Source organism: Dyella sp., from assembly GCF_035685805.1.
In the GTDB taxonomy this organism is placed as follows: Bacteria; Pseudomonadota; Gammaproteobacteria; order Xanthomonadales; family Rhodanobacteraceae; genus Dyella_A.
Genome location: NZ_DASSAB010000028.1, coordinates 1 through 84,400, shown reverse-complemented (window position 1 = coordinate 84,400; position 84,400 = coordinate 1). Strand labels below are relative to the sequence as shown.

Annotated in this window: 64 protein-coding genes, 1 tRNA gene and 1 riboswitch; of the genes, 47 read left to right on the top strand and 18 right to left on the bottom strand. The window is 67.3% G+C overall.

The genetic code is table 11. From position 1 onward, the window contains the following. The first annotated feature begins 152 nt into the window (after positions 1-152). The 3 genes from VFG40_RS06265 to VFG40_RS06255 all read left to right on the top strand — a co-directional run bounded on the left by VFG40_RS06265 (position 153) and on the right by VFG40_RS06255 (position 5,426). Positions 153-2,198 (top strand): formate dehydrogenase subunit gamma, encoded by a 2,046-nt coding sequence (locus VFG40_RS06265; RefSeq protein WP_324896028.1) that lies wholly within the window; start codon positions 153-155, stop codon positions 2,196-2,198. Positions 2,199-2,221: 23 nt separating this feature from the next. After that, positions 2,222-5,107, top strand: coding sequence for a formate dehydrogenase subunit alpha (gene fdhF / locus VFG40_RS06260; RefSeq protein WP_324896027.1), 2,886 nt, complete (start codon positions 2,222-2,224; stop codon positions 5,105-5,107). Positions 5,108-5,195: 88 nt separating this feature from the next. Further along, a complete protein-coding gene (locus VFG40_RS06255) occupies positions 5,196-5,426 on the top strand; it encodes a formate dehydrogenase subunit delta (protein ID WP_324896024.1) in 231 nt (76 codons plus the stop codon). 201 nt (positions 5,427-5,627) lie between these two features. Here the strand turns inward: VFG40_RS06255 and VFG40_RS06250 are convergent, their stop codons facing one another. The 3 genes from VFG40_RS06250 to VFG40_RS06240 form a co-directional block, all read right to left on the bottom strand. Continuing rightward, a complete protein-coding gene (locus VFG40_RS06250) occupies positions 5,628-7,595 on the bottom strand; it encodes an alpha/beta hydrolase family protein (protein ID WP_324896022.1) in 1,968 nt (655 codons plus the stop codon). Next, entirely contained in the window at positions 7,592-8,188 is a 597-nt protein-coding gene (locus tag VFG40_RS06245) for a hypothetical protein (protein ID WP_324896020.1), read from the bottom strand. The genes VFG40_RS06250 and VFG40_RS06245 overlap by 4 nt, the downstream gene beginning before the upstream one ends. A gap of 207 nt (positions 8,189-8,395) precedes the next feature. Further along, complete coding sequence (locus VFG40_RS06240) at positions 8,396-10,183, bottom strand: type IV secretory system conjugative DNA transfer family protein (protein WP_324896018.1); 1,788 nt, start codon at positions 10,181-10,183, stop codon at positions 8,396-8,398. 989 nt (positions 10,184-11,172) lie between these two features. On the opposite strand from VFG40_RS06240, the gene VFG40_RS06235 reads away from it, so the two are divergent. The 14 genes from VFG40_RS06235 to VFG40_RS06180 all read left to right on the top strand — a co-directional run bounded on the left by VFG40_RS06235 (position 11,173) and on the right by VFG40_RS06180 (position 23,596). Continuing rightward, positions 11,173-11,640: a hypothetical protein gene (locus VFG40_RS06235; RefSeq protein WP_324896016.1), complete on the top strand. Its 468-nt coding sequence runs from the start codon at positions 11,173-11,175 to the stop codon at positions 11,638-11,640. A gap of 49 nt (positions 11,641-11,689) precedes the next feature. Then, positions 11,690-12,556 carry a VirB8 family type IV secretion system protein gene (locus tag VFG40_RS06230; RefSeq protein ID WP_324896014.1) on the top strand — a complete coding sequence of 289 codons (867 nt, stop codon included), beginning with the start codon at positions 11,690-11,692 and terminating at the stop codon, positions 12,554-12,556. After that, entirely contained in the window at positions 12,553-13,323 is a 771-nt protein-coding gene (locus tag VFG40_RS06225) for a TrbG/VirB9 family P-type conjugative transfer protein (RefSeq protein ID WP_324896012.1), read from the top strand. The genes VFG40_RS06230 and VFG40_RS06225 overlap by 4 nt, the downstream gene beginning before the upstream one ends. Beyond that, positions 13,320-14,495 carry a type IV secretion system protein VirB10 gene (gene virB10 / locus VFG40_RS06220; protein ID WP_324896010.1) on the top strand — a complete coding sequence of 392 codons (1,176 nt, stop codon included), beginning with the start codon at positions 13,320-13,322 and terminating at the stop codon, positions 14,493-14,495. The genes VFG40_RS06225 and virB10 overlap by 4 nt, the downstream gene beginning before the upstream one ends. 11 nt (positions 14,496-14,506) lie before the next feature. After that, on the top strand, positions 14,507-15,538 hold the full coding sequence (gene virB11 / locus VFG40_RS06215; protein ID WP_324896008.1) for a P-type DNA transfer ATPase VirB11: 1,032 nt from the start codon (positions 14,507-14,509) through the stop codon (positions 15,536-15,538). A 31-nt stretch (positions 15,539-15,569) separates the two neighbouring features. Then, complete coding sequence (locus tag VFG40_RS06210) at positions 15,570-16,427, top strand: transglycosylase SLT domain-containing protein (RefSeq protein ID WP_324896006.1); 858 nt, start codon at positions 15,570-15,572, stop codon at positions 16,425-16,427. A gap of 182 nt (positions 16,428-16,609) precedes the next feature. After that, on the top strand, positions 16,610-17,011 hold the full coding sequence (locus tag VFG40_RS06205; RefSeq protein WP_324896004.1) for a TrbC/VirB2 family protein: 402 nt from the start codon (positions 16,610-16,612) through the stop codon (positions 17,009-17,011). Then, the gene (locus tag VFG40_RS06200) at positions 17,004-17,312 is read left to right on the top strand and encodes a VirB3 family type IV secretion system protein (protein ID WP_324896002.1); all 309 of its coding nucleotides are present in this window, start codon (positions 17,004-17,006) and stop codon (positions 17,310-17,312) included. Before VFG40_RS06205 ends, VFG40_RS06200 begins: the two co-directional genes overlap by 8 nt. Positions 17,313-17,363: 51 nt before the next feature. Continuing rightward, positions 17,364-19,838 (top strand): VirB4 family type IV secretion/conjugal transfer ATPase, encoded by a 2,475-nt coding sequence (locus VFG40_RS06195; protein WP_324896000.1) that lies wholly within the window; start codon positions 17,364-17,366, stop codon positions 19,836-19,838. A gap of 17 nt (positions 19,839-19,855) precedes the next feature. After that, a complete protein-coding gene (locus VFG40_RS06190) occupies positions 19,856-20,641 on the top strand; it encodes a TrbJ/VirB5 family protein (protein WP_324895998.1) in 786 nt (261 codons plus the stop codon). Positions 20,642-20,725: 84 nt separating this feature from the next. Next, positions 20,726-21,841, top strand: coding sequence for a TrbL/VirB6 family protein (locus VFG40_RS06185; protein ID WP_324895996.1), 1,116 nt, complete (start codon positions 20,726-20,728; stop codon positions 21,839-21,841). 2 nt (positions 21,842-21,843) lie between these two features. Continuing rightward, on the top strand, positions 21,844-22,362 hold the full coding sequence (locus VFG40_RS17825) for a DUF4189 domain-containing protein (protein WP_414649257.1): 519 nt from the start codon (positions 21,844-21,846) through the stop codon (positions 22,360-22,362). Between the two features lie 424 nt (positions 22,363-22,786). Beyond that, the gene (locus tag VFG40_RS17820; protein ID WP_414649256.1) at positions 22,787-22,942 is read left to right on the top strand and encodes a DUF4189 domain-containing protein; all 156 of its coding nucleotides are present in this window, start codon (positions 22,787-22,789) and stop codon (positions 22,940-22,942) included. Between the two features lie 333 nt (positions 22,943-23,275). Continuing rightward, the gene (locus VFG40_RS06180) at positions 23,276-23,596 is read left to right on the top strand and encodes a hypothetical protein (RefSeq protein ID WP_324895994.1); all 321 of its coding nucleotides are present in this window, start codon (positions 23,276-23,278) and stop codon (positions 23,594-23,596) included. 94 nt (positions 23,597-23,690) lie between these two features. Here VFG40_RS06180 and VFG40_RS06175 read toward each other — a convergent pair whose 3' ends face one another. Then, positions 23,691-23,876, bottom strand: coding sequence for an integrase core domain-containing protein (locus VFG40_RS06175; protein ID WP_324895992.1), 186 nt, complete (start codon positions 23,874-23,876; stop codon positions 23,691-23,693). Between the two features lie 515 nt (positions 23,877-24,391). On the opposite strand from VFG40_RS06175, the gene VFG40_RS06170 reads away from it, so the two are divergent. The 4 genes from VFG40_RS06170 (at position 24,392) to VFG40_RS06155 (ending at position 28,741) form a co-directional block, all read left to right on the top strand. Beyond that, positions 24,392-24,781 (top strand): hypothetical protein, encoded by a 390-nt coding sequence (locus VFG40_RS06170; protein WP_324895990.1) that lies wholly within the window; start codon positions 24,392-24,394, stop codon positions 24,779-24,781. A gap of 152 nt (positions 24,782-24,933) precedes the next feature. Then, on the top strand, positions 24,934-26,415 hold the full coding sequence (locus tag VFG40_RS06165) for a peptidoglycan-binding protein (RefSeq protein WP_324895988.1): 1,482 nt from the start codon (positions 24,934-24,936) through the stop codon (positions 26,413-26,415). Between the two features lie 70 nt (positions 26,416-26,485). After that, a complete protein-coding gene (locus tag VFG40_RS06160) occupies positions 26,486-27,286 on the top strand; it encodes a hypothetical protein (RefSeq protein ID WP_324895986.1) in 801 nt (266 codons plus the stop codon). Between the two features lie 45 nt (positions 27,287-27,331). Next, positions 27,332-28,741 carry a peptidoglycan-binding protein gene (locus VFG40_RS06155; RefSeq protein ID WP_324895984.1) on the top strand — a complete coding sequence of 470 codons (1,410 nt, stop codon included), beginning with the start codon at positions 27,332-27,334 and terminating at the stop codon, positions 28,739-28,741. A 120-nt stretch (positions 28,742-28,861) separates the two neighbouring features. Here the strand turns inward: VFG40_RS06155 and VFG40_RS06150 are convergent, their stop codons facing one another. The 3 genes from VFG40_RS06150 to VFG40_RS06140 form a co-directional block, all read right to left on the bottom strand. After that, entirely contained in the window at positions 28,862-32,017 is a 3,156-nt protein-coding gene (locus tag VFG40_RS06150; RefSeq protein WP_324895982.1) for an efflux RND transporter permease subunit, read from the bottom strand. A gap of 219 nt (positions 32,018-32,236) precedes the next feature. Then, positions 32,237-35,476: an efflux RND transporter permease subunit gene (locus VFG40_RS06145; protein ID WP_324895980.1), complete on the bottom strand. Its 3,240-nt coding sequence runs from the start codon at positions 35,474-35,476 to the stop codon at positions 32,237-32,239. A 120-nt stretch (positions 35,477-35,596) separates the two neighbouring features. Then, the gene (locus VFG40_RS06140; protein ID WP_324895978.1) at positions 35,597-36,847 is read right to left on the bottom strand and encodes an efflux RND transporter periplasmic adaptor subunit; all 1,251 of its coding nucleotides are present in this window, start codon (positions 36,845-36,847) and stop codon (positions 35,597-35,599) included. A 647-nt stretch (positions 36,848-37,494) separates the two neighbouring features. On the opposite strand from VFG40_RS06140, the gene VFG40_RS06135 reads away from it, so the two are divergent. Continuing rightward, positions 37,495-38,016 (top strand): c-type cytochrome, encoded by a 522-nt coding sequence (locus VFG40_RS06135; protein ID WP_414649259.1) that lies wholly within the window; start codon positions 37,495-37,497, stop codon positions 38,014-38,016. Positions 38,017-38,175: 159 nt separating this feature from the next. Here the strand turns inward: VFG40_RS06135 and VFG40_RS06130 are convergent, their stop codons facing one another. Then, positions 38,176-38,826, bottom strand: coding sequence for an acyl carrier protein phosphodiesterase (locus tag VFG40_RS06130; protein WP_324895976.1), 651 nt, complete (start codon positions 38,824-38,826; stop codon positions 38,176-38,178). Between the two features lie 59 nt (positions 38,827-38,885). Here VFG40_RS06130 and VFG40_RS06125 point away from each other — a divergent pair, with 59 nt between their 5' ends. Further along, the gene (locus VFG40_RS06125) at positions 38,886-39,572 is read left to right on the top strand and encodes an alpha/beta hydrolase (RefSeq protein ID WP_324895974.1); all 687 of its coding nucleotides are present in this window, start codon (positions 38,886-38,888) and stop codon (positions 39,570-39,572) included. Positions 39,573-39,593: 21 nt separating this feature from the next. Then, complete coding sequence (gene zapE / locus VFG40_RS06120) at positions 39,594-40,706, top strand: cell division protein ZapE (protein WP_324895972.1); 1,113 nt, start codon at positions 39,594-39,596, stop codon at positions 40,704-40,706. A 76-nt stretch (positions 40,707-40,782) separates the two neighbouring features. Here the strand turns inward: zapE and VFG40_RS06115 are convergent, their stop codons facing one another. After that, complete coding sequence (locus tag VFG40_RS06115) at positions 40,783-41,418, bottom strand: OmpW/AlkL family protein (protein WP_324895970.1); 636 nt, start codon at positions 41,416-41,418, stop codon at positions 40,783-40,785. A 176-nt stretch (positions 41,419-41,594) separates the two neighbouring features. Between VFG40_RS06115 and VFG40_RS06110 the strand changes: the two genes are divergently transcribed. Together VFG40_RS06110 and VFG40_RS06105 are read left to right on the top strand one after the other, a co-directional pair. Next, positions 41,595-43,382, top strand: a complete 1,788-nt coding sequence (locus tag VFG40_RS06110; RefSeq protein WP_324895968.1) for a putative bifunctional diguanylate cyclase/phosphodiesterase — start codon at positions 41,595-41,597, stop codon at positions 43,380-43,382. 136 nt (positions 43,383-43,518) lie between these two features. Continuing rightward, positions 43,519-44,388 (top strand): pirin family protein, encoded by an 870-nt coding sequence (locus VFG40_RS06105; RefSeq protein ID WP_324895966.1) that lies wholly within the window; start codon positions 43,519-43,521, stop codon positions 44,386-44,388. On the opposite strand, the gene VFG40_RS06100 is transcribed toward VFG40_RS06105, so the two are convergent. Then, positions 44,385-46,058, bottom strand: a complete 1,674-nt coding sequence (locus VFG40_RS06100) for an AMP-binding protein (RefSeq protein ID WP_324895964.1) — start codon at positions 46,056-46,058, stop codon at positions 44,385-44,387. The genes VFG40_RS06105 and VFG40_RS06100 overlap by 4 nt on opposite strands. A gap of 67 nt (positions 46,059-46,125) precedes the next feature. Here VFG40_RS06100 and VFG40_RS06095 point away from each other — a divergent pair, with 67 nt between their 5' ends. The 9 genes from VFG40_RS06095 to VFG40_RS06055 all read left to right on the top strand — a co-directional run bounded on the left by VFG40_RS06095 (position 46,126) and on the right by VFG40_RS06055 (position 59,549). Continuing rightward, positions 46,126-46,512, top strand: coding sequence for a peptidase C13 (locus VFG40_RS06095; protein ID WP_324895962.1), 387 nt, complete (start codon positions 46,126-46,128; stop codon positions 46,510-46,512). A gap of 179 nt (positions 46,513-46,691) precedes the next feature. Next, the gene (locus VFG40_RS06090) at positions 46,692-48,827 is read left to right on the top strand and encodes a TonB-dependent receptor family protein (protein WP_414649258.1); all 2,136 of its coding nucleotides are present in this window, start codon (positions 46,692-46,694) and stop codon (positions 48,825-48,827) included. Between the two features lie 126 nt (positions 48,828-48,953). Continuing rightward, positions 48,954-49,168, top strand: a riboswitch (cobalamin riboswitch). A 236-nt stretch (positions 49,169-49,404) separates the two neighbouring features. Next, positions 49,405-51,855, top strand: coding sequence for a ribonucleoside-diphosphate reductase subunit alpha (locus VFG40_RS06085; protein WP_324895959.1), 2,451 nt, complete (start codon positions 49,405-49,407; stop codon positions 51,853-51,855). Between the two features lie 13 nt (positions 51,856-51,868). Next, positions 51,869-52,096: a hypothetical protein gene (locus VFG40_RS06080; protein WP_324895957.1), complete on the top strand. Its 228-nt coding sequence runs from the start codon at positions 51,869-51,871 to the stop codon at positions 52,094-52,096. 44 nt (positions 52,097-52,140) lie between these two features. Next, entirely contained in the window at positions 52,141-53,166 is a 1,026-nt protein-coding gene (locus VFG40_RS06075) for a ribonucleotide-diphosphate reductase subunit beta (RefSeq protein WP_324895955.1), read from the top strand. A gap of 200 nt (positions 53,167-53,366) precedes the next feature. Further along, entirely contained in the window at positions 53,367-56,609 is a 3,243-nt protein-coding gene (locus VFG40_RS06070) for a TonB-dependent receptor (protein WP_324895953.1), read from the top strand. Positions 56,610-56,777: 168 nt separating this feature from the next. Next, positions 56,778-57,221, top strand: coding sequence for a nuclear transport factor 2 family protein (locus VFG40_RS06065; RefSeq protein ID WP_324895951.1), 444 nt, complete (start codon positions 56,778-56,780; stop codon positions 57,219-57,221). An 89-nt stretch (positions 57,222-57,310) separates the two neighbouring features. Continuing rightward, positions 57,311-57,697 carry a BlaI/MecI/CopY family transcriptional regulator gene (locus VFG40_RS06060; RefSeq protein ID WP_324895949.1) on the top strand — a complete coding sequence of 129 codons (387 nt, stop codon included), beginning with the start codon at positions 57,311-57,313 and terminating at the stop codon, positions 57,695-57,697. Between the two features lies 1 nt (position 57,698). Continuing rightward, positions 57,699-59,549: a M56 family metallopeptidase gene (locus tag VFG40_RS06055; protein ID WP_324895947.1), complete on the top strand. Its 1,851-nt coding sequence runs from the start codon at positions 57,699-57,701 to the stop codon at positions 59,547-59,549. Positions 59,550-59,645: 96 nt separating this feature from the next. On the opposite strand, the gene VFG40_RS06050 is transcribed toward VFG40_RS06055, so the two are convergent. Beyond that, the gene (locus tag VFG40_RS06050) at positions 59,646-61,970 is read right to left on the bottom strand and encodes a S9 family peptidase (protein WP_324895946.1); all 2,325 of its coding nucleotides are present in this window, start codon (positions 61,968-61,970) and stop codon (positions 59,646-59,648) included. A gap of 243 nt (positions 61,971-62,213) precedes the next feature. Here VFG40_RS06050 and VFG40_RS06045 point away from each other — a divergent pair, with 243 nt between their 5' ends. Then, complete coding sequence (locus VFG40_RS06045; RefSeq protein ID WP_324895944.1) at positions 62,214-62,957, top strand: glutathione S-transferase family protein; 744 nt, start codon at positions 62,214-62,216, stop codon at positions 62,955-62,957. Positions 62,958-63,128: 171 nt separating this feature from the next. Here the strand turns inward: VFG40_RS06045 and VFG40_RS06040 are convergent, their stop codons facing one another. After that, on the bottom strand, positions 63,129-64,034 hold the full coding sequence (locus tag VFG40_RS06040; RefSeq protein WP_324895942.1) for a LysR family transcriptional regulator: 906 nt from the start codon (positions 64,032-64,034) through the stop codon (positions 63,129-63,131). Positions 64,035-64,168: 134 nt separating this feature from the next. On the opposite strand from VFG40_RS06040, the gene VFG40_RS06035 reads away from it, so the two are divergent. The 5 genes from VFG40_RS06035 (at position 64,169) to VFG40_RS06015 (ending at position 67,562) form a co-directional block, all read left to right on the top strand. Next, complete coding sequence (locus tag VFG40_RS06035; protein ID WP_324895940.1) at positions 64,169-65,173, top strand: aldo/keto reductase; 1,005 nt, start codon at positions 64,169-64,171, stop codon at positions 65,171-65,173. Positions 65,174-65,269: 96 nt separating this feature from the next. After that, positions 65,270-66,091, top strand: coding sequence for an NADPH-dependent 7-cyano-7-deazaguanine reductase QueF (queF, locus tag VFG40_RS06030; protein ID WP_324895938.1), 822 nt, complete (start codon positions 65,270-65,272; stop codon positions 66,089-66,091). Positions 66,092-66,245: 154 nt separating this feature from the next. Then, a complete protein-coding gene (locus VFG40_RS06025; RefSeq protein ID WP_324895936.1) occupies positions 66,246-66,890 on the top strand; it encodes a hypothetical protein in 645 nt (214 codons plus the stop codon). Positions 66,891-67,135: 245 nt separating this feature from the next. Next, positions 67,136-67,339: a CsbD family protein gene (locus VFG40_RS06020; protein ID WP_324895934.1), complete on the top strand. Its 204-nt coding sequence runs from the start codon at positions 67,136-67,138 to the stop codon at positions 67,337-67,339. A gap of 49 nt (positions 67,340-67,388) precedes the next feature. Beyond that, complete coding sequence (locus tag VFG40_RS06015; RefSeq protein ID WP_324895932.1) at positions 67,389-67,562, top strand: DUF1328 domain-containing protein; 174 nt, start codon at positions 67,389-67,391, stop codon at positions 67,560-67,562. A 105-nt stretch (positions 67,563-67,667) separates the two neighbouring features. On the opposite strand, the gene VFG40_RS06010 is transcribed toward VFG40_RS06015, so the two are convergent. Beyond that, positions 67,668-68,570, bottom strand: coding sequence for a LysR family transcriptional regulator (locus VFG40_RS06010; RefSeq protein WP_324895930.1), 903 nt, complete (start codon positions 68,568-68,570; stop codon positions 67,668-67,670). Between the two features lie 98 nt (positions 68,571-68,668). On the opposite strand from VFG40_RS06010, the gene VFG40_RS06005 reads away from it, so the two are divergent. The 6 genes from VFG40_RS06005 to VFG40_RS05980 all read left to right on the top strand — a co-directional run bounded on the left by VFG40_RS06005 (position 68,669) and on the right by VFG40_RS05980 (position 76,353). After that, positions 68,669-70,255, top strand: coding sequence for a proton-conducting transporter transmembrane domain-containing protein (locus VFG40_RS06005; RefSeq protein WP_324895928.1), 1,587 nt, complete (start codon positions 68,669-68,671; stop codon positions 70,253-70,255). Continuing rightward, the gene (locus VFG40_RS06000) at positions 70,252-72,702 is read left to right on the top strand and encodes a YbcC family protein (RefSeq protein WP_324895926.1); all 2,451 of its coding nucleotides are present in this window, start codon (positions 70,252-70,254) and stop codon (positions 72,700-72,702) included. Before VFG40_RS06005 ends, VFG40_RS06000 begins: the two co-directional genes overlap by 4 nt. Further along, positions 72,699-73,619: a sulfate adenylyltransferase subunit CysD gene (cysD, locus tag VFG40_RS05995; protein ID WP_324895924.1), complete on the top strand. Its 921-nt coding sequence runs from the start codon at positions 72,699-72,701 to the stop codon at positions 73,617-73,619. The genes VFG40_RS06000 and cysD overlap by 4 nt, the downstream gene beginning before the upstream one ends. Before the next feature lie 11 nt (positions 73,620-73,630). Continuing rightward, positions 73,631-74,482, top strand: a complete 852-nt coding sequence (locus VFG40_RS05990; protein WP_324895922.1) for a DUF6671 family protein — start codon at positions 73,631-73,633, stop codon at positions 74,480-74,482. Positions 74,483-74,560: 78 nt separating this feature from the next. Next, entirely contained in the window at positions 74,561-75,601 is a 1,041-nt protein-coding gene (pyrC, locus tag VFG40_RS05985) for a dihydroorotase (RefSeq protein ID WP_324895920.1), read from the top strand. Positions 75,602-75,696: 95 nt separating this feature from the next. Further along, on the top strand, positions 75,697-76,353 hold the full coding sequence (locus tag VFG40_RS05980; protein ID WP_324895918.1) for a trimeric intracellular cation channel family protein: 657 nt from the start codon (positions 75,697-75,699) through the stop codon (positions 76,351-76,353). Between the two features lie 322 nt (positions 76,354-76,675). Here the strand turns inward: VFG40_RS05980 and VFG40_RS05975 are convergent, their stop codons facing one another. The 5 genes from VFG40_RS05975 to VFG40_RS05955 all read right to left on the bottom strand — a co-directional run. Beyond that, positions 76,676-79,771, bottom strand: coding sequence for a DUF3427 domain-containing protein (locus tag VFG40_RS05975; protein WP_324895916.1), 3,096 nt, complete (start codon positions 79,769-79,771; stop codon positions 76,676-76,678). 155 nt (positions 79,772-79,926) lie between these two features. Further along, a tRNA-Arg gene (locus VFG40_RS05970) sits at positions 79,927-80,003 on the bottom strand. A 192-nt stretch (positions 80,004-80,195) separates the two neighbouring features. After that, positions 80,196-82,100: a M61 family metallopeptidase gene (locus VFG40_RS05965; RefSeq protein WP_414649255.1), complete on the bottom strand. Its 1,905-nt coding sequence runs from the start codon at positions 82,098-82,100 to the stop codon at positions 80,196-80,198. Between the two features lie 67 nt (positions 82,101-82,167). Continuing rightward, on the bottom strand, positions 82,168-84,006 hold the full coding sequence (locus tag VFG40_RS05960; RefSeq protein ID WP_324895914.1) for a M61 family metallopeptidase: 1,839 nt from the start codon (positions 84,004-84,006) through the stop codon (positions 82,168-82,170). A 3-nt stretch (positions 84,007-84,009) separates the two neighbouring features. Beyond that, on the bottom strand, positions 84,010-84,400 hold a 391-nt coding region (locus tag VFG40_RS05955), incomplete at its 5' end, for a TolB family protein (RefSeq protein WP_324895913.1).

Sequence of the window (84,400 nt, the reverse complement as noted above, 5' to 3'; positions counted from 1 at the left end):
GCTCCAGGCGTACACCGACCCTATACAGATGTGCACGGCGACGGCGCCGATCGGAATGCGCCAGCGATTGGGGGACGGCATCGTCGGACCTCACCCTTCCGACACTCTGGGTCGTCGCGGCGTATTGTAGCGTGCGAGGTAAACTATGCCGAATGTCGGCGCTCGACCCTGAAATTTCCGAGCGGGTAGCGGCGATCGTGGCCACCTGGAAGGACACGCCTGGGGCGCTTCTGCCGATTCTGCATGCCGTGCAGGACACGGTCGGGTACGTGCCCCCTGCGAGCGTGCCTGAGATTGCGGACCGCCTCAATCTGTCCCGTGCCGAGGTCCACGGCGTCATCAGCTTCTACCATTTTTTCAGGGACGCTCCGCCCGGACGGCGCACCGTGCAGATCTGCCGGGCGGAGGCCTGTCAGTCGATGGATGCGCGTGCGCTTGAATCGCACGTCCGGCAACGGCTCGGAATCGGCGTGCATGAGACGACCGGCGATGGAGAGTTTTCACTCGAGGCGGTGTACTGCCTGGGCCAATGCTCGTGCGCGCCGGCGATGATGATTGACGGCAATGTCCACGTCCGCATGACGCCGGAACGGTTTGACCACCTCATCTCGGCGCCGCGGATCCGCCCCGGGCGAACCACGGTGGGTGCAGCAGCAGGAGCGGCGACGAGGGTATTTGTACCGTGCGATTCGGGAGCCCTCGCTCTCGGCGCCGAAGAAGTGGCGACCGCGATTGCCGGCACGGCGGCCGCGCGCGATATCCCAATCACGATCGTCCGCAACGGGTCGCGCGGCATGTACTGGGCGGAGCCGCTGGTCGAGATCGAGACAGAGTCCGGCCGCCTCGCGTACGGACCCGTTTCGGTCGCCGACGTGGCGGGACTGTTCGACGCGGGTTTTCTCACCGGGGGCGCGCACGCACTGGCGCTCGGCCCGACGGAAGACATTCCGTTCCTGAAAAATCAGGAGCGGCTGACGTTCGCACGCGTCGGCATCATCGATCCGATCGGCATCGACGACTATCTCGCCCACGGCGGGTACGGCGGGCTGCGGCGCGCCGTGACCATGTCGGGCGCCGAAATTGTGCAGGCCGTCACCGACTCCGGCCTGCGCGGTCGCGGAGGCGCGGCGTTGCCAACCGGCATCAAGTGGAAGACGGTCCTCGATCAACCGGCGTCGCAGAAGTATGTCACTTGCAATGCCGACGAAGGGGATTCCGGTACGTTCGCCGATCGAATGGTGATGGAGGGCGATCCGTTCGTGGTCATCGAGGGGATGACGATCGCCGGGATCGCCGTGGGCGCGACCGAAGGCTTCATCTACCTGCGGGTCGAATACCCGCACGCCCGACGGACGCTCGAAACGGCGATTGCGACAGCGTACGATCGAGGATACCTCGGGGCCGACGTGCTCGGAAGCGGCAAACGGTTCGATCTCCATCTGCGCATTGGCGCCGGCGCGTATATCTGCGGCGAGGAGACGTCGATGCTCGAGAGCCTCGAAGGCAAGCGGGGAGAGGTCCGGTATCGTCCGCCGCTCCCCGCCGTCGAAGGGCTTTTCGGCAAACCGACGATCGTCAATAACGTGATCTCGCTCGCCAGCGTCCCGATCATTCTCGACCGGGGTCCTGCCTTCTATCGCGACTTCGGCGTCGGCCGGTCGCGCGGCACGCTGCCGATCCAGCTGGCCGGCAACGTCCGCCGCGGCGGTCTGATCGAGAAGGCTTTCGGCGTGACGCTGCGCGAACTGGTCGACGGCTACGGCGGCGGGTCGCGATCGGGCCGCCCCGTTCGGGCCGTGCAGGCGGGTGGACCGCTCGGCGCGTACATGCCTCTCTCGCAATTCGACACACCGCTCGACTACGAAGCCTTTGTCAGCGTCGGCGCCATGCTCGGCCACGGCGGCTTTGTCGTCTTTGACGACACGGTGGACATGGCGCAGATGGCGCGGTACGCCATGGAGTTCTGCGCGATCGAGTCGTGCGGCAAATGCACGCCCTGCCGCATCGGCTCCACCCGCGGGGTGGAGGTGATCGACCGCATGATGGCCGGCACCGAACGTGAAGCGGACGAAGCGCTGTTGCGCGACCTGTGCCAGACCATGCTGCACGGATCGCTGTGTGCCCTCGGCGGCATGGCGCCGTTTCCCGTGCTGAGCGCACTGGATCATTACCCAGAAGATTTCGCGCGCACCGCCTGAGGCACCGCGCGCCGGAGGTTCACATGCTTTCCATCGTCGAAATCGATCGCGGCACGCCTGCCGTCAAGTCCGCCAAGACGGTCTCCGTCGAGATCGACGGCCGCGTGATGCAGGTACCTGAAGGCACCTCGATCATGCGCGCCGCCTCGCAGGCGGGCATCGCCATTCCGAAGCTGTGTGCCACCGAGATGCTCGATGCCTTCGGTTCGTGCCGCCTGTGCCTGGTGGAGGTGGAAGGCCGCCGCGGCTACCCCGCCTCGTGCACCACGCCGGTGGCCGAGGGCATGAAGGTGGCCACGCAGACCCCGAAGCTGGCCGAGATCCGTCGCGGCGTGATGGAGCTGTACATCTCCGATCATCCGCTGGACTGCCTCACCTGCCCCGCCAACGGCCATTGCGAGCTGCAGGACATGGCCGGCGTCGTCGGCCTGCGCGAGGTGCGCTACGGCTACGACGGCGAGAACCACGTCCACGCGAAGAAGTCCGACGGCAGCGCCAATCCGCTGTTCGTGGCCAAGGACACCTCCACCCCGTATTTCACCTTCGATCCGTCCAAGTGCATCGTCTGCTCGCGCTGTGTCCGCGCCTGCGACGAGGTGCAGGGGACCTTCGCGCTCACCATCCAGGGCCGCGGTTTCGAGTCGAAGGTGTCGCCGAGCCAGAACGAAGACTTCCTCGGCTCCGAATGCGTTTCGTGCGGCGCCTGCGTGCAGGCCTGCCCCACCGCCACGCTCACCGAGACCACGCTGATCGAGCGCGGCCAGGCCGAGCACAGCGTCACCACCACATGCGCCTATTGCGGCGTGGGCTGCAGCTTCCGCGCCGAGATGAAGGGCGAGGAGATCGTGCGCATGGTGCCCAACGTGGACGGCCAGGCGAACCACGGCCACTCCTGCGTCAAGGGCCGCTTCGCGATTGGTTATGCCAGCCATCCCGACCGCATCACCACGCCAATGATCCGCAAGAAGATTTCCGATCCGTGGCAGGTGGTGAGCTGGGATGAGGCGTTTGCCTACACCGCCAGCGAGTTCAAGCGCATCCAGGCCGAGCACGGCAAGCACGCCATCGGCGGCATCACCTCCTCGCGCTGTACCAACGAGGAGACGTACCTGGTGCAGAAGCTGATCCGCGCCGGCTTCGGCAACAACAACGTCGACACCTGCGCCCGCGTCTGCCACTCGCCCACGGGCTACGGCCTGAAGAGCACGCTGGGAGAATCGGCCGGCACACAGGACTTCGATTCGATCGAGCAGACCGACGTGGTGCTGGTAATCGGCGCCAACCCGACCGACGCTCATCCCGTGTTCGGCTCGCAGATGAAGCAGCGCCTGCGCGCGGGCGCCAGGTTGATCGTGGTCGACCCGCGGCGCATCGACCTCGTGCGCACCCCGCACATCCAGGCGGACTATCACCTCAAGCTCAAGCCCGGCACCAACGTGGCGCTGCTCAATACGCTGGCCCATGTGATCGTCACCGAAGGCCTGGTGAAAGACGATTTTGTCGCCGCCCGCTGCGAGCCGGAAGCGTTCGAGCGGTGGAAGACCTTCGTCTCGCAGGACAAGTACAGCCCCGAGGCCATGGAGGCGACCACTGGCGTACCCGCCGATCTCGTGCGCGGTGCTGCCCGGCTGTATGCCACGGGCGGCAACGGCGCCATCTACTACGGCCTGGGCGTGACCGAGCATGCGCAGGGCTCCACCGCAGTGATGGGCATCGCCAACCTGGCCATGGCCACTGGCAACATCGGCCGCGAAGGCGTCGGCGTGAACCCGCTGCGTGGGCAGAACAACGTGCAGGGGTCGTGCGACATGGGCTCGTTCCCGCACGAGTTCCCCGGCTACCGCCACGTCAGCGACGTCGCCACCCGCGAGCTGTTCGAGAAGGCGTGGGGCGTACCGCTGCTGGACGAGCCGGGCCTGCGCATCCCGAACATGTTCGAGTCCGCGCTGGATGGCACCTTCCTGGGCCTGTACGTCGAGGGCGAGGACATCGCCCAGTCCGATCCGGACACCCAGCACGTCACCGCCGCACTGAGCGCAATGGAGTGCGTGGTGGTGCAGGACCTGTTCCTCAACGAGACGGCCAAGTACGCCCACGTGTTCCTGCCGGGCAGCTCGTTCCTGGAGAAGGACGGCACCTTCACCAATGCCGAGCGCCGCATTTCGCGCGTGCGCAAGGTGATGAAGCCGCAGTCCGGCCTCGCCGACTGGGAAATCACCCAGAAGATCGCCCAGGCCATGGGTTACCCGATGAACTACGCGCACCCGTCCGAGATCATGGACGAGATCGCCGCACTCACGCCCACCTTCCACGGCGTCAGCTTCGACCGCATCGACCAGCTCGGCTCGATCCAGTGGCCCTGCAACGACGCCGCGCCGGAAGGTACCCCGGTGATGCACGTGGACGAGTTCGTGCGCGGAAAAGGCCGCTTCATGCTTACCGAGTACGTGCCCACCCGCGAGAAGGTCAACGCCGAGCATCCGCTGATCCTCACCACCGGGCGCATCCTCAGCCAGTACAACGTGGGCGCGCAGACCCGCCGCACCGAGAACTCGATGTGGCACGAAGAGGACCGGCTGGAGATCCATCCGCACGACGCCGAGGAGCGCGGCATCAACGACGGCGACTGGGTGGGCATTTCCAGCCGCAGCGGCGAGACCGTGCTGCGCGCCAAGATTGCCGACCGCATGCAGCCGGGCGTGGTCTACACCACGTTCCACTTCCCCGGCTCCGGCGCCAACGTGATCACCACCGACAACTCCGACTGGGCCACCAACTGCCCCGAGTACAAGGTGACCGCGGTGCAGGTGCTGAAGGTCAGCCAGCCGTCCAGCTGGCAGAAGCGCTTCCAGAGCTTCGACCAGGAGCAGCAGGAGCTGCTGCGCGCGGCCGAACCCGCCGACCGCTGACCGCCACCGCGCGGCGCCACGCGGCGTCGCGCAATCCGCTCACATACTCACTCAGGCGGCCACGCCTTTGCGCACGGAACCATTCGCCATGAACACCGAACCCCTCATACGGATGGTCAACGACATCGCGAGCTATTTCGCCGCGGAGCCCGACCATGCCACGGGCGTAGCCGGTGTGGCCGATCACATCCGCAAGTTCTGGGATCCCACCATGCGCCGCGCGATCATTGCGCACCTCGAGGCTGGTGGTGAGGGCTTGGGGGCGATGGGGAAAGAGGCGGTGCAGGAGCTGGCAGCACGTGAGAGGGCGGTGGGCTGAACTCCCGCGAAAGCAGGTTCGCGAGCCCAGCGTCCGGAAGACAGGCGAGCTGGATGCCAGGAAACGCTGGCGCGTGGCACCTCACCAGGCTCGTCGTGCGCCACGACCCGAGCACATTCCCACGTTGCCAGTGTTGAGAGCGGCAAGACCAGCCACGCGAAGGATGACAAGCAGATCCTGACCGCGCCACCCAGCCTCCGATCAGGGCTGCATGTGCGGGTCCGTGCCCACGTTCGGATGCATCCGTCCGGCCATCTGCATCTGGGGCTGATCGTGCTGCCGGATCTGCTGGATCGACTGCTGCGGCTCCGGTGGCGGCCTGCTCAGGTCGACCACGGCGGGTGTCGACGTAATGCTCGATCCGCGAAAACCCATCGTCATTCGCGCCTCATCCAGGTGAATCGTGGAGAGGTTGTCGGCCGTGATCCGGCTGACATGGCATGCCGCGGTGAACTGCATCAGGCGGCCTTCCGATGCATCAGGAATGCGCCGATGCAGCTCGTTGTAAAGCCGATGCTCCGGGTTGGCCGGATGGCGCGGATCCTCCTCGCTTCGGCCTGCTCCCCCAATCACCGGGGGAGCGCGATGCATGGCGCCGATAGGAGCGCCCGACGTTGGCGTCGAGCTGTGCCCAAACCACCGGCCGGGATGGGTGAGCGTGTCGTACGCCTCGCCGGCAGCGTCTTCGGCCGCGCTGATCCCGTGCGACGCCGCATGCCTGGCCGCATCGTATGTCCGGCTGGCCGCCCGTCCCGTGTTTTCGACCACCTCCGAGATGGCATGCGTGGTGGACTCGTAGGCGTGAACCACGGTTCGCCCGATCGCATGGTCGGTGTGATAGCTGTCGATCACGTGATTGACGAAGCTGGCTGCCGCTCCCTGCACCACCGGGGAGTGCATGGCCCCCACGACGGTGTCGGCGACGTCGTGCGCGCGCTGCTCGATCTCGACCTTGGCCAACTGCAGTCGGTCACCAGCAAAATGTCCCATGGCACCGGCAACCTGCCCGTGCAAGTGAGCCGCTTCGCTCACTGCATTGCCGGTAAGCCGTGCCAACGGCCCGAGGGGCGCGGCATAGGCACCGGCCTCACGCGCGGCCAAGGCCAACCGTTCGTCCTGGGCCTGCACAAGGTAGCCGGCGCCACGTGCGAAATCCGAGCCCAGTTGCAGGGTGCGCTCGACGCCTTCCGCGATGCCGTTGTGTTCGACTGCGCTGCGGACCGGCTGGTCGGCGTGCAAGACAAGATATTCGTCCACTTGCCTCTGGATGTCCGGCGGCAGGCGATAGTGCTCCTGCAAGTGTTTCATCGCCTGGGACAACTCGCCCCGCTCACGGGAAACGTCGGCGACGAAATGGTCGAACCCCGCCCTGTTGTCCGCGTAGCGCTGCGCCGCCTCCGTGAAATGGAATGGCTGGAGGATGTTGTCCGGGCTTTGGCTACCGAAGTGCTGTACGCCGCCGTGGTCGTCCAGCCGCATCGCGATCAGTGCATTCGGTGGCGGCGCACCGACGGGCGCGTCCAGGTACCGGCCGTCGCGGAGGCTTTGCACATCCTCCTTGCTGGCCAGCGACACTACCTCGCCGATATGCGCATTGGCGGCGCTGACGACGTCTGCGGCCATCCGGTAGTTGGTTAGGTGTGTGCCCGGTCGCGGCGGGCCGTTGATCAGGCCCACCGCGCCGTAGGCGTTGTAGGTCGAGCCGGCCAATCCGAAGTTAGCCGCCTCGATTTCCGCCAGCGTACCGCCGAGCGAGTGACCGGCGACGAAAATGCGATCCCTGGAAATGCCCTGCCTGGCGGCCTTGTCGATCATCGCCTGAGTAAAGGCGTCTGCAGCTTCCTGCTGTGGATTGACGACGTCGCGCACCATCGTGGCATCGACCGCAATGTCCTGCATGGTGGTGAGCGCGTGATCCAGTCTCTCGGCGTGGGTCTTGCCGGAAAACAGGCCAGGGTCGGTGCCGCGGTAGGCAATGATGATGTTGCCCGTAGTCTCACTTTGATAGGCGGTAGCATGGAACCCGCTTATCGGATTGCTCGCGTAGCCGAAGACCTTGTACACCTGACCGCCAAGAACTACCTCTTTCTTCTGATCAACATCGCTCTGCGGACGGTTGGCATATGAGTCATTTGCCGCATCTGCTCGCTCCTGCACCACGGAAGTCATTTCACACTCTCACTGACGGCGATAGTGACAGGGAAGAACTCGCCCGGTTTCTGCTTGTACTCGGGCCGAAGAGGAGAGTAGTTAGGCGCGCCATCGCTTGCGAACGATTGGTCCCCGTATGCGCTTCGCTTGAAGTAGCTCTTAATCGGCCCGTGGCGTAAGAGTTCATCAAGAGGAGCGCTCCAGGCGAACCTAACCCCTTGAGCCGTGGTGCTGACACTTATGCTCGTGGCGTCCCAGTGGCACACACCGAGATCGGCGTAATCTTCGTCTTGGAGAGCGTCGCGATAGAAGTAGCCGCGCCAAGTATTCTCTTCCACGCGATCCATCTTGATGAAGACACCAATGCTCGTCAGGCTTCGTTCGCCAAGAAAAGGGGCTAGCGGCATGCATTCGGTATTGACGATGTCATATCCGATATAGCCCTCGACGGAATCCCAAGGCCCCGGCGCGCTGGACGTCGCTGTCACTTCGTAGCGCTTGACCGGATGCGGATTCCTTGCGGGGTTTGACGAGCTACCGTGTGTCATGGAGCATCCTGTGGTCAGAGCCAAAAGCGGGATCAATGCCGTTGGGTAGAGTCGGTTTTTCATGCGGCTTGCCTATACTCGGAAAAGCAGGCCTTTGATGGAGTCGGCGACGACCTCCGGCCCACGTAGCTTCGCACCGCCTCCTTTACATAGGAGGGTTTCACGACGCTGTTCAAACGTTGGGTGCCGCAGTGCTGGTGCCCACTGTAGTGGCGTGCCGCAGCGCTATCGCCGCACCCGGCCGCAGCGCGCCGACGTCCCAACCGGCGCTCAGGATCCCAGCCATGTTGCGGCCTCCTCGCCCTCCGCACGGACAACCTCTCTGGCAGCACCCGTACCGCGCATGGGCCGCGCGGCCAGCTTGATCTTCACCGGGGCCATATCCGCGCGCTTCTTGAGCTCGCGATCCTTGAAGAACCAGTTCTTCTTGGCGCGAATGGGCTTGCAGCCTTCATAGAAAATCAGCTCGTCATCCGCGGGAAGCTCCTTGATTTCCTGCGGCAGGAACAGCGCGCGTTTTTCCTCGGTGACGTTGGTGGACACCTGGTTGGTTCCGCGGCCCCGGCTGGTGCTCTGGTGCTTCTTGCGGATGGTCTTGTAGCCGAGCATCTCGCTGTATTCATTGGCGTCACTCTGCTCCCGCGGAGCAAACACGATCTGCGCACCGTGGTTGGTGATGAAGTTCTGCGCGTCGTCCTCGCCGTACGCGGATTTGAGCTGCGAGCGGCTCTGCACGATGCACAGGTCGCGCACGCCGTAGCTGGCCGAGATAGAGATGCGCTTGGCCCACACGTCCACGCGCCCCATGGCGGTGAACTCGTCCATCAACATCAGCATCTGGTACTTCAGCGCCGGATCCTCGCCAAGCTGCTTGGTGAGGTTGTTGCCGATGACGCTGCTGAAGAAGATGTTCAGCAGCTTGCTGCTCTCGTCCAGCTTGTTGGTGGGAATGATCACGTACAGCGTGGTCGGCTTCGTGCGCAGCCCCGCCACGTGGATATCCGTAGCATTGGTGGCGGCCGCAAGGATCGGGCTGAGGAACTGCTGGAGCGGGGCCTGCATGGTGGCGATGACCGAGGAGAAGGTCTGATCTGCCAGACCTGCGAGGTTGCCGAACACGGTGCGCGTCTGTGCGCTGACGAAGCTGTAGCTGGGGTCGGAAATAAAGCTGCGCAACATCTCCTGCGTGGTCTGTCCGTTGGTGCCGCTGGACAGCCGCAGGATGCGCTCGAGGCTGGGAAAGCTTTCATCCGTGTTGGGATCCATGTCCGGAAAACCGGCGCTCACCAGGTGATCCCACCCTTCGAACATGAAAGACGCAAACGCCGTGAACGCCGCGCGGCTCTGAGAGGTCCAGAACGGATCCTTGCCTGCTTCATCCGGGTAGAGGATGGCAGCGATGGTCTGCAGCTCACCGATGCGCTTGCCCGCATCCATGCCCGCAAGCGGCGTCATGGGGTTGAACCGATGGGTATTGCCGCCCTCGTCGTACGGCGCCCATACACGGATCGCGTGGCCTTGCGCCTGGCGCCATCCGCTGGTCGCCTTGAACAGCTCGCCCTTCAGATCCAGCACCACCATCGAGTGCTGATAGGACAGCAGCACGGGAATGGCAATGCTGGTGGTCTTGCCCGAGCGGGTGGGGCTGATGGTGATGACATGCTGCGCGCCGCCCAGCCACAGGTAGCGGCCCCTGTAACTGCCGATGAGGATGCTTTGTGGGGTCTGGCGGAGAAGCCCGGCCTTCTTGAGGTCGGACATGGTGGCGAAACGTGCATCGCCGTGCAGCGACTCGCGCGGGCGCCACAGCAGCGGTATCAACGCACCCATCCAGCCCAGCAATGGCAGGCCGAAACCCGCTGCGACACCCAGCGTGATTTTTCCAGCGAAGGGAGCAAACTCCGGCCGACGTGCGGCGTGCAGGTACTGCCACCAGGTGTTCCATGCCTGCGCGTTCGGGGGCAATTCGAGCAGATGCATTACCAGCGTGTTGGACAGCACCCATCCGCCGCCCAAGGCGAGCACCAACAGAACCAGCACGATGCCCAGCTTGCGCATGTCTTCAGCCTCCTTGCTTGAAGAGCGGATGCTCGTGCACCGGCTCTCGCACTGTCAACGCGAAATGCTCCCGATGGCCGCGCTTGCGACGCGTGCGGAGAACCGGGATGACGTGATCGGCAGAACGTGCGATGTCCAGTACGCGAATGTCCTGCTCGCTGTCGTACGTCTGCACTCCAGACGAAACGATGACGTCGATAGCGTGCACGTCCTTCGACGTGTGTTGTAGGAAAAATCCGTCAGTCGATCAGGGAATGCTTCCTTTCGGGGTGTCGGCAACGCGGAAGGAAGCACATGTCGCGCGCGACGGACGTCACGCTGATGCACGCCGAGGAACCTTTTTTCACCGCGCCAAAATGCACCAGCCGCGTGGGCGGCGCGCGGACCCGGGCCGCGCGAAGGTCCCGCAAATGCGCGCGTCAGCAAGCCGACAAACGGGTGGAACGCCGCGTCAGCAAAGGACCCAGCACGATTACGCAGGCGAGAGAAAAAAGATTGGCAATGTGTCGAGCAGCTCAACAACGCAGATGCTCTCCGTGCCCCCATAGGAAAAATTCCTGTCATACACAGCTACTGGCAGCGGTGCTAGTTTTCCGCCAGAATTTTTTGCGTGAGTCGTCAATAGCACTCACAGGGGAGCGCCACTGATCGTGCAGGAGCTTCGACGAGAAGCTCGCCCGGGCCATCGGTGTCGCGCAGGAACAGCCCGGTTAGGGCAAAGCATGGATTGCTGATCACGATGATCGCCACAGCGCACGCGTCATTTCATTTGTCCTTCCTGGCAACCCGCTCGTGCTCGTCGTCGGCGCACGTCCGCGTATCCGCCGGTCTCGCACCCTCGCGCCCCCGGATGATCGGCGCCGCGGTTGGCTGGCGCGGGCCCGACGTGCGCCGCCGCTCCCGTATCCGCCGCGTCAGCTTCGCTGTGCCCGCGCTTGCGTGTGCGCAGCGTCGTGCCGCAACACCATCAACCGACGATCGGGCCTGACGTGAAAAGAACCGTAGCCACTGAGATGCTCGCTGCAGCCGTCGTGCTCGCGACTCTTGCACTGTCCGCCTGCGGGACGCCCGCTGCCAAGGACTTCCGCGGCTCGTGGAAGCCGGTAAACCGTTTCCAGGACCGCCCTGTGGAGATCCCGCTGGAGCGTCCGTACACCTACTACGCCGCGCCCATGGACGAGACGCTCAAGACGATGCTCGCCCGGTGGGCTGCAGACACCGGCCGTACGCTGGACTACGCGCTCGATTTCGACGTGACTCTTTACCAGCCGGTGGCAGACATCCATACGGCCGATCTGGACGAGGCCGCCGCGCGACTCAGCAGCATCTACGGCGCCCAGGGCGTGCAGGTGGTTGCCCACCCGCGAGAGATCCTGGTGCAGCGTGCCGGCGCGGTGTCGCAGACACCGCCGCCCGTGCCCGCGGCAGCGCCGTCGGCGCGAGGCGCAAAACCATGATCGACGGCACGCTCCCAGCGGCCGGCCGGGCCAATCACAGGTGCAACCGATGAACCTCAAGAAGTCGGCCACGCCCGCGATCGAACGCGCCGTGGCCAAGTCCGTGAATTTCGAGATCAGCATCGCCGACCTCGCACGTCGCAGCGAGCGTCGCGCGTGGTGGGTCGCCTTTTCCGCCATCGGCATGTCGCTGATCCTTGCCGGCGGCTACTTCTACATGCTCCCGCTGAAGCAGAAGGTGCCGTACCTCGTGATGGCCGATGCATACACCGGCACCGCCACGGTGGCACGCCTGACCGGCAACTTCGGCCCCAACGGCATCACCACCAGCGAGGCGATCAACCGGAGCAACGTGGCGCACTTCGTGCTTGCACGCGAGTCCTACGACTTGGCCATGCTCAACCTTCGCGACTGGAAGACCGTGCAGACCATGGCATCTCCCGGGGTCAAGGCCGAATACACCGCCCTGTATTCCGCGCAGAACGAGAACAGCCTCTACAAGCTCTACGGAAAGGATCGCGCGATCCGAATCCGGCTGCTGAGCATCGTGTTGCTCGGCGGTGGCCCAGGTGTCACGCCCAAGGGCGCCACGGTGCGTTTCCAGCGCACGCTCTACAACAAGACCACCGGTGCCACGCAGCCGATGGACAGCAAGATCGCGACTATCGAATTCACGTACAAGCCGAACCTGGACATGGACGATCAGAGCCGCATCGAGAATCCGCTCGGGTTCTGGGTCACCAGCTATCGCGTCGACAACGACTATGCCGCCGCACCGCCGGCGGAAATTGTCCAGGCCATGGCGGCCGTGCCCGCCCTGCCCCAGCCGGCCGCCGTGGCAGCACCGGGGACGGGTGCCACTGCCCCCGCTTCGCCGGCAGCCGCTGGCAGCACCACCGACCCGGTGAGCCCATGAGCCGTACGATCTTCCTGCGCCTGATCGGCGCCACGCTATGGCTCGCCGCCTGCGCTCCCGCGGCGCTGCGGGCGCAGGCGCTCGAACAATACGACTACCAGGCCGACCGCATTTATCCGGTACGTACCGGCCTTGGCATCACCACGCAGATCGAGCTCAGCCCGGACGAGAAAATCCTCGACTACAGCACCGGCTTCAGTGCGGGCTGGGAGCTGACGCGCCGCGGCAACGTCTTCTACCTCAAGCCCAAGAACGTCGACGTGGATACCAACATGATGGTGCGCACGGAGACCCACTCCTACATCTTCGAGCTGAAGGTCGTGGCCACCGACTGGAAGACGCTGGAGCAGGCCCGGCGTGCTGGCGTTCAATACAAGATCGGATTCAAGTACCCCGCCGACGCCAGCTTCGCGCAGGCCAAGAAGGCGCAGGAGAAAGTCCCGATGCAGAGCGCTGCGCTGGTGCCGGGGCGCAGCTACAACTTCGACTACGACTACGCCACGCGCAACAGCAGGAAAGCCCCGTGGATGGTGCCGGTGAACGTCTACGATGACGGCCGTTTCACCTATATCCGCATGAGCGATCTCAAGGCGTTTCCCACCGGCGACTTCCCCGCCGTGTTCATGCGTGAGCGCGAGCACAGCGAGGATTCGCTGGTGAACACCACGGTCGAAGGCAACACCATCATCGTGCACGGCACCTATGCCTACCTGGTGATCCGGCACGGCGACTACGTTGTGGGTCTGCGAAGGAACACGAAGAAGTGAGCGCCCAAACCCCCCGGAATCCTGGCGACGAGCAGGGTGCAGGAAGCCACGCGGCATCGGATGAGAACACCGAGGCGCTGGCCGGAAACCCCTACGCCACCCATTATCAGCAGCGCGCCGAGGAGCCTGATCTCGACGCTGCAGTACCCCAGTTGCGCGCCAGCGAACTGCGCCGGATGAACCATCGCGCGCTGCTGCTGCTGGGCGCCGTGGTGCTGCTGCTGCTGTTCGTCGCTTACTGGATGATCCAGAGCGCGACCTCGCCACGGGAGAAGCCCAAGCCGCGCGAGGAGAAGCTGACCGTGGCGGAGGCGCCCGCGGCGGTGGCGCTGCCGCAGTTGCCGCGTCCCGCACCCGCGCCGGCCGCGCAGCCGATTCCACTGATGCCGGCGCCTTCCAATGCGCCGCCGCTACCGCGCCAGCAGGCGCTGGGCCCGCGTGAGCCCACGCTCCTGGAGCGCCGCATCCTCGCGGCTCAGACCGGCGGTGCAGAGGCTCCTCCGGCCATGCCGGTTCCCGCAGCGGCAGGCAATGGCCTGCCGGGCAGCTCGGATGCCGAGATCACCAGCGCGCGCCCGCTGACCAAGCCCGACACCCTGATGCAACGCGGCACATACATCCGCTGCGTGCTGGAGACCCGGATCATTTCGGACGTTCCCGGCTACAGCACCTGCCTGGTGACCGAGCCGGTCTATTCGTTCAACGGCCACACACTGCTGTTGCCGAAGGGCTCGAAGGTGCTCGGCAGTTATCAGAAGCAGCAGAACCAGCGCCGTGTCTCGGTTATCTGGGACCGCATCATCACGCCCACCGGCATCGACGTGAACATGAAGAGCCCGGGCATCGACAACCTGGGTGGGGCGGGCTTTCCCGGTCATTACGACGCGCACTGGGGCGAGCGGATCGGTGCGGCACTGCTGATCAGCATGCTCAGCGACGCGTTCAAATACGAGGCGGCCAAGCACGGCCCCACCACCACCACGATCAGCAATGGCTACGTCACGCAGGAGCCGTTTGAAAGCAATACCGCCCGAACCGTGCAGAACCTGGCCGACCAGGCTGTGCGCGAAGCGGCCAACCGCCCGCCGACGGTGACCATCAACCAGGGCACGGTGGTCTATGTCTACGTTGCCAAGGACGTCGACTTCAGCGGCGTCGTCGCCCGGTTCTGAGGAACAGCGCCATGGATGACATCGCCGCGGAGATCTCCAGCGACTTCCTCGATTACCAGTACCAGGTGCTGGGCGTACGGGAGTTCATGGCCTCTCCGGATGTCACCGAGATCTGCATCAACCGGCCGGGCGAGATCTACCTCGAAAGTCGTGGCGGATGGCAGCGCGTAGAGGTTCCCTCGCTCACCTTCGAACGCGCCCGGCAGTTCTGCACGGCGGTGATCAACGAGAGCAATACCGGCCAGCGCATCACCGATGTCGATCCGGTGGTGTCGCTGACCTTCCCGACCGGCCAGCGCGCCCAGTTCGTGATTCCGCCGGCCTGCGAAGCGGGCAGCGTGTCGATCACCATCCGGCTGCCGTCGAAGCAGCTCAAGACGCTGGAGCAGTATCAGCGCGACGGCTTTTTCGACGAGATCGTGGAGGTGGACCAGGGCCTGGGCGAGCACGACAGCGAACTGCTCGAGCTGCGTGCGGCCCGGCGTTACGCCGATTTCTTTCGCCAGGCCGTGCTCAACAAGAAGAACATCGTGGTGTCCGGCGCCACCGGCAGCGGCAAGACCACCTTCATGAAGTCGCTGGTCAACCACATCCCTGTCGACGAGCGACTGGTCACGATCGAAGACGCCCGCGAGCTCTTCATCGAGCAGCCGAACGTGGTGCATCTGCTGTACTCGAAGGGCGGCCAGAGCGCGAGCAACGTGACCGCCAAGAGCTGCATGGAAGCCTGCCTGCGGATGAAGCCGGACCGCATCATCCTGGCCGAGCTGCGCGGCGACGAATCGTTCTACTTCATCCGCAACTGCGCCTCGGGCCACCCCGGCTCGATCACCAGCTGCCATGCCGGCAGCACCGAGCAGACCTGGGACCAGCTGGCGCTGATGGTGAAAGCGTCGACCGAGGGCGCCGGACTGGAGTTCGACACGATCAAGCGGCTGCTGCGCATGACCATCGACATCGTCGTGCATATCAAGGCACACGCGGGAAAGCGCTGCATCACCGGCATCGATTTCGATCCCGGGCGCGCGGCGGCAGGGCACTGACAGACAGATACATGCAGCAAGGGACGCTCCGATGTTCATCGCCATGCCAATGACGACCTGCCCCAACCTCGCCGTGCCGGCGGAGGTGATGCAGCACGTCGTGCAGGTCGAATCGGCGGCCAATCCGTTCGCCATCGGTGTGGTCGGCGGGCAGCTGGCACGGCAGCCGGAGTCACTCGACGAAGCGCTGGCGACCGTGCAGATGCTCGACGACAAGGGCTACGACTACTCCCTCGGCATGGCTCAGGTGAACCGGCGCAACCTTGTTCATTACGGCTTGGATACCTACGAGAAGGCGTTTGATTCCTGCGCCAACCTCACCGCGGGAGCAAAGATCCTGGCCGAATGCTACGCACGCTCCGGCAACGACTGGGGCAGGGCCTTCAGTTGCTATTACTCCGGCAATTTCGTCACCGGCTTTCGCGACGGCTATGTGCAGAAGGTTTATGCGTCCATGCAGCTGCCGCCGGTGGACGTGTCGCCGCACGCGGCAACGCCCATCGCCCTGAAGACGCCCCAGCGCCGACCGGAAGCGGTGGCAGGCGGGGCGCTCGTGCAAACCGGTACAGGTTATCGCGCGGCCCAGCGTAGCGTCGCTATCGACACTGCAGCGACAGCCGCCGTATCCGCCCTGGTGGCGGGCGTGGGCAGAAATGGATCCGACAGATCGACGTCACCGGCCGAAGCAGAGACGTCGACAGATGCGACGCCGCAACCGCCGCAAGCACCCGCCCCGGCTACAGCGGTGTTTGAGCCGGTGGTCCGGGGACCGCATGACCCGATGCAGGCAGCGGCGTCGGGACCCGCACCAGCGACCGCCGCCCCACTCTCGTCCATTCGCCCGGCCGACCCGCAGCAGGAGGCGCGCGATGCCGCCTTCGTCTTCTGAGCGCTCCTGCATCCGTAGGCCTGGTGCGGCGGTGCTGCCGCACCGGGAACCTGCGCCAAGCCAACTCATCCCCGGCTTCGGGCTGGGCTTTTGCAGTCCGACTGCGTGCTCCGCAGTCAATCACCGCGTAGCCATCATCCGATAGCTGCCGTCTTTCTCAACACCTGATAGGGAACTTCACCATGGCACCGACCAGCAACCACAGCATCCTCCATTCGCAGCGCACGCGCCTTTTCATGTTCATGTGCCTCGCAGCGCTGCTCGTGTTCGTGTTGCCCGGCACCGCATTCGCGCAGGACGCGACCGACACGATCGACACCACCTGCAAATTCGCCAGCAACATCAACAAGATCCTCAACGCGCTGTCGATCGTGGTGGTGACCATCGCGGTGATCTTCTCCGGTTACCAGATCGCATTCGCCCACAAGCGCATCAGCGATGTGGCGCCGGTAATGATCGGCGCGATCCTCATTGGTGCGGCAGGTCAGATCGCCAAGATGTTCCTCGCCGGAAGCACTTCGGCGTCGGGCGCCACCGCCTGCACCGCACAGGTGATCACCCACCTGCTGAACAACTATGCATAAAAACCCGCTGTTCCGAGGATGCACCCGTCCCGCCATGTTCATGGGGGTGCCTTACGTGCCCTTCTTCATGGGCGCGGGCGGGTGCTTTCTCCTGGCGGTGTACACCAATTTCTTCTACCTGCTGTTGCTGCCGGTGGTGATTTTCGTGATGCGCCAGATGGCTCGTCGCGACGAAATGATCTTCCGGCTGCTTGGCTTGCGCCTGCAGTTCCGTACCCGCGTGCGCAATCTCGGCGACAACGACGGCATGTGGGTGTTCACCCCCAACAGCTATCGCGATCCGTCCAAAACGAAATCGTGACCCCATCAGGCAACCCGGCGAAGGGCTGGGTTGCCGCCCCGGATCAAGACCATGCCCAAGCCCGCCTTCGTTCCCGACACGCCGATCAGCGAGTTCCTGCCGCTGTCCACGCACGTGTCCCCTACCGTGCTCAAGACCACGGGCGGGGACTTCCTGCTGGTCTGGCGCCTGGGCGGCCTGCCGTTCGTCGGTCGTGAGGAATGGGAGATCGAGCACCGCCACAACACGTTCAACCGCATGCTGCAGACCTTGCGTGCGCCCGACTTCGTCAACGTGGCGTTCTGGGTGCACGACATTCGCCGGCGTCGGCGGCTGAGTGACCACAGCACGTTCACCCAATCGTTCAACCAGTCATTGTCGGACAGCTACTACGAGGCACTGTCCACCCAGAAGCTGATGCAGAACGAGCTCTATCTGACGCTGATCTATCGCCCGGTAGTGAGCGGCAAGCGCTTTGCCGAGAAATCCGCTGACCTCGCCCGTCTGGAAGCCGAGCAGCTCGAAGCCGTCAACACCATCCTCGAGCTTGCCGGTAACGTCGAAGCCGTACTCAAGGATTACGCGCCCTACCGCCTGGGCATGTACGAGGCCGCCAATGGCGTGGTCTTTTCCGAAGCGCTGGAGTTTTACGGCTACCTGCTGAACCGCATCGACGAGCCGGTCCCGGTGCTGCCCGCGCCGGTGCCGGAATACCTGCCGCTGAGCAAGCAGCGCTTTTCGGCCAAGACCGGCGACTTCGTTCTCACCTCGCCGGACGGCAAGAACCACTTTGGCGCCATCCTCAATATCAAGGAATACACCGACGGCACCTATCCGGGCATCCTCAACGGGCTGAAGTACCTGGACTTCGAGTACGTCATCACCCACTCCTTCAGCCCGATGGGGCGGCAGGATGCGCTGAAGGCGCTGGATCGCACCAAGGGCATGATGATCTCCTCCGGCGACAAGGCCTTCAGCCAGATCGCCGAACTCGATCACGCCATGGATCAGCTCGCCTCCGGCAACTTCGTGCTGGGCGAGTACCACTTCACCATCGCCATCTATGCAGCCAGCCAGGAGGCGCTGTCGCAGCAGATCGCCACCACGCGCGCAGAGCTGTCCAACGCCGGCTTCGTCTCCGTCAAAGAGGATCTCGCCGTCACGGCGGCTTTCTATGCGCAGTTCCCGGGCAACTGGAAGTACCGCACCCGGCTGGCCAACGTCAGCTCGCTGAACTTCCTCGGCCTCTCGCCACTGCACAACTTCGCCACCGGCAAGAAGAGCAACAACCCGTGGGGCGACTGCGTCACCACGCTGCAGACCACCAACGGGCAACCCTACTACTTCAATTTCCACGCCACGCACCCCGCGGAGAACTCGCTGGGTGAAAAGGCCATCGCCAACACCATGGTGATCGGCAAGTCAGGCACGGGTAAAACCGCGCTGATCAATTTCCTGCTCAGCCAGGTGCAGAAGCTCAAGCCTTCCCCGACGATCTTCTTCTTCGACAAGGATCGCGGCGCCGAGATCTTCGTGCGCGCCTGCGGGGGCAACTACCTCGCCCTGGAAAACGGCCAGCCCACCGGTTTCAATCCCTTCCAGTGCGAGCGCAGCGAAGCGAACGTGCAATTCCTCGCCGAGCTGGTGAAGGTGCTGGTGGGCAAGAGCGTGTACAGCTCGCGCGAAGAGGAGGACATCTTCCGCGCGGTGGAGAACATCCTCGACACGCCCATGCATCTGCGCACCATGACCAATTTCCAGAAGAGCCTGCCCAACATGGGCGACGACGGGCTCTACATCCGCATGCGCAAGTGGACGGCCGGCAACTCGCTGGGCTGGGTCTTCGATAATTCGGTCGACACCATCGATCTGGAAAAGGCCAACATCATTGGCTTCGACTACACCGACATCATCGACAACGCCGAAGTGCGCGTGCCGGTCATCAACTACCTGCTGCACAAGCTTGAGGCGCTGATCGACGGCCGCCCGCTCATCTACGTGATGGACGAGTTCTGGAAGATCCTCGACGGCAAGGGCGGCCTGAAGGAATTCGCCAAGAACAAGCAGAAGACCATCCGCAAGCAGAACGGCCTGGGCATCTTCGCCACGCAAAGTCCGGAAGATGCGCTGGCGAGCGACATCGCCGCCGCACTGGTCGAGCAGACCGCCACGATGATCCTGCTACCCAACCCCAACGCCAGCCGCGACGACTACGTCGGCGGACTGAAACTCACCGATGCCGAATACCAGGTCGTCGTGAGCCTGGACGAACGCTCGCGCTGCTTCCTGGTGAAGCAAGGCCACGCCAGCGCCGTTTGCCAACTCAACCTGCGCGGTCTGGACGACCACCTCGCCGTGATCTCCGCCTCCACTGACAACATCGAGATCATGCATGAGGTGCTGGAGGCTCGGGCGGCCAGCGAAGCGGTGACTGCGGACGCTTTGACTCCCGAGCAGTGGTTGAGCGACTTCTATGAGAACCGCAAGGGAAGCGGGAAGAACACTGATCGGAATGTTCCGCGCGCACCACGCGTGGCTGTCCGCTAACTGTGGAGGAACGGATCATGCGAAAAAAGAACGCTGCCATACGGAACCTGGGGTGCAACATCGTCGGGCCGGGCCTTGCCTCGGCGGCCACTGTCCTGATGCTCTTCGGCGCAATCGTTGGCAAGGCTGATGCGCAGGTTCTTGTCACTGATGTCGAGTCGAACGCGACCCAGAATCTGGAGTTCGCAAAGCAGGCCCTGCAGTACGAGAAGCAGATCCAGCAGTACGCCACTCAGCTGGAACAGCTTCGCAACATGCTGACGAAAATCGAGAGTCTCGGTTCTGGCATTTCCCTTGTACCGAAGACGCTGGAACCACTGAGCAGCGCGGATCAGGAAAAGCTCGCGGATCAGGCCTGCCCCGGAGCACCAGCAAGTGCGATCGTCGCAGGCGCGATCTCCGGCCTGCTCGGCAGTTCGAGCCAGCCGATCACCGTTCGCCAGAACCTGATATGCAGAATGATCGTCATGACCCAGGTCGACGAGTACAACATCACTGCGCAGGCACTGGGGTCGCTGACAGCACAGGCCAGCACCTTGCAAAAGCTCAGTGGAATCGTTGATTCCATCAGTACGTTTGGCGAGTCGAGCAGCGCGACCTCCCAGGCGGAGCAGTTCATGAGTCAGCTGAAACTCGCAGGAGACACGTGGCAGAAACAGATCGAAGCCGACGAGAAGATGATCGCTGCGCTCCGGGAACAGCAGGGCACACTCGCGAAGGTCGCTCTAAACGGAAGCAACACGATCCTTGGCAACGTCGTGCAGGCCGCCGCGCTCAAGGCCGCCTTTACCATCAATGAGTAACTATCGAATGCGTGACTTTGCGACAAGGCGCATCGCCAGTGACAGCGCGCCAGAGAAGTTGTCTTCTCGCGCACAGGAATCACCATGACTAACCTCGGCGATTACCTCTATTACGCGCTGGTCTACAACTATCTTCAGCAGAAGATTGCGGACTTCCAGCATGACGTGCTCGCTCAAATGATGACGTGGGCCAGCGGCATCGCGCTGGTGCTCATCACACTCTGGATCATGATCCAGGGATTTCGTCTGATCACGGGACAGTCCCGCGACTCGATGATGGCAATGGTGGTCAACATGACCCGGATCGTGATCATCGTCACGGCGGCCACCTCCATGAGTATTTTCGGCGGCTCCCTGCAGGGCATGCTGTCCGCTAACGGTACTCTTGGCTCCGAGATCAGCCAGATGGTTTCCGGTGAAGACTCGCCCATCAGCGCCATCGACAAGAACATGGCCGCTACGCAGCTTTCCCTCGCCGCCATTGATGTCGTACAGGTCCCGCCTGGCGACAGCGCAACTGCGGATCAGAAGGCCCATGCCATGCTGTTGGCGGGCTTTGGCGCTGCCAGTCCCGCCATGGCGGCCGGAGCCATGCTGCTTCTCTATCAGTTCACCATGGCCATCTTCGTGGGGCTCGGACCACTATTCATCCTTTGCCTGATCTTCGACCAGACCAAGGAGCTCTTCCGACGTTGGCTCCTCTACGGCATCGGCACCCTTTTCTCCATCGCGGTGCTTTGTGTAGTTTCCAGCATCGTGCTCAAGCTCACCGTCAACGTAGCCGCGGCGCTGTGGTCAGCATCGGTCATTAACGCCATCACCGACCAAGGCGCCGAGGGTTTTTCAAGCCAGGCGCTCCAGCAAGGGGGCATCGGTCTACTCCTTACCGTGCTCATCATTTCAGTGCCACCCTTGGCCGCTGCCTTCTTCCAAGGCACAGTCGGTCAGTTCCTGCATTTTTCGGCCTTTGGCGGCGGATTTGCCAATCGGCCCGGGCCGCAGGGGCAGCCGCCGGGATCGTACGGCGGCTATGGTGGTACGCACGCCCCAGGTCAGTTACCTACTAACACAGCAAGCTCCGATCGCCCTTCCGTCCACAGCGCCACCCATAGCCTGGGAAACGTTCGTATGCCGGGACAGTCCAGCGTAACCCGACCTGATGCTATACAAATACAAACTACGCCGATCGCGAGGAGCTGACCATGAACTCGTTATTCGCTAAATACACGTTCTGCATTTTCATGATAGCGGCTAGTGGGGCGCAGGCTGAAGGGGGGTGCCCGGCGGGAATGATTCCAGCAAGCGGTAATAACATAAACTCCTGTGTACCTATCCCCCCTGGGTACTACCAGCAAGGCTCCCCACCGGCACAAGGAACTGGCGCTATCTATCCAAAACCCGTTTGGGCCGACCGTTATGGAGCAATAGCAGCCGATCTGTCCCCTTTAACTCCCGGGTCATCTTTTAACGAGGTCAGCCGGGATGCTGCTGAAAAAGCTGCAATAAAGAGCTGCCACTCAAACGGAGGCATAAACTGCGAGGTGGAGATATCGTACGGCAACGGATGTGTGGCAATGGTCGTCGGCAGGACACGATTCAATACAAGAGCGGGACCCACGATCGAAGCCGCCAAGCGAAAAGCCATGGAGCAGTGCCAATCTAATGACATGGGCTGTTACGTGTTCTACTCCGCGTGCAGCCTCCCGGTGCGGATCAATTGAACGTCGCGCTCATCCTCAAGATCAATATACCCGCGGACCTGAAGTTAACATCGGCCATCAGCGCCATCAGTGAGCCTGACTCCGTTCCGACGCTCCGCTAAGACATGCCTAGAACCCAATCCTCGTTAACCCCGGCCCGATTCGATAACGCCAGCGTCGCTGATCTTGCCTGGCAGTTCGACTGCCGCTCGGCCAGATGTGATGAAAGCTACCGGCCCAATGCGGAGGAACTAACTTTTACCTCCCGTTTTGTTTGCGCTTCTTGCTTGCGACGGTGCTCCTGATTGCTGGCGGCGCTACTGCTATTCATGCACAAGCCTCGTGCCCTGCGGGCACGGTGCCCTATGGAACGGGCTCAGGCCTGAATGTCTGTGGCCCGTGTGAAAATCAGCATTCGACACCAGAAGCACAAGAACCGCCTCCCATGTGGGTTTCGAGTTGGGGCGCAATTGCTACCGATAAAGCAAAGGGGTTATTAAGCACGGCGAGCGGCAATTCGAGCCAAGGAGCCGCTGAGTTATCAGCTCTCACAGAGTGCCGATCAAAGGGTGGGGACGCGTGCAAGATTGACCTTTCATAGAGTAACGGTTGCGCGGCAATGATGCTGGGAGACAAGGTCTACAATTCAAACGCTGGAGCCATAGTGGACGACGCCATAAAAAAGGGTCTGAAGATGTGCGCGGACGGCGGAGGCGCCACCTGTCATGTCTACTACTCTGGCTGCAGCCTTCCCGAGCTGATCCAATAAGAGCTGAGTAAGAGCTAGAGCAGTTATGGAACATCGGATGGATTAGCGCCCAGGCAAGCGGCGAACGAGGACAGGATTTATCTATCATCAAGCAGGTGCTTTAAGGGCGATTTGCACGGGTCCGAAATTCAGGGGCTTTCTCGTTCTAAAACAAGGAGGTTTTATATGAAGTTGCGTGCTCTTGTCTTAACCATGACACTCGGCGGCGCCACACTGACCAACACGACAGTCCAAGCTCAAAGTGTCGATCCATGCTCGGTTTATACGTGTATGGCCGGCATCTCGGGTGCGGGGACCACAGGTGGACCTGCATGCGCGCCTTCGACCGAACTCTTCTTTAGCATCGCGATCTTCGATCCTTACTTTGATGCTCCCGCCACGGCAACCGCGAGGCGGGAATATCTTATGACTTGCCCAGGCGCGAACGTCGCTACAAATGCCGCCATTTTGAACGCCATAATCGCGGAATGGGGCTATGTGCCTTGATTGTCTAACCCCATCTTCTTGTGCGCACGTCTGACGAACAGATCAGGCCGCTCCTCGCGCCACGCTCGCATCACTTGCAGCGGCGTCTTGTGGCTCAGTGCCTTCGGGGCAAGTGGTCGTTGTCGAGCTTCACGTAGGGCTGGATGGTGGTCTGCAGATCTTTGCGTGATCGGAATCGCGTGGTCGCCAGGACGTCGCTGATGCGCCCATTGAAGCGCTCCACCATCCCTTTGGTCAGTGGGTAGCGTGGCTTGGTGACCCGACGCTCGATGCCCGGCACGGCATATTCTCGATCAAAGGCATGGTTGCCTGATGGCTTCTTGTCCTTGCCGGTGAACCGGTCAGTGAAGGGTTCTACCCCGATTCTGCGAACACTTTCGCCAAGGCTTGACGATGATGGTCACCTTTGACAACGGCCAATGTTTCAAACGCGCAAAGAGAAGGCGGATCTTGGCGAAGCGGCGTGAGTCGCAGTTCGGCGTGGTGGATTCCTGCACCCTACGGGCCGTGCCCTTTGCCCCGAAAACTTGGACTGGCCCACGGGCTCTTGTCTCTGTTTCGACATCCCGCGACCGGGCTTCACAGATGCGTGTGCATCGGCTGGGCAACCTCACGGACACGGAAGTTTTCTGGAATTGTTTTGGAGTGATAGCCATGAAGAGTTTGCTCGCTGTCTTCGTCACCACGTCCGCTCTATGGCTGGCCGCTTGCCATGCTGAGCCGGCATCGCCTGGGGCTCAGGCCTTGGATACGCGGGCGTCGGAGCCCGCCACTGCCGCGTCGACCTTAGCGGCAGTGGGTACAAGCTCCGCGTCTAATTCGGCCCTGCTGCTGGATAGCAAGCTCGACCGGGGCATGGCCTACAACGAGTTCCGCAAGATCGTCATCGACCATGGCTGGCAGCCACAGCCCGATGCGCAGTGCATGGCGAACGTGGTGGGTGGCAACTACAAGGAGCTGTGCTCCGAGCATCCCGAGTTGGGCAACTGCAGAGCCTGCACGGAGCTGCGGGAACTCAGTTCGTGCAGCGGCGACGGACATTGCCTGATGCAGTTCAATCACGAAGGCTTCGGCAAGACGCTGGAGGTCGGTACCTACGGCGAGATTGGGGATTGGAACGCGCCGGCCGACAAGTCCACGCTCTCGGTCACGGGCTGGGAATACCGCTCGCCGGGGGCGCAGTGAGCCAGGCACTCACCGGTCGCGGCTGCCTCTCGGCGTCACTCGCCCCACGTGGCGATCTCAACCGTCGGACAACCGTCCGGATACGCGCCGGGCTGGAGCAGGACTCGTAGCGCGGTCGGCGCTCTTTTCATAATCAGGAGGAAAGGACTCCCATGAGCCATCAGCCACTTCGTGATCTGATCCACCGCGGCGAATCGCAGAATCGCGGCTACAACGACTACAACGGCGGCACCTACACCGGAAGCGACGGGCGGCAGCACATCCGCGAATCGAGCCAGGCAATCGACTTCTCCAGCATGACGCTGGGCGAAGTCCAGGCGAGGCAGCATCGCGGCGAGCTTTTCGCGGTGGGCCTCTATCAGGTGATTCCCGGCACCATGGATGCGGCTGTGGCCAGCCTCAGTCTCGACCCGAAGCAGCGCTTTACGCCGGAACTGCAGGACCGGATCTTTTCCGAATACCTGGTGACCGACAAGCGGCCCGAGGTAAGGGACTACGTCACCGGCAAGGCCGGCGCGAGCCTGCACGCGGCCGAAGTGGCTATGTCGCTGGAATGGGCGAGCTTCGGCGACCCCGACAAGGGCGGTGCCAGTCACTACGGCGGTGCGAATTCGGCAAGCATCTCGGTGCGCGAATGTGGCGAGGCGCTTCAGCAGATGCGCACCGACTATCAGGCAGACCTGGCGCGGGGGCTATCGCCCGACGCTGCGTTCAAGGACGTGACGATCGGCGATGGTCCCCTGCGCGGACAGGTGCAGGCGCGTTCCGGAACCGGCGGCGGCGTGCTGGCGGTCGGGGACCGCGGCGCTGCAGTCACCTCGCTGCAGAATGAATTGCACCGCCTCGGCTATACCGACGCCGGCGGCGCCCCGCTCGCGGCGGACGGGGACTTCGGGCGCAACACGCAGCATGCGGTGGAGGCATTCCAGCGGGATCATCAGCTGACCGTGGACGGCAAGGCCGGCCCGCAGACAGAAGCAGCCATCAGCCAGGCGCTCGCGACGCAGGGCGTGCGGAACGTGCAGCGTGCGTTGAGCTCGCTCGGCTATACCGATGCCCAAGGCCATCCGCTGGCAGTGGACGGCGCGTTCGGCGCGAACACCCGCGGCGCGGTGGAGGCCTTCCAGCGCGATCATGGGCTCATCGTCGATGGTCGCGTGGGGCCGCAGACGCAGGGTGCGCTGGATCAGGCCCTTAAGGCGCGCAGTGCCGACACGCACACACACGGGGTACTGCCACTGAGCGATCCGAAGTCGCCAGACCACGTGCTTTACGAACAGGCACTGGCAGGCGTGCAGAAGATCGATGCCGACATGGGCCGAAACTCCGACCAGCTCAGCCGCAACCTTGCCGCGAACCTGGCGGCGGAGGCCAAGGCGCAGGGGCTGACGCGCATCGACACGGTTGCCATCAGCGAGGACGGCGCGCGTACGTTTGCGGCGCAGAACGACAGTGGCGTCCGGCGTTATGCGGACGTCACCACCGCGCAGGCCGTGCGTACGCCCATCGAACAGAGCAGCATCCGCGCGGCGGGCGTCCAGACGCAGGCGTCGGAGCTGGAGCGGGGCTCGCAGCAACCCGTCGCCGCGGTAACCGCAACACCATCGCGAAACCATGTGATGGGCCTCGCGTAAACGCGGCAACGCACAACGCGGGGCCTGCAACGGCACGCAATAGTCCACTTCCACCCGTCCGGATCGAACCATGCGCCTCGCACTCGCCAGCCTGTCCCTCGCCCTGCTCGTCACCGGCTGCAGCCGGGCGAGCGTTGCCGCCAGCGCCGCTGGCACCCCTGCGCAGTCGATCAAGGTGCCGCAGGCCAGCGAGAGCGGAGCACCGTACGCCAAGCTGCGCCAGCGACTGGTGCTCGACGGTTGGCTGCCGCTGCATCACGCCAGCTGCGCGGCGGACACGGGACGGCCGCAGGCCTGCAACCGCTGGCTTGAACTGCAGCGTTGCGATGTGTCCGGTCACTGCAGCGCGGCCTGGGGCAATGCGGACGGCACCGAGCTGATGCGCCTGCAGCTTTCGGGAGTGCCCGGCGACGAGGGCAAGGCCCTGACCAGCGCGGACGTGCGGGTGGATGGCACCGAGCAGGTTGCGCCCGTCGAGCAGGCAGCGGCTGCGGCGCGCTGCCCATCGACGCAGTTCATGCCGTTCCTCCAGGCGTTCGCCGCGCAACCGGCGTTGCGCCGGGCGTTCACGGTGCCGCTGGTGCACGCGAAGGTACTGGTGTCCGACGGCGAGGGCGATCGCACCGAGACGGTCTACGTGCGCGGCGAGCGACCGGACGTCTTCGACGTGAGCTACGGCGACGGCGCGTTCCACCATGTCGGCATCGACGGCGTCGATCCGGCCCCGCTGGCGCTGCAGGTGAAGCAACCCTCGGCGCAACAGCGGGATGTGAGCTACCTCTACGGCTCCTCCGAAGGACGCAGCTTCCGTTTCACCCTGCGCGACGGTTGCTGGTACCTCACCGGCAACCCGCAACCTACCGGGCCCTGAACGCCTGACCACGCCGCATCATCGACCACTACACGGAGGTAGATCATGTCCCGCTACACCATCACCGAAAGCGTCGGCTCCCGCGTGCTCCCGGTGCACTCCTACGAGGACCTGCACAAGCATCACCCCAGCTCCGGCCGCCAGCCCAACCGCGAGTACGGCACCGTCCACGGCGAGTTCGAGGAGATTCGCCACGCCGACGGGCGAACCTTCGTCAAGAAGGATTTCATCCTGTCGCAGGACAGCCGCGGCCCGGTGGAGATCCCCGCGCCGGTCTCCGGCTACGCGCATTTCCTGCACGACGACTACAACACCGTGCAGATCTACGACAAGCCGTACGGCACACCGGGCGCCCGGCGCGAGGGCCAGGTGCTGCACATGGTGCGCGGCAGCTCGCCGTTCAACGAAGGCGCGCACATCGACTACGGCCAGCCGCTGGGCGAGATGGGTCAGACCGGCAGCCCGGGCTCGATCCACGCACACGTCGAGCTGGAGGTGGGCCAGTTCCAGCGCTACATCACCGACATCAACGACGGCACGATTCGCCCAGGCGTCACCCCGCGCGGGGTCGGCACGGCGCCCGCTGCCGGGAACGACCACCTGCTGGCTGACGGCGCCCGCGGCACCGCCGTGGTGGCATTGCAGCAGCATCTGACCACGCTTGGCTACGCGGACGCGCAGGGACAGCCGCTGCAGGCCGATGGCACGTTCGGTCCGGCCACGCGACATGCGGTGGAGGCATTCCAGCGCGATCACCAGCTCGTCGTCGATGGCAAGGTCGGCTCGCACACCGCGGCCGGCATCGACCAGGCGCTGGCCAGCCAGGGCGTGAGCCGGCTGCAGTCCGGGCTCAACCGTCTCGGCTACACCGATGCGCGCGGCCACGCGCTGCAGGTCGATGGCGACTTCGGCATCAATACCCGCCATGCGGTGGAAGCGTTCCAGCGAGACCATCAGCTGACGGTCGACGGCAAGGTCGGGCCGCAGACCCAGGCGGCGCTGGATCAGGCCCTGAAGACGCGTGCGCCGCAGACGGCCGCCCCAAACGCAGACGCGGGCGCAGTGCGACTGGACAATCCGGCCCATCCGGACAATGCGCTCTACCGGCAGGCCTACGGACTGGCGCAGCGGATCGACGCGGAGATGGGGCGCCCCTCGGACGAGCACACGCGCCGGCTGGCGGCGGCCGCCGTGCCCGCGGCCAAGGCGCAGGGCCTGACCCGCATCGATGCGCTCACCCTCAGCGCGGACGGCTCACGCACCTTCGTCACCCAGCACGACGCCCCGATGAAGCGCATGGCCGAACTGTCCACTTCGCAGGCCGTGGCCACGCCGGTGGAGCAGAGCAGCGCGGCGGCGCTACGCGTTGACCGTGCCGCAACACCGGCGCCGACGCCGCAGCCCCCGGCTCACGCCCAGACTGGCGCAGTATCCGGTGTGACGCTGCTGGCCTGATCATCTGATCATCCGCCGCGGGGGCAGCAGACGACGCGGGACGCGTCCCAGGCGGCTCGCACTTGTCCGCGCGCCCGGCGGTCACGGCGCAACGCGTGGCCTCTCGCGACGACGGCGGTATCAGGCGTTGGCCAGCCTGGCCGCGCGTCTGGCGCTACGGCGGGCACGGCGGGTCTCCCGCCGCACCCGCGCCCGCTCCGAGAGACACGAGAAGATCACGTACAGCGCCGGCGTGCTGAGCAGGGTCAGCGTCTGCGAGATGAGCAGACCGCCGATCAGCGCGATACCCAGCGGACGTCGCAGCTCCGAGCCTTCGCCCAGGCCGATGGCGATCGGCAGTGCGGCAAGGATCGCCACCATCGAAGTCATCATGATCGGGCGGAAGCGCACGATGCACGCCTCGCGTGCGGCCTCCAGCGGGCTCTTGCCGTGCTCGCGCTGCGCCACCAGGGCAAAGTCGATCATCATGATCGCGTTCTTCTTGACGATGCCGATCAGCAGCACCAGCGCGATCATCGCCACGATCGACAGCTCGGTGTCGGTTACCACCAGCGCCGCCAGCGCACCGACACCGGCCGCGGGCAACGTCGAGAGGATGGTGATCGGGTGGATCAGGCTTTCGTAGAGCATCCCCAGCACGATGTAGACGGTGACGATGGCGGCCAGGATCAGCCACAGCATCGAGCCCTGCGACTGCTGGAAGCGGCGGAAATCGTTGCCCAGCGTAAGCCGGATGTTCCCGGGCATGCGCATGTTGTCCACGGTCGCCTGGATCACCTCCAGTGCATCGCTCATCGAGGCGCCCGGCGCCAGGTTGAAGCTCATGTCCATGGTGGTCATCTGGTTCTGGTGGCTGATCTGCGACGGAGCCAGGCCCGCCTCCTGATGCGCCACGGCCGTGAGCGGCACCATCTCGCCGCTGCTGGCGCGCACGTAGATGCGGTCGAGCGCCTCCGGCGTGGCGGTCTGGCTCGGCAGCGCGTTCACCACCACCTTGTACTGGTTGATGTCCGAATAGATGGTCGACACCTGGCGCTGACCGAACGCGTCGTAGAGCGCGCCGTCGACGGTACCGACTGAGATGCCCAGCCGCGATGCCTTGTCGCGATCGATCACCACGTTCTGGCGCAGTCCGCCCTCCTCCACGTCCGAGCCCACGTCGCGGAACATCGGATTCTTCGACAGCTCCTTGACCAGCCGCGGCAACCACACCTGCAGCTCGGCCAGGTCGTCGCCCTGCAGCGATACCTCGTACTGCGCGCCCTGGTTGCTGCCGCCACCGCCGCTGGGCAGGTCCTGGATCGGACGCAGCCGCAGGTTGAGATCCGGATAGCGATCGGCCTTCGCGCCCAGGCGGTCGAGCACGGTGAAGGTGTCGTCCGTGCGCCCCTCGGCCCGGGTCTTGAGCTGGATGTCGAACGATCCGCTGGCACCGCGGCGACTGACGCCCAGGCGCGAGCCCACGTTCGCCACATCCTTGTCGAACAGCAGCATGTCGACCAGCCGCTGCTGGCGCTTGACCAGGTCCCGGAACGAGACGGTGGCGCCGGAGTTGGCGTAGCCGTGGATCAGCCCGGTGTCCTGCGGCGGGAACAGCGAGCCTTTCACCATGCCGGCCAGCACCACCGTGAGCACGATCAGCGCGAGCGGCATGAGCGAGAACGCCAGCGCATGGCGCAGGGAAAAATTCAGCGACCGCGTATAGACGGCCAGCATGCGGTCCTGCCCCGCATCCAGCCAGCGGCTCAGCGGCGCGAGGCGCGACGGCTTGCGCGGACGATCCGCCGCCGTGGCGCTGTGTCCCTGCAGGAACCGCCCGCACAACGCTGGCGTGAGCGTGAGCGAGACCAGCGCCGACACCGCGATCGCGGCAATCAGCGTGGTCGTGAACTCCTTGAAGAACATGCCGACGATGCCGCCGGCGAACAGCAGCGGGATGAACACCGCAATCAGCGAGGCGGTGATCGAGACGATGGTGAAGCCGATCTCGCGACCGCCCTTGAGTGCGGCCTCCAGCCGCGGCATGCCCTCGTCGATGTGGCGGATGATGTTCTCGATCACCACGATGGCGTCGTCCACCACGAAACCGATCGCGATCACCAGCGCCAGCAGCGTGAGGTTGTTGAGCGTGTAGCCGAGCACGTACATCACGGTGGCCGCGCCGGCCAGCGACAACGGCACCGCCGCGGCGGCGATCAGCGTGGGCGCCAGCCGGCGCAGGAACAGCGCCATCGTCATCACCACCATCGCCAGGCTGATCAGCAGCGTCACCTGCACCTCGCGCAGCGAGGCGCGGATGGTCGGGGTGCCGTCGAAGTACGGCGTGAGCGTGGTGGCCGGCTGCAGGAAGCTGCGCAGCTCCGGGATGGTGGCGCGCACCCGGTCCACCGTGGCGATCACGTTGGCGTCGGCCTTCTTGTAGACATACATCAGGATCGCCGGCTGGTGACCGAAGGTCGCTGCCTGGTATGCGTCCTGCTGGCCGGCGTAGACGTTGGCCACGTCCGACAGGCGCACCGGGGTGCCGTCCTTCACCGCCACGATCAGGCTGGCGAAATCGTCGGCCGAATGCAGCTGGTCGTTGGCCGTCACCATCAGGTTGCTGACGCCGTTGCTCAGCGTGCCCAGCGGCGAGGTGACGTTGGCGGCGATCAGCGCATTGCGCAGCTGGTCCGGCGACATGCCCATCGCGTTGAGCTTGCGCAGGTTCACGTCGACCCGGATCGCCGGCGTCGCGGCACCGGCCAGGTCGACCGACGACACGCCCTCGAGCTGGGTAAGACGCGGCATCAGCAGGGTGTCCGCGACGTTGTAGAGCGCCGCAGCAGACTGGGTGGTGGAGGTCAGGGCGAACACGATCACCGGGTCGTCGTTCGGGTTGGCCTTCTCCAGGCTCGGCGCACTGGTCAGGCCGCTGGGCAGGTCCGGCGCCGCCGCGCTGATCGCCTGCTGCACGTCGCGCGCCGCCGCGTCGATGTTGCGGTCGCTGTTGAAGATCATGAAAACGAACGCGCCGCCTTCGGAACTGTTCGAGCGCAGCGTGTCGATGCCCGGCACCTGGCCCAGGTGGCGTTCCAGCGGCGCGGCCACGGTCGAGGCCATGGTGCTGGCGTCCGCGCCCGGCTGGCTGGCCTGCACGAAGATCGCCGGAAACTGGATCGCCGGCAGGGCCGACACGCCAAGCAGGCTGTAGCAGAGCGTACCGACGGCAAACAGGCCGATGGCCAGCAGCGAGATGCCGATCGGACGGCGCACGAAGAGAGCGGAAAGGTTCATGCGGAGAGTTGGGCCGGTTCGCAGAGACGGGGCGCGGCGCGCGCGAAGCGCACGGATGATCGCACCCCAAACGCGCCAGGAGCGAAACGGTTGAACGGCGGCGGCCGCGGATCGACCCACGGCCTCCGCGGTCGCATCGGCCCAAACGCAAGCGGCCCGCCGGGAGGCGGGCCGCTTGCGTAGGAGGTCAACCCGGACCCGTCCGGCGTGGCGGCGACATTACGCCGCACCGTGCTCCGTGTGGGCAACGAGCGCGCGCTGTTCGCGACGATGCTTCAGCCAGTCCGAGAACCGCTCCATGTACAGGTAGATCACCGGCGTGGTGTACAGCGTCACCAGCTGCGAAAGCAGCAGGCCGCCGACGATCGACACACCCAGCGGACGGCGCAGCTCCGAACCGATGCCGTTGCCCAGCGCCAGCGGCAGCGCGCCGAGCATGGCGGCCGCAGTGGTCATCATGATCGGGCGGAAACGCAGCAGGCAGGCGCGGCGGATCGCCTCGCGCGGGCCCATGCCCTCGCGCTGCGCCTCGATCGCGAAGTCGATCATCATGATCGCGTTCTTCTTCACGATGCCGATCAGCAGCACGATGCCCACGATGCCGTCTACCGACAGGCTCATGCCGCACAGGATCAGCGCCAGCAGTGCACCCACACCGGCCGGCGGCAGTGTCGAGATGATCGTGATCGGATGGATGTAGCTCTCGTACAGCACGCCCAGCACGATGTAGATCACGATCACCGAGGCGAGCAGCAGCAGCACCTCGTCGCCAATGGAAGAGGAGAACTCCGCCGCCTTGCCGACGAACTCGCCGCGCACCTGCGGCGGCAGGTTGAGTTGCTTGACCACTTCGTTGATCGCATCCACGCCCTGCGACAGCGAGTAGCCCGGCGCCAGGTTGAACGAAATGGTTACCGCCGGCAGCTGCTGCTGGTGGCTGACCACCAGCGGCGCGCTGGTGTATTCGGCCGTGGCCAGCGAGGAGATCGGGATGGTGCCGCCACCGCCGACCTGGAAGCCGACGTTGCCGGTGTTGCCGATGCCCGATGGCGTGGCCGAGTTGCTGGAGGTGAGCTGGCCGAAGCTGGTGGCATTGGAGCCGGTGAGCGCACCGTTGCCGTTGCCGCGCACGGTCAGCTTGTTCATCAGGTCGTCGCTGTTGCGGAACTGCGGCGCGACCTCCAGCACCACGCGGTACTGGTTGAGCTGGGTGAAGATGGTGGAGATCTGGCGCTGGCCGAACGCGTCGTACAGCGTGTCGTCGATGCTCTGCACCGGCACGCCCAGGCGGCTGGCCTTGTCGCGATCGATGGTGAGCTTGAGCGCATTGCCCGCGTCGGCCAGGTTGTTGTCGACATCGGCCAGCTCCGGGCGCTGGCGCAGCGCCTGGGTCATCTTGTCGGCATAGCCGGAGAGCTCGGCGGCATTCACGTCCGACAGCGCGTACTGGTACTCGGTGGCCGAGACGCGGCTGTCCAGCGTGACGTCCTGCACCGGCTTCAGATACAGCGCCACGCCCGGAATGTTCGCCACCGCGGCCTGCAGACTGGGCAGCACCTTGTCCAGGCCGTCGCGGTCGCCGCGGTCCTTCAGCACGATCGACAGCTGGCCCTGATTGAGCGTGGGGTTGATCGAGCCAGCGCCGATGAAGGCCGCCACGCCGCTTACCGCCGGATCCTTGCGCAGCGCCTCGGCCACGGCCTTGGTACGCGCCTCCATCTGCGGGAAGGCGACGTTCTCGTCCGCCTGCACCACGCCGGTGATCAAGCCCGTGTCCTGCTCGGGCAGCAGGCCCTTCGGGATCGCGATGTACAGCAGCACGGTGATCACGATGGTAATCGTCGCCACGGCCATGGTCAGGCGCTGGTGGTCGAGCACCCAGTCGAGCGTGTTCTCGTACAGACGCACGGTACGCGACCACAGGTCGCGCTTGCCCTTGGCGGCGCCTGCGGCGTGGTGCTCGTCACTGACCGGCAGCTGGTCGGGCTTGAGCAGGTAGGCGCACATCATCGGCGTCAGCGTCAGCGACACCAGCATCGAGATGGTCACCGCGATGGTCAGCACCCAGGCGAACTCGTGGAACAGCCGGCCGGTGACGCCGGGCATCAGCAACAGCGGCAGGAACACCGCCACCAGCGACACGGTCAGCGACAGCACGGTGAAGCCGATTTCCTTGGCGCCGAGTTCGGCCGCCTCGCGACCACTCTTGCCCTGCTCGATGTAGCGCACGATGTTCTCGATCATCACGATCGCATCGTCGACCACGAAGCCGGTGGCCACGGTCAGCGCCATCAGCGAGAGGTTGTCCAGCGACATCCCGGCGAACGCCATCACGCCGAAGGTGCCCATCAGCGACAGCGGTACCGCCACCGAGGGAATGATCGTGGCCCACAGCCGGCGCAGGAACACGAAGATCACCGCCACCACCAGGAAGATGGTGAGGATCAGCGTGAACTGCACGTCGTGCACCGAGGCGCGAATGGTGATGGTGCGATCGGCGAACACGTCCAGGTGCACGTCCGCCGGCAGCACCGACTTCAGCGACGGCAGCGTGGCGCGGATCTGCTCCACCGTCTTGACGATGTTCGCGCCCGGCTGGCGGCGGATGTCCAGCAGCACCGCCGGCTTGCCGTTGGCCCAGGCGGCGAGCTGATCGTTCTCCACGCCGTCGACCACGCTGGCCACGTCGGACAGACGCACCGGCGCACCGTTCTTGTAGCTGATGATGGTGTTCTTGTACTCCGCCGCGTTGGACAGCTGGTCGTTGGTGCCGATCGAGTAACTCTGCGTCTTGCCGTTGAGCGTGCCCTTGGGCGCGTTGACGTTGGCCTGGCTCAGCGCGCTGCGCACATCTTCCAGCGTGAGGCCGAGGTTCGACAGCTGCGCCGGGTTCACCTGCACGCGCACGGCCGGGCGCACGTTGCCGGCGATCGACACCAGGCCCACGCCCTGCACCTGCGAGAGCTTCTGCGCGATGATCGAGTCGGCCAGGTCGTTGACGTCACGCAGCGCGCGGCTGTCGGAGGTGAGCATCAGCGTGAGGATCGGCGCATCGGCCGGGTTCACCCGGTTGTAGACCGGCGGGTACGGCAGGTTGTTCGGCAGCGTGCCCTTGGAGGTGCTGATCGCCGACTGCACGTCCTGCGCCGCGATGTCGATATCGCGGTCCATGTTGAACTGCAGGATGATCGTGGACAGCCCGGCGGACGAGTCCGAGCTCATCATCGCCAGGCCCGAGATCTGCCCGAACTGGCGCTCCAGCGGCGTGGTGACCAGCGCCGCCATCGTCGAGGCGCTGGCGCCGGGGTACTGGGTGGTCACGACCAGGCTGGGCGCGTCGATCTCCGGCAGCGCGGACACCGGCAACTGGCGATAGCCGAGCACGCCCAGCAGCAGCACCGCCACCATCAGCAGCGAGGTGGCGATCGGGCGTCGGATGAAGAGCGATGAGAATCCCATGGTGTCCTGGTCTGCCGTCAGTGGCGGGGCACGTGCCCGATGGTCAGTGGTGCGCACCGGCGCGTGATGTCCCGGCGCCCGGCCCGGGCGCGCCGGGCGCGGTGCGCCGGAGGGTCATCGTCAGCCGCGGCGACCGCGACCGCCGCCCTTGTTGTCCTTCGCGGCCTTCTTGAGCTCTTCCTCGGTCGGCGCCTTCGGCACCTCGCCCGGCTTGAGCGGCTTGACCTTGCTGCCCGGCTTGAGGCGGAACTGGCCCTCGGTCACCACTTGGTCGCCGGTCTTCAGGCCCTGGGTGATCATCACGTGGGTGTCGCCCACCTCCTGCCCGGTGGTGACCGGCTGCATCTTCACCGTGTTGTCCGCGGGCTGCAGCTGGTAGACGTAGTCGCCGTCCGGACCGCGCTGCACCGCCTGCGACGGGATCACCAGGCCGCCCTGCACCGTGTTGACCTTCATCCGCACGTTGACGAACTGGCCGGGGAACAGCGCGTTCTCCTCGTTGGGGAACTCGGCCTTGAGGTTGAACGTGCCGGTGCTGGTGTCGATCTGGTTGTTGATCACCTTCAGCAGGCCCTTGCCGGCGATCACCTTGTTGCCGGTGCTGTCCAGCGCGGCCACTTCCAGCGGCTCGCCGCGCTGCTGCGAGGAGCGCACCAACTCCACGTTCTGCTCCGGCAGCGGGAAGATCACGTTGATCGGATGTACCTCGGTCAACGTCACGATGGTCGAGGCGGTGGTGACGATGTTGCCCGGGTCGACCCCGCGGATGCCGGCCATGCCGCTGATCGGCGCGATCACCTTGGTGTAGCCCAGCTGCACCTTGGCGTTGTTGGCTGCCGCCTCGTCCGCGGCCACCGCCGCGGCGTACTGGCTGACCGTGTTCTGCAGCGTGTCCAGGTCCTGCTTGGAGATGTAGCCCTGCTTGGCGAGATCGCGGCTGCGGTCGAGGTTGCTGCGCGCGGTGGCCAGCTGCGCGGCGTCCTGACGGCGGCGCGCGGCCGCTTCGTCGTAGGTGGCTTGCAGCGAACGCGGGTCGATCTCGGCCAGCACCTGGCCCTTGGTGACTTCCTGGCCTTCGTCGAAATTGAGCTTCATCAGCAGGCCGCCGATCTGCGGGCTGACCGTGACGGTGTTGAGCGCCTGCACGGTACCCAGCGCGGTGAGGTACACCGGCACGTTCTGCACGCTCACCGGCTCGACCGTGACCGGCACGGGATCGGCCTCTTTTTCGCCACCGTTCTTGTCCGCAGACGCCGCGGCACCGGGCTTGCCCTGCGCGCCGGCTGAAGGCTTGTGCATCAGGCGAAAACCGACCGCAACCACCACGATGATGGCAACAACGATCAGCGCGATCTTCCAAAAACGCGACATGTGACACTCCCGGATTGAACGTTGGAGCCGAAGGCCCCGCGCGCAGCATGCGCGCCCTGTCTGGATGGCGAGGAAAGAATAGGGTTACGGCAACGAAGCGTGACACTGCCGGTTGACATGGTCATGGCATGACCGATGGCAGGGGCGGAAGTTCGACGGCCCCCTGCGCAGCAAGGGGTGGGGTGGGCCGTGACCGTGCAGACGATACCGCGGGACGCGCGGATCAACTAGACGCAGCCGTCACCGGCGCAGCCTTGCGCCAGCCGCAGCGCGGTGGTGGCGGCCATCGAGCCTGGCGGACCGGCCTGTTGATCGGCGCACGACCACCACGGCAGACGATGAGCATCGACGGCCGTCGTGCTTTGCCTGATCCCCTGCATCGACGAACACCGCTGCCCGGACGCCGCGCAAGGCACCCGGACGACTGTTGCGAGCGCAGCGCCGCCACGCTCGATCGGTCGGCGCGGCGCCGACGCTGCGACCGGCCGCCGCGTGCGCACGCTGAAACTTGCCGCAGGCTTCGTCTATAATCCCGCGGTTGCCGCCTGGCGTGGCCCGCTCTCGGGTTGCCGCAGCGACGCGCCGCGCGGCCGGATCCGGCCTGCCGGCTCCCCATTTTTGACTGGAGTACGTTCGTGAGCGGTTCCCTGACCAAATCCGATCAGAGCTTCATGCGTCAGTTCCTGATGCTGATTGCCGGGCTGAGTGTGCTGACCGTGCTGCTGATCAGCCTCGGCTGGGCGATCTACAACCGCGAGCCGAAAGAGACCAACCCGGAGGCGGCCAAGCAGCAGATGGCGCGGATCGCGCCGGTCGGTGCGGTGTACGCCGGTGACACCGGTCGCGCCGCCATGGCCGCGGCTGCGGAAGCGGCCGCCAAGGCTGCCGCGTCGCAGGTTGCCTACGGCGGCACCACCGACGGCAAGACCATCTACGAAAACCTGTGCCACAGCTGCCACACCGCCGGTGTGGCCGGTGCGCCCAAGCTGGGCGACAAGGCCGCCTGGGCACCGCGCCTGGCGCAGGGCATGAACACCCTTTTCGAGCACGCGATCAACGGCTACAAGGGCCCGGACGGCAACATGATGCCGGCCAAGGGCGGCAACCCGTCGCTGACCGACGAACAGGTGAAGGCCGCGGTGAGCTGGATCGCCGACCAGGCCAAGTGAGCGCCGGGCCGATCCGTCAGCAGCAGAACGCCGCCGAAAGGCGGCGTTTTCATTTGTCCATTGGCTCGCGGGGGCGAAAGCGTCGGTGGGTCCGGGCTACCCGGCCGTCATGCCGCCTCCAGCGGTGACACGGCACCACGCGGGCAGGCAGCATCGCGGCTAGCTCTGGCCGCTCGACGCCGCTGCAGCCTCGATGCCCGTCGGCGCGATGCCTGGCGGTCCGATCGTGGCCCGGGCGATCCAGCCGGCAGCGAACGCCTGCAGCTCCGGAAAAAACGCCTCGAAATGCGCGTCCAGCGCGGGCGCCTGGGCCTGCAGCACCGGCAACGCGTCGGCGAGCGGGTTGGACCGCTGCAGGCGCTGGCCGATGCCGGCGAGCGCGCGCCCCAGCACGTCCGATCGCGCGTAGCCCGCCGGCAGGTCGTGCGCGTGCATGTAGGCGAGAAAGCGACGCAGCGCCGGCGGCAACTGGGGTTCGCGATCGGCCAGCAGGCCCCGCAGCTCGCCGGAGAAATCCGCCAGCGGCACCGCCGCCCAGCGCGGAAAATCGCGCGCCAGGCAGTGATCGAACCACATGTCCAGCAGGATGCCGGCGTAACGGCGATAGGGCGGCGCCAGCCGCGCCTTGGCCGCGAGCACCTGCGGATGGGCGTCGGTATACACGTCGATCGCGCGATGCAGACGGATGCCGGCGACCACCTCGGGCGGCCACCCGTCGTCAGGCGATCCGCGCACGAAATCGCCCAGCAGCCCGCCCAGGCGCAGCGCGTCGTCGTCGCCGGCCAGCAGCGCATGTGCAAGATGGTTCATGCCACAGCAGATGCGGCCGCGACGGACGGTGAACAAGCCGGCCAGTTATCATCGTCGGCATGACTCACGCCAATCTTCCCGCCGACCCGGCGCAGTTCCCCGAGCAGGCCGCCGGCTTTTTCCTGGACGGCCCGGCCGGCCCGCTGGAGGTGATGACCGACGTCGCCGCGCGCCCGGGCGCCCGTCGCGCCGTCGCCATCGTGTGCCACCCCAACCCGGTGCAGGGCGGCACCATGCACAACAAGGTGGTGACCATGGTCGAGCGCGCGCTACGCGAATCGGGCCTGGACACGGTGCGCTTCAATTTCCGCGGCACCGGCGAGTCGGCCGGCAGCTACGACGAAGGCATCGGCGAGGGTGACGACCTGGCCGCGGTGGCGCAGTGGGTGCACCGCGTGCGCCCGGACGATGCACTGTGGCTGGCCGGCTTTTCGTTCGGCAGCTACGTGACCATCCGCAACGCGGCGCGGCTGCATGCCGCGGCGCTGGTCAGCATCGCGCCGCCGGCCGGGCGCTGGCCGTTCGAAGGCTTCGCATTGCCGGACTGCCCGTGGCTGGTGGTGATGGGCGAGGAAGACGAAGTGGTCGAGCCGCAGGCGGTGTTCGACTGGGTCGACAGCCTGGAGGCCCGGCCCGAGCTGGTGCGCATGCCCGAGACCGGGCACTTCTTCCACCGGCGCCTGATGGACCTGCGCGGCGCGGTGAAAAACGCCGTGCGCCACTGGCTGCCGCCCGAGCGTGGCTGAGCACACCACCGCCGCACGCCGATGACCGATCCGAGCAACGCGCCGAGCGCGCGCTATCACGAGGGCGTGGCCGCGCACCGCTGGGAGAGCGACCCGGCGCAACTGGCCGTGCTGGTCGAATTCGACCGCCTGCACGCGGCCCTGCAGGCGGCACCGGAGTCGCCCGGGCTGCTGGGCCGGCTGAAGAATCTGCTCGCCAGCGAACCGGTGCCCCCGGTGCCGGGGCTGTACCTGTGGGGCGGCGTGGGGCGCGGCAAGACCTTCCTGATGGACCTGTTCGTTTCCGCCCTGCCGCCCGGGCTGGCGCTGCGCCGGCACTTCCATCGCTTCATGGGCGAGGTGCACGGCCAGCTGCGCGAACTGGGCGAGCGGGCCGATCCGCTGCCGGAGGTTGCCGCACGAATCGCGGCACGCTGCCGCGTGCTGTGCCTGGACGAGTTCCTGGTGAGCGACATCGGCGATGCGATGATCCTGGGCACCCTGCTCGATGCGCTGTTCGCGCGCGGCGTCAGCCTGGTCACCACCTCCAACACGGCGCCGGGCAACCTCTACCGCGATGGCCTGCAGCGCGCGCGATTCCTGCCCGCCATCGCGCTGCTGGAGACCCATTGCCATGTGGTGGAGATGGCCTCCTCGCGCGACTGGCGCCTGCGCGCGCTGAGCCAGGCGCCGGTCTACCTTACGCCCCCCGGCGCCGAGGCCGAACGCGCGCTGGCCCGCATATTCTCCAGCCAGGCGCAGGACGCGCCGGTCGACGGCGGCCAGATCACCCTGAACGGCCGCGCCGTGCCGGTCCGGCGGCGCGCCGACGGCGTGCTCTGGTTCGCCTTCGACGCGTTGTGCGAAGGCCCCCGGGCGGTGGCCGACTACATCGCGCTGGCGCGCGCGGCGGCCGCCATCATCATCTCCAACGTGCCGCAGTTCACCGTCTACAGCGAAGACGCGGCCAAGCGCTTCGTGCAGCTGGTGGACGAGTTCTACGACCGCCGCGTGAAGCTGGTGCTGTCGGCCGCCGCGCCTATCACCGAGCTGTACGACGGCGAGCGCCTGCGCGCGGAGTTCGGCCGCACCGAGTCGCGGCTGATCGAGATGCAGAGCGAGGATTACCTCGCCGAACCGCACCGGCCGGAGTAGTCGCCAGGTGCAGGCACAAACGGCCGCCTCACGGCGGCCGTTTGTGGATGGCCACGGGAGTCCATGGCCGGGGGGATCAGAAGCGGTAGCCCACGCTCACGCCGTAGATCCACGGGTTGACCTTGACCTCGCCGATGCCGGCGCCGTTGAGCTCGACCTTGCTCTTCCAGTCGAAGTAGCGGGCGTCGGCACGCACGAACACGTTCTCGCTGGCGTAGAAGTCGACGCCGAACTGGCCGACGAAGCCGTCGCCGCTCTTGACGTTGAGCGACGTGCCGGTGAGCGGGCCGGTGGTGCGCTCGCCGCTGACATTGACGAATCCATAGCCGGCACCCACAAACGGCTGCACCGTGCTGCCGGGCAGGAAGTGGTACTGCGCCGTGAACAGATACGGCATGTGCTTGATGCTGGCGGACTTGCTGCCGTCCAGGCTGACGTCATGCTTGAACTTGGTCAGCGGCAGCCAGGCTTCCGCGCTCCAGTTGCGGTCGAACTGGTAGCCCAGGGTGAGGGTCGGCTCGGCGTCGCTGTCGATGTCGCTGCTGAGCACGCCGGCCAGCGTCCCGTTGCCGCTCTTGGGGCTCACGTTGTGATAGCCGATGGCGCCGTAGAAGCCCGGGCCGGTGGCACTCTGGGCCGTCGCCGTGCCGGCCGTGGCGGCCGTGGCGGCGAGCAGGGTGCCGGCGAGAAGCGTCAGGGACAGTGCTTTCATGGGGACTCTCCGTACGTACATGGGGAAGGGGCGCCGGCGCGTCGCGCGCCGGCGACCGCCCGGCGATCGCCGGCGGCGCTTCAGATACGTGGCGACCCGCCGAAAAGGCTGAATCTGGACTAAATTCACATGCGTCGCGGGAGCGCTCGCTCCCGGCAGGACGACAGGGAACCGGCATGGCAAGCGAACCCGGCACGCCAGCGGATGCGCCCGGCGGTGCGGTCACGGCAGCTGACGACACCGCCGAAGGCTTCGCCGTGCCCGGGTTCGACGCGGTGGCGCGGCTGGCCGCGCACTCGCTGCGTGCCCCGGTGGTGTCGCTGGTGCTGGCCACCGGCAGCTCCTACTGGTTCAGCGCCGACGATGCGCAGCGCCCGCACTCGCCGCATGCGCTGCACCCGCTCTACGTGGAGGCGGCGCGGCGCGACGGCACCCAGGTCGTGCTCGACACCCAGGCCGACCAGCGCTTCGGCCAGGCACCGCTGCTCACCGATGTAGGCCTGGCCGCGATGCGCTTCTTCGCCAGCGAACCGGTCTACACGCTCAGCGGCCAGCACGTCGGCGCGCTCTGCGTGATGGACTACGCGCCGCGCGACGGCCTCACGCCCAAGGAGCGCGACGACCTGCGCGACGCTGCCGAACTGGCCGGCACCGGGCTGGTGCTGGGCAGCTACCTCGGTCGCACCGATCCGGTCACCCAGCTGCCCCACCGCAATGCGTTCTTCGAAGACCTGCGCGCGCGCCAGCGCGGCGGCGCGCACCGGGCCTGGCTGCTGGCGATCGACGTGGCGCCGGTCAGCCGCTTCAACGCGTTCGTGCGGGCGCTCGGGCACGCCTACGCGGACGAACTGCTGCGCGACGTGGCCGCCCGCGTGCAGTTGTGGATGCCGCGGCATACGCACCTCTACCAGGTCGGCAGCCACCGCTTTGCCGCGGTGCTGCCGGACACCCCGCACACGGTCGACGCCGCGCAGCTGGACGCGCTGGTGCATCGGCTGCGCCAGCCGTTCGACTGCCTGGGCATTCCGCTCACCCTGCAGCCGGGCGTGGGGCTGCTGCAGATGGACGTGCGCGAGCTCGACGGCGGCGATCCGCTGCGCCTGGTGATGAGCGCCACCCACGCCGCGCAGCACTGCGTGCGCGGCTGGTCGATCTACGAACCGGCGGACGACGAGCAGCACCGGCAGGAGTTTTTCCTGGTCACCGAGCTGGCGGCCGCCCTCGGCGAAGGCACCGAGCTGGACCTGCACTACCAGCCGCGCGTGGAGCTGGCCAGCGGCCGCTGCGTGGCGGTGGAGGCGCTGGCGCGCTGGCAGCATCCGACGCTGGGGGCGATTCCGCCGGGGCGCTTCATTGCGCTGGCCGAGCAGGCCGGGCTGATGCGCACGCTTACCCTTTGGGTGCTGCGCCAGGCGATCGCCCAGCTGGCGGCATGGCATCGCCAGGGGCTGGAGCTCAAGCTCTCGTTGAACGTCTCCAGCAGCGACCTGGGCGCCGAGCTGATCGACCAGCTCACCGCGGTGGCGGCCAGCCATCAGGTGGCGCTGGATGCGATCGAGCTGGAGTTCACCGAAAGCACGCTGCTGGAACACTCCGACACCACCCGCGAGCACCTGGCGGCGATCCGCGCGCTGGGTGTCGGCATCGCCATCGACGATTTCGGCACCGGCTACAGCAACCTCACCTCGCTGCGCCAGATGCCGGCCACCAGCCTGAAGATCGACCAGTCGTTCGTGCGCGCCATGGGCGCCAGCCGGCACGATGGCGCGATCGTGCGGGCGATGGCGGAGCTGGCGCACGAGCTGGGTTTCCGGGTGGTGGTCGAAGGCGTGGAAACGCCGCAGATCTTCGAGGCGGTGCGCCGGATGGCCTGCGACGAAGTGCAGGGTTTCCACATCGCGCGGCCGATGCCGGCCGCAGAGATCGCCGGCTGGCTCGCACGCCGCGCGTCGCCCACCGCCTGAGGCGCCTGCCCGGGGAGTGAACGGGCACACAACCGGGTACGCGGTGGCGACGGTGGACGCCGTGCCGTGACCCACGCCACAGCCGGCCGGGCGCAACCACGGCACAGTGCGGCGTCACCCTCCCCCCAGGCACGCCATGTACGGCCCCTTGCCCGCCCGCGACCCGGTGTTCTCCCGTCCCCTGCAACCGCGCGTCCATCCGGCCGGCGCCGGCGGACGGCTGCGCCAGTTCCGCCACGACGCGTTCGACCGCGGCATGTCGCCGTTGCTGGTGGTCGACCACGTGCAGTCGGCGGGGCCGGAGATGGAACCGCTGCCGCATGCGGGGTTGTCGGTGGCGACGCTGCTGTTCGAGCACGCGCAGGGCGAAATCGAGAGCGTCGACAGCGCCGGCGCGCGGCACTGCATCCGGCCCGGCGACCTGCACTGGACGCTGGCCGGGCGCGGTGTGGTGCGCCAGGCGCGGGCGCGCGGCGAGTCGCTCTCGCTCGACGCGCTGCAGATCCTGGTCAACTCGCCCAGCGACCTCAAGCAGCAGCCGCCGGCGAGCTTTCATCTGGCTGCCGCCAAGGTGCCGCTGATCGCCCTGCCCGGCAGCCGCCTGCGCCTGCTGGCGGGCCAGCTCGGTGCGGTGCGTTCACCGCTGGTGCTGCCACAGCCGCTGCTGATCCTGGACGGTCGCGTCGATGCCGGCGCCACCGTCGCGTTGCCGCTGCCGGCGGGCTGGAATGCCTGGGTGTATGCGCTGTCTGGCGAACTGGCGCTGGAAGCGGACGGCGCCGGCACCCGCGCGCTGCCGGCGACCACCGCGGTCACCGCCGGCGCCCATCTGGCCGACGTGCAACTGCGCATCCGTGGCGTCGGCACGCGCTCGCATCTGGTGGTGGTCGCCGGCGCGGCAATCAACGAGCCGCTGGTGCAGCACGGCCCGTTCGTCATGAACACGCGCCAGGAAGTGATGCGCGTGGTGCAGGACTACGAGGCCGGCCGGCTCGGGCGGCTCTAGGCGGAGCCTGCCAGCTCCGCCGTCATCGCCTCGCGCATCAGGTACTTCTGCACCTTGCCGGTGACGGTCATCGGGAACGCGTCGACGAAGCGCACGTAGTGCGGCACCTTGTAATACGCCAGCTGGCGGCGGCAGTAGTCCTGGATCTGCGCCTCACTGGCGCGCATGCCCTCGCGCAGGCGCACCCACGCGCACACCTGCTCGCCGAACTTCGCGTCCGGCACGCCGAACACCTGCACGTCCTGGACGGCTGGATGGCCATACAGGAATTCCTCGATTTCGCGCGGATAGATGTTCTCGCCGCCGCGGATGATCATGTCCTTGAGCCGCCCGACGATGCGGCAGTAGCCATCCTCATCCAGCGTGGCCAGGTCGCCGGTGTGCATCCAGCCGCCGGCGTCGATCGCTTCGCCGGTGTGCGCTTCGTCGTTCCAGTAGCCGCGCATCACCGAGTAGCCGCGCGTGCACAGTTCGCCCGGCTCACCGCGTGGCACGGTGGCGCCGTGCTCGTCGACCAGCTTCACCTGCAGGTGCGGATGCACGCGGCCGACGCTGTCCACCCGGCGCTCCAGCGGATCGTCCGGCACGGTCTGGAAGCTCACCGGGCTGGTCTCGGTCATGCCGTAGGCGATGGTCACCTCGGCCATGTGCATCTGGCTGACCACCTTGCGCATCACCTCGGCCGGGCACGGCGAGCCGGCCATGATGCCGGTGCGCAGGCTGGACAGATCGAACTCGCCAAAGCGCGGATGCTCGAGCTCGGCGATGAACATGGTGGGCACGCCGTGCAGGCCGGTGCAGCGCTGCTCCGCCACCGTCTCCAGCGTGGCCAGCGCATCGAAGCCCTCGCCGGGAATCACCATGCAGGCGCCGTGGGTGACGCAGGCCAGGTTGCCCAGCACCATGCCGAAGCAGTGGTAGAACGGCACCGGGATGCACAGCCGGTCGTGCTCGGTGAGCCGCATCGCCTCGCCGATGAACCAGCCGTTGTTGACGATGTTGCGGTGGGTCAGCGTGGCGCCCTTGGGCGCGCCGGTGGTGCCGGAGGTGAACTGGATGTTGACCGCGTCGTCGGCATGCAGCGACGGCTGCAGCGCACGCAGCCGCGCCAGCGCCGCGGCATCCGCGGTGAGATCCTGCCAGCGCCGGGTGCCGGGCGCGGGCTCGTCGTCCAGCACGATCACCTCGCGCAGGCCGGGCACCCGCCCGGCGTGCAGCGCACCGGGGGCGGCTTCGGCCAGCTCGGGCGCCAGGTCGGCCAGCAGCTCCAGATAGCGCGAGGTCTTGAACCGGCGCGGCAGCACCAGCGCACGGCAGTCGACGTGATTGAGCGCGAACGCCAGCTCGTGCGCGCGGTAGGCGGGGTTGATGTTCACCAGCAGCAGCCCCGCCATCGGCGCGGCGAACTGCAGTACCACCCATTCGGCGCGGTTCGGCGCCCAGATGCCGATGCGATCGCCGGGTGCCAGGCCCAGCGCCAGCAGCGCCGCGGCGACGCGCTCCACTTCGGCGTGCAGCTGGCGGTAGCTCATTCGCGCCGCGGGGCTGCGCACCACCAGTGCGTCGCGCTCGGGCCAGCGCGCGGCGATGCGCGCCAGCAGGCCGCCCATGGTGTCGTCGAGCAGTGGCAGATCGGTGCGGCCGGCGACGTGGCTCGGTAGGACGGACATGCGTGGCTCCTGCGCGGGGCAACCGGCTGCTGCTACTTTCACCGCTTTGCCGGACTGAACCACGATCATGCCAAACCTCATCACCCTTGCGCTGCTGATGGCGTCGCTGCCCGCAGCCGCGGCCGACGACTTTCACGACCGCGTGCTGCAAGGTCGCCTGGCGGAAGCCGCCGCCAGCGGGCCGGCCTACCAGAAGGCGCTGTGGGCGCAGATCGGTACGCCAATGACCGACGCATTGAAGGACTGCATCACCCGCAATGCGCCGGCGGACAAGTCGCCGTTCACGCTCGTCGCGTCCGTCGGCGCGGACGGCAAGCCTGCACGCGTGCTGGCCCAACCGCTGACGCCGGTGGCCGCCTGCCTGACCAGCAGCTTCTCGTCATGGACGCTGCCAGCGCCACCGAAGCAACCGGCGCCCTACCCGATCGAGATCGACGTCAGCATCGTGCCGTAACCGACGCCACGCCCGACGGTACCGCCGCACGCGCCGCCGGCCTTGACCGCCGCGAGACGCGCGGCCGGCCACCATGGCCGACTTTGCTCTTCCTGGAGACTCATCAGATGGACGACATCGGCGCACGCGCAACTTTCCCGCGCGGCCCAACCCCTGTGGCAGCGGCGCCGGCCCCGAGCCTGGCGCGCACCGCACTGGCCACGTCGCTGACGCTGGCGGCGCTGGCCGTGGCATCCCCGTCGCGGGCGCAGCAGCAGCCGCTGGCCGAACGCGGCACGCCGCTGCCAGCCGTGCAGGTCAACGCCAGCCGGCTCGACATCCCGCCGTTCGACGTGCCGGCCTCGCTCAGCGTGGTGGCCGTGGATCCGGCCGCGGCCGGCCAGCCCGGGGTGAATTTCTCCGAGGTACTGGTGGGCGTGCCGGGCATTCTCGCCCGCGACCGGCAGAACTACGCGCAGGACGAGCAGATCTCGATCCGCGGCTTCGGCTCGCGCTCCACCTTCGGCGTGCGCAGCACGCGCATTTTCATGGACGGCATCCCCTCGACGCTGCCCGACGGCCAGGGCCAGGTGTCGCAGTTCAACCTCGATTCGGCCGATCGCGTGGAAGTGCTGCGCGGGCCGTTCTCGGTGCTCTACGGCAACGCCGCCGGCGGCGTGATCCAGCTCTACAGCGCCGACGGCACCGCCACGCCGCAGACCACGCTGGGCGTGTACGGCGGCAGCTACGACAGCTTCCGGCTGATGGCCAACACGCGCGGCATCGTCGGCCCGGTGGACTACAACGTCGCCGCCTCCGAATTCATCTCCGGCGGCTACCGCGAGCACAGCCGCGTGCGGCGCGAGTCGGACAACGCCAAGTTCGGCATCGACCTCGGCGAGCAGCGCAAGCTCACCGTGGTGCTCAACCGCATCGACCAGCCCGACACGCAGGACCCGCTCGGCCTCACCCGCGAGCAGGTCAAGCAGGACCGGCGCCAGTCCACCGCCGTGTCAGCGCTCTACAACACGCGCAAGAGCGCCGAGCAGAACCAGCTCGGGCTGATCTACGAGCAGGCGCTGGACCAGGCCGACCGGCTGCGCGCGATGGCCTATTACGGGCAGCGCAGCATCATCCAGTACCTGTCCATTCCCACCTTCGTGCAGAAGAACCCGCTGCAGTCCGGCGGGGTGATTTCACCGGCCACCAACTACGGCGGCGCCGACCTGCGCTGGACCCATCGCGGCGAGCTGGCCGGCGGCGACTTCGAGACCGTGCTCGGCGCCAGCGGCGACTACCAGATCCAGCGCCGCACCGGCTACGAGAACTTCATCGGCGACACGCTCGGGGTGAAGGGCGCGCTGCGCCGCAACGAGCACGACAACGTCAACAACGTGGCCGAGTACGCCCAGTTCTACTGGCACTTCGTGCCCCAATGGTCGCTGCTGCTGGGCTTGCGCCATGACGAGGTGCGCTTCAGCGAGCACGATTTCTACATCACGGCGGACAATCCCGACGACAGCGGTCAGGTGAGCTACCAGGCGACCACGCCGGTGGTCGGCCTGCAGTTCCGCCCCGCCGACAACCTGCGCATCTACGCCAGTTTCGGCAAGGGTTTCGAGACACCCAGCTACAACGAGCTGGGTTACCGCAGCGATGGCCGGCCGGGGCTCGCGTTCGACCTCAAGCCCGCGCGCAGCCGAAACGTCGAGATCGGCACGAAATGGCAGGCGGCCCGCGACCTCGAGTTCGATGCCGCGCTGTTCCGCGCCGACACCCGCGACGCGCTGGCGGTGGCCACCAACGTCAACGGCCGCTCGACCTACCGCAACGTGGGCGATACGCGCCGCGAGGGCATCGAGCTGGCGGCAAACGGCGAGCTGGCGGCGGGCTGGCGCCTGAGCGCCGGCTATACCCACCTGCGGGCGCGCTTCCGCAACGATTTCCTCGCCTGCACCGGCTCGCCCTGTCCGGTGCCCGGCACGCCGATCGCCGCCGGCTCGCGCATGCCCGGCGTGCCGCAGGACTACGGCTCGCTGCGGCTGGCGCACGGCGACGGCAGCGGCTGGCGCGAGGGCATCACGCTCACCGGCGTCGGCTCGGTCACCGTCAACGACACCGGCACCGATCGCGCTGCCGGCTACGCGCTGGTCGATCTGGACGTGGGCTACATCTTCATGCTCGGAGACGACACCACGCTGGACCTCAGCGCGCGCGTCGACAATCTCGCCGATCGCCGCATCATCGGCTCGGTGATCGTCAACGATGGCAACGGCCGCTACTTCGAGCCCGGCCCCGGCCGCAGCCTGATGCTGGGCGCGCGGCTCACGTTCTGAAGCTGCCGGCAACGGCTCGCCGGAGTGCCGTGTAACGCCTGGGCGCAGCCTGCGCGGGAGCGGGGCCGCGCCGGCTTTTCCACAGGTTTGTCCACAACATGTGGTGTTGACCGCCGCGCGTCGCCCCTCTATGTTGCGCTCGTTGGTGTCCGTCCAGACGCGACTGTCGGTCGGGCTTAAAAGGGAATCCGGTGCGAATCCGGAACTGCCCCGCAGCGGTAAGCGGAAACGAAACTCCTCACATGCACTGGGCCGCTGCGCCTGGGAAGCGAGGGGGACTAGGTGGGCCTTCGGGCCCGGGTCCGCGAAGTCCGAAGACCTGCCAGCACGTCGGGCCCCACGGGCCGGCGGTCGCGTCCGGTGAGACGCGATGCGCCGATGCTCTCGCGACCCGGCGCAGGTGACCGCTTCCGCGGGGAAGCGCGTCGCATGGCAGGCCGCCACGTGCCTGCGTGTCGACGCGTCGTTTCCCACGAAAGCCAAGCCTCAGGCCCTGCGCGCGGGAGCAGGCGTTTGAGTTTCGGAACCGTCGCGCCGGCCTGCCCGGTGTGTCGGATTCCACCTTGGGAGCATCTTCATGGAAACCGTCGAACCCGTGACCCGCGAGCACGCCGTGCCCGCGCCCTCCGCCGTTGCCAGCGACAGCGCATCGGACTTCGCCCTCACCCCGCCGCACAACCCCGGCCAGATGCGCGTGACCAAGCGCAACGGCGGCCAGGAGACGGTCGACGTCAACAAGATCGTCAAGGCCGTCACCCGCACCGCCGACGGCCTGCACGCGGTCGACCCGATGCGCGTGGCGCTGAAAACCATCGGCGGCCTGTACGACGGCGCCACCACCGCCGAGCTGGACCAGCTCTCGATCCGCACCGCCGCCGCGCTCACCGCGGAGGAGCCCGAATACGGCCAGCTCGCCGCGCGCCTGCTCAGCGCGTTCATCGACAAGGAAGTGGCGGGGCAGGAGATCCAGAGCTTCTCGCAGTCGATCGCGCTGGGCGCCGAGGTCGGCATCCTCAACGGGCGACTGCGCGAGTTCGTGGCGCTGAACGCGCGTAAGCTCAACGATGCGATCGACCCGCTGGCCAGCCGCCGCTTCGAGTACTTCGGCCTGCGCACGGTGTACGACCGCTACCTGCTGCGCCACCCGACCCGGCGCCACGTCATCGAGACACCGCAGTACTTCTTCATGCGCATTGCCTGCGCGCTGGGCGGCAACGATATCGCCGAGACGCTGGAGCTGTACCGGCTGCTTTCCTCGCTGGAATACATCGCGAGCTCGCCCACGTTGTTCAACGCCGGCACCACCCACGAGCAGCTGTCCTCGTGCTTCCTGCTCGACTCGCCGGTCGATTCGCTGGAATCGATCTACGACAAGTACGCTGACGTGGCCAAGCTCTCCAAGTTCGCCGGCGGCATCGGCATCGCCTGGTCGCGGGTGCGCTCGCGCGGCTCGCTGATCAAGGGCACCAACGGCCACTCCAACGGCCTGGTGCCGTGGCTGAAGACGCTGGACGCCTCGGTGGCCGCGGTGAACCAGGGCGGCAAGCGCAAGGGCGCGGCCTGCGTGTACCTGGAGCCGTGGCATGCGGACATCGAGGAGTTCCTCGAGCTGCGCGACAACACCGGCGACGAGGCGCGCCGCACGCACAACCTCAACCTGGCCAACTGGATTCCCGACGAGTTCATGCGCCGGGTCGCGGCCGACGGCGACTGGTCGCTGTTCGATCCGAAGGTGGTGCCGCACTTCGTCGACAGCTGGGGCGAGACCTTCGAGGCCGCGTATCGCCAGGCCGAGGCCGACGGCCTGGCGGTGAAGACGATCAAGGCGCGCGAGCTGTATGCGCGCATGCTGCGTACGCTGGCGCAGACCGGCAACGGCTGGATCACCTTCAAGGACCGCTGCAACGCCACCAGCAACCAGACGGCCAAGCCGGACAACGTGATCCACCTTTCCAACCTGTGTACCGAGATCCTCGAGGTGACCCACGCCGGCGAGACGGCGGTGTGCAATCTGGGCTCGATCAACCTGGCGCGACACGTGCGCGATGGCGCCTTCGACTTCGATCAGCTGGCCTCGACCGTGCGCACCGCGGTGCGCCAGCTCGACCGGGTGATCGACCTGAACTTCTATCCCATCGACACCGCCGCCGTGGCCAACCGCAAGTGGCGCCCGGTGGGGCTGGGCGTGATGGGCCTGCAGGACGTGTTCTTCAAGCTGCGGCTGGCCTTCGACTCGCCCGAGGCGCTGGCGCTGTCCACGCGCATCGCCGAGGAGATCTACTTCCACGCGCTGAGCCAGTCGAACGAGCTGGCGGTGGATCTCGGAATGCATCCGGGCTTTGCCGAGAGCCGCGCGGCCAACGGCGAGCTGCAGTTCGACTACTGGCCGAATGCCACGCCGCACGAGCCGTCACGTTGGGAGACGCTGCGAGCCACGATCAAGCAACACGGCCTGCGCAACTCGCTGCTGATCGCGATCGCCCCCACCGCCACCATCGCCTCGATCGCCGGCTGCTACGAGTGCATCGAGCCGCAGGTGAGCAACTTGTTCAAGCGCGAGACGCTGTCCGGCGACTTCCTGCAGGTGAACCGCTACCTCGCCGACGAGCTGAAGTCGCTCGGCCTGTGGACCCCGGAAGTGCGCGACCAGATCAAGCTGGCCGAAGGCTCGATCCAGGGCATCGCGGCGATCCCCGAGCGGCTGCGGCAGATCTACCGCACCGTGTGGGAGCTGCCGCAGAAGGCGCTGATCGACTTGGCCGCCGCCCGCGCCGCCTTCATCGACCAGAGCCAGTCGCTGAACCTGTTCATGGAGAACCCGAACATCGGGCAGCTCTCGTCGATGTACATGTACGCGTGGAAGGCCGGCATCAAGACCACCTACTACCTGCGCTCGCGGCCGGCGACGAAAATCGCCAAGGCAACGGTGACGGCGTCGAAGGCAGCCGTGCCGGCGGATCAGGACCAGGCGAATGCGGCGGTGTTCTGCTCGCTGGAGAACCCCGAGTACTGCGAGGCCTGCCAGTAAGGGAGCGGCGCGGATGAAGCGGTACCGCAATCTCAGCGGCCATTCCGGCGTCACCGCCTACCAGTGCGGTGACGGCTTCATCCGCGTGCGCTTCGTCAACGGCGACACCTACGAATACACCGACCAGGTCCCCGGCCCGGAGCACGTTCGCAACCTGTGCTTCTGCGCCGAGGCCGGCGAAGGCCTGGCCACCTACATCAGCCGCTTCGTGCGCGACGCCTACGCGCGAAAGCTCGACTGACACCCGATCGCGCCGCTCGCGATCGCGCACCCGAGGAACGTCCCATGTCCGCTCAGCCCAGCCGCGACAGCCATCTGCTTGATCCCGGCTTCGAACTCACCCTGCGCCCCATGCGCTACCCCGCGTTCTACGAGATGTACAAGAACGCGATCAAGAACACCTGGACGGTGGAGGAGGTGGATTTCTCGCTCGACACCACCGACCTCAATGCCAAGATGTCCCCCGCCGACCGCCACCTGATCCATCGGCTGGTGGCGTTCTTTGCCACCGGCGACAGCATCGTGTCGAACAACCTGGTGCTGAACCTGTACCAGCACATCAATGCGCCCGAGGCGCGCATGTACCTGTCGCGCCAGTTGTACGAGGAAGCGCTGCACGTGCAGTTCTATCTCACCCTGCTCGACACCTACATTCCCGATCCGGCTGCGCGCAACGCCGCGTTCGCGGCGATCGAGAACATTCCCTCGATCCGCGCCAAGGGCGATTTCTGCTTCCGCTGGATCGATTCGATCCAGAGCCTGCGGCGGCTGGAATCGCGTGAGCAGCGCCGGCAATTTTTGCTCAACCTGATCTGCTTTGCCGCCTGCATCGAGGGATTGTTCTTCTACGCCGCCTTCGCCTACGTGTACTTCCTGCGCTCGCGGGGCCTGCTGCACGGGTTGGCCTCGGGCACCAACTGGGTGTTCCGCGACGAGTCCGGCCACATGGCGTTCGCCTTCGACGTGGTGCGCACGGTGCGTGAGGAAGAGCCCGAACTGTTCGACGACGCCATGCGCGCGCAGGTGGAACAGATGCTGGAAGAGGCGATCGCCTGCGAGACCCAGTTCGCCGAGGACGTGCTCTCCGGCGGCGTGGCCGGCCTGTCGGTGAAGGACATGCGCCAGTACCTGGAATATGTCGCCGACCAGCGACTGGTGCAGCTGGACCTGCCGAAGAAGTACGGCGCCAGCAACCCGTTCGACTTCATGGACCTGCAGGACGTGCAGGAGGTGACCAACTTCTTCGAGCGCCGGGTCTCGGCGTACCAGGTGGGTGTGCAGGGCGAGGTCGCGTTCGACATGGCGTTCTGAGGCCGCGGCGGGTGGCGCGTCCTGAACGGCAGCCGGATGGGTCCGCCTTCACGGATATCCCGTTGTCATAAAGGGTCGTTAAAATAGTGTGATCGACGAACGCCGAGCTCCGCACCGGGCTCGGCGTTCGCGCGTTTCGGCGCCGCGTGCGCCGGGGCATTTACCGGTTTCCCGTGCTTCTCCCCTGACCTGAGGTTTCGATGAAATCCACCCTTCGCACCCGGCTGCTGCCGGTCGCCATTGCCGCCCTGCTTGCCGCAGGCACCGTGTCGGCGCAGAACGTGACCACCTCCGGCGTGGCCGGCCGCGTGCTCGATGCCGCCGGTCAGCCGGTGGCCAATGCCACGGTCACCATCGTCCATCAGCCCTCCGGCACCACCAAGACGGTGACCACCGACGCCGACGGCCGCTACGCCGCGCAGGGCCTGCGCGTGGGCGGCCCGTTCGAGATCACCGCCAACAAGGACGGCGTCGCCGCGGCCGAGCAGGACAACGTGTTCCTGCAGCTGGGCCAGCCTTCCTCGATCAACCTGAGCATGGGCGCCAATGCGGCGCAGGCCAGCAACCTGACCGCCGTGACGGTAAGCGCCTCGACCCTGGCGCAGACGTTCTCGCCGGACAACAAGGGCCTGTCGACCAACATCTCGCAGGACCAGCTCAAGGCCACGCCGCAGGGCAACCGCTCGGTGGACGACGTCGCCCGCCTCGACCCGCGCATCACCGTGCTCGACCAGGGCGTGGGTTCGATCTCCGCCAACGGCATGAACAACCGCTACAACAACATCGCGGTGGACGGCGTCACCCAGGGCGACCCGTTCGGCCTCAACGCCAACGGCCTGCCGTACCAGAAGGCGGCGATCTCGCCGGAGACCATCGCCGAGTACAACATCTCCACCGCCACCTATGACGTCACCTCCGACACCGTCGGCGCCGACGTCAACGCGGTGACCAAGTCCGGCACCAATGCGTTCCACGGCTCGGCCTACTACTCCTACCGCAACGCCAACCACCTGGTCGGCGACGCCGGCTGGCTGCCGTCGGACAACCGCGGCTACAAGTACAACGGCTATGACAAGGATTCAACCTACGGCGTGACCGTGGGCGGCCCGATCATCAAGGACAAGCTGTTCTTCTTCGTCGCCGCCGAGCACGAGAAGACCACCGGCATCGGCGCCGATTCGGCCAACGGGCTGGATCAGTCGCTCGGCAACGGCCCGTCCACCAGCGGCAAGGTCTCCCCGGGCGACCTGCAGCAGGTGATCGATACCGCCACCGCGCTGGGCCTGACGCCGGGCAACTTCGGCGGCGCCACCGGCCTGACCTACGACGACAAGCGTTACCTCGGCAAGATCGACTGGAACATCACCGACAACCACCGCGCCAGCTTCACCTACCAGAACACCAAGGAGCTGCTGCCGGCAGTGGGCGGCAACGGCCCGAGCAGCGTGGGCCTGTCGAGCTACACCTACACCAAGGAAATCACCACCAAGAACTACGTCGGCCACCTGTTCGACGACTGGACCGAGAACTTCTCCACCGAAGCGAAGGTGGGCTACCAGGAGTACGTGCAGGACACCACCGCGCCGTTCCAGCAGCCGGCGGTCAACGTCAACCTGTCGGCGGACGGCAAGGGCCCGTCGGTGAACCTGGGCGAGGAGCGCTTCCGCCACTACAACCACATCGACACCAAGAAGCTCAGCGTCTTCCTGGCCGCCACCTATTACCTGGGCGACCACGTCCTCAAGGGCGGCATCGATTACCAGCGCAACAAGATCAACAACCTGTTCGGCCAGGCCGAGTTCGGCGTGTACACGTTCTGGGGCCTGGATAACTTCGCCGCCGGCAACTACAACAAGTACGAGCTGTACCACCCGGCACCGGGTTACCAGCTCGACGACATCGCCGGCAAGTGGACCTACAGCCAATACAGCCCGTTCCTGCAGGACACCTGGCAGGTCAACGACCAGCTGTCGCTGCAGTACGGCGTGCGCGTGGACATCCCGCACTCGGGCGGCAAGCCGGAGTACAACGCCGGCTTCGAGCAGGCGTTCGGCTACCGCAACGACTACACCGTGGGTTCGAGCAACCGCGTGGTGGAGCCGCGGCTGAGCTTCAACTACTCGTTCGATTCGGACTACAAGACCCAGCTGCGCGGCGGTGCCGGCCTGTTCCAGACCTCGCCGCCGACGGTGTGGATGACCAACCCGTTCCAGAACAACGGCGTCACGCTGCTCTCCTACACCTCGTTCGACCCGTCCACCGCGCCGTTCAACCCCGATCCGCTGAACCAGCCGATCCCGGCCGGCGGCGGCGCCGGCTCGATCGACACCATCGACAAGAACTTCAAGCTGCCGACGGTGTGGAAGATGAGCCTGGCACTCGATCGCGAGCTGCCGTGGTGGGGTCTGGTCGCATCGGCCGAGTACCAGCACATCCAGGTGCGCGACGGCATCCTCTATCAGGCGGTGAACTTCGGCGCGCCCACCGGCACGTTGCCGGACGGCCGCGACCAGTTCTGGGCCACCCCGGGCGAAGCGCCGACCTCGGCCGACGCGCAGGCCAACCGCAACAAGGCCTTCAGCTCGCAGTCCACGCTGCTGACCAACACCCACAAGGGCAAGTCCGACAGCTTCACGCTGGCGATCAGCAAGCCGTTCACGGCCGGCTTCTCCGGCGGCGCGAGCGTCACGCTGAACCATGCCACCGACGTCGATCCGGGCACCGACACCATCGCCTACAACGGCTATGCGCGCGTCGCCCGCCTCAACCCGAACAGCGATGTGTCGGCGACCTCCAACTACAACGTGGCCAAGAGCGTCAAGCTGTCGCTGAACTGGAGGCACAACTTCTTCGGTGACTACGCCAGCCAGGTATCGATGTTCTACAGCGGCCGTACCGGCAACCCGTACACCTGGGTGTTCGGCAACGACGCCAACGGCGACAGCATCAGCGGTTGGGACCCGGCCTACATCCCCGGCGCGAACGACGCCAAGGTGAGCTACGGCAACGCCACGGCGCAGCAGATCCAGCAGTTCCAGGATTTCCTCGCCAGCGACAAGTACCTCAAGGACCACCGCGGCCAGGTGGCCTCGCGCAACGGCGCGCATGCGCCGTGGGTGACCACGCTGGACATGAGCTTCTCGCAGGAGATCCCGGGCCTGTTCAAGGGCAACAAGGGCGAGCTCCGTCTGGACGTCTACAACTTCCTCAACCTGCTCAACAGGGACTGGGGCCAGCAGCGCTACGCCGGCATCTACCCGACTCGCACGCTGGTCAACTACGGCGGCGTGAACGCCCAGGGCCAGTACGTCTACAACCTGCCCACCGACCAGAACGGCAATTACCAGCCGCAGAAGCTGCAGGTGTACGACGGCGGCTTCTATGACCCCAGCCGCGTGGTGTCGCGCTGGTCGGCCATGCTGACGGTGCGCTACACGTTCTGATCCACCGCTTCACCGCAACGAGAAGACGGGCGCCCTGTGGCGCCCGTTTTTTTTTGGGCATGTGCGCACCGAAAACGCATCGATGGCGAAAGGGCGTGGTGCGATCGGGGCATGATCCACGTGCCGCGGCCTTGCGCCCGGCATCCACCCACGCCGGGAGCCCAGCCCATGCGATACCTGCAAACCCTCGCCCTGCTCGCGCTGGCGGTCGCGCCGGCTGCCCGCACCGCCACCGCGCCCCATCCCTCGCTGCCGCCGGCTTTGGCCGAAGCGGTGGCCGCCTTCGACCAGGCGCAGATCCGCGCTGACGGCGCCGCGCTGGAGCGCATGCTCGCCGCCGATTACGTGCTGTTCAACAGCCAGGGCACGGTAGAGAACAAGCGCGATTTCATCCGCGACTACACCGCACCGGGCTTCAGCCTGAAGCCGTTCACGGTGGAACAGGAAGTGGTCCGGCAGTGGCCCGGCGGCGCCCTGCTCGGCGGGGTGGCGGTGCTCGAAGGCACCAGCGGGGGCAAGGCCTTCCGGGTGCGGCTGCGATTCGCCGACATCTGGTGCCTGCGCGACGGACACTGGCAGGTGATCCACACCTCCGCGATGCGCATGCCCTGAGCCCCAGCCCCGCCGGCAGACGGGCGGCACTTGACTACAGATGTAGTCAAAGGCTAGCGTGACTACACACGTAGTCACGGAGTCCGCGCATGTCCCGTCCGACCATCGGCGACCAGGAACTCGCCCTGCTGCACTACCTGGCCGAGCACCAGCCGGCGTCGGTCGGCGAGGTGGCCGCCGGCTTCGGCGAGGCGCGCGGGCTGGCGCGCTCGACCGTGCTGACGATGATGGAGCGCCTGCGCTCCAAGGGGTACCTCAGGCGCCGGCAGGCTAGCGGCATGTACCGCTACAGCACCGCGACCGGCCCGGCCGAGGCGATGCGCAGCGCGGTCGGCAGCTTCGTGGAAAAAACCCTGAGCGGATCGGTCTCGCCGTTCGTCGCCTACCTCTCCGAGCGGGCCGAGGTGAGCGACACCGAGCTGGCCGAACTCGAATCGCTGGTTGCGCAGCTGCAGTCGCAGCGCAGGGAGCGTTGAGATGGCTGCGCTGGACGATATCGCCCGGATGCTGCTCGAGCGCCTGCTCTGGACGTCGCTGCAGGCGACCGCGCTGATCGTGGTGGTGGCCGCGGCCATCCGCTGGCTGCCGCGACTGCCGGCGGCGACGCGCTGCCTGCTGTGGTGGCTGGTCGGCCTGCAGCTGCTGCTCGGGCTGGCCTGGCCCGCACCGATCGCGCTGCCGCTGGCGCCGGCCGCCGCGCCGACTGCCCTTGTGGTCGCCGCCGTGCCCGCGCCGACGAGCCGCGCCACCGCACCCGCCGTGCAGCCGGAGTCGTCGGCGCCGGCCGTGCCGGCGACCGCGTCCCTGATGGCGGCACACGCCCCCAGCGCGCTGCTCGGGGCATGGCTGGCGGGGCTGCTGCTGGCACTGCTGCCGCTCGCGACGCGTTGGCGGCGTGCGCGGGCACAACGTCTCGCTTCCGCCCCGGCATCCGATCCGGCGCTGCGGGCGCTGTGCGCGCGGCGTGCGAACGAGCTGGGGCTGGCGCGGGCGCCGACGCTGCGGCTGTGCGCGGGCATCGATTCGCCGCAGGTGACCGGACCCTGGCGACCGACCGTGCTGCTGCCGGCCGAACACACGCTCACGCCGGCCGAACTGGCGATGGCGCTGGACCACGAGCTGGCCCACCTGCGCCGCGGCGACCTGTGGCTGGCCTGGGTGCCGGCGCTGGCGCAGCAGCTGTTCTTCTTCCACCCGCTGGTGCGCTGGGCGGTGCGCGAGTACGCCCTGCAGCGCGAGGCCGCCTGCGATGCGCAGGTACTCCGGCACGCCCGCGCGGCGCCGCAGGAGTACGGCCGCCTGCTGCTGCGCCTGGGCGTGAGCCATCCCCTCCACGCCGGCCTCGCCGGTGCTTCCCCCACGTTCGAGAACCTCAAGAGGCGCCTGACCATGCTCCAGCACATCGAACCCTCATCCCGCGCGCGCGGCTGGCTGCTGGTGCTCGCCGTGGCCGCGATCGGGCTGCTGCCCTACCGCGTCACCCGCGCCACCGAGCCGGCAGACGCGACGGCGCCGGCTGCGGCTGCAGTGGCAGCACCGGCCGCGCTGGCCGCTCCTGCCGCCCCCGCTGCATCGGCCGCCGCAGCCGCCGGGGATCAACGCGTGCCACCGGCACCCCCCGCACCGCCACCGCCGCCGCCCGCGAACGTGCCCGCCCCGCCTCCGCCGCCTCCGCCGCCCCCGCCGCCGGCGCCGCCCGCGTTGCCTGCGGATCTGCGCGGCGCCAGCCATGTCGATATCGACACCGACGAAGGCGCCGCCTACGGCTTCGCCCTGTTCGACGGCGACTCGATCACCATGAATGGCACGTCGCGTGACGTCGCCACCGCGCGTGCCCTGCGCCGGAGCGACGAGCCGCTGCTGTGGTTCCGCCGTGGCACGCAGGCCTACGTCATCCGCGACGAGGCGCTGCTGGCGCGGGCAAAGGCACTGTATGCGCCGGTCACCGCGCTGGCGCGCGAGCAGGGCCGACTCGGCGGGCAGCAGGGCGAACTGGGCGGCCGCCAGGGCGGGCTGGGCGCGCGGCAGGGCGAGCTGGCTGGCCGACAGGCTGAACTGGCGAGCGAGCAGGCCGCGCTGGCCGGCAGCGCCGATCGCGAACAGCGCATGCCGGCGCTGCAGTCGCGGCTGCAGGCACTGCAGGCACAGCAGGAAGCGCTGGGCCGCGAACAGGCCGAACTGGGCCGGCAACAGGCGGCGCTCGGCACGCAGCAGGCCGCGTTGGGCAAGCGCCAGGCGGACGCGTCGGCGCAGGCCGCGCGCGGCATGGACACGTTGCTCGACGAAGCGCTGGCCAAGGGACTGGCGCAGCCGGTCACCACCCGCTGACGCTGGCGCTGGCGCCACGGCGCCGGCAAGACAAAGGGCCGGTCTTGCGACCGGCCCTTTGTCGTTTCACTCAGGCCACCGGGTGGCGCTGCGGCGTCACCGCTTCGGCGGCGTCATCTTGTACTCGTGCGGCGGCGTGTCGCCGGCGAGATTGCGCACGAAATAGTCCCAGCGCCGACGCATCACGTACGGCGCGTCCTTGGCGTAGCCGTGGTGGGCATTGGGCACCAGCAACATGTCGAAGTCCTTGTTGGCATCCATCAGCGCACGCACCATCACCATGGTGTTGGACAGCGGCACGTTGTCGTCCATGGTGCCGTGCACCAGCATCAGGTGACCCTTGAGGTTGGCCGCGTGGTTGGCGTTGGCCTGGTCGTCGTAGTTGCTCTTGCCGTCCTTGTCGACGGTGAGCTCGCCCTGGTACTTCTCGGCCCAGTCGTCCTCGTAGTTGCGGTTGTCGTGGTTGCCGCTCTCGGACCAGGCGACCTTGAAGAAGTCGGGGTAGCGCAGCATCGCGTCGGTGGACGCGTTGCCGCCGCCGGAGTGGCCCCAGATGCCCACGCGGCTCAGGTCCATCCACGGATTGCGCTGGCCCAGTTCCTTCAGGCCGAGCACCTGGTCCGGCAGGGTGTTGTCGCCCATGTTGCCGAACCAGGTGTCGTGGAACGACTTGGAGCGCCACGGCGTGCCCATGCCGTCGATCGCCACCACGATGAAGCCCAGCTCGGCCAGCGCCTGGTGGTCACTGCGCGCGGCGGAGAAGCTGCGCGAACCGACCGAGCCGACTTGGGGGCCCGGATAGATGTAGTCCACCACCGGGTACTTCTTCGACGGGTCGAAGTCGGTCGGCTTGAACATCAGGCCGTACAGGGCGGTCTTGCCGTCGCGGCCTTTCACCGTCACCGGCACCGGCGGCACCCAGCCGGTGGCCTGCAGGCGGCTGATGTCGGCCTTGGCCACGGTGGCGAGCGTGTGGCCATCACCGCTGGCACGCAGCACGGTGACCGGCGGCATGGTGGGGGTGGAATAGGCATCGACGAAGCTGTCGCCATCGGGCGACAGGCTGATCTCGTGGTTGGCCGGTTCGGGCGTCAGCAGGGTCGGCTTGCCGCCGTCCAGGCTCGCCTTGTAGAACTGGCTGAAGTACGGGTCCATGCCCTTTTGCCGGCCCACCGCCTCGAACCACACGGTGCGGCTCTCGGGGTCGACCTTGAGCATCTCGGTGACCACGCCCTCGCCGGTGGTGATCGGGTGCTTGACCTTGCCGGTGTTCAGATCCACCAGGTACAGCTGGCCCCAGTTGCTGCGCTCGGAGTACCACACCGCCTCGTGGGTGGCCGGCAGGTAGGCCCAGTTGGCGCGGCCGATGCCGCTCTCGTAGTAGGTCGGCACGCTTTCCTCGAACACCGTGCGCACCTTGCCGGTGGTCGCGTCGGCGATGCGCAGCCACTCGTGCTTGTGGAAGCGCGAGGTGGAGACGAACGCCAGCGTCTTGCCGTCCGGCGCCCACTTCACGTCGTCCCAGCCGCCGTCGGGGCCGCAGCTGACGTCGTCGCACAGGGTGGAGCGGTGCTGGTCGGCCGGCATGTCCAGCCGCACCACTTTCTTGGTCGGCACGTCGATGATGACGCGCTCGATCATGGTCACGTCCTTGTCGCCGGCCAGCGGGTACTTCCACGCCTCCAGCTTGGGATGACCCACATCGGTGGAGACCATGTACATGTCGCCGGTCTTGCGCTGGTCCTGCTGGAACGTGGCGATCTTGGTCGAGTCCGGCGACCACTCCACGATGGCGTTGTCGGTGTGCTTCCAGCCGGCGTTGTCGGTGGCGTAGCCGTAGTTCTCCACGCCGTCGGTGGTGAGCTGGGTCTCCTTGCCGGTGGCGACGTCGCGCACCCACAGGTTCCAGTCGCGGATGAAGGCTTCGCTCTTCTTGTCCGGCGAGAGCGCGCCCGGCTCGTCGCCCGCGGCGGTCGTGGCCGGCTTGGCGCAGACCGCCTCGGCGCTGCATACGTAGGTCTTGCCGCGCACGCTGAACTGATAGCGGCCATCGGCGGTCAGCGTGATGTCCTGCAGGCCGAGCTTGTCCGCCTCCAGCGGCTTGCCGTCGGCCAGCTGGCCGAGCGCGGCGGCGATCTTCGCCTGGTCGAACAGCGGCGTGGCCTGGCCGGTGGCGGTGTCCATGCGCAGGTAGTGGTCGCCGGCGGCGTCATGGTCGACATAGACGAAGTGGGTGTCATCGAGCCACTTCACCCGGGTGACGGCGTGATCGACCAGCGGCATCGCCTTGTAATTGACGAACTGTTCGGCGCGGGCGTAATCGGCGTCGGTAAGCGTACGGTCGGTGGCATGGGCGCCGGCCGACAGGCTGGCCAGCACCAGCGCGCCGAGCAGGCGCGGTGTACCGAAAGGAGAGGACATGGGGGACTCCGCTGACGTGAAGACGGGCGCCCGCAGGCGCCATGGGTGACGGACAGCATTCCCTGACTCGCGGCGTGCCCGCGAGGCGGACGCCCGCAGCGCCCCTGACGCTGCCCAACCCCTGATGCTAGTCCGCCCCATGCGGGTGGACCCCTGCCAGAAGTCCTGTCGACACGCGCCTTGACGCTCTGCGCGGGGCCGGCGCACCCTGCCCGCCTCGCCACCGCCCGCAGGAGCCGCGCCATGTCCGAGCCCGTCAGCGTCATCGGCAGCCCGATCTCGCCTTACGTGCGCAAGGTGCTGGCGATGCTCGAGCTCAAGGGCGTGCCGTACCGGCTCGATCCGATCGCGCCATTCGTCGGCAACGCGCAATTCACCGGGCTCAGCCCGCTGCGGCGCATCCCGGTGCTGATCGACGGCGCGCTGGTACTCAACGACTCCAGCGTGATCTGCCAGTACCTGGAGGAGCGTCATCCCGAGCCGTCGCTCTATCCCGCCGATGTCGCCGACCGCGCCCGCGCGCGCTGGCTGGAGGAGTACGCCGACACCCACCTGGGCGACGTGCTGATCTGGCGGCTGTTTTTCCAGCTCGGCGCCCGACGGTTCCTGTTTCGCGAAGAGGCCGACGAGGCGATGGTGCGTACTGCCCGCGAGCAGGAGATCCCGGCCGCGCTGGACTATCTCGAGGCACAGCTGCCGCCGACGGAATTCGCGTTCGGCGCGCTGTCGATCGCCGACCTCACCCTGGCGAGCTTCTTTCGCACCGCCGCGTTCGTGAAATACACCATCGACGCGACGCGTTGGCCGCGGATGGCGGCGCTGGTGGCAGCGGTGATGGCGCTGCCGGCCATGCAGAAACTGGCTGCGCTGGAAGACCACATCGTGCGGCTGCCGCTGGCCGAGCAGCGTCCGGCGCTGGCGGCGATGGGCGTGGCGCTGACCGCGACCACGCTGGGCGACGGCCAGCCGCAGCGCGGCTTTCGCTGAGGTCGTTGCGGCGCGCGACGAGCGGGCGTGCGCGAGCGCAGGCGCAGGCGCAGCGTCAGCGCGCCGCCCTTTCGGCATCGCGAGCGCCCCGCGCTGCGCATCGGCCGGCGCGGGTGATACGCGCAGGCCACGCACGGTCGCGCATGCCGTGCATGCTGCCAGTCCCCCGCATCACTCCAGGCCCTGGGCGTCGAACAGCTCGACCAGCCAGTCGATGAACACGCGCAGCCGCGCCGGCATCTGGTGTTGCTGCGGGTAGAGCACGGTCAGCGGCAGCGACGGCGGAGGAAACTGCGGCAGCAGCTCGACCATGCGGCCGTCGGCCAGCGCGTCGGCCACGTGGTAGCGCGGAAACTGGGCAATCCCGAGCCCCACTTCGCAGCAGCCGAGGTAGGCATCCACGCCGCTGACGGTGACGCGCGCGGGCAGCATCACTTCGCGCCGCCGCCGGCCGACCATGAAATCCAGCGGCTCCACCCGCCGCGTGGTCGGCGAAGCCCAGTTGACCGCCACGTGGCCCTGCGCCAGCTCGGCCAGCGTGCGCGGCGCCCCGTGCCGGCGCACGTAGTCGGCGCTGGCGATGGTTACCTGTGCGAGCCGCCCGAGCTGACGCCCGACCATGCCCGAGTCGCCCAGTTCGCCCGCGCGCAGTACGCAGTCCACCCCTTCGCGCAGCAGGTCGACGAAGCGGTCGCCGGTGCCAATGTCCAGCTCGATCTGCGGATGGCGCGCGCAGAACTCCGGCAGGTGCGGCAGCAGCCGCAGTCGCGCGAACACGCCGGGCAGGTCCACGCGCAGGCGCCCCTTGGGCACGCTCGCCGCCTCCCGGAAATTGGCCTCCACCTCGTCCAGGTCGAGCAGCAGGCGCCGGCAATGCTGGTAGTACAGCTCGCCGTCGCGGGTCACCCGCACCCGGCGCGTGGTCCGCTGCAGCAACTGCGCGCCGAGCCGCGCCTCCAGCTGCTTGATCGCGTGGGTGACGGTGGCCCGCGGCAGGTTCAGATCATCGGCAGCGGCGGTGAAGCTGGACAGCTCCACGATGCGCGCGTAGAGCCGCATGGCGGCGATGCGATCCATGATTGTTGTTCTTTATTGAATGGTGTTGCCGATTATTCAGCATTTATCGGCACCACGACGACCCCCGACAATGCGTGAACGGTCGCCAGCGCATGCTTGCCGGCAGCCGCATCCACTCATCAAAGAGGCACTCCATGCAGACACGTACCCTGGGCCAGCACGGCCCGCAGGTTTCCGCCCTCGGCCTCGGCTGCATGGGCATGAGCGACTTCTACAGCGCACCCGGCGGCAAGCGTGACGATGCCGAGTCCATCGCCACCATCCAGCACGCGCTCGATCGCGGCGTCAGCCTGCTCGACACTGCCGACATGTACGGCCCGCACACCAACGAACGGCTGGTGGGCCAGGCCATCAAGGGGCGTCGTGACGAGGTGTTCCTGGCGACCAAGTTCGGCATCGTGCGCGATCCGGCCGACCCCACCGTGCGCGGCATCAGTGGCCGCCCCGAATACGTGCACGCCGCCTGCGACGCCAGCCTCAGGCGGCTGGGGGTGGAGACCATCGATCTGTACTACCAGCACCGCGTGGACACCAGCGTGCCGATCGAGGAGACGGTAGGCGCGATGGCCCAGTTGGTCAGCGCCGGCAAGGTGCGCTTCCTCGGCCTGTCCGAGGCCTCCGGCGCCACGCTCGAGCGGGCCTACCGGGTACATCCCATCGCCGCGCTGCAAAGCGAGTTCTCGCTGTGGACGCGCGATCCGGAGACCAACGGCATGCTCGACGCCTGTCGCCGGCTGGGCGTGAGCCTGGTGGCGTACTCGCCGCTGGGCCGCGGCTTCCTCACCGGCGCGATCACCCGGCCGGAGGACTTCGCCGAGGACGACTACCGCCGCCACAGCCCGCGCTTCCAGGGCGAGCACTTCACCCGCAACCTGACGCTGGTCGAACAGGTGCGCACGCTCGCCGCGCGCAAGGGCTGCACGCCCGCGCAGCTGGCGCTGGCCTGGGTGCTGGCGCAGGGCGAGGACATCGTGGCGATTCCCGGCACGCGGCGGCGGGCGCGGCTGGACGAGAACCTCGACGCGCTGCAGGTGCAGCTCAGCGCCGACGAGCTGGCCGAGATCGCCCGGGTGTTTCCGCCCGACGTGGCCGCCGGCACCCGCTATCCCGAGGCGATGATGTCGGCGGTCAACGCCTGATCCGCGCACGCGGTCGGCGGGCCTGCGTCGTTGTGCCCGCCGCCGCAGCGCCTGGTGCGCCGCAGCATGGTCTGCGGCAGCCGTTACACTGGGCCGATGAACACGCCAGACGATTCCCAGCTCGGCAAGGCCACCGTCTACGCCGACCGCTACGACCCTTCGCTGCTGTTTCCGATACCGCGCGCGGCCAAGCGCGCGGAGATCGGCGTGACCGAGCCGCTGCCGTTCCACGGCGTGGACATCTGGAACGCGTACGAATTTTCCTGGCTGGATGCGCGCGGCAAGCCGGTGGCGGCCATCGCCGAGTTCCGGGTGCCGGCGCGCTCGCCGAACATCATCGAGTCGAAGTCGTTCAAGCTCTACCTCAACGGCTTTGCGCAGGAGCGCATGGCCGATGCCTCGCAGCTGATCGCCACGCTCGAGCGCGACCTTTCCGCCGCCGCCGGTGCGCCGGTTGTCGCGGAGTTGAGCCTGCCCTCGAGCGTGGTGCATGCGATCCGCGATCTGGACGGCCATTCGCTGGACGAGCAGGCGCTCGACATCGACCACTACGGCCCACCGCGGCCGGACTACCTGCGCACGCGGGGCGCTGATCCGCTGGACGAGGCGCTGGTGTCGGACCTGCTGCGCTCCAACTGCCCGGTGACCGGGCAGCCGGACTGGGGCAGCGTGCAGATCCGCTACCGCGGCCGTCCGATCGACCGCGAAGGACTGCTGCGTTACCTGGTGTCATTCCGCACCCACAACGAGTTCCACGAGCAGTGCGTGGAGCGCATCTACGCCGACGTGATGGCGCGCTGTGCGCCGGAGCAGCTGAGCGTCTATGCCCGCTACACGCGTCGCGGCGGGCTGGACATCAACCCGTTCCGCAGCAGTAGCGGCGAGGTGCCGGTCAACCTGCGCGGCGCGCGCCAGTAGCCGCCCGCCGCGGACGCTCGCCGGGCCGCGGAAGCGGCCGGTAATCAGGGCTTCAGACGGTCGGCGCTAGCCTTCTCGCCTGCCTCGCGTCCCCACGCGTTGTGCAGCGCCAGGGATGGTGTCCCCTCCCCGCTTTCGAAGACGGAATGCCCCCATGAAAACGTCCGCTCGCCCCCTTCTCCTGTGCAGCCTCGCCGCCAGCGGCCTGCTGATGCTCAGCGCCTGCGGCAAGCACGACGACGCCGTGACCACGGCGCCCGCCGGTGCCAGCACCGCGGCCACGCCGACGACCAACACCCCGGCCACGCCGATGGCGCCGGTCACGCCTGCGCCGGCCAGCACGGCTCCCGCGGCCGCCGGCACCGCGGCGCTGCCCGCCCCGGCCACCACCAGCATGGCGCCGGCCCGTGCCGGCACCAGCGCCAGTGCCGCCACGGCCGCTCCCGCGGACACCGCGTTCGCCATCGACAAGGTGGTGGTGGGCGATGCGGTCACCGCGGCGCACACGGTCAGCAAGCCCAAGGACACCATCCCGGCCTCGCAGAACGCGATCTATGCCAGCGTGCAGACGCGCGGTGTCACCGATGGCGCCACGCTCAGTGCGCGCTGGAGCTACGTCGAGGGCAAGGACCAGCTGGTCAGCGCGATCAGCCAGTCGATCGCCACCCGCGGCCCCGCCGTCACCACGTTCAAGATCCAGAATCCGCACAACTGGCCCGAGGGCAAGTACAAGGTGGAGATCGCGCTGGACGGTAAGCCGGTGTCCACGCAGGCGTTCGAGGTGAAGGCCTCCAGCTGATCCGGGATCGGCAGCACGTGAAAAAAGAGGGCGCCGCGAGGCGCCCTTTTTTCTTGCGCATGCAGCCACCGTCGGCGCGGCCGTGCACTGCGCGCGAAGGGCCGGTGAGCGCGTCCTGCACCTGCGTGAACCGCGCCCCGCGCCACTGCGTGTTCCCGCACACCGCGTTCACGACGCGAGGGATGCAATCGGCACCGAACGCGGCACCCCGGTGCGCGTCTCCCCCACCCCATGAGGTACGCGCCATGAATCAAGACACCATCAAAGGCCAGTGGAAGCAGCTCGGCGGCACCATGAAGCAGAAGTGGGGCAAGCTGACCGACGACGACCTGAAGGTTGCCGAAGGCAACTCCGAATATCTCGCCGGCAAGGTGCAGGAGCGCTACGGCATTGCCCGCGACGAGGCCGACGCCCAGGTTCGCGAGTTCGAAAAGAGTCTTCGTCACTAACCCCCGCCCGGCGCCCACGGGCGTCGTCCGGCAGCCAGGAGATATCCCCATGCTTCACTACGCCATTGTCTTTCTCGTCATTGCACTGATCGCCGCCGTGTTCGGTTTCACCGGCATCGCGGCAGGCGCCGCCAGCATCGCCAAGATCCTGTTCGTGGTGTTCCTGGTGCTGTTCGTGCTGTCGCTGATCTTCGGCGGCTTCCGCCGCGGGCCGCGCGTGTAGCACCGCTTCCGATCTCAGGAGCGCCTGGCGGTTCGTCCGCGGGCACCGGGGCGGCATCGGCAACGATGCCGCCCTTTTTCGTGGCCGGTTTGACGCGCTGGCGTACTAGCCTGCGTCGTCATGCGGCGTGGGCGAGAACGAGGCGATCAGCTCGCGCGCCAGCGGGTTGGGAAAACGGCGGCTCAGCGTCACCGCAAAAAAGGTCTCGCTCAGTTCGGGCAGCTGCGCCAGCTCCACCAGGGTGCCGGCGGCGAGCTCGTCGCGCACCACGATCGGCGGCACCACCGCCAGCCCGATGCCCTCGCGGGCGAGCAGTCGCATCATCGCCATGTCCTCCACCTCGGCGGCAATGCGCACGCGCAGCCCGAGCCGGTCGATCACGGCGTCGAAACCGATCCGGATGCTGCTCTCCAGCGTGGGCAGCACCAGCGGTTCGCTCGTCAGCAGCTCTTCCAGCCCGCGCCCGCTGCCGGCGTGCGCGGCGGCGCCGATCAGGCTCACCGGCTGCTCCGCGATGGGGTGGGAGATCCACGGCGTGCCCGCATCGCGCAGCGGCGGCATGTTGATCAGCACCACGTCCAGCCGATGCGATTCCAGCGCGTGCAGCAGCTCGGTGGTGGTGCCCGAACGCAGCACCAGTTCGACGTCGTCGCGCTTGAGCAGCGGTCGCAGGAAGGCCATCTGGAAGTTGCGCGAGAGCGTGGCCAGGGCGCCCACGCGCAGGATCTGCCGACGCGTGCCGGGCCGGTTGCCGAGCATGCTCAGCAGCTCGCCGCCGGCGCTGAAGATGGCGTCGGCGTGTTCCAGCGCGATGCGGCCGGCCTCGGTCAGCACCAGTTGCTTGCCGGTGCGCTCGAACAGCGGATGGCCGAGCTGGCCCTCCAGCTTGCGGATCTGGATCGACAGCGCCGACTGCGACACGTGCAGCTTCTCGGCGGTGCGGGTGAGGTTTCCCTCATGGGCGACGGCCCAGAAGTAGCGCAGGTGGTTGTAGTTGAGCGCGGCCATAGGCGTTCTCTTTCATGAATCGATCTGCTCCATATTATGAATTTTAAGGAATGAACGCGCTCCGTTAAGGTTCCGCCGCCCCAGCCACTGGAACCGCCATGCCTTTCCCGCCCGCCCTGCTCGTCCTGCTCGGTCCTGCCGCGTTCGTGCTCGCCGCATGGATGGCGATGCGCGATCCCACCGGGCGCGCTCGCGTGCCGTGGTCGGCCAGCGGCGCGGCCGGGGCCCTGTCGCTGGTGCTGGCGCTGGGGGCGCTGGTGCTGGCGCTGCTGCGCGGGCCGCAATCCGCTTCGCTGCTCGCCTGGCACGGCGCCGGGCTGTCCGTGCGGGTGGACGTGCTCAGCGCCAGCCTGTTCGCGCTGGTGTCGTTCATCGGGACGATCGTGCTGCGCTACAGCCGCCACTACCTCGACGGTGATCCGCGCCGCGGCCTGTTCGCCGCCGAGCTGTGCCTGACGCTGGCCGCGGTGATGACCCTGGTGCTGGCCGGCAACCTCGCCCTGCTCGCCGCCGCGTGGATCGCCACCAGCCTGGCGCTGCACCGGCTGCTGCTGTTCTACCCCGAGCGCGCCGCTGCGGTGCGCGCGGCCGGCCGCAAGTTCATCGTGGCGCGCACCGGCGACGCCTGCCTGCTCGGCGCCTTCGCCCTGCTCGCCTGGACCGGCCGCAGCGCCGACCTCGTCACGGTGCTGGCCCAGGTGCGCGACGGCGCGGCTGCCGGCGCGGCGGTGCCGGCGGCCGCGGTGCTGCTGGTGCTGGCCGCCGCGCTGAAGTCGGCCCAGTTTCCCGCCCACGGCTGGCTGCCGGACATCATCGACACGCCCACGCCGGTCTCGGCGCTGCTGCACGCAGGCATCATCAACGGCGGCGGCTTCCTGGCGATCCGCTTCGCCGAGGTGCTGGTGGCGGTGCCCGCGGCAATGCACCTGCTGGCGGCGATCGGCGCGATCACTGCCGTCTACGGCTCGCTGGTGATGCTGACCCAGACCAGCATCAAGGCCTCGCTGGCCTGGTCGACCATCGCCCAGATGGGCCTGATGCTGCTCGAGTGCGGGCTGGGTGCCTTTCCGCTGGCACTGCTGCACCTGCTGGCCCACTCGTTCTACAAGGCGCACGGCTTTCTTGCCTCCGGCACCGCGGTGGACGCGGTGGCCCGCCGCCGGGCCGCCGCGCCGGCCGCCGGTGGTCCGGTGCGGGCGCTTGGCCCGGTGCTGGCGATCGGGCTGTATCTCGCGCTGCGCCCGCTGATGGAGCGCATCGATCCGCAGCCGGCGGCCATCGGCGCGCTCGGCCTGCTGGTGGCAATCGGCGCCGGCCTGCTGCTGGCGCGCGCCACGCCGGCACGGCAGCCGACCGCCAACCTCGTGCGGGGGCTCGTGCTCGCCGCCTTCGCCATGCTCGCCTATGCCGCGCTGCACGCGGTGGCCGGCGCGGCGCTGGCCGGCAGCGTGCCCGCCGCGCCGGCGGCGAGCTGGATTACCTGGGCAATTCTCGGCCCCACCCTGCTGGCCTTCGCCGCCATCGCGCTGGTGCAGCTGATGCCCGAGACGCTGCAGGCGCGACGCGGCTGGCGCACCGCCTACGTGCATCTGGCGCAGGGCCTCTATGTCGATGCCTTCCTGTGGCATCGGCTGGAGAACCGCGCGCCCACTCCCACCGTCCCCGCCGTGGAGGCCCGCCGATGAACGCCGTCCTGCTTCCTGCCGAACATGACGCTGCCGCCGCTCCCGCAGCGCCAACCCTGCAGGCCGCCGTCGCGCAGGCCTGCCGCCGGGTCGCCCCGCTGTGGCCGCTCGCCCACTTCGTTGCGGTGAATCCCTTCCTCGGCCTCACCGACCTGCCCTTCGCCGAAGCGGCGCAGCGGGTCGCCGCCACCGAGGGCGCCCGCGTCACGCCGGCGCGGCGCGTCCATGCCCAGGCGATCGCCCGCGGCGAGATCACCGACGCCGACCTTGCCGACGCGCTGGCCCAGACCGCGCCCGGCCCGCTGCGGCCGGCCGACGTGGCCGAGCTCAAGCACCACCTCGCTGAACCGCATGAGCCCTCGAGTGACGCGCTGCCTACCGTGCTGTCGCTCGCGACGAAGGTCCACCGCCGGGACGACGAAGCACTGGCCGATGCCCAGCTCGCGCAGTGGGCGGCCGCGCACTACGACCAGGGCCAGGCGATGTGGGCCTCGCCCTGGCGCGGGCTGCGCCCCTACGCAGCGTGGCGCGAGCAGGCACAGCGCGACCGCCGCCCCGAGGCCGAGGGCTGGCCGGGCTTCCGCGCCGCGGTACGCACGCTGCCGGCCGACGCCGACGCGCTGATCGCCGAAGCAGCCACCGCGTTGGCGCTGCCGGCAGCGGGCCTGCCGCTGTACTTCCAGCGCCTGCTGGCCACGCTCGGCGGCTGGGCCGGCCACGCGCGCTATCGCGACTGGCAGGACGAGCTGCGCGGCGACACCGGCAGCGAGCTGGCCGAACTGCTCGCCGTGCGGCTGGCGTGGGAGCTGCTGGCGCTGCGCCTCGGTGGCGGGCGGCTGGCCGCGGCCTGGGCCGGTGCCCGCGAACGATTCATCGAACACGGCCGCGACCCGCGCCGCCAACGCGCGTTCGTGGTGGACGAGATCGCCCAGCGCGCCTACGAGGTCGCCTGGCAGCGCCCGCTGGCGGCGAAGCTGGCGGCAACCGGCGAGCCGGCAACCGAGCCCGCGCTGCGCGCGCCGGTGCAGGCGGTGTTCTGCATCGACGTGCGCTCGGAAGTATTCCGCCGGGCGCTGGAAGGCAGCCTGCCGGGCGCCGAGACGCTGGGCTTCGCCGGCTTCTTCGGCATGCCGGTGAGCTACGTGCCGTTTGGCCACGACGCGGGCCGCGCGCAGTGTCCGGCGCTGCTTGCGCCGCCGCTGACCGTGCACGAACAGCCCAAGCGCAGCTCCGACGGCGCACGCGCGGCACGGCTGGCGCAGCAGCGCACGCGCAGCCTGCGCGCCGCCGGCTGGCAGGCGTTCAAGCGCGCGGCGGTGGCCTCGTTCGCCTTCGTCGAAAGCCTGGGCCTGATCTACGCCGCGCGGCTGCTGCTGGACGGCTTCGGGCTGGCCCGGCATGCGCCGCACGGACGCTGCCGCGACGACATGGAATCGACCCTGCCGCCGCCGGAGCTGCGGCTGGAACTGGCCACCAACTTGCTGCGCGGCATGTCGCTCACCGAGCGCTTCGCCCGGCTGGTGCTGCTGGCCGGCCACGGCGCCAGCAGCACCAACAACCCCTACGCCAGCGGGCTGGACTGCGGCGCCTGCGGCGGCCACAGCGGCGAGGCGAACGCGCGGCTGGCCGCGCGCGTGCTCAACGACCCGGCGGTGCGCCAAGGCCTCGCCGCCCGCGGCATCGCGATTCCCGCCGACACCGTGTTCGTGGCTGGCCTGCACGACACCACTACCGACGCGCTCACCGTGTACGACCGCGACGACGTGCCGGCCAGCCACGCCGACGACCTCGCGCGGCTCGAGCAGGCGCTGGCCGAGGCCGGCGCGCGCACCCGCACCGAGCGCGCCGCCCGGCTGGGGCTGGACGCTTCTCCCGAGGGCCTGCGCGCCCTGCTCGCGCGCAGCCAGGACTGGAGCCAGCCGCGGCCGGAATGGGGCGTGGCCGGCTGCGCCGCCTTCATCGCCGCGCCGCGCCAGGCCACCCGCACGCTCGACCTGAGCGGCCGCGTGTTCCTGCACAGCTACGTGTGGGAACAGGACCCCGAGGGCCGCGTGCTGGAGCAGATCATGAGCGCGCCGATGGTGGTCGCCAGCTGGATCAACCTGCAGTACTACGCCTCCAGCGTGGACAACAACGCCTTCGGCAGCGGCAACAAGACGCTGCACAACGTGGTCGCCGGCGTCGGTGTGATGGAGGGTGCCGGCGGCCACCTGCGCAGCGGCCTGCCCTGGCAGTCGGTCTCCGACGGCACCGCGCTGGTGCACGAACCGCGCCGGCTCACCGCGGTGCTGGCCGCGCCGGTCGAGGCGATCGAACGCGTGCTGGACAAGCAGGCCGGCGTGCGCGAGCTGGTCGAGCACGGCTGGCTGCACCTGTTCGCGCTGCCGCCCGGCGGCGACGGCCTGCAGCGCCGCGGCGCCGGCGGCCGCTGGGAGCGCTTTGCATGAACCCGGCCGGCGTGCGCAGGTTGGGCGGCCACCTCGACGCGCTGGAGAACGAAGCGATCCACATCCTGCGCGAGGGCGTGGCGCAGGCGCAGCGGCCGGTGCTGCTGTTTTCCGCGGGCAAGGATTCCACCGTGCTGGCCCACCTCGCGGTGCGCGCGTTCCATCCTGCGCCGCCGCCGATGCCGCTGCTGCACGTCGATTCCACCTGGGAGTTCCGCGAGCTGCTGGCGTTCCGCGATGCGTTCGCGCGGGCGCACCGCTTCCAGCTGCACGTGTACGCCAACGAGGCCGGGCGCGCCGCGGGCATCAACCCGTTCGACCACGGCGACGCCTACACCACCGCGATGCGCACCGACGCGCTGAAGCAGGCGCTGGATCGCGGACGGCACGATGTGGTGTTCGGCGGCGCGCGACGCGACGAGGAGCGCACCCGCGCCAAGGAGCGCGTGTTCTCGGTGCGCAGCGCCAGCCACGCGTGGAACCCGCGCCAGCAGCGGCCGGAGCTGTGGAACCTCTACAACACGCGGCTCGCGCCGGGGCAGTCGCTGCGCGCCTACCCCCTGTCCAACTGGACCGAGATGGACATCTGGTGCTACGCGCTGCGCCGCGAACTGCCGCTGGCGCCGCTGTATTTCGCCGCGCCGCGCCCGGTGGTCAAGCGCGACGGCGGCCTGCTGGTGGTGGACGACCCGGCGCGGATGCAGCTGGCACCGGGCGAGACCGTCACGCAGCGCCCGGTGCGCTTCCGCACGCTGGGCTGCTGGCCGGTGACCGCGGCGATCGCCTCGGACGCGCGCGACCTGCGCGCGGTGATCGCCGAGACCGCGCGCGCCAGCGGCTCGGAGCGCCAGGGCCGGCTGGCCGATCGCGAGGGCGGCGGCAGCCTCGAACAGCACAAGCTCGAGGGCTATTTCTGATGGATGGCGCGGTGCCTTCGCTGCGCGGCGAGATCGCCGTGCTGGCCACCATGCACGGCAAGGAGCGCGCCATCGCGCCGCTGCTCTCGCGCTTCCTGGGCGTGCACGTGGTGGTACCGGAGGCGTTCGACACCGACCGCTTCGGCACCTTCAGCCGCGACGTCGCGCGCACCGGCACGCCGCTGGAGACGGCGCGGGCAAAGATCGCCGCCGGCTTCGAGCGTGTCGCCGAGGCGCGGCTCGGACTGGCCAGCGAGGGCAGCTTCGGGCCGCATCCGGTGGTGCCGTTCCTGGCGTGGGGCAGTGAGCGGGTGGTGCTGGTGGACCGCGCCAGCGGGCTGGAGCTGGTCGGCCAACACGAAGCGCCCGCGCGGCATGTCGTCCACGCGCAGGTCCACCACGTCGAAGACGCGCGGGCGTTTGCCGCACGCGTGGGTTTTCCCCGCCAGGGCGTGATCGTGATGGGTGTGGCGGACGGCCAGCCCTCACCCGCCGTGGCGCTGGCCAAGGACGCGCACGACGACGAAAGCTTGCTTGCCGCGGTGCGCCGCGCTCTCGCCGTGAGCGGCGTGGCGTCGCTGGAAACCGACATGCGCGCGCACCGCAACCCGCATCGCATGCGCTGCATTCGCCGCGCCACGCTGGACCTGCTGCGTGCCTGGTATAGCCACTGCCCGGCCTGCGATCGACCGGGCTACGTCATCAGTGCCCGCCTGCCCGGCCGACCCTGCGGCGGGTGCGGCGCGCCGACCGGCCAGGTGCTGGCCGACGAGCGGCGCTGCGCCGGCTGCGGCCTGGTCGAACGACGCCTGCGCAACGACGGTCCGGCCGACCCCGCGCACTGCGACGCCTGCAACCCCTGACGCACCCGCCGGACTTTTTGCGCCGGACGCGGGACACTATGCGTCTTTGATTCCCCATCCCTGCACGAGGAACGGCCCATGAGCACGGACCGACTGGACATCGTCCGCCCCGACGACTGGCACCTTCACCTGCGCGATGGCGAGGCGCTGGCCTCGGTGGTCGGCCACACCGCGCGCCAGTTCGCCCGCGCCATCGTGATGCCCAACCTCAAGCCGCCGGTGACCACCGTGGCGCAGGCGCTGGCCTACCGCGAGCGCATCCTCGCCGCGGTGCCCGCGGGCATGACGTTCGAGCCGCTGATGACGCTCTACCTCACCCGCCAGACCACGCCGCAGGAAATCTTCGCGGCCAAGGCCAGCGGCAAGGTGTTCGGCGTGAAGTTCTACCCGCAGGGCGCCACCACCAACTCGGCCGCCGGCGTGTCGGATCTGTCCACCGTGTACCCGGTGCTGGAGGCGATGGAACAGGTCGACCTGCCGCTGCTGGTGCACGGCGAAGTCACCGATCACGCGGTGGACGTGTTCGACCGCGAGAAGACCTTCATCGACCGCCACATGGTGCCGCTGCGCGCGCGCTTCCCGAACCTGCACGTGGTGTTCGAGCACATCACCACGGCCGACGCCGTGCAGTTCGTGCAGGCGCAAGCCAGCAACGTGGCCGCCACCATCACCGTCCACCACCTGCTGCTCAACCGCAACGCGCTGTTCGACGGCGGCGTGCGCCCGCACCACTACTGCGCACCGGTGCTCAAGCGCGAACAGCACCGCCAGGCGCTGCTGGCCGCGGCCACCGGTGGCGACGCCCGCTTCTTCCTCGGCACCGACAGCGCACCGCATCCGCGCGAGGCCAAGCTGGCCGACTGCGGCTGCGCCGGCATCTTCACCGCGCACGCAGCGATCGAGCTATATGCCGAAGCGTTCGACGAGGCGGGCAAGCTGGAGAACCTCGAAGGCTTCGCCAGCTTCCACGGCCCCGACTTCTACCGCCTGCCGCGCAACACCGAACGGCTGGTGCTGGAGCGCACGCCGTGGACCGTGCCCGACAGCGTGCCGCTGGGCGACAGCGTGTGCGTGCCGCTGCGCGCCGGCGGCAGCGTGGCGTGGTCGATCGCGTCCTGACCGGTCATGGCCGCCGCGGTTCGCGACCGCTGCGCCCGCGGTAGGCCCACGACCGACGGCGCACCGATCCACCAGCCACTCCCGTGGACATGCCCATGCAGACCCACCAGCTGGTCCTGATGATCGCCAACCTCGCCGGCACGTTCGTGTTCGCGCTCAGCGGCGCGCTGGCGGCCACCCGACGCCAGCTCGATCTGTTCGGCGTGCTCGTGCTGGCATTCGCCGCCGCCAATGCCGGCGGCATCGCGCGCGACCTGCTGATTGGCGCGGTGCCCCCGGTGGCGGTCAGCGACTGGCGCTATCTCGCCGTGGCCATGGCCGCCGGCGTGGTCACGTTTCGCTGGGCACACCTCATCGAGCGTCTGCATTACCCGGTACGCATGTTCGACGCCGCCGGCCTGGCGCTGTTCACCGTCACCGGCGCACACAAGGCCCTCGCGTTCGGACTGCACCCGGTGATGGCCGCCCTGCTCGGCATGCTGACCGGTATCGGCGGCGGCATGATGCGCGACCTGCTGCTGGCCGACGTGCCCATGGTGCTGCGCGCCGACCTGTACGCCGTGGCGGCGCTGGTCGGCGCGGTCATCGTCGTGTCAGGCGCCGCGCTTGGTCTGTCCACCGTCGCAGTCATGAGTGTTGGTGCCGCGGCGTGCTTCGTCCTGCGCATGCTGGCGGTGAGGCGTGGCTGGCATCTGCCGACTGCCGCGAGCGCGCGCATCGCCGGAGCTGAAGACAAATCGCGTCGCCCGTGAGGTCACGATGAGGCGCCGCACCAGCGAGAGGCACACGGGGGCCAGCCCCGTCCCGCGATTGCCGACCAGGTGATGATGTTCTGCCACAGTGCACCGGGCTAGCTTTCCGCCTGCGCGCTATCGGCGATGGCCGGCCATATCGCTCAGCCGTGCCTGCGCCGGCTGATGAATTTGCATGAGCAAGTCGATGGGCCGAATCGTGGCATTTGGCTCGGCATGTGAGCCGATTGGACTGCCTATTCGGCTCATGCGTTTCCCACTACGGGCCCACGAAGGGGCCTCGCGCATGCGAAGCATGGGTTCGCGCCAGTGGGCACTATCGTCAGGCGACCGCTGCGGCGAATTGCGTATAAAGATCACCCGGCAATGGCACGGCTAGTTGCCACTGGATTGCCATTGGCCGTTCGCCTTTGTGCGAGAGATAGCGAGCGGGACCGAGGAACCAGAATGCGCGGTCCGTATTCCGCAGGCGGGCGAAAAGCAGCACCTCGCTGCCGCGGTCGATGTGCTGCTGATAGCGCAGCCCGGTCTCGCTGCTTTCCCGGGTTGTCGACTGACTTTCCCAGTGAATGACGCTGGGGCTGATGGCGTAGTCGCGGTATCGCGTTGTAGGCGAGAAGCGTTCGCCCGACTTGTCCAGCGTGAAAGCGAACAGGTCGGCACGCTCTTCGGGCAACCACCGCACGCCCTCCCGCCAGGTCGGCACGCCCACCACTTGCGCAGGCCCCAAGGCCGCGAGCATTTCCAGTCGCGTGTAGCGCGCATGCAGTTGCAGCGGCACATCGGGCCGGCAGGTCAGGGGCTGCTGAAGATGATTGATGCGGGGGGACAGCACGGCGAGCAACTCATCCAGCTCGGCTAGTACCTGTGGATGCCGCCACATCATATCGAGCAAGTCTTCCAGCGCCGCCAGGCCGGGCGGGAGACTCTCGGACAACTGCGCCAGCAACATGTGCAGCAGGCGGCGCTCTCGCAGCGCAAGCGCCGCCGGAATAGGCGGCGTGGTCAAGCCAGTCCAGCGCCGCCACGTCGCAATACGCTCGTCGTCGTCGATGTGCAGCAGGCGGCCCAGTGCGCGACGCAAAACGCGCTCATGAGGACCCGGCGGCAGCGTGGCAACGCCACCTTCAGCCAGCAGATCCGACCAGCAACGGCTGTTTGCGTAGATGTCCTCCAGTGGAATGCCTGAGGTGTCGATGAAGCGCGACAGCGTGGGACGGTCGCCGTCTTCCGCCACTCGGCGAAGTTCCGCCGCACGCGCATGGAAGGTATTGGGCAAGCTCTCACGCAGGTTTTTCAGCACCTCGGCTGCTGCCACGGCGTCGAGCTGCATGTGGCAGCCGCTGGGCAGGTACGGGAATCCTGCTTCCACCTGGCGCATGAGATGCGTCCGGCTCCCGCCTAGCAAGGCCCCGAGCCGGCGCCGAAACTGGAACTCCTTGCGATGCCTCCCTACGAAATCCAACACGGTGCAGACGCTCTTGCCGTCGCACCGGCGCAGCCCGCGCCCCAGCTGCTGCAGAAAGAGGGTTGCGCTGTCGGTCGGGCGTAGCAACAGCAAGGTGTCGACACTGGGTATGTCCACCCCCTCGTTGAACAGATCGACGGTGAACACCACCCGCAGCACGCCGCTCTGCAGATCACGCAGCGCCTGCTCGCGCTCCTGCATGGGCGTGTCGCCGGTCACGGCGGCCGCGGCGATGCCCGCTGCGGCAAAATGCCTGGCCATGAAATACGCATGCCTCACCGATACACAGAAGCCCAGGGCACGCATGTGCGCCGGGTCGGGCGCGATATCGAGCACGCGCTGGATCACCAGCCGCGCCAGCACATCATTGGCGGTCAGCAGGTTTTCCAGTTCGCCCATGTCGTAGCCACGTCCGCGGCGCCAGCTGATGCGACTGAGGTCGGTGCCATCGCTGATGCCGTAGTACGCGAAAGGGCAAAGCCGCTGCTGATCGATCGCATCCCACAGCCTCAGCTCGGCGGCGATGCGATGGCCGAACCATTGCAGGATCGGCTCGCCGTCGCCGCGCTCTGGCGTGGCGGTCAGGCCAAGCAGTTCTCGCGGGATGAGGTGTTCGAGCAAAGCGGTATAGGTACTGGCAGCGGCGCGATGGAATTCGTCGATCACCACCACGTCGAAGTGATCGCGCGGCAGGTCGCGCAGGCCAGTCGCCGCGAGCGATTGAATCGACGCGAAAACGTGCTCGAAACGCGTTGGTCGTTGGCCATCCACCCACAACTCGCCAAAAGCTCCGTCGCGCTGCGCCTGCCGGAAGGTAGCGAGGCTCTGCGCAAGGATCTCCTTGCGGTGCGCCACAAACAGAAGGCGGGCGCGCGGGAGCTGTGCGCGCAATCGCTGGTAGTCAAGTGCCGCCATGACTGTCTTGCCAGTTCCGGTGGCAGCAACCAGCAGGTTGCGATGCCAACCGCGCAGGCGCGAGAGCGCCACCAACTCCAGCAGTCGCGATTGAAACGGCTCGGGGCGAAGCTCCAGTGGGCTCAGATAGTAGGTCGGCCCGTTGGGCGCGCTGGCACGGGTCAGCTCACGAAACTCATCTGCGTCGAACAAGCGAAAGTCGTCGTGGCACCAATAACTTTCGAACACCGCCGCAAACTTGTCGATCACGTCGGGATTGCGTGCGCCGGCCACGCGCACGTTCCATTCCAGCCCCGTAACCTGGGCCGACTGGGTCAGATTGGACGAGCCGATATACGCCGTGTCGTAGCCCGATGCGCGATGGAACAGCCACGCCTTGGCGTGCAGCCTGGTGCTGGTGATGTCGTACGAGACACGGATATCGGCACCGAGCTCCTTGAGCGCCTGCAGCGCAGCCAGCTCAGTGGAGCCGGTATAAGTGGTGGTGAGCAGGCGCAGGTGCCGGCCCTGCTCGCAGTGGCGGCGCAGTAGATCGAGCATCGGGCGGATGCCGGTCTGGCGCACGAAGGCCATGAGCACGTCGATGCGGTCTGCCGAGGGAATCTCCGTCGCCAACTGGTAGCCGACGCGAGGCTCGCCAGGAGCGTTGGTCAGCAGCGTGGTATCAAGCAGCGGCGTTGCCGGTAGCACCACCGCGGCGGGCTGACCATCCGGGCGCAGGGCGAGCAAGGCTCGCAGCACTTTGGCGGCTTCTAACGGCCGATCCGAAGCATCGACCCCACTCGCCGGCCTGCCTTCGAGCAGCTCGACCACGTCACGCGCCAAAGCAATACCAAGACTCGCCCGCTGCCGAGCGGGCAAGGCCTCTACTGCCTGGCGCAGCAAGCGGCCAAGATAGAGCGCAATACGATCGGCGGCTTCGTCATCGTGTAGCGCGCCGCAGTCCACCACCCGACTTGAACCCACAGCTTGCAAACGCTCGGCTAATCCAAGCGTTACCAGCTGTTCGTAAAGACCCGGTAGCAGATCTGCCACAGGCGATGCCCCTTCTGAACCAGCGCTTCTACGCGCATACCGCCGTCGAGATTATCGGAGACGTCAGGGGCTGCCCACCGCCATAAATTGTGCGTCCCGTGCTTTGCGCATACTGAGCGCGAGCCGGTCGCAGGCGGTGGAGTGCAATGAGGAAATGGTGCGCCCGGAGGGATTCGAACCCCCGACCAATGGCTTCGGAAGCCACTACTCTATCCGGCTGAGCTACGGGCGCATGGTGTTGCGGCTCGCCGCGGTGCGGACGGTGTCCGGGTGCGGCGGACGCGCAGTATAGCGAAGTTGCGAAAGGATCGGGCGGCGAAGGTGCCGCGGGTCACGCGCAGGCAGGGCCGTGAATCCCGCCCTGCTCCGCGCCTCACCCCGACCCTCTCCCCGACGGGGAGAGGGCGTGCGGCGTGCCGGCCTCTCAGCGTGCTTTGAGCAGCTTGCTCAAGGTGTCCGGCTTGCTGGCGATGCGCTCCAGGTGCGGGTACTTCAGGCCGTCGTGGTAGTCGATGCGCACGGTCTTGTAGCTGTCGAAGCCTTTCAGCAGCAGCTCGACCGGCTTGCTCTTGTCCTTGGCCGCGTCGGTGACGGCGTCCTTGAGCGCGTCGGCGGAGTACTCGGTGCCGTTGACCGCCACCACCTTCATCGAGGGGCCGACGCCGGCCTTGAACGCGGGGCCATCCCACAGCACGTCGTTGATGCCGCCGTCCTTGCCGACCGACAGGCCCAGCGAGTAGGTGAGGTCGGCGTTGCCGCGGCGTGCTTCGATCGCCTTGACCGCGTCGGAGGGCTTGTCGGTGTAGGTGAGCTTCCAGCCGTGCTCGGCGATGCCGCCGATCAGCGGGCCGTGGCCGTCCAGGCGGGTGCGCAGGAAGCTGGCCCAGTCGAACGGCTTGATGTTGTTGAGCGTGCTGACCACGTCCTCGAAGGTGTAGGTGTTGACCTTCCAATCGCCGTTGTTCATGCCGAAGAAGGCCTTGGCGAAGTCGTCGATGGTGTTCTTGCCGCCGCTGAGCTCACGCAGCTTGGCGTCCACGTCCAGCCAGATCATCGCGCCGGCGACGTAGTAGTCCTCGCTGGCCTGGTAGTTGCGGTACGGCAGCGGCGCGCGCTGGGCGATGGTCGGATCGTTGGTGGTGTCCTGCACGTTGCGCCAGCTGGCCAGGCCCGGGCGGCCCTTGTCGTAGGTGGCGGCGGCGTAGGCGAACATGTCGCGGGCCTGCTCGTCGGTCCACAGGTCGGCGCGGGCGGCCATGACCATGCCCCAGAACTGGGTCTGGCCCTCGTACACCCACAGCAACGTGTTGCTCATCGGCACGTTGAAGTTGGGCGTGGTGAGGTCGGCGCCGCGGCGGTACTTGCCGTCCCAGGAGTGGTTGTACTCGTGCGAGAACAGGTCGCGCGACAGCGCGTTCTTCTTCCACTCGGTGAAGTAGTCGGCCGAGACGCCGTCCTCGCTGGACTGGTGGTGCTCCAGGCCGATGCCGCCGAGCTTGTCACTGAGCGAGGTGAGGAAGGTGTAGTGGCCGTAGTGATGCGCGCCGTAGAGCTTGTACATCTGCTGGATCAGCTCGCGGTGCGGCTTGATCTGCTCGGGCGTGGCCTCGAGGTACTTCGGCGCGTCGGCGAACAGGTCCATGTGCACCGGCACCTTGGCGCCCGGGTCCAGGTCGATCTGCTTGTGGTATTTGCCGGCGAGCATCGGCGAGTCGATCAGCGCGTTGTAGCTGATGGTCTTGTAGTCGAGCGTGTTGCCGTTCTTGGACTCGAGTTCCAGCGCGGTGGCGGCTTCCCAGCCGGCCGGCAGGGTGACGCTGGCGTCGGCGTCGATCATGCGGATGTTGTGGCCGGCCGGGTACACCGAGACGGTATCCCACTGCAGGCTGAGCATCTCCGGCGTCATCATCACGCGGCCCTGGCTGCGCTCCTGCGCGCTGAGAAACTGGAAGTCGACGTCGACCGCGCTGGCGCCCTCGGGCACGTTCACGTGGAAGGCGTAGACGTTGAGCGGATCACGCGTCCACTCCAGCGTCTTGCCGTTGGCCTTGACGGTGAGGCCGGCGAACTTGTCGATCGGGCCGGTCGGCGAGTGGTGACCGGGGATCCACTGCGGATACAGCAGCGTGAGCGGGCCGGCGGCCGCGGGAATCGTCTCGTGCACACGGAAAATGCGGTGCGCGACATCGGTGGCGTCGACGTGGATCTTCAGCGTGCCGGGCGCGTACGGCGTGTCCTGCACGGGCGGCACGTCATCGGCATGGACGGGCGCGGCCAGCAGGCCAAGGCCGGCGGCAAGCAGGGCGGTGGCGAGAACGGTGGTTTTCAAATTGGCATCTCCTCGATGCTGGGGTCGGGGTGGAACGGCCGGCGCGCGAGGTGCCGGCCCTCGGGAATCACTTGCGTGCGGTGGCGATGTCGCCGAGCAGGTCGCTGCCCTTGGCGCGCACCAGGTGCGGGTACTTGAGGCCGTCGTGATAGTCGATGCGGTAGGTGCTGTAGAGCTCGTCGTTCTTCACCAGCAGCTCGATCGGCGCGCCCGCCTTGGCGGCAGTGACCGCGTCCTTGAGCACGTCGGGCGAGTAGTCCTTGCTGTTGACGGCGACGATGACGAGCCCCGGCACCAGCCCGGCCTTGAACGCCGGACCGTCCCACTGCACGTCGTAGATATTGCCGTTGCTGCCAGCGGACAGGCCCAGCGAGTAGGCCAGGTTCACGCCGTGGCGCACCTTCTCCATCGCCTTGTCCATCGCGTTGGGCGTATCGGTGTACACCAGCTTCCAGCCGCCGCGCTCGATGCCGTGCTCGGGCAGCTCGCTGCCGGTGTAGTCGAGCCGGTCATGCAGGAAGGTGGCCCAGTCGCTGGCCTGCACCTGGTTGAGCGTGTTCACCACGTCGTCGAAGGTGTACGTCTTGGTGACGTAGCTGCCGTTGTCCATGCCGTAGAACGCCCGCGCGAAATCATCCAGCGAGCGCTTGTTGCCGCTGAGCTCGCGGATGCGCGTATCCACGTCCAGCCACAGCAGCTGGCCTTCGGGATAGAAGTCGGTGCCGCGGCGGAAGCTGATCCAGCCGCCGCCGCCGAAGTAGGTCAGCGGCGCCGCATCGGCGGTGTCCTGCAGCGAGCGCCAGGCGCGACCGCTGCGATGCGCCATCGCGGCGGCGATCGAGGCCAGCGAATCGCGGTACTGCGAGGCATCCCACAAGCCGGCGCGAGCCGTCAGCACACCGCACCAGTAGTCGGTGAGGCCTTCGTACACCCACAGCAGGTCGTCCTGCATGGGCATGTCGAAGGTTGGCGTCCACAGGTCGGCCGGGCGACGGAACTTGCCGTTCCACGAGTGCGCGTACTCGTGCGGCAACAACGACGCGTAGTAGGCGCGCTTGTCGTCGTCGATGAGCCCGCGCTCTGCAAAACGGTTGTCGCTCGACTCATGATGCTCGAGACCGAAGAAGTCGACGTGGTCCGACAGCGTCACGAGAAACTCATAGCGGCGGTAATGACGCGCGCCCCCGAAGAGCGCGCCTGCCTCGGCGACGAGCTGACGCCACTCGGTGACGACGTCGGTGGGCACGTCGAGCGCCGCCTCCGACTCCGCCGCAACGGAGACCGCGTGCTTGTCGTCGAGCACGAAGCGCTTGAAGTGCCGGCCCATGTTCACGGGCGAGTCGACGAACGTCGTGAGGGAGGCGGCGTCGAAGTCGAACACGTCGCCCTTGCGCGTCCCCGGAAGCGCCGTGCCCGCGCCCCAACCCTTCGGGACGGTCAAGCGCGCCTTCACGGTGACGTCGTCGGACTTCGCGTTCTCCGGCACGAACACGAGCTGGTTGAAGTTGATGACGCCGACGTTCTCCGTCCCCATGTTGCTGCCCGACAACGTGCCGCCGTCGGAAGGCGTGACGAAGTCGAACGCGATCTCGATCGATGTGGCCTTCGGCGGAACGTCGACGTGGAACGCGAACATCTCCACCGGATCACGCGTCCACGCCACCGTCTCTTTGCCGGCCGTGATGCGCATGTTGACGACGCCGGCGATGGTGCCGTCGGGGCTGTGGTCCCCGGGGATCCACTTCGGGTACGTGAACGTCATCGGCCCCGTCTTCGCGGGCAACGACACCTTCGCGTGCACGATCCGTCGCGAGATCTCCGAAGCGTCGACGTCGACGTTGACGGTGGACCCGCTCGCGAGTGAGGCGACGGCGGCGGCGACGGAGAGCGCGGCGGATCCGAGCATCGGTCACTCCACCCAGTCGGCGATGAACACGTTGGTCTCGCCCTCGACGGCGCCGTTCCGATTCGACGCGAACACGATCTTCTTGCCGTCGGGCGAGAACATCGGGAAGCCGTCGAACGAGGGATTCGTCGTGATGCGCTCCGGCGCACCCGCCTTCGGCTCGTTCGTCTTCGGATCGATCTCGACGCGGTAGACGTCGAACGCGCGCCCCTTCGGATCGTCGACGTTCGACGCGAACACGATGTGCTTGTTGTCGGGCTGAATGAACGGCGCGAACGACGCCTTCCCGAGCTTCGTCACCTGCTTGACGTTCGACAGCTCATTCGTCGCCGAGATGTCCGCCACGAAGATCTCGAGCAGCGTCGGCCGCACCAACGACTCCTTCAACAGCGCG

Coding starts and splice junctions, on each gene's coding strand:
- VFG40_RS06265 (WP_324896028.1), top strand. CDS start 153: ATGTCGGCGCTCGACCCTGAAATTTCCGAGCGGGTAGCGGCGATCGTG.
- fdhF (WP_324896027.1), top strand. CDS start 2,222: ATGCTTTCCATCGTCGAAATCGATCGCGGCACGCCTGCCGTCAAGTCC.
- VFG40_RS06255 (WP_324896024.1), top strand. CDS start 5,196: ATGAACACCGAACCCCTCATACGGATGGTCAACGACATCGCGAGCTAT.
- VFG40_RS06250 (WP_324896022.1), bottom strand. CDS start 7,595: ATGACTTCCGTGGTGCAGGAGCGAGCAGATGCGGCAAATGACTCATAT.
- VFG40_RS06245 (WP_324896020.1), bottom strand. CDS start 8,188: ATGAAAAACCGACTCTACCCAACGGCATTGATCCCGCTTTTGGCTCTG.
- VFG40_RS06240 (WP_324896018.1), bottom strand. CDS start 10,183: ATGCGCAAGCTGGGCATCGTGCTGGTTCTGTTGGTGCTCGCCTTGGGC.
- VFG40_RS06230 (WP_324896014.1), top strand. CDS start 11,690: ATGAACCTCAAGAAGTCGGCCACGCCCGCGATCGAACGCGCCGTGGCC.
- VFG40_RS06225 (WP_324896012.1), top strand. CDS start 12,553: ATGAGCCGTACGATCTTCCTGCGCCTGATCGGCGCCACGCTATGGCTC.
- virB11 (WP_324896008.1), top strand. CDS start 14,507: ATGGATGACATCGCCGCGGAGATCTCCAGCGACTTCCTCGATTACCAG.
- VFG40_RS06210 (WP_324896006.1), top strand. CDS start 15,570: ATGTTCATCGCCATGCCAATGACGACCTGCCCCAACCTCGCCGTGCCG.
- VFG40_RS06205 (WP_324896004.1), top strand. CDS start 16,610: ATGGCACCGACCAGCAACCACAGCATCCTCCATTCGCAGCGCACGCGC.
- VFG40_RS06200 (WP_324896002.1), top strand. CDS start 17,004: ATGCATAAAAACCCGCTGTTCCGAGGATGCACCCGTCCCGCCATGTTC.
- VFG40_RS06195 (WP_324896000.1), top strand. CDS start 17,364: ATGCCCAAGCCCGCCTTCGTTCCCGACACGCCGATCAGCGAGTTCCTG.
- VFG40_RS06190 (WP_324895998.1), top strand. CDS start 19,856: ATGCGAAAAAAGAACGCTGCCATACGGAACCTGGGGTGCAACATCGTC.
- VFG40_RS06185 (WP_324895996.1), top strand. CDS start 20,726: ATGACTAACCTCGGCGATTACCTCTATTACGCGCTGGTCTACAACTAT.
- VFG40_RS17825 (WP_414649257.1), top strand. CDS start 21,844: ATGAACTCGTTATTCGCTAAATACACGTTCTGCATTTTCATGATAGCG.
- VFG40_RS17820 (WP_414649256.1), top strand. CDS start 22,787: ATGTGGGTTTCGAGTTGGGGCGCAATTGCTACCGATAAAGCAAAGGGG.
- VFG40_RS06180 (WP_324895994.1), top strand. CDS start 23,276: ATGAAGTTGCGTGCTCTTGTCTTAACCATGACACTCGGCGGCGCCACA.
- VFG40_RS06165 (WP_324895988.1), top strand. CDS start 24,934: ATGAGCCATCAGCCACTTCGTGATCTGATCCACCGCGGCGAATCGCAG.
- VFG40_RS06160 (WP_324895986.1), top strand. CDS start 26,486: ATGCGCCTCGCACTCGCCAGCCTGTCCCTCGCCCTGCTCGTCACCGGC.
- VFG40_RS06155 (WP_324895984.1), top strand. CDS start 27,332: ATGTCCCGCTACACCATCACCGAAAGCGTCGGCTCCCGCGTGCTCCCG.
- VFG40_RS06150 (WP_324895982.1), bottom strand. CDS start 32,017: ATGAACCTTTCCGCTCTCTTCGTGCGCCGTCCGATCGGCATCTCGCTG.
- VFG40_RS06145 (WP_324895980.1), bottom strand. CDS start 35,476: ATGGGATTCTCATCGCTCTTCATCCGACGCCCGATCGCCACCTCGCTG.
- VFG40_RS06140 (WP_324895978.1), bottom strand. CDS start 36,847: ATGTCGCGTTTTTGGAAGATCGCGCTGATCGTTGTTGCCATCATCGTG.
- VFG40_RS06130 (WP_324895976.1), bottom strand. CDS start 38,826: ATGAACCATCTTGCACATGCGCTGCTGGCCGGCGACGACGACGCGCTG.
- VFG40_RS06125 (WP_324895974.1), top strand. CDS start 38,886: ATGACTCACGCCAATCTTCCCGCCGACCCGGCGCAGTTCCCCGAGCAG.
- zapE (WP_324895972.1), top strand. CDS start 39,594: ATGACCGATCCGAGCAACGCGCCGAGCGCGCGCTATCACGAGGGCGTG.
- VFG40_RS06115 (WP_324895970.1), bottom strand. CDS start 41,418: ATGAAAGCACTGTCCCTGACGCTTCTCGCCGGCACCCTGCTCGCCGCC.
- VFG40_RS06110 (WP_324895968.1), top strand. CDS start 41,595: ATGGCAAGCGAACCCGGCACGCCAGCGGATGCGCCCGGCGGTGCGGTC.
- VFG40_RS06105 (WP_324895966.1), top strand. CDS start 43,519: ATGTACGGCCCCTTGCCCGCCCGCGACCCGGTGTTCTCCCGTCCCCTG.
- VFG40_RS06100 (WP_324895964.1), bottom strand. CDS start 46,058: ATGTCCGTCCTACCGAGCCACGTCGCCGGCCGCACCGATCTGCCACTG.
- VFG40_RS06095 (WP_324895962.1), top strand. CDS start 46,126: ATGCCAAACCTCATCACCCTTGCGCTGCTGATGGCGTCGCTGCCCGCA.
- VFG40_RS06085 (WP_324895959.1), top strand. CDS start 49,405: ATGGAAACCGTCGAACCCGTGACCCGCGAGCACGCCGTGCCCGCGCCC.
- VFG40_RS06080 (WP_324895957.1), top strand. CDS start 51,869: ATGAAGCGGTACCGCAATCTCAGCGGCCATTCCGGCGTCACCGCCTAC.
- VFG40_RS06075 (WP_324895955.1), top strand. CDS start 52,141: ATGTCCGCTCAGCCCAGCCGCGACAGCCATCTGCTTGATCCCGGCTTC.
- VFG40_RS06070 (WP_324895953.1), top strand. CDS start 53,367: ATGAAATCCACCCTTCGCACCCGGCTGCTGCCGGTCGCCATTGCCGCC.
- VFG40_RS06065 (WP_324895951.1), top strand. CDS start 56,778: ATGCGATACCTGCAAACCCTCGCCCTGCTCGCGCTGGCGGTCGCGCCG.
- VFG40_RS06060 (WP_324895949.1), top strand. CDS start 57,311: ATGTCCCGTCCGACCATCGGCGACCAGGAACTCGCCCTGCTGCACTAC.
- VFG40_RS06055 (WP_324895947.1), top strand. CDS start 57,699: ATGGCTGCGCTGGACGATATCGCCCGGATGCTGCTCGAGCGCCTGCTC.
- VFG40_RS06050 (WP_324895946.1), bottom strand. CDS start 61,970: ATGTCCTCTCCTTTCGGTACACCGCGCCTGCTCGGCGCGCTGGTGCTG.
- VFG40_RS06045 (WP_324895944.1), top strand. CDS start 62,214: ATGTCCGAGCCCGTCAGCGTCATCGGCAGCCCGATCTCGCCTTACGTG.
- VFG40_RS06040 (WP_324895942.1), bottom strand. CDS start 64,034: ATGGATCGCATCGCCGCCATGCGGCTCTACGCGCGCATCGTGGAGCTG.
- VFG40_RS06035 (WP_324895940.1), top strand. CDS start 64,169: ATGCAGACACGTACCCTGGGCCAGCACGGCCCGCAGGTTTCCGCCCTC.
- queF (WP_324895938.1), top strand. CDS start 65,270: ATGAACACGCCAGACGATTCCCAGCTCGGCAAGGCCACCGTCTACGCC.
- VFG40_RS06025 (WP_324895936.1), top strand. CDS start 66,246: ATGAAAACGTCCGCTCGCCCCCTTCTCCTGTGCAGCCTCGCCGCCAGC.
- VFG40_RS06020 (WP_324895934.1), top strand. CDS start 67,136: ATGAATCAAGACACCATCAAAGGCCAGTGGAAGCAGCTCGGCGGCACC.
- VFG40_RS06015 (WP_324895932.1), top strand. CDS start 67,389: ATGCTTCACTACGCCATTGTCTTTCTCGTCATTGCACTGATCGCCGCC.
- VFG40_RS06010 (WP_324895930.1), bottom strand. CDS start 68,570: ATGGCCGCGCTCAACTACAACCACCTGCGCTACTTCTGGGCCGTCGCC.
- VFG40_RS06005 (WP_324895928.1), top strand. CDS start 68,669: ATGCCTTTCCCGCCCGCCCTGCTCGTCCTGCTCGGTCCTGCCGCGTTC.
- VFG40_RS06000 (WP_324895926.1), top strand. CDS start 70,252: ATGAACGCCGTCCTGCTTCCTGCCGAACATGACGCTGCCGCCGCTCCC.
- cysD (WP_324895924.1), top strand. CDS start 72,699: ATGAACCCGGCCGGCGTGCGCAGGTTGGGCGGCCACCTCGACGCGCTG.
- pyrC (WP_324895920.1), top strand. CDS start 74,561: ATGAGCACGGACCGACTGGACATCGTCCGCCCCGACGACTGGCACCTT.
- VFG40_RS05980 (WP_324895918.1), top strand. CDS start 75,697: ATGCAGACCCACCAGCTGGTCCTGATGATCGCCAACCTCGCCGGCACG.
- VFG40_RS05960 (WP_324895914.1), bottom strand. CDS start 84,006: ATGCTCGGATCCGCCGCGCTCTCCGTCGCCGCCGCCGTCGCCTCACTC.